This window comes from Ekhidna sp. (assembly GCF_965221965.1).
Classification (GTDB): domain Bacteria; phylum Bacteroidota; class Bacteroidia; order Cytophagales; family Cyclobacteriaceae; genus Ekhidna.
Genome location: NZ_OZ244926.1, coordinates 922,589 through 1,037,931, shown reverse-complemented (window position 1 = coordinate 1,037,931; position 115,343 = coordinate 922,589). Strand labels below are relative to the sequence as shown.

Annotated in this window: 107 protein-coding genes and 2 tRNA genes (2 of these 109 running past the window's edge); 66 read left to right on the top strand and 43 right to left on the bottom strand. The window is 41.7% G+C overall.

The window, feature by feature from the left end:
* Positions 1-973, bottom strand: the 5' portion of a protein-coding gene (locus tag ACOQON_RS05135) for a M28 family metallopeptidase (protein WP_420577854.1). 650 nt of this gene lie to the left of the window's left edge; only the first 973 of its 1,623 coding nucleotides appear in the window; its start codon is at positions 971-973; the stop codon falls past the left edge of the window.
* Between the two features lie 95 nt (positions 974-1,068).
* On the opposite strand from ACOQON_RS05135, the gene ACOQON_RS05130 reads away from it, so the two are divergent.
* The 3 genes from ACOQON_RS05130 (at position 1,069) to ACOQON_RS05120 (ending at position 6,425) form a co-directional block, all read left to right on the top strand.
* Positions 1,069-2,712 carry a dipeptidyl-peptidase 3 family protein gene (locus ACOQON_RS05130; RefSeq protein WP_420577853.1) on the top strand — a complete coding sequence of 548 codons (1,644 nt, stop codon included), beginning with the start codon at positions 1,069-1,071 and terminating at the stop codon, positions 2,710-2,712.
* The gene (locus tag ACOQON_RS05125) at positions 2,712-3,392 is read left to right on the top strand and encodes a nitroreductase family protein (RefSeq protein WP_420577852.1); all 681 of its coding nucleotides are present in this window, start codon (positions 2,712-2,714) and stop codon (positions 3,390-3,392) included. The genes ACOQON_RS05130 and ACOQON_RS05125 overlap by 1 nt, the downstream gene beginning before the upstream one ends.
* 162 nt (positions 3,393-3,554) lie before the next feature.
* Positions 3,555-6,425, top strand: coding sequence for an ATP-binding protein (locus ACOQON_RS05120; protein ID WP_420577851.1), 2,871 nt, complete (start codon positions 3,555-3,557; stop codon positions 6,423-6,425).
* A gap of 4 nt (positions 6,426-6,429) precedes the next feature.
* Here the strand turns inward: ACOQON_RS05120 and ACOQON_RS05115 are convergent, their stop codons facing one another.
* Positions 6,430-6,642: a hypothetical protein gene (locus ACOQON_RS05115; RefSeq protein WP_420577850.1), complete on the bottom strand. Its 213-nt coding sequence runs from the start codon at positions 6,640-6,642 to the stop codon at positions 6,430-6,432.
* 204 nt (positions 6,643-6,846) lie between these two features.
* On the opposite strand from ACOQON_RS05115, the gene ACOQON_RS05110 reads away from it, so the two are divergent.
* The 6 genes from ACOQON_RS05110 (at position 6,847) to ACOQON_RS05085 (ending at position 8,948) form a co-directional block, all read left to right on the top strand.
* The gene (locus ACOQON_RS05110; RefSeq protein ID WP_420577849.1) at positions 6,847-7,044 is read left to right on the top strand and encodes a hypothetical protein; all 198 of its coding nucleotides are present in this window, start codon (positions 6,847-6,849) and stop codon (positions 7,042-7,044) included.
* Between the two features lie 96 nt (positions 7,045-7,140).
* Positions 7,141-7,755 (top strand): hypothetical protein, encoded by a 615-nt coding sequence (locus ACOQON_RS05105; RefSeq protein WP_420577848.1) that lies wholly within the window; start codon positions 7,141-7,143, stop codon positions 7,753-7,755.
* Positions 7,755-8,012 (top strand): DUF4160 domain-containing protein, encoded by a 258-nt coding sequence (locus ACOQON_RS05100; RefSeq protein WP_420577847.1) that lies wholly within the window; start codon positions 7,755-7,757, stop codon positions 8,010-8,012. Before ACOQON_RS05105 ends, ACOQON_RS05100 begins: the two co-directional genes overlap by 1 nt.
* Before the next feature lie 4 nt (positions 8,013-8,016).
* Positions 8,017-8,262: a DUF2442 domain-containing protein gene (locus ACOQON_RS05095; RefSeq protein WP_420577846.1), complete on the top strand. Its 246-nt coding sequence runs from the start codon at positions 8,017-8,019 to the stop codon at positions 8,260-8,262.
* A gap of 3 nt (positions 8,263-8,265) precedes the next feature.
* Positions 8,266-8,640, top strand: a complete 375-nt coding sequence (locus ACOQON_RS05090) for a DUF423 domain-containing protein (RefSeq protein WP_420577845.1) — start codon at positions 8,266-8,268, stop codon at positions 8,638-8,640.
* Positions 8,641-8,789: 149 nt separating this feature from the next.
* Positions 8,790-8,948, top strand: a complete 159-nt coding sequence (locus ACOQON_RS05085) for a zinc ribbon domain-containing protein (RefSeq protein WP_420577844.1) — start codon at positions 8,790-8,792, stop codon at positions 8,946-8,948.
* Between the two features lie 119 nt (positions 8,949-9,067).
* On the opposite strand, the gene pyk is transcribed toward ACOQON_RS05085, so the two are convergent.
* On the bottom strand, positions 9,068-10,498 hold the full coding sequence (gene pyk / locus ACOQON_RS05080) for a pyruvate kinase (RefSeq protein WP_420577843.1): 1,431 nt from the start codon (positions 10,496-10,498) through the stop codon (positions 9,068-9,070).
* Between the two features lie 22 nt (positions 10,499-10,520).
* Positions 10,521-10,949: an IPExxxVDY family protein gene (locus ACOQON_RS05075; RefSeq protein ID WP_420577842.1), complete on the bottom strand. Its 429-nt coding sequence runs from the start codon at positions 10,947-10,949 to the stop codon at positions 10,521-10,523.
* Between the two features lie 113 nt (positions 10,950-11,062).
* On the opposite strand from ACOQON_RS05075, the gene ACOQON_RS05070 reads away from it, so the two are divergent.
* The 14 genes from ACOQON_RS05070 (at position 11,063) to ACOQON_RS05005 (ending at position 24,667) form a co-directional block, all read left to right on the top strand.
* A complete protein-coding gene (locus ACOQON_RS05070; RefSeq protein WP_089358163.1) occupies positions 11,063-11,299 on the top strand; it encodes an acyl carrier protein in 237 nt (78 codons plus the stop codon).
* Positions 11,300-11,323: 24 nt separating this feature from the next.
* Positions 11,324-12,577: a beta-ketoacyl-ACP synthase II gene (gene fabF / locus ACOQON_RS05065; RefSeq protein ID WP_420577841.1), complete on the top strand. Its 1,254-nt coding sequence runs from the start codon at positions 11,324-11,326 to the stop codon at positions 12,575-12,577.
* Between the two features lie 129 nt (positions 12,578-12,706).
* A complete protein-coding gene (rnc, locus tag ACOQON_RS05060) occupies positions 12,707-13,303 on the top strand; it encodes a ribonuclease III (protein WP_420577840.1) in 597 nt (198 codons plus the stop codon).
* Positions 13,300-15,129 (top strand): NAD(+) synthase, encoded by a 1,830-nt coding sequence (gene nadE / locus ACOQON_RS05055; protein WP_420577839.1) that lies wholly within the window; start codon positions 13,300-13,302, stop codon positions 15,127-15,129. Before rnc ends, nadE begins: the two co-directional genes overlap by 4 nt.
* A complete protein-coding gene (locus ACOQON_RS05050; protein ID WP_420577838.1) occupies positions 15,126-16,223 on the top strand; it encodes a hypothetical protein in 1,098 nt (365 codons plus the stop codon). Before nadE ends, ACOQON_RS05050 begins: the two co-directional genes overlap by 4 nt.
* A 341-nt stretch (positions 16,224-16,564) precedes the next feature.
* Positions 16,565-17,161 (top strand): hypothetical protein, encoded by a 597-nt coding sequence (locus tag ACOQON_RS05045; protein WP_420577837.1) that lies wholly within the window; start codon positions 16,565-16,567, stop codon positions 17,159-17,161.
* A gap of 34 nt (positions 17,162-17,195) precedes the next feature.
* On the top strand, positions 17,196-19,220 hold the full coding sequence (locus ACOQON_RS05040) for a prolyl oligopeptidase family serine peptidase (RefSeq protein ID WP_420577836.1): 2,025 nt from the start codon (positions 17,196-17,198) through the stop codon (positions 19,218-19,220).
* A gap of 153 nt (positions 19,221-19,373) precedes the next feature.
* A complete protein-coding gene (locus ACOQON_RS05035) occupies positions 19,374-20,255 on the top strand; it encodes an alpha/beta fold hydrolase (protein WP_420577835.1) in 882 nt (293 codons plus the stop codon).
* Complete coding sequence (locus tag ACOQON_RS05030) at positions 20,252-20,749, top strand: O-acetyl-ADP-ribose deacetylase (RefSeq protein ID WP_420577834.1); 498 nt, start codon at positions 20,252-20,254, stop codon at positions 20,747-20,749. Before ACOQON_RS05035 ends, ACOQON_RS05030 begins: the two co-directional genes overlap by 4 nt.
* A 66-nt stretch (positions 20,750-20,815) precedes the next feature.
* Positions 20,816-21,628, top strand: coding sequence for an ion transporter (locus ACOQON_RS05025; protein WP_420577833.1), 813 nt, complete (start codon positions 20,816-20,818; stop codon positions 21,626-21,628).
* Positions 21,629-21,713: 85 nt separating this feature from the next.
* Positions 21,714-22,424, top strand: coding sequence for an alpha/beta hydrolase (locus ACOQON_RS05020; RefSeq protein ID WP_420577832.1), 711 nt, complete (start codon positions 21,714-21,716; stop codon positions 22,422-22,424).
* A 119-nt stretch (positions 22,425-22,543) separates the two neighbouring features.
* Positions 22,544-23,029, top strand: coding sequence for an RNA polymerase sigma factor (locus ACOQON_RS05015; protein WP_420577831.1), 486 nt, complete (start codon positions 22,544-22,546; stop codon positions 23,027-23,029).
* The gene (locus tag ACOQON_RS05010; RefSeq protein ID WP_420577830.1) at positions 23,022-23,615 is read left to right on the top strand and encodes a hypothetical protein; all 594 of its coding nucleotides are present in this window, start codon (positions 23,022-23,024) and stop codon (positions 23,613-23,615) included. Before ACOQON_RS05015 ends, ACOQON_RS05010 begins: the two co-directional genes overlap by 8 nt.
* A 92-nt stretch (positions 23,616-23,707) precedes the next feature.
* Complete coding sequence (locus ACOQON_RS05005) at positions 23,708-24,667, top strand: c-type cytochrome (RefSeq protein WP_420577829.1); 960 nt, start codon at positions 23,708-23,710, stop codon at positions 24,665-24,667.
* A gap of 51 nt (positions 24,668-24,718) precedes the next feature.
* Here ACOQON_RS05005 and ACOQON_RS05000 read toward each other — a convergent pair whose 3' ends face one another.
* From ACOQON_RS05000 to ACOQON_RS04990, 3 genes are all read right to left on the bottom strand, one after another.
* Entirely contained in the window at positions 24,719-25,369 is a 651-nt protein-coding gene (locus ACOQON_RS05000; protein ID WP_420577828.1) for a hypothetical protein, read from the bottom strand.
* 21 nt (positions 25,370-25,390) lie between these two features.
* Positions 25,391-27,553 (bottom strand): carboxypeptidase-like regulatory domain-containing protein, encoded by a 2,163-nt coding sequence (locus ACOQON_RS04995; protein WP_420577827.1) that lies wholly within the window; start codon positions 27,551-27,553, stop codon positions 25,391-25,393.
* A 76-nt stretch (positions 27,554-27,629) separates the two neighbouring features.
* Positions 27,630-28,460, bottom strand: coding sequence for an alpha/beta fold hydrolase (locus tag ACOQON_RS04990; RefSeq protein WP_420577826.1), 831 nt, complete (start codon positions 28,458-28,460; stop codon positions 27,630-27,632).
* Between the two features lie 68 nt (positions 28,461-28,528).
* Between ACOQON_RS04990 and ACOQON_RS04985 the strand changes: the two genes are divergently transcribed.
* Together ACOQON_RS04985 and ACOQON_RS04980 are read left to right on the top strand one after the other, a co-directional pair.
* Positions 28,529-29,356 (top strand): helix-turn-helix domain-containing protein, encoded by an 828-nt coding sequence (locus ACOQON_RS04985; RefSeq protein WP_420577825.1) that lies wholly within the window; start codon positions 28,529-28,531, stop codon positions 29,354-29,356.
* 1 nt (position 29,357) lies between these two features.
* Entirely contained in the window at positions 29,358-30,647 is a 1,290-nt protein-coding gene (locus tag ACOQON_RS04980; RefSeq protein WP_420577824.1) for an amidohydrolase, read from the top strand.
* A gap of 374 nt (positions 30,648-31,021) precedes the next feature.
* Here the strand turns inward: ACOQON_RS04980 and ACOQON_RS04975 are convergent, their stop codons facing one another.
* Complete coding sequence (locus tag ACOQON_RS04975; protein ID WP_420577823.1) at positions 31,022-31,585, bottom strand: EF-hand domain-containing protein; 564 nt, start codon at positions 31,583-31,585, stop codon at positions 31,022-31,024.
* Between the two features lie 126 nt (positions 31,586-31,711).
* Here ACOQON_RS04975 and ACOQON_RS04970 point away from each other — a divergent pair, with 126 nt between their 5' ends.
* Positions 31,712-32,086: a hypothetical protein gene (locus ACOQON_RS04970; RefSeq protein WP_420577822.1), complete on the top strand. Its 375-nt coding sequence runs from the start codon at positions 31,712-31,714 to the stop codon at positions 32,084-32,086.
* Between the two features lie 124 nt (positions 32,087-32,210).
* Here ACOQON_RS04970 and ACOQON_RS04965 read toward each other — a convergent pair.
* Both ACOQON_RS04965 and ACOQON_RS04960 read right to left on the bottom strand, forming a co-directional pair.
* Positions 32,211-32,287, bottom strand: a tRNA-Arg gene (locus ACOQON_RS04965).
* A 178-nt stretch (positions 32,288-32,465) separates the two neighbouring features.
* Positions 32,466-32,552, bottom strand: a tRNA-Ser gene (locus tag ACOQON_RS04960).
* 166 nt (positions 32,553-32,718) lie between these two features.
* On the opposite strand from ACOQON_RS04960, the gene ACOQON_RS04955 reads away from it, so the two are divergent.
* From ACOQON_RS04955 to ACOQON_RS04930, 6 genes are all read left to right on the top strand, one after another.
* On the top strand, positions 32,719-33,456 hold the full coding sequence (locus ACOQON_RS04955; protein ID WP_420577821.1) for a toxin-antitoxin system YwqK family antitoxin: 738 nt from the start codon (positions 32,719-32,721) through the stop codon (positions 33,454-33,456).
* 86 nt (positions 33,457-33,542) lie between these two features.
* Positions 33,543-34,511, top strand: a complete 969-nt coding sequence (locus ACOQON_RS04950; protein ID WP_420577820.1) for a vWA domain-containing protein — start codon at positions 33,543-33,545, stop codon at positions 34,509-34,511.
* Complete coding sequence (locus ACOQON_RS04945) at positions 34,508-35,323, top strand: hypothetical protein (RefSeq protein ID WP_420577819.1); 816 nt, start codon at positions 34,508-34,510, stop codon at positions 35,321-35,323. Before ACOQON_RS04950 ends, ACOQON_RS04945 begins: the two co-directional genes overlap by 4 nt.
* A gap of 116 nt (positions 35,324-35,439) precedes the next feature.
* Positions 35,440-36,618: an acetyl-CoA C-acyltransferase gene (locus ACOQON_RS04940; RefSeq protein ID WP_420577818.1), complete on the top strand. Its 1,179-nt coding sequence runs from the start codon at positions 35,440-35,442 to the stop codon at positions 36,616-36,618.
* A 61-nt stretch (positions 36,619-36,679) separates the two neighbouring features.
* Positions 36,680-37,981, top strand: a complete 1,302-nt coding sequence (locus ACOQON_RS04935; RefSeq protein WP_420577817.1) for a toxin-antitoxin system YwqK family antitoxin — start codon at positions 36,680-36,682, stop codon at positions 37,979-37,981.
* Between the two features lie 97 nt (positions 37,982-38,078).
* Positions 38,079-38,534, top strand: a complete 456-nt coding sequence (locus ACOQON_RS04930; protein ID WP_420577816.1) for a hypothetical protein — start codon at positions 38,079-38,081, stop codon at positions 38,532-38,534.
* A gap of 142 nt (positions 38,535-38,676) precedes the next feature.
* On the opposite strand, the gene ACOQON_RS04925 is transcribed toward ACOQON_RS04930, so the two are convergent.
* Positions 38,677-39,843: a PQQ-dependent sugar dehydrogenase gene (locus ACOQON_RS04925; protein WP_420577815.1), complete on the bottom strand. Its 1,167-nt coding sequence runs from the start codon at positions 39,841-39,843 to the stop codon at positions 38,677-38,679.
* Positions 39,844-39,925: 82 nt separating this feature from the next.
* Here ACOQON_RS04925 and ACOQON_RS04920 point away from each other — a divergent pair, with 82 nt between their 5' ends.
* Complete coding sequence (locus ACOQON_RS04920) at positions 39,926-41,806, top strand: ABC-F family ATP-binding cassette domain-containing protein (protein WP_420577814.1); 1,881 nt, start codon at positions 39,926-39,928, stop codon at positions 41,804-41,806.
* 37 nt (positions 41,807-41,843) lie between these two features.
* Here ACOQON_RS04920 and ACOQON_RS04915 read toward each other — a convergent pair whose 3' ends face one another.
* The 5 genes from ACOQON_RS04915 to ACOQON_RS04895 all read right to left on the bottom strand — a co-directional run bounded on the left by ACOQON_RS04915 (position 41,844) and on the right by ACOQON_RS04895 (position 47,176).
* On the bottom strand, positions 41,844-42,512 hold the full coding sequence (locus ACOQON_RS04915) for a DUF6090 family protein (RefSeq protein WP_420577813.1): 669 nt from the start codon (positions 42,510-42,512) through the stop codon (positions 41,844-41,846).
* Entirely contained in the window at positions 42,509-43,798 is a 1,290-nt protein-coding gene (locus ACOQON_RS04910) for a glycosyltransferase family 4 protein (protein ID WP_420577812.1), read from the bottom strand. The genes ACOQON_RS04915 and ACOQON_RS04910 overlap by 4 nt, the downstream gene beginning before the upstream one ends.
* A 156-nt stretch (positions 43,799-43,954) precedes the next feature.
* On the bottom strand, positions 43,955-45,145 hold the full coding sequence (locus tag ACOQON_RS04905) for a glycosyltransferase (RefSeq protein WP_420577811.1): 1,191 nt from the start codon (positions 45,143-45,145) through the stop codon (positions 43,955-43,957).
* Positions 45,130-46,173 (bottom strand): GDP-mannose 4,6-dehydratase, encoded by a 1,044-nt coding sequence (locus ACOQON_RS04900; protein WP_420577810.1) that lies wholly within the window; start codon positions 46,171-46,173, stop codon positions 45,130-45,132. Before ACOQON_RS04900 ends, ACOQON_RS04905 begins: the two co-directional genes overlap by 16 nt.
* Before the next feature lie 133 nt (positions 46,174-46,306).
* Complete coding sequence (locus tag ACOQON_RS04895; RefSeq protein WP_420577809.1) at positions 46,307-47,176, bottom strand: hypothetical protein; 870 nt, start codon at positions 47,174-47,176, stop codon at positions 46,307-46,309.
* 139 nt (positions 47,177-47,315) lie between these two features.
* Here ACOQON_RS04895 and ACOQON_RS04890 point away from each other — a divergent pair, with 139 nt between their 5' ends.
* The 5 genes from ACOQON_RS04890 to ACOQON_RS04870 are packed head-to-tail and all read left to right on the top strand — an operon-like array spanning position 47,316 to position 53,158.
* On the top strand, positions 47,316-48,320 hold the full coding sequence (locus tag ACOQON_RS04890) for a glycosyl transferase family 90 (protein ID WP_420577808.1): 1,005 nt from the start codon (positions 47,316-47,318) through the stop codon (positions 48,318-48,320).
* A gap of 2 nt (positions 48,321-48,322) precedes the next feature.
* The gene (locus tag ACOQON_RS04885; protein ID WP_420577807.1) at positions 48,323-49,024 is read left to right on the top strand and encodes a hypothetical protein; all 702 of its coding nucleotides are present in this window, start codon (positions 48,323-48,325) and stop codon (positions 49,022-49,024) included.
* Positions 49,021-50,661: a cyclic peptide export ABC transporter gene (locus ACOQON_RS04880; protein ID WP_420577806.1), complete on the top strand. Its 1,641-nt coding sequence runs from the start codon at positions 49,021-49,023 to the stop codon at positions 50,659-50,661. Before ACOQON_RS04885 ends, ACOQON_RS04880 begins: the two co-directional genes overlap by 4 nt.
* Entirely contained in the window at positions 50,648-51,607 is a 960-nt protein-coding gene (locus tag ACOQON_RS04875; protein ID WP_420577805.1) for a glycosyltransferase family 2 protein, read from the top strand. The genes ACOQON_RS04880 and ACOQON_RS04875 overlap by 14 nt, the downstream gene beginning before the upstream one ends.
* Before the next feature lie 3 nt (positions 51,608-51,610).
* Positions 51,611-53,158 carry a capsule assembly Wzi family protein gene (locus ACOQON_RS04870; RefSeq protein WP_420577804.1) on the top strand — a complete coding sequence of 516 codons (1,548 nt, stop codon included), beginning with the start codon at positions 51,611-51,613 and terminating at the stop codon, positions 53,156-53,158.
* Here the strand turns inward: ACOQON_RS04870 and ACOQON_RS04865 are convergent.
* Positions 53,151-53,915 carry a rhomboid family intramembrane serine protease gene (locus tag ACOQON_RS04865; RefSeq protein ID WP_420577803.1) on the bottom strand — a complete coding sequence of 255 codons (765 nt, stop codon included), beginning with the start codon at positions 53,913-53,915 and terminating at the stop codon, positions 53,151-53,153. The genes ACOQON_RS04870 and ACOQON_RS04865 overlap by 8 nt on opposite strands.
* A 217-nt stretch (positions 53,916-54,132) precedes the next feature.
* Here ACOQON_RS04865 and ACOQON_RS04860 point away from each other — a divergent pair, with 217 nt between their 5' ends.
* Positions 54,133-54,945, top strand: a complete 813-nt coding sequence (locus ACOQON_RS04860) for a M48 family metallopeptidase (RefSeq protein ID WP_420577802.1) — start codon at positions 54,133-54,135, stop codon at positions 54,943-54,945.
* On the top strand, positions 54,945-55,916 hold the full coding sequence (locus ACOQON_RS04855; protein WP_420577801.1) for a YitT family protein: 972 nt from the start codon (positions 54,945-54,947) through the stop codon (positions 55,914-55,916). The genes ACOQON_RS04860 and ACOQON_RS04855 overlap by 1 nt, the downstream gene beginning before the upstream one ends.
* A 205-nt stretch (positions 55,917-56,121) precedes the next feature.
* On the opposite strand, the gene ACOQON_RS04850 is transcribed toward ACOQON_RS04855, so the two are convergent.
* A complete protein-coding gene (locus ACOQON_RS04850; RefSeq protein WP_420577800.1) occupies positions 56,122-57,240 on the bottom strand; it encodes an amidohydrolase family protein in 1,119 nt (372 codons plus the stop codon).
* Positions 57,241-57,346: 106 nt separating this feature from the next.
* On the opposite strand from ACOQON_RS04850, the gene ACOQON_RS04845 reads away from it, so the two are divergent.
* Together ACOQON_RS04845 and ACOQON_RS04840 are read left to right on the top strand one after the other, a co-directional pair.
* Positions 57,347-57,829, top strand: coding sequence for a deoxycytidylate deaminase (locus ACOQON_RS04845; protein WP_420577799.1), 483 nt, complete (start codon positions 57,347-57,349; stop codon positions 57,827-57,829).
* 56 nt (positions 57,830-57,885) lie between these two features.
* A complete protein-coding gene (locus ACOQON_RS04840) occupies positions 57,886-58,908 on the top strand; it encodes an alkaline phosphatase D family protein (protein ID WP_420577798.1) in 1,023 nt (340 codons plus the stop codon).
* Positions 58,909-58,967: 59 nt separating this feature from the next.
* On the opposite strand, the gene ACOQON_RS04835 is transcribed toward ACOQON_RS04840, so the two are convergent.
* From ACOQON_RS04835 to ACOQON_RS04815, 5 genes are all read right to left on the bottom strand, one after another.
* A complete protein-coding gene (locus ACOQON_RS04835) occupies positions 58,968-61,442 on the bottom strand; it encodes a TonB-dependent receptor domain-containing protein (protein ID WP_420577797.1) in 2,475 nt (824 codons plus the stop codon).
* 85 nt (positions 61,443-61,527) lie between these two features.
* A complete protein-coding gene (locus ACOQON_RS04830) occupies positions 61,528-62,778 on the bottom strand; it encodes a sensor histidine kinase (RefSeq protein WP_420577796.1) in 1,251 nt (416 codons plus the stop codon).
* Entirely contained in the window at positions 62,775-63,455 is a 681-nt protein-coding gene (locus ACOQON_RS04825) for a response regulator transcription factor (protein WP_420577795.1), read from the bottom strand. Before ACOQON_RS04825 ends, ACOQON_RS04830 begins: the two co-directional genes overlap by 4 nt.
* 104 nt (positions 63,456-63,559) lie before the next feature.
* A complete protein-coding gene (locus tag ACOQON_RS04820; protein ID WP_420577794.1) occupies positions 63,560-64,975 on the bottom strand; it encodes a M16 family metallopeptidase in 1,416 nt (471 codons plus the stop codon).
* Positions 64,965-66,341 (bottom strand): M16 family metallopeptidase, encoded by a 1,377-nt coding sequence (locus ACOQON_RS04815; RefSeq protein ID WP_420577793.1) that lies wholly within the window; start codon positions 66,339-66,341, stop codon positions 64,965-64,967. Before ACOQON_RS04815 ends, ACOQON_RS04820 begins: the two co-directional genes overlap by 11 nt.
* 135 nt (positions 66,342-66,476) lie before the next feature.
* On the opposite strand from ACOQON_RS04815, the gene ACOQON_RS04810 reads away from it, so the two are divergent.
* The 3 genes from ACOQON_RS04810 (at position 66,477) to ACOQON_RS04800 (ending at position 70,552) form a co-directional block, all read left to right on the top strand.
* Positions 66,477-66,944: a hypothetical protein gene (locus tag ACOQON_RS04810; RefSeq protein WP_420577792.1), complete on the top strand. Its 468-nt coding sequence runs from the start codon at positions 66,477-66,479 to the stop codon at positions 66,942-66,944.
* A gap of 94 nt (positions 66,945-67,038) precedes the next feature.
* Positions 67,039-69,492 carry a S9 family peptidase gene (locus tag ACOQON_RS04805; RefSeq protein ID WP_420577791.1) on the top strand — a complete coding sequence of 818 codons (2,454 nt, stop codon included), beginning with the start codon at positions 67,039-67,041 and terminating at the stop codon, positions 69,490-69,492.
* A gap of 235 nt (positions 69,493-69,727) precedes the next feature.
* Positions 69,728-70,552, top strand: coding sequence for a peptidylprolyl isomerase (locus ACOQON_RS04800; RefSeq protein WP_420577790.1), 825 nt, complete (start codon positions 69,728-69,730; stop codon positions 70,550-70,552).
* Positions 70,553-70,609: 57 nt separating this feature from the next.
* Here ACOQON_RS04800 and yidD read toward each other — a convergent pair whose 3' ends face one another.
* Positions 70,610-70,816: a membrane protein insertion efficiency factor YidD gene (gene yidD, locus ACOQON_RS04795; protein WP_420578678.1), complete on the bottom strand. Its 207-nt coding sequence runs from the start codon at positions 70,814-70,816 to the stop codon at positions 70,610-70,612.
* Positions 70,817-70,929: 113 nt separating this feature from the next.
* On the opposite strand from yidD, the gene ACOQON_RS04790 reads away from it, so the two are divergent.
* Positions 70,930-72,336 carry a BamA/TamA family outer membrane protein gene (locus tag ACOQON_RS04790; protein WP_420577789.1) on the top strand — a complete coding sequence of 469 codons (1,407 nt, stop codon included), beginning with the start codon at positions 70,930-70,932 and terminating at the stop codon, positions 72,334-72,336.
* Here the strand turns inward: ACOQON_RS04790 and ACOQON_RS04785 are convergent.
* Entirely contained in the window at positions 72,333-72,950 is a 618-nt protein-coding gene (locus ACOQON_RS04785; protein WP_420577788.1) for a toxin-antitoxin system YwqK family antitoxin, read from the bottom strand. The genes ACOQON_RS04790 and ACOQON_RS04785 overlap by 4 nt on opposite strands.
* 55 nt (positions 72,951-73,005) lie before the next feature.
* On the opposite strand from ACOQON_RS04785, the gene ACOQON_RS04780 reads away from it, so the two are divergent.
* Genes ACOQON_RS04780 through ACOQON_RS04770 form a run of 3 tightly spaced genes read left to right on the top strand, consistent with a single transcriptional unit; the run spans position 73,006 to position 76,866 of the window.
* On the top strand, positions 73,006-73,812 hold the full coding sequence (locus tag ACOQON_RS04780; protein WP_420577787.1) for a hypothetical protein: 807 nt from the start codon (positions 73,006-73,008) through the stop codon (positions 73,810-73,812).
* Positions 73,809-75,905: a ComEA family DNA-binding protein gene (locus ACOQON_RS04775; protein ID WP_420577786.1), complete on the top strand. Its 2,097-nt coding sequence runs from the start codon at positions 73,809-73,811 to the stop codon at positions 75,903-75,905. Before ACOQON_RS04780 ends, ACOQON_RS04775 begins: the two co-directional genes overlap by 4 nt.
* A gap of 58 nt (positions 75,906-75,963) precedes the next feature.
* Positions 75,964-76,866, top strand: a complete 903-nt coding sequence (locus ACOQON_RS04770) for a mechanosensitive ion channel family protein (RefSeq protein WP_420577785.1) — start codon at positions 75,964-75,966, stop codon at positions 76,864-76,866.
* Here ACOQON_RS04770 and ACOQON_RS04765 read toward each other — a convergent pair.
* The 3 genes from ACOQON_RS04765 to ACOQON_RS04755 all read right to left on the bottom strand — a co-directional run bounded on the left by ACOQON_RS04765 (position 76,847) and on the right by ACOQON_RS04755 (position 80,467).
* Positions 76,847-77,773 (bottom strand): sterol desaturase family protein, encoded by a 927-nt coding sequence (locus tag ACOQON_RS04765; protein ID WP_420577784.1) that lies wholly within the window; start codon positions 77,771-77,773, stop codon positions 76,847-76,849. The two genes, ACOQON_RS04770 and ACOQON_RS04765, sit on opposite strands and share 20 nt — an antisense overlap.
* 85 nt (positions 77,774-77,858) lie before the next feature.
* Positions 77,859-78,776: a DUF3078 domain-containing protein gene (locus ACOQON_RS04760; protein ID WP_420577783.1), complete on the bottom strand. Its 918-nt coding sequence runs from the start codon at positions 78,774-78,776 to the stop codon at positions 77,859-77,861.
* A 2-nt stretch (positions 78,777-78,778) separates the two neighbouring features.
* The gene (locus tag ACOQON_RS04755; RefSeq protein WP_420577782.1) at positions 78,779-80,467 is read right to left on the bottom strand and encodes an AMP-binding protein; all 1,689 of its coding nucleotides are present in this window, start codon (positions 80,465-80,467) and stop codon (positions 78,779-78,781) included.
* Positions 80,468-80,871: 404 nt separating this feature from the next.
* On the opposite strand from ACOQON_RS04755, the gene ACOQON_RS04750 reads away from it, so the two are divergent.
* The 9 genes from ACOQON_RS04750 (at position 80,872) to ACOQON_RS04710 (ending at position 87,844) form a co-directional block, all read left to right on the top strand.
* Positions 80,872-81,351 carry an Lrp/AsnC ligand binding domain-containing protein gene (locus tag ACOQON_RS04750; RefSeq protein WP_420577781.1) on the top strand — a complete coding sequence of 160 codons (480 nt, stop codon included), beginning with the start codon at positions 80,872-80,874 and terminating at the stop codon, positions 81,349-81,351.
* Positions 81,352-81,454: 103 nt separating this feature from the next.
* Complete coding sequence (sufB, locus tag ACOQON_RS04745) at positions 81,455-82,900, top strand: Fe-S cluster assembly protein SufB (RefSeq protein WP_420577780.1); 1,446 nt, start codon at positions 81,455-81,457, stop codon at positions 82,898-82,900.
* A gap of 38 nt (positions 82,901-82,938) precedes the next feature.
* Entirely contained in the window at positions 82,939-83,694 is a 756-nt protein-coding gene (sufC, locus tag ACOQON_RS04740; protein WP_420577779.1) for a Fe-S cluster assembly ATPase SufC, read from the top strand.
* 2 nt (positions 83,695-83,696) lie between these two features.
* Positions 83,697-84,875 carry a Fe-S cluster assembly protein SufD gene (gene sufD / locus ACOQON_RS04735; protein WP_420577778.1) on the top strand — a complete coding sequence of 393 codons (1,179 nt, stop codon included), beginning with the start codon at positions 83,697-83,699 and terminating at the stop codon, positions 84,873-84,875.
* Positions 84,875-86,110 (top strand): aminotransferase class V-fold PLP-dependent enzyme, encoded by a 1,236-nt coding sequence (locus ACOQON_RS04730; RefSeq protein WP_420577777.1) that lies wholly within the window; start codon positions 84,875-84,877, stop codon positions 86,108-86,110. Before sufD ends, ACOQON_RS04730 begins: the two co-directional genes overlap by 1 nt.
* On the top strand, positions 86,110-86,541 hold the full coding sequence (locus tag ACOQON_RS04725; RefSeq protein WP_420577776.1) for a SufE family protein: 432 nt from the start codon (positions 86,110-86,112) through the stop codon (positions 86,539-86,541). The genes ACOQON_RS04730 and ACOQON_RS04725 overlap by 1 nt, the downstream gene beginning before the upstream one ends.
* Entirely contained in the window at positions 86,538-86,870 is a 333-nt protein-coding gene (locus tag ACOQON_RS04720) for a DUF59 domain-containing protein (protein WP_420577775.1), read from the top strand. The genes ACOQON_RS04725 and ACOQON_RS04720 overlap by 4 nt, the downstream gene beginning before the upstream one ends.
* A gap of 29 nt (positions 86,871-86,899) precedes the next feature.
* A complete protein-coding gene (locus ACOQON_RS04715) occupies positions 86,900-87,316 on the top strand; it encodes a BrxA/BrxB family bacilliredoxin (protein ID WP_420577774.1) in 417 nt (138 codons plus the stop codon).
* Between the two features lie 72 nt (positions 87,317-87,388).
* A complete protein-coding gene (locus ACOQON_RS04710; RefSeq protein WP_420577773.1) occupies positions 87,389-87,844 on the top strand; it encodes a pyridoxamine 5'-phosphate oxidase family protein in 456 nt (151 codons plus the stop codon).
* A 9-nt stretch (positions 87,845-87,853) separates the two neighbouring features.
* On the opposite strand, the gene ACOQON_RS04705 is transcribed toward ACOQON_RS04710, so the two are convergent.
* The gene (locus ACOQON_RS04705) at positions 87,854-89,080 is read right to left on the bottom strand and encodes a thrombospondin type 3 repeat-containing protein (protein ID WP_420577772.1); all 1,227 of its coding nucleotides are present in this window, start codon (positions 89,078-89,080) and stop codon (positions 87,854-87,856) included.
* Between the two features lie 190 nt (positions 89,081-89,270).
* Between ACOQON_RS04705 and ACOQON_RS04700 the strand changes: the two genes are divergently transcribed.
* Positions 89,271-89,903 (top strand): hypothetical protein, encoded by a 633-nt coding sequence (locus ACOQON_RS04700; RefSeq protein ID WP_420577771.1) that lies wholly within the window; start codon positions 89,271-89,273, stop codon positions 89,901-89,903.
* Positions 89,904-90,127: 224 nt separating this feature from the next.
* On the opposite strand, the gene ACOQON_RS04695 is transcribed toward ACOQON_RS04700, so the two are convergent.
* The 11 genes from ACOQON_RS04695 to ACOQON_RS04645 all read right to left on the bottom strand — a co-directional run bounded on the left by ACOQON_RS04695 (position 90,128) and on the right by ACOQON_RS04645 (position 101,371).
* A complete protein-coding gene (locus ACOQON_RS04695) occupies positions 90,128-90,670 on the bottom strand; it encodes a porin family protein (protein ID WP_420577770.1) in 543 nt (180 codons plus the stop codon).
* A gap of 102 nt (positions 90,671-90,772) precedes the next feature.
* On the bottom strand, positions 90,773-91,387 hold the full coding sequence (gene nqrE, locus ACOQON_RS04690; protein ID WP_420578677.1) for an NADH:ubiquinone reductase (Na(+)-transporting) subunit E: 615 nt from the start codon (positions 91,385-91,387) through the stop codon (positions 90,773-90,775).
* Positions 91,388-91,409: 22 nt separating this feature from the next.
* Entirely contained in the window at positions 91,410-92,123 is a 714-nt protein-coding gene (locus ACOQON_RS04685) for an NADH:ubiquinone reductase (Na(+)-transporting) subunit D (RefSeq protein WP_420577769.1), read from the bottom strand.
* Positions 92,120-92,869 carry an NADH:ubiquinone reductase (Na(+)-transporting) subunit C gene (nqrC, locus tag ACOQON_RS04680; RefSeq protein ID WP_420577768.1) on the bottom strand — a complete coding sequence of 250 codons (750 nt, stop codon included), beginning with the start codon at positions 92,867-92,869 and terminating at the stop codon, positions 92,120-92,122. Before nqrC ends, ACOQON_RS04685 begins: the two co-directional genes overlap by 4 nt.
* Positions 92,856-94,046 (bottom strand): NADH:ubiquinone reductase (Na(+)-transporting) subunit B, encoded by a 1,191-nt coding sequence (locus ACOQON_RS04675; RefSeq protein ID WP_420577767.1) that lies wholly within the window; start codon positions 94,044-94,046, stop codon positions 92,856-92,858. Before ACOQON_RS04675 ends, nqrC begins: the two co-directional genes overlap by 14 nt.
* 6 nt (positions 94,047-94,052) lie before the next feature.
* Complete coding sequence (locus ACOQON_RS04670; RefSeq protein ID WP_420577766.1) at positions 94,053-95,411, bottom strand: Na(+)-translocating NADH-quinone reductase subunit A; 1,359 nt, start codon at positions 95,409-95,411, stop codon at positions 94,053-94,055.
* 140 nt (positions 95,412-95,551) lie between these two features.
* A complete protein-coding gene (locus ACOQON_RS04665) occupies positions 95,552-96,442 on the bottom strand; it encodes a 4-hydroxy-3-methylbut-2-enyl diphosphate reductase (RefSeq protein ID WP_420577765.1) in 891 nt (296 codons plus the stop codon).
* Positions 96,432-97,097, bottom strand: a complete 666-nt coding sequence (gene cmk / locus ACOQON_RS04660) for a (d)CMP kinase (protein WP_420577764.1) — start codon at positions 97,095-97,097, stop codon at positions 96,432-96,434. Before cmk ends, ACOQON_RS04665 begins: the two co-directional genes overlap by 11 nt.
* A gap of 148 nt (positions 97,098-97,245) precedes the next feature.
* Positions 97,246-98,124, bottom strand: a complete 879-nt coding sequence (fabD, locus tag ACOQON_RS04655; protein ID WP_420577763.1) for an ACP S-malonyltransferase — start codon at positions 98,122-98,124, stop codon at positions 97,246-97,248.
* Positions 98,125-98,162: 38 nt separating this feature from the next.
* Positions 98,163-98,579 (bottom strand): thiol-disulfide oxidoreductase DCC family protein, encoded by a 417-nt coding sequence (locus ACOQON_RS04650; protein WP_420577762.1) that lies wholly within the window; start codon positions 98,577-98,579, stop codon positions 98,163-98,165.
* Entirely contained in the window at positions 98,558-101,371 is a 2,814-nt protein-coding gene (locus tag ACOQON_RS04645; protein WP_420577761.1) for a gliding motility-associated C-terminal domain-containing protein, read from the bottom strand. Before ACOQON_RS04645 ends, ACOQON_RS04650 begins: the two co-directional genes overlap by 22 nt.
* Before the next feature lie 219 nt (positions 101,372-101,590).
* On the opposite strand from ACOQON_RS04645, the gene ACOQON_RS04640 reads away from it, so the two are divergent.
* From ACOQON_RS04640 to ACOQON_RS04625, 4 genes are all read left to right on the top strand, one after another.
* Positions 101,591-102,256, top strand: a complete 666-nt coding sequence (locus ACOQON_RS04640; RefSeq protein ID WP_420577760.1) for a succinate dehydrogenase cytochrome b subunit — start codon at positions 101,591-101,593, stop codon at positions 102,254-102,256.
* Between the two features lie 16 nt (positions 102,257-102,272).
* Positions 102,273-104,282, top strand: a complete 2,010-nt coding sequence (locus tag ACOQON_RS04635; protein WP_420577759.1) for a fumarate reductase/succinate dehydrogenase flavoprotein subunit — start codon at positions 102,273-102,275, stop codon at positions 104,280-104,282.
* A gap of 26 nt (positions 104,283-104,308) precedes the next feature.
* A complete protein-coding gene (locus ACOQON_RS04630) occupies positions 104,309-105,052 on the top strand; it encodes a succinate dehydrogenase/fumarate reductase iron-sulfur subunit (RefSeq protein WP_420578676.1) in 744 nt (247 codons plus the stop codon).
* 156 nt (positions 105,053-105,208) lie between these two features.
* Positions 105,209-107,605 (top strand): ABC transporter permease, encoded by a 2,397-nt coding sequence (locus ACOQON_RS04625; RefSeq protein ID WP_420577758.1) that lies wholly within the window; start codon positions 105,209-105,211, stop codon positions 107,603-107,605.
* A gap of 54 nt (positions 107,606-107,659) precedes the next feature.
* Here the strand turns inward: ACOQON_RS04625 and ACOQON_RS04620 are convergent, their stop codons facing one another.
* Positions 107,660-108,823 carry a thioredoxin family protein gene (locus ACOQON_RS04620; protein ID WP_420577757.1) on the bottom strand — a complete coding sequence of 388 codons (1,164 nt, stop codon included), beginning with the start codon at positions 108,821-108,823 and terminating at the stop codon, positions 107,660-107,662.
* 171 nt (positions 108,824-108,994) lie between these two features.
* Here ACOQON_RS04620 and ACOQON_RS04615 point away from each other — a divergent pair, with 171 nt between their 5' ends.
* The 3 genes from ACOQON_RS04615 to ACOQON_RS04605 all read left to right on the top strand — a co-directional run bounded on the left by ACOQON_RS04615 (position 108,995) and on the right by ACOQON_RS04605 (position 113,448).
* Positions 108,995-111,454 (top strand): ABC transporter permease, encoded by a 2,460-nt coding sequence (locus tag ACOQON_RS04615; RefSeq protein ID WP_420577756.1) that lies wholly within the window; start codon positions 108,995-108,997, stop codon positions 111,452-111,454.
* A gap of 98 nt (positions 111,455-111,552) precedes the next feature.
* A complete protein-coding gene (locus ACOQON_RS04610; protein ID WP_420577755.1) occupies positions 111,553-112,284 on the top strand; it encodes a lysophospholipid acyltransferase family protein in 732 nt (243 codons plus the stop codon).
* A gap of 48 nt (positions 112,285-112,332) precedes the next feature.
* On the top strand, positions 112,333-113,448 hold the full coding sequence (locus ACOQON_RS04605) for a glycosyl hydrolase 53 family protein (protein WP_420577754.1): 1,116 nt from the start codon (positions 112,333-112,335) through the stop codon (positions 113,446-113,448).
* A gap of 151 nt (positions 113,449-113,599) precedes the next feature.
* Here the strand turns inward: ACOQON_RS04605 and ftsZ are convergent, their stop codons facing one another.
* Both ftsZ and ftsA read right to left on the bottom strand, forming a co-directional pair.
* On the bottom strand, positions 113,600-115,156 hold the full coding sequence (ftsZ, locus tag ACOQON_RS04600; RefSeq protein ID WP_420577753.1) for a cell division protein FtsZ: 1,557 nt from the start codon (positions 115,154-115,156) through the stop codon (positions 113,600-113,602).
* A gap of 71 nt (positions 115,157-115,227) precedes the next feature.
* Positions 115,228-115,343 carry the final stretch of a cell division protein FtsA gene (gene ftsA / locus ACOQON_RS04595; RefSeq protein WP_420577752.1) on the bottom strand. 1,177 nt of this gene lie beyond the right edge of the window, so the window shows 116 of its 1,293 coding nt (coding positions 1,178-1,293); its start codon lies off the right edge, out of view; the stop codon is at positions 115,228-115,230.

Genomic DNA, 115,343 nt, shown 5'->3' with positions numbered 1-115,343 from the left:
CAATCTCCTGACCAACCCCCAGATGGTCCCAGTGAGCTGAGTAAATGATGTACTCATCCGGTCGCTCAGATCCAGTGATTTTTGCAATTACATTTTGAGACTGATCTCGCTTGATTTTATTTTTCACAGAAACTGAGGCATTCAATCCCAGACTGAAAGGTTTGAAATCTTCGCTTCTGGACATTTCTGCATAATTAGTCATATCCTGACCGGAAGCTTCAAAGATTTTGATCGCCGCGTCTCTTGTGATCCACCCCAACACATTCGGCTGGTAATTTTCCCCGGATTGATCCAGATACAGGCTCGCCCCCGACCAGGAGTTCCGAACCACCAACCATGGATATCCGGCCGGTACCGTTTCATGGATAATCAGGCATCCGGCAGCTCCCTGTCTGGCGGCTTCTTCATATTTATAGGTCCATCGACCATAGTAGGTCATGGTCTCTCCTTTAAAAAAAGTAGAATCTCCAGACGCAAATCCGGGATCATTTACGAGAACCACGACGGTTTTCCCTTTCACATCTAACCCCTCATAATCATTCCATCCATACTCCGGAGCAACCACTCCATAGCCAGCAAAAACAAGCTCTGAAGCATCCAGTGATGTTTCTTCCACAACACGTTCAGTATAAGCGACAAAATCCTCAAGCACATTAAGCTCAACTGTTTGTCCATTCCCTTCAATGGTCATTGTCTCAGAAGGTATGGCCGTTAATTCCACCAATGGAACTTCCTGCGTAAACGAGTTTCCATTCCCTGGCTCCAATCCATAGGCTTTAAACTGATCAACCAGATAATTGACAGTCTTTATCTCTCCCTCCGTAAAGGGCTTTCTTCCCTGAAAATCGTCAGATGAAAGTACTTGAATGTGTGCCTTTAATGATTCCTCTGAAATTTTCACTTCAGAAGTTTCTGAAGCTGGCTGGCAGGCAAACAACGCAGCAAATAACAGAATTAATAGATTTTTATTCATAGTCAGGTATTTTTCTAGCCTGCCAATTTAAATCAAATTCAAGAACACAAGAATCTTCTTAACTTCGGAGTTACTAACCAGACGCAATTAAAATCATGATGAAAAAAATCTTAAGTATCGGTCTTATTAGTTTAATGATGAGCCAATGCACTACTCCTGAGAAAAAACAGGAAGAAGCTTCCGCCGAGGCTTCTCCTATGAAAGCCAGGGTTGATATTTATAAAAACGTCAAACTCACAACTGATATCAGTCAGCTGAGTGAGAGTGAAAAACAAATGATCCCGCTGATGATTGAGGCATCCAAAATCATGGATGAACTCTTCTGGTATGAAGCTTACGGTAAAAAAGACTCACTTCTGGCCTCATTGACAGATCCCGCCACTAAAAAGTATGTCTACATCAATTACGGCCCGTGGGACCGGTTGGCTAACAATGAGCCATTTATTGAAGGGGTAGGACCTAAACCGGATGGTGCCAATTTTTACCCGACAGATATGACTAAGGAAGAATTTGAAGCTGCTGATCTGGAAGATAAAACCAGCCTTTATACTTTCATTCGAAGGGATAATGATGGCAACCTAAAGGTGGTACCATACAATGAGATGTTTGCTGAGCAAGTACAAAAAGCATCGGGTCTCCTTAAGCAATGTGCTGAATTAGCGGAAGATGAAGGATTAAAAAAGTATTTATCACTCAGAGCAGAGGCGCTTCTAACAGATGAATATCAGCCGAGTGACATGGCCTGGATGGATATGAAAACCAACGGACTGGATTTTGTGGTTGGTCCGATTGAAAACTATGAGGATAAACTTTACAACTACAAAGCTGCTCATGAAGCGTATGTCTTAGTGAAAGACAAAAGCTGGAGTGAACGTTTAGCTAAATATGCAGACTTCCTTCCCGAGCTTCAGGCTGGCCTACCAGTTGCAGCTGAGTACAAAGCTGAAAAGCCCGGTACCGATGCAGACCTCAATGCATATGATGTGGTTTACTATGCTGGAGATTGTAACTCAGGTTCCAAAACGATCGCCATCAACCTGCCCAATGATGAGGAAGTACAGCTGGCAAAGGGCTCACGAAGATTACAACTTAAAAATGCAATGCAAGCCAAGTTTGATCACATTCTGGTTCCTATTGCAGATGTATTGATTCACCCGGATCAGCGCAAGCATATCACCTTTGACGCATTCTTTGGAAACACCATGTTTCATGAAGTCGCTCACGGCCTGGGAATCAAAAACACCATCAATGGAAAAGGGACAGTTCGAAATGCATTGAAAGAGCACTCATCAGCCTTGGAAGAGGGAAAGGCAGATATTCTGGGACTCTACATGATCACCCAGCTTCACGAGAAAGGAGAAATCGAAGGTGACCTAAACGATTATTATGTGACTTTTATGGCAGGCATTTTCCGTTCTGTTCGTTTTGGTGCCGCAAGCTCACACGGAAAAGCCAATATGATTCGATTCAACTTTTTTAATGAGTATGGAGCTTTCGCTAAAGACGAAGAGACAGGCACATACATGGTGGATTTTGATAAGATGAAAGAAGCAATGAATGCCCTTTCTGAGAAGATCCTGACGCTACAAGGAAATGGCGATTATGAAGGAGTTGCTCAATTAGTAGCTGAAAAAGGAACGATCGGGGAGGTATTGCAAGCTGAACTGGACCGTCTGTCTGAGCAAAATATTCCGGTTGATATTGTATTTGAACAAGGCGTGGAAGTATTGGGTTTATAATGAATAAAAAGGACATCAACGGACATCCACATGTGGCTTATGAACGAGATGTTTATGAGCTAAGTGAAGCTGAATCCCGGGCCAGGGAGTATTACGAATGGCTGGATACGAGAAGAACTGTTCGCGATATATCCGATAAGCCTGTCAGCAAGGAACTGATTGAAAGCCTGATCATGGCAGGATCGACAGCACCATCCGGGGCACATAAGCAGCCGTGGACTTTCTGTGCTATTTCAAATCCTGAAATCAAAAAAGCCATCCGGGAAGCGGCAGAAAAGGAGGAGTACGACAGCTATCATGGACGAATGAGTGAGCGCTGGTTGAGAGACCTGGAGCCCATTGGAACGGACTGGAACAAACCTTTTCTGGAAGAGGCTCCCTGGTTAATCGTGATATTCAAACGTGTATTTGAAATGATAGATGGAGAGAAAAACAACAATTACTATGTAAATGAATCAGTAGGAATTGCCTGTGGGATGACCATTTCCGCCATTCATAAAGCAGGGCTAGTCACTTTGACACATACACCCTCACCGATGAATTTCCTTACCAAGATCCTCAACCGACCAGACAATGAACGCCCATACCTTCTCCTCCCCATCGGGTATCCTAAGGATGAAGTATATGTACCAGATCTGGAAAGAAAGCCTTTAGAAGATGTGGCGGTGTTTTATGAATGATTGGCAGGATATTGAAGTAGGTTGGCAGAATTGGTAAAATTCTCCCTCATACCTTCACTATGAAATCCACCTAATCACGCATAGCACCGTGGGTAGAAGTAAGCTCCTTTGATCTATTCAAGGGAGCTTTTTTTATAACTTTAGTTCATAAGCGTTACCACCATGTTAAAAAAACCAATTGTCCTGATCATTGCGCTGATCTCATTCATTTCATCTGATGCTCAGTTGCGTCATTTTCTGGACAGCCTAAAAAACGATTTGGAAACCGTAACCGATGACTCCCTTCGATTTCGCGTACTGGATGAGCTGGCATGGACTTACAAACGAGTGGATGCAGATTCTGCTTTGATGTATGCCAATCTTGAAATAGCGGCAGCCAATAAACTTGACAATGAGCTGTTTCTAGCATTTTGTTACTCAAACATCGGTGTGATTAAGATGGAAAACAACCTGGATGACCAGGGAGTCAAAGATCTAAAAAAAGCATTGAGCATCAATCAAGAGTTAGATGACAAACGTGGAATTGGTTCCAACTGTAATAATCTGGGAAATGCATTTGAAAACCTGGGAATGTATGATTCAGCCATCTACTACTACGGTATATCCATCAATGCCAAAATGGACGCAGGGAATGAAGCCTCAGCTGCCAGCACCATGAGTAACCTGGGGCTGGTTTATATGAGACTAGAAAATGCAGAGAAGGCTATGGAATATTTTCGATCAGCCAGAAAAATTGTCGGGGACGAGAGTAGACGTGTCAATGGCATCTTTAATAATATGGGCATTGCTTTTTCGAAGCTGGGGCAAAGCGATAGTGCCAGGTATTACCTTAAAAAAGCACTTGGAAACTTCCCAATTGAGGGTAATGAACTACAATATGCCAAAACTTACGGCAACATTGCTGAAAGCTTTCAGGATGATAAAATGTACGATTCTGCATTGTACTATGCTAATCGATCCCACGAGCTAAAAAAGGCATTCGGTGAGGGGATCACACTCACCTATTCAGGAATTACGCTTTCTAAAATTTATAAGGAACTGGGTGATTTTATAAAAGCGAAAAAGTATGCATCAGAGGCAGTGACGATTGCCGAGCAGTACAACAACCCAGAACGACTGACAGAAGCAATCTGGACGCTTGCTGAGGCAGAATTGAGCTTGAAAAATTATGAGGTAGCTTCCACATTATATAGAAAATATAATACCATAAGAGAACAAATAACCAGTGAGGCCATTCTTCAAGCTGCAGAAGAAGCAGAGGCCAAATTTCAGAATGAATTAAAAGAAAAAGAAAATCAATTATTGAAAGAGGAAGCGGCTACACAGGCCCAGCAAATTCGTTTTCAGAATACCATCATCATTTCAATTGGAGCCATCATTATTTTGCTGCTGATAATCGCGATCCTGCTAAGAAAACAGCTCACCGAACGTAAAAAGCTACTCAGCAAAATCGAAGCGCAAGCTAACAAGCTAAAAGAGCTGGATGAGGCCAAAACTCGATTTTTTGCCAATGTTTCACACGACCTTCGATCGCCACTGACACTTATTTTGGGTGCCTTAGATAAGATCATCGATCGGGATTATGAAATCATGGACAAGGAGTCGAAAGAACTCCTGGATCTGGGAATGAAAAACGGAAAACGATTGCTTTATCTTGCTGACGAAATAATGGACCTGACACGTCTGGAAGAGGGGAAAGTCAAGCTGGAGCTTCAATACGTAAAGATTGTGCCCTACCTGCGATTGCTCACAAAAATGTTCAGTAGTGCTGCAGATATTAAATCCATTGAACTCCGGTTTTCCAGTCGTGCAGAGGACGAAACCACCTTACAGATTGACCCGCATCAGTTTGAAAAGATCATTTACAACCTGCTTTCTAATGCTATCAAGTTTACCCCGGAAAATGGAAAAGTAGATGTGCAGCTCAGCACCGATAAACATAACCTTGAAATTAGTATTTCCGATTCTGGTCCCGGTATCCCGGAAGAAAACCTTGAATACATTTTTGACAGGTATTACCAATCTTCCGAATCAAAAACCTCTCATGCCGGAGTTGGAATCGGGTTGGCACTGGTGAAGGAGCTTGTAGAACTGCATGGTGGTACCATCCGTGCGGCCAGCGGAAATAATGGATCTGTTTTCACAATCCAGTTTCCTTTCAAGAAAAGTGATTGGGTATCAAAAGCAGTCGTACCTGAACGATCCCTTGATGTCGTGACCAGAAACTCTTTATGGATGGACCTTCAGGATGAAAAAGAACGACTACAGGTTCCCGGGATCAAAACACCGAAAGAGGATGCTAAAGCGGTTCTCATAGTCGAGGATCACCGCGAATTGAGGAGTTATCTTAAAAGCATCCTAAGCCCGGAATTTCGGGTATTCCTGGCTGCAAATGGTACCAGTGCCCTGGACATACTGCAATCAGAGAAAATTGATTTGATTGTTACGGACTTGATGATGCCATATATGGACGGGTTTGAGTTGGTGGATCACCTGAAAAAAGACAAAGGGTTTAAGAAGATTCCTGTGGTGGTGGTCAGTGCCCGAACGGATAAGAAAGAAAAAATTGACCTGATTTCGAAAGGTGCTGAAGACGTGATCAGTAAACCATTTGATAAAGAGGAGCTGATGATTAAAATACAAAACATCGCAGGCCGTGATTGGGACAGCAATCAATCCCTCTCAAAGCTATATGGAGAGACCGCTGAATCTTTCGAAAAGAACATCATGCATCGATTGGAGCAGCTTATCATCAAACGTATTGATGATCCTCACCTCTCTGTGCTGGATCTTGCCGATGAGATGGCTGCCAGCGAACGAAAAGTCTATCGAATGATCAAGAAAATCTCCGGACTGACCCCCTATGAATTAATCAAGGAAGTCAGGTGGCAATACCTGGAAAATTATTTACAAAACAATTCCGTTCGTACAGCCACGGAAGCCGCACAATTAATTGGAATGAGCAATGCCAGCTCGTTTTCCAATCAATTTGAAAAACGATTTGGTCACCCATTCAAGGAAGTAATCAGCTAAATGATCACCAATTGCTGATTAAGTGATGTGTATCCTCCTCGGACAATACATCCCATTTAATCGACTCCTTTTTCTTCTCATACAAACCCCTGAACCTGGAATGATCCATTGGATCCATACCAAGCAAGTGGTCGGTATTGAAATACCTTACAGCTCCATCACGAATCCGGTGATGAAAGCTTCTGGGGTGCACCCGTCTTTTTTCTGCGACATACATGACTTGATCGTTTTAGTGGTATGAAAATCTCCATTTATCATCATAAAAAATATGACGCTCATCAGGCCGATAGCTGATTTTGATTAAAAAAAGTGTGCATAGCCTGATAAAAACAGATTGACAGGATTTGTAACCACATTGGCAGGATTTAGAAATTAAACCTTTTCATCTTCGATGTATCAAAGTCACTTAAACACCACTGCCATGACACAAATACTTTGGTACAACAATTCACTCAGCTCCTATCAGTTTGGTACCTGGATAGATTATAATCAGCAGGTTGCTTTATGCAGAAATCCCAATGAAATCCTTCCGCTTGAAAGATTCAATGACGCATCAGAAAGAACGCTCAGAAAGATCGTGCTGGAACTAAATAAATGCAGACCGAAAATATTAAGGTAATCCCCTGACTAGGGATTTTTGACTATAGCTGGTTGACACCCCTGACACTCTCGTCAGGGGTTTTTTATTTATATCTTTGATGCAAACCCGACTCGCATGAAAATTTCGATATCATTACTTCTTCTGCTGCCCCTTGTGGCCTTCTCACAAGCAAAAACTGCAGAAGAGCTACGCTCAAAAGACTTAAAAAAATATGCAATCAAATCGGCGGATATCACCTATGAAATTTCTGGTGATGCAAAAGGCGAGGAACTGATGGTGTTTACCCATTATGGGTGGACCAGCCTGAAAAGACAAACAATGACGTTTGAGCTTTACGGAATTACCAGCACCCAATCCGTTCATGAGGTAACCGATGGGGATTTTATCTATCGCCTAAACCCTGATGACTCAACTTACAAAGTGCGAAAGGATTTTAAATGGAGCCAGCAGGCTTCTTACAAAACTCCGGATCAGGTATCTGAGGCTATCTTGTTTTCCATTGGGGGAAATCAGCAATCTGATTCTACCCTGATGGATAAAAAATGCCAGGTGTGGACGTTTGAAGGCAAAGCCATCCAGGAGTTATGGGTATGGAATGGTGTGGTTTTAAAATGGAAAGCTAAACTGGGCGATCGTAACATTGTGACGACTGCCACCTCAATCAAATTGGATGTAGAACCTAACCCGATCCTATTTAAAATTCCGGGATATTATAATGAACAGGAATAATGCCTGAAATTTCCAGATTCTTTGGAATAATTATTTACATGTATGGGTATGATCACAACCCACCACATTTCCATTTTACTTATGGTGAATACAAAGGTATTATGTATATAAATGATGGTGTCGTTGAGGGAAAGGTTCCAACTAAAATTGTGAAGAAGGTCGCCACGTGGCTTGAATTACACCGGGCAGAGCTTCTCGCTGATTGGGAACTTTCTCAAAAGGGTGAAGAGTTATTTAAAATAGACCCATTAACTTAGAGATATGCTACAAATAGTTGACGTGGAATATATTGAAGGCCATACACTAGAAATTCATTTTGATAATGGAGATACAGGTATTGTGGATTTTGCAAAGCTATTGAATGGTAAAATATATAAACCGCTAAAAAAGGTTGAGTTATTCAAACAATATGGTCTTAAAAATGGCACATTGGAGTGGGTTAATGGTGCAGATTTTGCACCCGAATATCTGCATAAACATCTTAGAACCAAGCTTGCTAAAGCTTAAGAAATGCAAAAACTCTTTCTTATCATCTCCTCTATCTCCGGCATGTTGGCCGTGGCTTTGGGTGCGTTTGGTGCACATGCATTAAAAAACAAACTACAATCCGAAGGAACACTGGACACCTACCAAACAGCCGTCCAATACCAGTTTTACCATACACTTGCTTTGTTAGCAATTGCTTTTCTGATGACCAAATACCAAAGTCAGTGGCTCAATTATGCCGGTTACAGTATGACGTTTGGTATCCTGATTTTCTCCGGATCATTATACATCCTTTGCTTCACCGGAATGAAATGGCTGGGCGCCATCACCCCAATCGGAGGTTTGCTGTTTATTGCCGGCTGGGTGTGCTTGCTGATGACAGCTTTGAAGTCCTTGTGATGTCATAAAGTTTGATTCCATATTTCTTTATTTCAAGTCATGCAGAATTTATTTCAGCATCCATTTAGAATAGACCCTGAAACAAGTTCAGGGTGACACAAGTATTAATGAACTTTTTCTTAATATCTCTTACGGACTAAATTGAAGAAATGAAAACCAAAGAATGCCCATCATGTGCGATGGAAGTAGAGGCCTCCTCAAACGTCTGCCCGATCTGTCAGTACGAGTTTGCCGAAACTAAAACCAGTTACAAGTGGATCGCTATTTTACTTATAGTGGTGATGCTGCTGTATCTGCTAGTGTTTTAGTAGTGTCGTTTAACACCCAGAGAGCGGTGCAAGCAGCATAAAACCTAAACCGCCTCGGTTCGTATCGTCACAAAACGAAATGCATATTGGTTTGTGGGGACACAAATCATGGACAGGCTCTACTCTACCACATGAATCTTCATCATGTTCGTATGCCCTTGCCAGTGCTGTGGCATAGAAGCCGTGTTAATGAAGATATCACCTTTTTTCAGGTTACCTGTTTCTACCAATCGTCGCTCCATCTGTTCCAGCGTCTTATCAATGTTTTCCTGTGAATCGTAATAAAAGGTTTTCACTCCCCAAACCAGACACATCTGATTGAGCAGTCTTTCATTATTAGTGAATAAGTAGATTTCTGATTTCGATCGATGCATCGCTGTTCGGAAGCCCGTATAGCCCGATTTTGTCATGCAGACCAGTGCTCGCGCATTCGTATTTTCTGCCAAGCGACAAGCTGCACGGATTAACAGGTCGTTCATCCGAGTGCTGGACTCGAATTGCTTGTCATAGTATTTATTATAGATTGAATCTGCCTCCGTTTCCACTGCCTTGATCGTCTCAGCCATTTTTTGTACGGCCTCTACGGGATATTTCCCGGCAGCAGACTCGGCAGAAAGCATCAGGGCATCTGCTCCATCCATCACCGCATTCGCAATGTCATTCGTTTCCGCTCGGGTGGGTCTTGGATTCTCGATCATACTCTCCATCATCTGGGTAGCAATAATCACCGGCTTTGCCGCCTGATTACATTTCTCTACAATCTTCTTTTGCCAGATCGGTACTTCATGCATCGGTATCTCCACGCCCAGATCTCCACGCGCCACCATGATTCCGTCCGCCTCCTCAATGATGGCATCAATATTTCTCAGTGCTTCCGGCTTCTCTATCTTAGCCACCACCTTGGTAGTTTTACCCGCCTCATCAATGATCTTTTTCAGGGCTTTGATATCATCCGGCTTTCGCACAAATGATAAAGCGACCCAATCAATATCCTGAGACAATCCAAAACGCAAATCCACCAGGTCTTTTTCTGTAAGTGAAGGAGCCGATACGATGGTATCCGGCAGGTTAATTCCCTTTCTGGATTTCAGCATCCCTCCGTAAACAACTTCTGTTACCACCTCATGATCTTTCACTTCAATGGTCTTCAGCTCCAGATTTCCATCATCTATAAGGATCGTATCTCCTGCTTTTACATCATTTACGATCTCTTTGTATACCGTACTTACACGATTTGCATCCCCTTCTACTTCTTCGGTGGTGATTATCAGTTTTTTACCCTCTTCTATTTCAACCCCTCCATCCTTCATCATACCAATTCGGATCTTTGGTCCCTGCAAATCCTGGATCATCCCGATACGGTAGTCTTCTTCCTCACAAACCTTCCGGATCATTTGAATCACTTTTTTGTGATCATCATGTGAGCCGTGAGAAAAATTCAGGCGAAACACATTAGCACCTGCTTCAGCTAATTTTGCAATCACTTTTTTATCGTTACTGGCCGGCCCAAGCGTGGCAACAATCTTCGTGCGTTTTGTAAATGAGGTCATTTAATGGGTTTTTCAATGTTGTTTAGTAGAGCAGATTCTCCTTCGATTTCAGGTTATCAAAATTAAGCTTCACAGCGTACTCAATGATAGGAATCTCCTTTATAATTCCGTTAACGTTTTCGGAAGTCCACTCGTCCGTATCATCATTGAATTTTAGCAGGTAGTCAAATTGCTTCAACTCGGGCATCAGCAATTGTTTGGTCAGGCTGCCACTCCCAACAAGCTTGTTCTGTAGAAGCTCAATAATCTGATAGTCTGTCTCATACAGATAATTGGAGATTAAAATAGACGTATTGTCGGCGTATTCAATTTTGATATCGTCCTGCTTCACCAAAGAAATGTCCATCGCCTGATTTAAATACCACGCCAGCTTATATTCCTTTTTGTTGCAAACAAGGCCGATTAATTCAAAATCTATGGAATAGCCTCCATCTAATTTATTTTTCTTCATAGAATGTGCAAGCTAAGCCCTAAATTCGCAAGTGATATGTGTTCAATGACTAATTTGATTTTAGTTTGAGAATATATTTCTTTGCAACTCATTTTTAACCAAACATTACAAAAATGTCTGAAATAGCACAAAAAGTAACGTCAATCATAATTGACAAACTAGGTGTAGAAGAGTCTGAGGTAACTCCAGAGGCAAGCTTCACCAACGATCTAGGAGCTGACTCACTTGACACTGTTGAGTTGATCATGGAGTTCGAAAAAGAATTCAACATCTCTATCCCAGATGACCAGGCTGAAAATATTGCCACTGTAGGTCATGCTATCTCTTACCTTGAAGAAAACGTTAAGTAAACAACCAACTTAGCTTAGATATCTATGGAATTAAAGCGAGTCGTAGTAACCGGAATTGGTGCCCTTACCCCTTTGGGAAACACTAAAGATGAATATTGGGATTCTTTGGCCAAAGGAGTAAGTGGCGCGGCTCCAATCACTCGTTTTGATACCGAAAAATTCCGCACAAAATTCGCTTGTGAAGTTAAAGGCTTTGAAGCCACAGACTTCCTTGACCGAAAAGAAGCTCGTAAAATGGATCCTAACACCCAGTACGGAATGGTGACCGGGGAGCAGGCCATCGTAGATTCAGGAATGGATCTCAATAGTGTAGACAAATCCAAAATCGGGGTAATCTGGGGATCAGGGATTGGCGGATTTAGTACGTTCCAGGATGAGGTAATGAACTTTGCCAAGGGGGATGGTACACCAAGATTCAATCCGTTCTTCGTTCCGAAAATGATTGCGGATATCACGCCGGGCCTATTATCCATCAAGTATGGTTTTATGGGGCCGAATTTCGCTACGGTTTCTGCTTGTGCATCGTCAAACAATGCCATCACAGATGCCTATGCTTACATCCAGCTTGGGAAAGCTAATGCAATCCTAACAGGTGGATCGGAGGCTGGTGTAATCGAATCAGGTATTGGAGGATTCAATGCGATGAAAGCGCTTTCTGAACGAAATGACTCACCTGAAACCGCTTCCCGACCTTACGACAAAGACAGAGATGGATTTGTATTAGGTGAAGGTTCTGGAGCTATTATGCTCGAAGAACTGGAGCATGCAAAAGCACGCGGAGCGAAAATTTATGCAGAGATTTTGGGAAGTGGCATGTCTGCTGATGCCTATCATATCACTCAGCCACATCCGGAAGGTACCGGTATTGAGTTGGTGATGAAGAATGCATTGGAAGATGCAGGTCTAACTCCTGACAAAATCGATTACCTAAACACGCATGGTACTTCCACCCCGCTTGGAGACTCAGGAGAGATCAAAGCAGCACAGCGTGTGTTCGGAGGTAATGCAGAAAAAATGAATATTAGCTCAACTAAATCGATGACCGGACACTTGCTTGGTGCCGCTGGAGCTGTTGAGTTTATTGCCTGCCTGATGGCACTGGAAAAAGGCATTGTCCCTCCAACGATTAATCACTTCACAGATGATCCGGACATTGATCCGAATCTGAATCTAACATTCAATAAGGCCCAGGAGCGTGAAGTGAACATCGCTATGAGCAATACCTTCGGATTTGGAGGACACAACACCTCCATTATTATTGGTAAATACAACGGATAGGTGTCATCGTTTCCGAAAAGAGTATCGGGCCGACTTCTTAATTCTTTCAAATCAGAAAAAACGCTTATACAGTCTTTTCGGCTAATCACCGGGCGTTCTCCAATTAACCTTGCACTTTATAAGCAAGCCATGCGCCACAGTAGCGTTGCTTCTACAAATGATCAGGGAATCAAAAACTCTTACGAGCGATTGGAATACCTTGGAGATGCTATCCTTGGGATGATCATTGCTGAATACCTCTACCGTACCTACCCATTCAAAGAAGAAGGCTTTCTTACTGAGATCAGGGCCAAGATTGTAAACAGGGAATCTCTCAACAGGCTAGGACAAAAAATTGGCTTGAAGGAGTTGGTGCAATATCACCAGGGCTCACGGGCACATCGTTCGGTTTTTGGGGATTGTATGGAAGCACTGATTGGCGCGGTTTACTTAGACCATGGATTTCCTTATTGCAAAAAATTTGTGATCCGAAAATTGATCAAACCGCACTTCGACCTGGAGGAATTAGTCTCACGAACCACCAATTTTAAAAGTCGGTTGCTGGAGTGGTCACAAAAAGAAGGTAAAGAGCTTCGATTTGAAATTATCAATGAGGAAGATCGAAAGTTTACCGCCCAGATCTTTCTGAATGACGCACCAATGGCTCAGGGTTTTGGTTTTAGTAAAAAGAAGGCTGAACAAGATGCGGCACGAAAGACCTACGAGCAACTTAACTTAGAGGAATGAGCCACAAGCTAAAACTGGCCGGTGCATGCCTCAATCAAACACCTATTGATTGGGAAAACAATACTAACAACATCAAAAGTGCCATTGAGGATGCTAAAAATGAAGGAGTGGATATTCTCTGTCTTCCGGAGCTATGCATCACCGGATATGGCTGTGAAGATTTATTCCTGAGCCAGTGGCTTCCCGAAACTGCTCTTGAAAAACTAGTTAAGCTGGTTCCCTTTACCGAGGGTATCGCTGTTTGCATTGGTCTTCCTGTTCGAATTGACGGAAAGAATTACAATACCTCCGCATTCATTGTAAATGGTGAGATCAAAGGCATATATGCTAAGCAGAAACTGGCGAATGATGGAGTACACTACGAGCCCCGCTGGTTTTCTCCATGGCCCTCTCGAGTGATCGATAAGTTTGAAGTGGATGGAAAGAATGTCCCATTTGGGCACATAACAGTTGAGCATAAAGGACTTAAAATCGGTTTTGAGATCTGTGAGGATGCCTGGCAGCCGGACCGACCAATCGAGCATCTGGATCAAAAAGTAGACCTTGTACTAAACCCCAGTGCCTCTCACTTTGCTTTTGGTAAGTCCATTTACAGAGAAGATGTGATCGTTAAAAAAAGCTCGAAGAGGTTTGATTGTGTCTATCTCTACGCTAACCTCCTTGGAAACGAAGCAGGTCGTATGATCTACGACGGAGATGTACTCATTGCGCAAAAAGGAAAACTGATAGGTCGTAATCATCGCCTTTGGTATCATGATTACCGGTTACTAACTGTAGAAGTGGACTTTGAAAACGATACCGCCACCGAAAATATCAAACCACATTACACCGATCGCAAAGAAGAATTCGCACATGCAGCAGGGTTGGCACTGTTCGACTATTGCCGAAAGAGTCGCAGCAACGGATTCGTACTTTCGCTCAGTGGCGGTGCAGATTCAAGCACGATTGCTACTTTAATTGCTTTTGCTGTTCGAACGGCGCTGGAACAGCGTGGCAAAGCCGGATTGGAGGATAAACTCGGCTTTGAGTTGAATGGAGACACGCCAGAAGAAATCACCGGCCAACTTTTAACCACTGCCTACCAGGTAACAAAAAATTCATCAGAAGCAACCTTTAATTCCGCGAAAAACCTGGCTGAAAGCCTGGGAGCAACTTTTTACCATTGGGATATTGATGAGCAAGTCAATAATTACCGCTCCACTATTGAGCAGACAATTGGAAGGAAGTTGAGCTGGGAACAAGACGACATCACCTTGCAAAACATTCAGGCCCGATCCCGTGCACCCATTATATGGATGCTGGCAAACCTGGAAAATAAGCTGCTGATGGCTACCTCCAACCGAAGTGAAGGAGATGTAGGCTATGCCACCATGGATGGCGACACCAGTGGCAGCATCTCACCCATTGCCGGGGTAGATAAGCATTTCATTCTGCAATGGCTGAAATATGCGGAAAATGAGCTGGGTTTTACCGGATTGAAAGATGTGAATGCGCTCACTCCTACTGCCGAACTTCGACCGGAAGATCAATACCAAACGGACGAAGAAGATCTGATGCCGTATGAGGCCCTGATGCAAATTGAGCGGGAAGCTATACTAAACGGAAAATCTCCAAAACAGGTCTATGAGATACTAAAGGATGATTATGACACTGAGAATCTCAAAGACTGGATCAAAAAGTTTTATCGGCTGTGGACCCGAAACCAGTGGAAACGCGAGCGATACGCTCCCAGTTTTCATTTCGATGACTTCAACATTGACCCACGCTCATGGTATAGATTCCCGATTTTGAGTGGTGGGTATCGGGAGGAATTGGAGAAACTTTGAATTCTAACGAATTAAATTCAACAACTAATGAAATTGCATTTAATTATATTGGGATGATCATTTCCCTAAACCTCCTAGGGCAAAGTAAAAAATTTAGTTTCGGGCACATTATTCATAAAAATGGCAGCATAGAACAAGGGTATATTAAGGACCGTGGATTTGATATACAGTATCTTAGTATCACTTTCAAGAAAAAATCGGGAGAAGTTGTAGATCTTGAGCCAAACGATATTTCAGGGTATTCGGTTCGAGGCAAGAAATTCATTAGCGGAAAGCTTCAACATGAAACAGGGTCAGAATTCTTGTATTTCTTTTTTGAACTCCTAACTTCAGGTACTCATCAATTGCTTAAGCTCTATTTAGATGAAAATTCAGCTAATGCATGGCCCACCTATTTGCAATATGAAAGCACTCATTTTTTTCTCAAATCCAACTCAGGTCAAATCCAACTTACAAGAGATAATTTTAGAAATGAAATTGAAGAAAAGACGGAATGTAATAACATGGTACAAGATGGGACTTATGATTACACATCGCAAGGCATTGTAAGCTTCCTTCTTGAAAAAGAAAAAGTTTGTGAAAGCATAGATATTAAACAAGAAATACGTCCAAAGGAGAGAACAGGTATCGAATCTTTTGGCATTGGTGGAGGCGTAACTTGGGCCAAAATTATCCCTGGACACCCGCATTTTGAAAATGTTGAGTTCACCTCTAATACAGGTGTCAGCATGTTCGCTTTCATGCAAATTCCATTCAACAAGAGATTCTCAATTAGAGGGGGATTGTTTTACATGAATAAGAAAACCACAGGTAATGAAACAGTTCTCGTTAACCAATTCTATGAAAATGTAGGAGAATCCCTAAAACTTAAAACTGAAATCAATTTCAAACATATTGGTATTCTTGCCGACCTGAAATACGCAATTAAAACAGAGTTTTTAACTCCATATGTATTTCTTGGAGTCAATTTTGGTGTCTCAAGCAATAATGAAGTACATACAGAACTGCTGGTTTATCTAATGAAAATGGATTATCCTATCAACGAGTTTCAAGCATTCAGTTATTTGATGCCGAACCCCACCATTATGACATAGGTTATCGAGTAGGCACTGGCATTTCATATGCATTTAAGAAATGGAATCTATTCACAGAGCTTGACTTTAGATCAAATAGTTGGTCAGATAATAGTCAGCCAAATGGATTCAGTACAGACACGATTGGAATTATAATAGGAGTCGAAATAAAATAAAAAACACTAGTTAGTGAGTTAATCATTCATCAATATTGATTCAAAATCAAAAAACGAAATGATTCCTGAATCTTTACCTCAATGGGTCTGGCCAATTAAGCACCATTACCTGGAATCATTACGTACTCAAATCAAGGACATAGTGAAGAGCCAAGAAAACTATAACTGAATTGGTCAAACGTAATTATGCGAAAAATTACCCTTAATGAGGCGGAGAAAGTCGTTAGTATACTTACCGATTCCTTCCAAACCAATCCGAGTGCTTTGTGGGTAATCAAGCAGGATGAAAAAGTGCAGGATCGTTTGAGAGCTCTTGTTGAATATGCTGTAAAGACCGGCCTGGAGAATGAAGGAGTGTTTCTTTCGGATGATGAAAGTGCAGCGGCAATCTGTTTCGAAGAACCAGTTAGACCCTCCTTCTCTTCCTATTTTAATCAGCTACAATTGATTCGAAAAGCCATCGGTTTTTCTCGTTTGCCTCATGTCCTAAAACGAGAGGAATACTTGAAAAAGCATCGACCAAAGGAATCATACCTCAACTTTTGGTTTCTTGGTGTAGCTCCAGATTGCAAAGGGGGTAGTGGGGTGCAAGATCTGAAGCATGGTATTTTTCGCCTTTCTGCAGAACTGCAGCTTTTCATCCTCATTGAAACCTCCGTAGAGCGAAATAAAAACGTTTATGACCGCTTCGGTTTTCACGTTTATCACATATGGAAACCATCCACGGAATATACACTTTGGTTCATGAAAAGAGAACCAAAGCTTCCAGAGATAATTATTTAACTTTAATAGGACCTTTAATAAAACCTTAACTGATATGAAGAGAATTATTATTGTTTTACTCACTTTTTCAATTCTTCCCCTCAGCGGTCAAGAAAAAAAGAGACTAACATTAGATCACTATCAGGATTATGAATGGACATCTGATCCATCACTCTCACCTGATGGAAAACAGATCTTATATTCAAGGACCTGGATTAACCTCGTAGATGATAAGCGCGAGACGGATCAATGGATCATGAATAGTGATGGATCTATGAATCGTTTTTTTCTAAATGGATCAAATGGGAAATGGTCGCCTGATGGTAACAAAATAGCTTTTACAAAAAAGGGTGAACCGGATGGAACACAAATATTTGTCAAATATCTTGGCGTAGAGGGAGAACCAACTCAGATTACCAAGTTGGAAAAATCGCCTTCGAGCATGGAGTGGTCACCGGACAGCAAATTCATTGCTTTTATTATGCATGTTGATTCCAAGCCAGCACTCATACCACAAGGGGTTCCTTCACCACCAAAAGGTGCATCATGGACTGAATCTCCTAAAGTTATTGATCAGGTTGATTACACTCAGGATCGAGTAGGTTTTCTTGACCGGGGCTTCAGACAACTATTTATTGTGCCAGCGGAAGGTGGTACTGCCAGACAAATAACTTTCGGAGAGTTGGAAGATATTTCAGGGGGCATAGCGTGGACCAAAGACAGTAAGTCTATTATTTTCAGCAGCTATCAGAAGCCAGATGCAGCTTACGCTAGAGGACAATCAAACCTCTATTCTGTAGATGTAAATAACCTGGAAGTAAAAGAACTCACAAAAAGAGAAGGAACTGAATCATCGCCTAAAGTTTCACCTGATGGATCAAAAATTGCATTCGTAGGATCTACCTGGACGAAAAATTTCTATCAAGAAAGGAAAATGTATGTTATGAATGCTGATGGTTCGAATTTGGAATGTATAAGTAAAAGTTTAGATCAGACTCCCGGGTCAGCTATTTGGGATGCTAATAGTACAGGCGTTTACTTCAATGTGCGTGAATTTGGGCAAAGCAATGTCTATTATGCAGATATAAAAGGAAGGGTTAGAAAGGTCACTTCGGGAAATCACATCCTTTCAATGAATGATATGGCCCAGGGAAAAGCTGTAGCAACCTGGAGCAATCCATCTAACCCAAGTGATATTGTAAGCTTCCCAATAGATAAACCCTCCAACATTCAACAACTTACAGAAGTAAACAGTGACATTTTCTATGATGTAGTTTTCGGAGAGGTTGAAGAGATTAATTATAAATCTGTGGATGGACTTGAAATACAAGGATGGATAGTAAAACCACCTCAGTTTGATCCAAATAAGAAATATCCTCTAGTTCTGCGAATCCACGGGGGACCTCATGGAATGTACAATGTTGGGTTTAACTACAACTTCCAATTACATGCCGCTCAGGACCAAGTGGTGCTTTACACTAACCCGAGAGGATCCACTGGTTATGGTTACACATTTGCCAATGCAATTCAAAATGCTTATCCCGGTAACGACTATGATGATTTAATGGCTGGGGTCGATGAAGTAATCGCTAAAGGTTATATTGATGAAAGTAGGATGTATGTTTATGGTGGAAGTGGTGGAGGAGTCTTAACTAGTTGGATTGTAGGGCAAACTGATAGGTTTGCAGCGGCTTCAGTTAACTATCCGGTTACAAACTGGTTTTCGTTTGTGGGGACTACAGACGGATCTGGCTGGTACTACAATTTTGAGAAGTATCCATGGGAAGATCCTAGTGAGCACATAAAAAGATCACCACTTATGTATGTTGAGAATGTGAAAACACCAACAATGCTAATGTGTGGTGAAGACGACCTAAGAACGCCAATATCTCAAACTGAGGAGTACTATCAGGCCCTAAAAATGAACAAGGTTCCGACGGTCATGATACGTTTTAACGATGAATATCATGGAACATCAAGCAAACCCTCTAATTTTCTTAGAACACATGGATATATAAACGCATGGTTTGATAAACATGCTGTAAAAAAGGGCCTATCAGAGGTGATTGAAAAAAAATAAACAGACCATTTGTAAAAACCGAATCGATGATTCGACTTTTACGTTTATCACACGTGGAAACCATCCACGGATTACTCACTATGGTTCATGAAAAGGGATTCACACTAAACCAGTTGATTGGTTAACTTTTCATTATAATCAATCCCTGACTTAATGCGATACTTATATTTCTTTGGAATAGTTGGAACGATGTTTTGTTCCTGCACCTCCTCTAACAAGTCTGAATCAACGACCGAACCCATTGAAGTACTCAATGGTGATGTTCGAATCGCCTATGAAATCCATGGAAAAGGAGAGCTAACCATTCTATTAGTACATGGATGGTGCATTGATCAAACCTATTGGGATAGCCAGGTGGATGCATTGAAGTCCGGATATCGTGTGATCACGATGGACTTGCCGGGCTTTGGCAAATCCGGAACGAACCGTGAGGAATGGACCATCGAAGCATACGGTGAAGATGTGAATGCGCTCATCAATCAACTTAATCTTTCCAGGGTGGTGCTTGTGGGACACTCCATGGGTGGAAATGTGATCCTGGAAGCAGCCACAAAAAGTGATAAAATCATTGCTTTGATTGGTATTGATAATTTTAAAGATGTGGGCTCAGAACTCACCGATGAGGTGCAGGAGCAAGTGGATGCATTCCTGCAAATGCTGGAAGACAATTTCTCCGAAATAGCACCAGCTTATGCAGAAGGATCACTTTTTCACAACAGCACAGACAGTTTAGTGAAGAAACGGGTAATGGAAGATTTTGCCGCCAACAATCCACAGAGCGCTATCGGAAGTCTAAAAGCCTTGCTGGAATATGGATCGAAAGAACAGGAATTACTTTCACAAATAGACCAGCCACTTTATTTGATAAATAGCAACGCCTCCCCTACCAGCAGTGCAGCGCTAGACTCAACCGGCATATACTATGAGGTACTTGAGATTGACTCTACAGGCCACTACCCAATGATTGAGAAACCGGAAGTGTTCAATAGCTTATTGAAAGAGGCGCTTGACAGAATCAAAGAACGAATACGATGAAAATCAACCTACTTCAGGGTGACATCACTAAGCGCAAGGTGGATGTAATCGTCAATGCAGCCAACAGCAGACTACTTGGAGGCGGAGGTGTTGATGGAGCCATCCATCGGGCAGGTGGTCGAGCGATTTTGGAGGAATGTAAGGTTATCGGAGGATGCGAAACGGGACAGGCTGTGATTACCACAGCAGGTGATTTACAGGCCAAATTTGTCATCCATACCGTAGGCCCTGTTTGGCAAGGTGGAGATGCTCATGAGGAGACACTCCTTCGCTCCTGTTACATAAAGTCGCTCAAACTGGCTGAAGAATACAACCTTAAAACCATCGCCTTTCCCAATATTAGCACCGGAATCTATCGCTTTCCCAAAAAACGAGCAGCAGAAATTGCTGTTGATAGTGTGCGTTCTTTTTCAGCAAGCGTGATTCAGGAGGTGACCTTTGTCTGCTTTGAAGGGGAAAACTACCAGCTATATAAAAACCTGCTCGAATATTGATCCCATGCTGATTATTAGGGAATTCAAGCGTATATTTCCAGTTGGTAATCACCACCACACAATCACATGATCCGCTTTGTAGAGCATATTTTAAAAAACTTCCTGGAATCTCCCAGGTTCCAGAATTTCATCACATTCATCATCATTATTAACTCCATTCTTATTGGACTGGAGACGTATCCGGAGGTCGTTAAGGATTATGATGCCACTATCGACGCTTTTGACATGGTCATTTTGGTGTGCTTTACCATTGAGATCGTTCTTAAAATATTTATCTACCGAAAGAAGTTCTTCACCAATGGATGGGACCTTTTTGACTTCTTCGTGGTAGGTATTTCAATCCTGCCAGCAGCAGGTTCCTTCTCTATTTTTCGGGCACTCAGGATCATCAGAACGCTTCGATTGCTCAAAAGTCTTCCTAAGCTTCGCTTGATCATCGAGTCACTGCTTCACTCCTTACCGAGTATCGGTTGGATTGTGGTGCTTCTGGCAATTGTTTACTATATCTATGCTGTAGTAGGGTACAATCTATTTTCTGCAGGGTATCCGGAGTACTTCGGGACATTGACAGATGCACTGTTCACACTTTTCCAGATCATGACCCTGGAAAGTTGGTCCTCTGCCATTGCACGTCCTGTCATGGATGGGGTACCCTATTCGGCAATATATTTTGTCACCTTCATTTTGATCGCTACCTATACAACATTAAATGTCTTTATTGCAATTGTAGTAAACACAATGAATCAACTGGCCATGGAAGGCATGAAGGAAGAGGAAGAACACATTAAAATGTTTGTAGCTCAACAGAATAAACTTTTGCATAAAAAGCTAGATAAGCTTCAAGATGAAATCTCTTCCCTGAAAAAGGGAAAAAACTGACCATCGTCCTTTCAATTTTTTTATTGAGTGGCTGTAACAATTAAGATTTCTCCGGATCAAAGAAGAAATTTTATACAAACAGACCATGAAAAAAACACTATTAAGCATTACAATTTTATGTACCCAGTTGGCATTCGCGCAGACGCCTATCAAAGTAGAAAAAGAAGGTGAAGGCATTCCAATCCTCTTTTTGCCTGGTTTCACGACACCCGGATCTGTGTGGAATGAAACCATTAAAAATCTGAAGGGTAGTTATGAAACGCACACTGTCTCATACGCTGGCTTCAATGGACTGGAGTCCATTGGTACTCCGTGGTATGCCCCGATTAAAGATCACCTGATCGAGTACATCAATGAAGAGAAACTCACCAACCTGACTGTAGTTGGTCATAGTATGGGTGGAAATCTGGCTACTGATCTGGCGGCTGCACTTGGAGATAAAGTCAGCGGCTTAATACTTGTCGATGCACTTCCCTGCATGCGAGACCTGATGATGCCGGGAGTCTCAGCAAATTCATTGCAGTATGACAGTCCATACAACAACCAAATGCTGGAAATGCCGGATGATGCATTTAAAAATACAGCGCTGATGATGGCCAGGAATATGACCAATAGTGAAGACAAAATAGAGCTCATTGCAAGCTGGTCAATCGAGGCAGATCGTAAAACCTATGTTTATGGATATACAGATCTGTTGAAACTGGACCTAAGACCTTCTTTGCAGGATATTCAGATTGAAACATTGATACTAGGGTGCTACTTTTCCATCAAGAGAAATGGCCCAGCAGACGTTTGAAAAGCAATACGCAAACTTGAAAAACAAAACGATAGCACTGGCAGATAATAGCAAACATTTTATCATGTTTGATCAGCCGGAATGGCTATACTCACAGATCAACAGCTACCTATCACGCAATGCCCAATAATCACCAGTTTTTTGAGTCCCTGCACGCTGATTACTACCCGATGGTCTATCAGATGTGCAAGGGGTTTGTAAAAGGGGATGGAGATCTGGCTTCCGACCTGGCTCAGGAAGCTCTTATCAATACCTGGAGGTCGCTCTCAAAATTTAGAGGAGCCTCCAGTTATAAGACCTGGATCTATCGAATTACGGTAAACACCTGTCTCAAATACTTACGTGACAATAAAGCTAAAAACCAGACCACTATTGATGAGGACATTCCGATTCCTGACACAGAAACATCCAAAGATGAAACACACCAGGAGCTTTACCAGGCCATTGGTAAACTAGGTGAAGTAGATCGGTTGATCATTATGATGGTGCTGGACGAACTGGAATATGAAGAGATAGCAAGTGTCATCGGAATAAGTGAAAGTAACCTGCGAGTAAAGATCCATCGGATCAAAAAGAAACTTAAAACAATATTATCCAATGAGTGACCCAATTGATGACTTAAAAAACAAGTGGAATAAGGCCAAAACAAGCGGACCTGATAGAGCATCCACAACACATATAATTGAGCTATCAAAAAAGAAAATGCGTGGTGCAGTAAAAATGCACATCGGCAACATTGCAGTTCTTACGATCTCTCTAATTGGAATATCAGCGTTCTTCGTATATGTTGCTCCACTTCAAGAGACATTAAGCCATATTGGTATTGCAATGATGCTTGGAGGATTGTTCATTCGGATCATGATCGAGTGCTTCAGTATCTATCGCTCTTCCAAAGTTGATTTTAGCGAAACTGCAATGGAAGCGAGTAATAAAACAATGAGCTTCTATTCGTATCGCAAGCGAATTCATGGACCTGTTACCGTTGGCATTCTAATAGCCTACACGGTCGGTTTTTATATATTGACACCAGAGTTTTCCAACTATTTCACAACCACTCAAGTAGTACTAATGGATGTTAGTTATCTCTTTGCAGCAGCAATTTTTAGCTTTTCCATCCGTAAGGCGATAAAGGATGAAATGAGAATACTGAACGAGCTGAAGGATTTACAAAAAGAAATAGCACAAGATTAGCTATTATTTTGAGATGGAAATGCACTAAATTTCGATGGTCACATCTTACCGCCTAATGTTTGAAACCGGTTGATGTGTTAAGCCTAACATCAATGAAAAGAACGCTAAAAATCCTTGGGTATGGGCTGGGTACGCTCATATCCATTCTCATTATCCTGCTAATAGTTATCAATGCACAAGATCTGCCTTCATATGAAGTAAAAACCGTTGAATTCCAGCGAAGTAATAGCCCAGAAGCGATAGAACGAGGTAGAAAACTCACCGCTATGCTGTGTGCCAATTGCCACATGGATCGCTCAACAGGTAAACTGACAGGTCAAAAAATGAAAGATGCTCCAGCTGAGTTTGGAGAGATTTTTTCTCCCAATATTACACAGGACAAAACCTACGGGATCGGAGACTGGACCGACGGAGAAATCGTGTATCTACTGCGTACTGGGATCAAGAGAGACGGTAAGTATGCACCTCCATATATGGCAAAATTGCCACTAATGGCAGATAAAGATATTGATGCAATCATCTCGTTCCTCCGATCTGATCATCGAATGGTAGCTGCTGAGAGCAAACCTGATATACCGACAAAGCCATCCCTGCTTACAAAGTTGCTTTGCAAGATAGCTTTCAAGCCTTTTCCTATGCCTGAAGAAACTATTCCTATGCCAGACACAACAAATAGTCTTGAATTGGGTAAGTATCTGGCTCACAATTTGGAGTGCTTTTCATGCCACTCTGCGGATTTCAAATCCAATAATTACCTGGATCCTACCCAAAGCGCCGGATATTTTGGTGGTGGCAATGAGCCACTGGATATGAAAGGAAGGGTTAGGCCTACGGCAAACCTGACTCCTGATAACGAAACCGGTATTGGAAACTGGACCAAGGGTCAATTTATTAAAGCGGTAAAATTTGGATTGAAAGAGGACGAACCTGCACTCTCCTATCCAATGCTCCCATATACCCAATTAATAGATTATGAGGTCGGAGCAATATATGATTACCTGATGACTATACCAGCTATTCCAAATGAAGTACAGCGGGCTATTTATGATTAATCGCAGACTAATATTAATGAAACCAAAAGGCCGGTAGCCCGGCCTTTTTAGTTATTCCCCCTTTTCACATAATTCCTTGATGGACTCTTCAGTACCTCTCTTACCCCAAGTTGGCGCAAACGGGTTTTCAGGTTTATCTTCTTTCTCAAACAGCACCATCGCTTTGAATAAGCTACCACAAGCCTCATCGGTTGAACCACCCATGAACTGAGCAGTACCATATTGCATTCGCCCCATCAGGAAATGCGCTCTCGGATTGTCTGGATTAAGCTTAATTGCCTTTTGAAAAGAGGTGAATGCTAGTCCACTATAAGTCATTCCTCTTGTGGCTGGATCAACCGTTAGCTTAATCATAAGGATATAGCCACGCATGGCCTCAAGTTCTGAATCATTGGGTTTTACGGCTTCTCCTTTTTCCACTTCCTTCATGCCAAGATCGAGGTATTTGTCCTTATCTTCAGCCTTTTCATACATCTCGCTCATGCGCAGATAACCGAAAGCTGAGTAATAGTAAGGCTCCCACCGATCCCCCTCAGCCTCTCCTATTCTGCTGAGCTTGTTAATGACAGCTTGTAGTTCTTCTGGATTCTGAGCTGCAAACATTGCAGGGATATTTTCACCCATGGCTTTTTCAAACTGGCCGTTGGCTAGTGTAAGGGTAGCACAAAGCAGACCCAGTAGAAGTATCATATTCTTTTTCATAATTGATAAGAGTTTATTGATTTAAAGATTTGGTAATTGATTAATGCCTTTATTTTTTGAAAGTGTAATAAACACCCCAAGGAAAATGAATCGCCGAGCCGGTGGCGTAATCGCCCTTGAAGCGTACACACCATTCTCATCCGGTGAGCCGGCAAACTCATATCCATAGATATTGTTGATACCTAATACATTATTGACCATCGCATGGACGATCACCTGATTGTTGTATAAGTAGCTGATGTTAAAGCTCAGATCATGATAAGCAGGAGTCCGTCCGGAATTGAAACCGTCCGCATTTAGGTCATTACAGGTCCGGCTGCTAGCGAATGAATACGTCAGTCCTATCTGACTTTTGATATCCTCAATGAATGTCTTCATGACGAAAGAGAAATTGTGAGTAGAAGCAAAAGTCGGTGTGAATGAACCCGGAAAATCCTGATATTCACGCTCTGTATCCAGGTAGGAATAGCTCACCCAATAGTCTGTGTTATCGAAAGTTTTATTGTCTCTCCAGAAAAGGTCAACACCTCGGGCATATCCACTGCCATTTGATGCGTAGGAAGTCGGATCAAAGATCTGATTGTACCGAACCAATTGATCGTACTGCTTTTCATATGCCTCAATTCTAAAGCTTTGCCCATCTCCCAGCCACTGATAGTTTGCAATAAAATGTGAAGCTTTTTCCGGTTGGGTGGTTGGCTGACTTAATATGATTTGTGTTTGAGGTGCCTGATAAAACTGGCCGTATGCTAATGAAACCTGACTCTTCTCCCCTGTCTTATAAGCAGCAGATAGTCTGGGTGCAAAAGTTTCTTTTGAGGTGAGGTTGTTATGCTCAGCACGAAGGCCTGCCTTAAAGCCCAACGAAGAAGATGCAAACCATTCAGTTTCCAGGAAAGCCGCTCCCATTCGTTCATTAAAGTCTTGAGGCAATACACCAGTCTCATCCTCAAGCACTTGATCAACATCCCGCTGAATCACTTCTGTTCCAACTAAAAAACCCAAGCGATCCGAGTGCTGATAGTCAGTGACGATTTTACTATGAAAGCCTATCAACTCCTGATCTCTACTATCACTGCTCAACGAGGCAAAATCATCACTCTTAGTAAAAGAAGTGCCGGCTCTTATTCCCCATTTTTCACCAACCAACTCGCGGTAAGATGCATTGAAATGTGCATAGTCATTTTCCACTTTTACTGGTAAGTCAACCTCGGGATTTGCAATATCAGATTCGTAGAGCTCCATGTCCGATCGGCTGGCATTGGTATAAAGCTTCAGTATGCCGGTCTTGCTTGTCTTTACCCGATAAGCCAGGTTTGCATTGTATTCCTCCGGCGCTTTATCCCATCGCAGATTTTGATCAACCAAAGCAAAGTAAGGTGTTAGGTTGGTGTATTGAACTTTGCCTGCAAACGAACTCCTTTCAAAGGACCGTGTGGTAGAAACATCAGCTCCTACGGTCATCAGGGAAATATCAGTACGGTCATTCGCGGCAATATCCTTGGATTGCAAAATCAAAGCAGAAGACAAAGCCTGACCGTATTCAGCAGAATATCCGCCTGTAGAGAAGCTCATGCCTTTAAACATAAAAGGAGAAAACCGACTTCTGCCTGGTGTATTGGGCGCAGAGGGACTGTACTCATTATGCACCAGCATCCCATCGATAAAGGTTTTCGTCTCTCTGCCATCTCCTCCTCTCACAAACAATCGTCCCGTTTCGCCAACAGCTTGCGTACCCGGAAGGGTATTCAAGGCCCCTGGTACATCCGCCGTGGCTCCTGCTGTGGTTACAATATCCAGGGGCTTCAAAACTTCCCGCTTGCCCTCCTCTGAAGCATGGAAAGCTCCGGCTGTAATTACCACCGCATTTAATTCGCTTATTTTCTCTTTGAGTACAATGGAGTAATTACCAGGCCCTTCGATAGGTATATTGGCCTGGTGAAAACCAATGAAAGATGCAACAAGTATAAGGCTGTCCTTTTTACCTGTACTGAATGAAAAATCTCCATTGAGATCGGTAGTGGCCCCATCATAGGTCCCTTTTATATATACATTTACCCCTAATAGAGGTTCCCCTGTTTTATCAGTAACGTTTCCTGAGAGTGAAGTCTGTGCAGCCAGGTTGAGGGCCAGCATACACAGAACTGAGAAGAACAATCGTTTCGTGTTTTTGACTTTCAGCATAAGCCAAAAGTCTCCTGACAAATAGACCTCTGCTAATTAGACTGACTGAACTGTAGAAATAACAGGATGAACTGTATCATTCATCAGGAAGCATTGATTTAGCCATTTGTTTGGCGATCTCAACAGTGGATGAGGCCTTGAATGGCTGTTTGAATTGATTTATCCAATAGATAAGCTGTTCTGATTTCTCATGCCCCAGGAAGTGTGAGGTGCCGGGAAGTACGCACAAATTAGATTGAGGCAATGCATTGAAAATTTCCATCGTATGTTCCATTTTCACGGCATCACGATCACCTACCATAAGCATCACAGGCACTTCAACCCCGGCGAGACTATCCATTGGTATCGGTTTCTGCGTCACCATCAACTTTAGATGTTTTTTCATTCGTGGATCAGGAATCTGCTCATAGACATTCATCATTTGTACCAGCTCGGGCTTAAGTCCATCAACGTAGGCATTTGCGCCGGACAGCACCATTCGATCTATTCGCTCGGTATATTTATACCCAAGGATTAGCCCCAGAATGCCACCATCACTATGCCCCCAAATCATGTATTTTTCATATCCCAATGCCTCCATTAGCGCATACACATCATCTGCCATTTCGAAATAATCTAGATCGTCTTCAGTGCAATCACTTTTGCCGTGACACCTGCTGTCCATTCCAATCACTGTGAAATTCTTAGCCAGTTCTGGGATCAAATGATGCTTACCTTTAATTGATCCACCATTCCCATGAAGGATTAAGAGTGGGTCTCCCTCTCCATAAACCTCATAATAAACCTTACCCCAATCAGTTTCAAGGTAGTTGCTTTGTCCCTTTATGCCATTTACTTCCACCTCCTGCTGAGCCAGAGAAACGGAAATACTTGTAATAAATACTAGTGTTAGTCCTAATTTTTTCATTGTTTACCTTTTATCTTGAAGCAAACCTAAAAACGGGTTTCTCCTTATAATTGTAAAAATCAGACAAGTTGATCCTGATCGAAGATCATCCAAGTGACCCACTAGTAGCCAAGTATATCGACCGCTACCAGTACTTCTTTATCAAGGAAAAGGGCTTTTTCAAAACAATCCCTAACGGTAAAATCGAACTGTGCATTGTTCATTCAGGCTCGTTTGAAGTGTGGGATGACATCTCAAACATTTTCAAACCAAATAAACCAAGCGGATTCATACCTGCTACTTCCAGTGTCTCCCTGTACAGGGTTCCAAGTCACCTGCTTTGTATCAATATCAAGTTCAACTTACAGGTTCTCGGTCTTCCTTATTTTGAAGGATTCTTAAAAAACTGGTCTAACCGAGCAGTTACAGACTTTATTCCAAAACAGGGAATCGAAGAAATCCGATCTTTGATAAAGCCAGAACTCAATGACATTCCTGTCAAGAAAATGGATCAGATTTTTGCAACTGCTCTAAAAGAAAATGACTTGAACAATGAAATAGTTAAACTGACAGAGTTAATGGTGGTCTATATTCATGAGGACTTTATAGTGAATTCGCTCGCCGAAGAAATGAATATGTCATCAAAAACATTAGAAAGATTAACAAAGAAGCATTTCAATTTAAGTCCGAAGAATCTATGGAAAGTGATAAGGTTTGAGCATACAACTTCACACATCAAAAGAAGCGATACCCAAAAATTAATCGATTCACTTTCGTATGGTTATTATGACCAATCTCACTTTGTAAAAGAGTGTAAGAAAGTCACCGGATACTCACCAAAAGAATTTTTCTCTAAATTAAAGCTATCAACAAACGATATAATTTTTGAAAATGATAACCTTACAGATAAGCAATAACATGAAAAGTGTAGTATTCACATGCCTTCTACTATTTGGGCTAGGCGCTGCATCTGCCCAAAAATTTGATAAGCAAATCGAGAAGCTTGTAGCACAAACAGAGAAGGACGTCATAGAATGGCGACACTGGTTCCACCAGAATGCAGAGCTTAGTAATCGGGAGTTTAAAACGGCAGAACGCATTACTTCTATTTTGAAAGACATTGGCTATGAGCCACAGACAGGCGTTGCAAAAACGGGAGTTGTAGCAATATTGAAAGGCGGGAAGCCCGGGCCGGTTGTAGGTCTCCGAGCAGATATTGATGGGCTTCCTGTAAAAGAACGTGTGGAGCTTCCATGGGCATCCACGCAGATGGGGGAATACAATGGAGAGCAGGTACCGGTCATGCATGCCTGCGGACATGATACACATATCAGTATATTACTAGGTGTGGCTAAAATGCTTTGGGAAATCAAAGATCAGGTACCGGGCACAGTAAAGTTTATATTTCAGCCAGCTGAAGAAGGAGCTCCAAAAGGAGAAGAGGGAGGTGCAAAACTGATGGTAAAAGAAGGTGTGCTTAAAAACCCGGATGTAGATGCTATTTTCGGTTTACACATAAACGCACAAACCCCGGTAGGTAAAATCAATGTAAGGTCGGAAGGGATCATGGCAGCAGTTAATTCCATGCGAATTGATATCAAAGGAAAACAAGCACATGGTTCAGCACCTTGGGATGGCGTAGACCCAGTGGTGACAGCCGCACAGATGATAAATAACTTTCAATCCATCATTAGCAGAAATATGAAGCTCACCGAAGCGCCTGCGGTAATAACCATTGGAGCCATTCATGGAGGTGTCCGATATAATATTATCCCGGAAGATCTATACATGCTTGGAACCATAAGGACACTGGATGCAGACATGCGGACGCAAATCCTCCAAAGAATCAGAGAAGTAGCACAAAAAACAGGCGAATCAAACAATGCGGAAGTAGAGGTATGGATTGACGAAGGGTACCCTGTCACTTACAATGAGCCAACTCTTTACGAGCAAATGCTTCCAAGCTTGAAACGAGCAGCAGGTGAGGAAAATGTCAATATCATCAAGCCCATTACAGGAGCTGAAGACTTTTCATTTTTTCAGGAACAAGTACCCGGCCTATACTTCTTTGTTGGCGGTTGTCCACCAGACAAAGACCCTAAAAAGGTGGCAGGTCACCACACTCCGGACTTCTATGTGGATGATGCCGGCATGAAGCTGGGCATGAAAGCCATGATGGGACTTACTCTGGATTATATGAATAAGTAATGATTGTTTAAATAGTACAATTTATTATTTAAATAGTTAAAATTAATAAGCATAATGCTTATGATTAATTATGGTACAATACCAATATATAATAGTACTTTTCAGGCCCATCTTTGTCTTATAATTAATTAAAAGACATTGAGCTATGGGTTACTTATTTAATCTTTTTGCCAGGAAGGACAGTCTAAGACTATCAAAGGCAGAATCAGGAGAATGGATGGTCAAAAAGAATCTCAAGATCTTATACATCGGATCTAAAGAGAAGTGTCAAACCTATATGAACCGGCTAAATGTAGCTTGAGCAGGCTAGAGTAAGTTTCATTAGGATAAATAAGCGGTGTATGAAGCCCCACTAATAAGTGGGGTTTTTTGTTTCAGTCTTTATCTCCCCAGAAACCAAATAACCAGTTGCCGGGAGACTTTTCATCGCTGGACCTGAAAAACTCATCTACTGCACGCATGAGCTCCTCCTTTGTGATGTAGTCATCACCATCTCTATCCAGTTTTACAAATGCTTTTGCAGAGTGCTTAATTGGTATATGATAGCACATGAACATATCAGAGTATTCGTTGACCGAGATCACCCCGTCCTTATTAAGGTCAAATGAATCGAAAATGGAACTGATCATATACTTGACCCAGCTTTTATAGATATCCTCATTTCCTTTCTTCAACATGCTATCAAAAAACTCAAGGAAATGCTCTTCATTAGCAACTCCACCTTGTCTTTCAAAGTATTTCTGAAACATCTTCCAGCTTCGAATACTCTTTTCAATTACCGCATCATACTTTTCCGTGCCAGGTTTATACATCCATAAAACACACAAGGATTCGCCAATTTCCCTAAAATCATTCTCCTCTAAAACACCATTTCGATCCTGGTCGAGGACAACACGGAAGTAATGAGAGATTTTCTCTTTTTGAAGTTCTGATAGCATATCACTGTTTTGGATTATCAAAAGATAACATAATATTTTTAATACTCCTGAAGACAAAAAGGTGACCTGCATGATTTTCAGGACGAATGACAAAATAGTCCACTTTTTGATATCTTTATTAAGACCATGGAAGCCCTGTACAAAGAAATTCATCAGAAAAAAGAAATTGTCGTCATTGACTATTCCATGGTCTCTCAAGGTCATTTGCTTGACTTAATGAAGCACTCTTTGGAGGTCATATGCAGCTATGAAAAATCTTCAGCATTAGTACTTGAAATCATGACCGGAGTGAGGCTCAGTAAAGAAATACTGGACTACTTCCCTACTTATTACAAAAAGATCAAGAGCCACGTTTGGAGATGGTCATCAGTAGGATTTGGAAATCTAATATTCACAGAAATGGTCCACAGCAAACAGATTGATCCTCATGCGATCAATCGACAGCACATCGAATGGTTTGAGACAAAAGAAGAAGCGATTGAGTTTTTGATAGGAAAATAGATCAAAAAAATGGCTATTTAAGGTTACTTATAATGGAATGATAGCTGTCCAAAAACAGTGGAGCTACACTCGAAATACTCTTGAGCTCTAGAAACAAAAAACCCCGACATCTCTGTCAGGGCTATGGTGATTGCACAGGGACTCGAACCCCGAACCTGCTGCTTAGAAGGCAGCTGCTCTATCCAGTTGAGCTATGCAACCAACTTGACTGCTTGCGCAGCATTTTGATGCGGAGAGAGGGGGATTATTTCATGATCCCTTTTAGGGGGAGATGAAACAAAATGCTGATACTTTGTATCAGACCAACCTCCTCAAATCCTCTTTCAAGTAAGACTTGAATCGGATTTTCTCCGGTTGCTGCTTACGCAGCATTTTGTTGCGGAGAGAGGGGGATTCGAACCCCCGGTACGATTTCTCGCACGCATGTTTAGCAAACATGTGGTTTCAGCCACTCACCCACCTCTCCGTGGCATTTAGCTCAAATAATTTGACTCTGCTTGCGAGTCAAAACCTTCTTAAAAAAACACCCGTTTACCGGGTACGTCCTAAAAAGGAGTGCAAATATAAAAGTTACCGTCAAAAATCCATTTCGTTGACTCAATTCTTTATCCAATTCATTAATAAATTGTGGTATGAACAAAAATCAAATCCTTCTAGCACTAGTAATCCTTAGTTTTTTCGGCATGAGTGCGGTCTATCTCGACCTGACTGAATTGATCTCAAGCCAAACCGAGGTTCTTGAACCTGTTCGAAAAAAGAAACACGGAGAGGTTAGACAATACACCAAAGACAATAAGCTCAAAACCGTGGTAAATTATGAGCATGGAGAAAAGCATGGCACTTCATATTTGTACCATGATGACGGTGAAACCATCCTCCTGGCAATGCCTTACGAATATGGTAAAAGAGAGGGTGTATCAAGAAAATACTACGAGGACGGACAACTATATGCCGCCACATCATATAAAAATGATAGAATCCACGGTCCAAGAAAAATCTACTACTCCACCGGGCAATTAAAAGCAGTGATTAATTACGGGTATGGCCACCCGGGCACCGGAAGCAAAGAATATCTTATTGATGGTGAAGAAAAAGAGCCTTTGCAAATTATTACCCAAAAAGAGGGAAACATCATTTGGGTAGATACGTCAGAACCATGTGATGAGGCAGTCTTCTACATAGGAAAATTAATCGATGACCAGTTTTTCGATCCTGTCTCTTCAGAGGTTAAAGCCTTAATGGATGAAGATAATAGGTACTATGTCAACATTGACGTTTATACACCGAGCTATCTCAAGTATCAGGATATCATTTGCTCATGTCAAAGCACACAAGGTAATCCAATGGTCTTAAAAACCAGGTTGTACTAACCTTGCCTTTACCGTTCACATTAAAAAATGTTAATCCGCTATAATCCTGTTTAACTCATTCGCTTGATCTGTTAGATTTGCCAACCATGAAGTGGGTAAACTCAGTAGGTACTTTTGAACTAGTTCTTGCGACTACATTTTTAGTCCTGTACCTGGTCTTTATTTGGCGAGTGATCACCACCACCAAAAGACTGGGGTTGCCTGCCACGCGAGTAGCGATTAAAACCATCCTTCGAACAATTTATTTCACCCTTATCATCACTGCATTGCTCGGTCCCAGCTTCGGAGATACCTCAAGGGAAGTGAAAACAGTAGGAAAAGATATTTTCATCTGCATCGATTTGAGCCAATCAATGAATGCCACTGATGTACAGCCATCCAGGTTGGAAAAAGTAAAATTCGAATTAAAAAATATTGTAGAGGCATTTAACTCCGACCGTATCGGGCTCATTATGTTCAGCAGTGAAGCATACATGCAATGCCCGCTCACCTATGATAACAATGCCCTTAACCTTTTCATCCAGACACTGAACACAGAGATGGTTCCAAACTTTGGAACAGACTTTGGACCTCCTCTCGAAATGGCGACTGAAAAGTTAATCGCTGATGATACAGTGATTACCCGATCAAAATCCAAAATCACCATTCTTATTAGTGATGGTGAAGACTTTGGAGATAATACGGATGAGATCGCCGAAGAATTGGAGTCGGAAGGAATAACGCTATTCACTTTAGGGGTGGGAACTAAACAGGGCAGTAAGATCCCAACACGAAATGGATTTAAAACAGATCAGAGTGGAAATGAAGTGGTATCTCAGCTAAACTCTTCTTCTTTGGAAAACCTTGCTGAAAATACCGGAGGAGAATATTTTGAAATAAATGAATCAAGAAACGATGTTGCACGTTTGATTAATGCAATCAATAGTGTAGAAGGAGAAATGAGGGACGCTAAACAAGTAGATGCTACACAGAATCGTTATTTCTATTTTCTCGGCTTTGCATTATTGCTGATGGTTTTGGATGTAGTGTTTAGTGTGAAATTGATCAAATTATGAAAACTTTTTTTGTAATCATATTGGCTTTAGTGATCACGGATCCAAAAGAGATCACAAAAGTGAATGCGCTAAAAAAGGAAGCAGAGGCCGCTTACCTGGCAAAAGATTATGAATTAGCTCTGGCCAAATACACCATGCTACGGGACTCACTAGGAGTGGATGATCCTGCGGTAAAATTAAACCTTGCACACTCTCACTATCACCTGAATGATACTGCAGGAGCTAAAAGGAACTACAATCAATTAGCAACCTCACTTGACAATAAACTGAAGTCCATTGCGCTGCAACAATTAGGGGTAATGAGCAAAGATGCCGGAAAGCTGGAAGAGGCATTACAACAACTCAAATCTGCAATAAAAGCAGACCCGAGAAACCAGGAAGCGAGATATAACTATGAGGTAGTGAAGAAGCTGCTGGAAGAGCAAAAACAACAGCAAGAACAGAATAAGAATCAGGAAAACCAAGATCAGGAAAACAAGGACGGGGAAAACGAAGACGAGCAACAAAAACAGGATCAGCAAAAAGAGGGCGAACAGGAAAATAAAGAAAACCAGCAGGGAGAAAATCAGGAAAAGTCTGAAGAAGAAAAGAAAGAACAGGAGCAACAAAATCAGGAACAAAAGGAAGGTGAAGAGCAAGAGCAGGAGAAGTCCCAGGAGCAAATGACCAAGGAGAAGCTAGAAGAGATGGGCATCAGCGAGGAAAAAGCACGGCAGCTTTTGGAGGCGATGCGACAAAGTGAAATCAAATACTTACAGCATCAGAAAAGAAAAGCAACCAAGCGTCCGCCAAGCGGAAAGCCTGACTGGTAAATGCATCTTACCAGCAGATTACTTTTTACCATCAACTTTTGCGATCTTTGCGGTCCCGATCTGAACCATCGGGACTTTTTATTGATTTTATCATAACAACATAAACCAAGTACTCGATGAAAGAAGTTTACATAGCCTCGGCAGTTCGCACCCCCATTGGAAGTTTCGGGGGAAAACTCTCCGGTTTTTCAGCCACTCAATTAGGCACCTTTGCCATCAAAGGAGCCCTGGATAAATCAGGTGTAGCTGCAGACCAGGTCAATGAAGTATTTATGGGGAATGTCCTTTCAGCAAACCTTGGACAGGCGCCTGCAAGACAGGCTGCAATTGGGGCTGGAATCGGCCATAATGTTCCTTGTACCACTGTAAATAAAGTATGTTCATCAGGAATGAAGTCAGTGATGCTAGGCGCACAGTCTATCATGCTAGGCATCAACGACGTGGTAGTAGCAGGAGGAATGGAGAGCATGTCCAATGTTCCTTACTATGTACCTAAAGCACGATTCGGTTACAAGTATGGTCACGGTCAGATGGTAGATGGATTGATGCATGATGGACTATGGGAAGTTTACAATGGCTTCCCAATGGGGAATTGTGCAGACAATACAGCAAAAGAAATGAATATCTCACGCGAGGCTCAGGATGAATACGCCATCAACTCGTATAAGCGAGTAGCCTCAGCTACAGAGGCTGGTGAGTTTAAAGATGAGATAGTTCCTGTTGAAATTCCTCAGCGAAAAGGAGATCCGGTAGTGATGGATGAGGATGAGGAATTCAGAAATGTAAACTTCGATAAGATTCCGTCTCTTCGTCCGGTTTTTGGAAAAGAAGGAACCGTAACTGCAGCAAATGCATCTACAATCAATGACGGTGCATCTGCTCTTGTTTTGGTGAGCAAAGAAAAAGCCGAGGAACTTGGCCTTACACTGATCGCCAAGATCAAAGGGTTTGGTGATGCTGCCCAGGAGCCAATCTGGTTTACCACCGCTCCTGCCCTGGCCATCCCTAAAGCACTTGCTCACGCAGGAATAGAACAAAGCGATGTGGATTTCTGGGAAATAAATGAGGCATTTTCGGCAGTAGCTATTGCCAATCAGCAAAAATTAGGACTAGATGCTGAGAAACTAAACGTATTTGGAGGTGCGGTAGCTATTGGTCACCCGCTAGGAACCTCTGGTGCACGAATCATCACTACCCTTGTTAATGTCCTTAACAAGAAGGGTGGTAAGATCGGCTGTGCAGGTATTTGCAACGGAGGTGGAGGCGCTTCTGCTATCGTAGTGGAGAAGGTTTAATCTAAATTCAACAATTTATAAATTAGCCCTGCGTTTACCCGTTGGGCTTTTTTTATTCGTTATGATCAAATCACCATTATTCATTCTAACACTCGTTTTTTGCTTTTCTGCTTTCTCACAAACCAAGGTCAAAACCTACTATGAAAGTGGACAACTCAAAGAGGAATATCATATCCTAAACGGAGACAGTTCTCAGGTAGATGGTGGATATAAAATGTATGACCTTAAGGGTAATGTCATTGTCTCCGGAAACTTTGATCAGGGCAATAAAGAAGGAGTCTTCTACAATTACTACCCTGATGGAAGTATTCAGCGAGAGACCATTTATCGACAAAATCTTAGAGAGGGGTTAACCCAAGTCTTTACTCCCTCCGGTCAGCTGATCCAGGAGGCGACTTTCAGCAACGACACTCTGGTTGGTAAGATCAAGCTCTATGATGAGAAAGGAAAACTAAAAGGCACCACCTCCTTTGAAGGAGGTAAACCCGATGGACCCGTCTATTCCTATTACGCGAATGGAAATATTAAAGAAGAAACCCATTACGAAAATGGCAGACCAAATGGCACTACGATAAAATATTACGAGAACGGCAACATTCAACTAATCGCCAACTATCAAAATGGTCTTCTGGATGGCGATTACAAGACCTTCTATCCTTCAGGTAAATTAGAAATGGAAGTCGTGAATAAGCGTGGGGATAAAAGTGGCTCGGTAAAAATGTATCATGAAAACGGCCAGCTCAAGGCGATAGGAAATTATTCAGAGAGCGCTTTACAAGGTGACTACCTGGTTTATTTTGAAAATGGAGAAACCAAGAGTGAATACAAATACAAGGATGGATACAGAGTGGGTAAAAGCCTGGACTATCATGAAAACGGAGAAGTAAGGTTGGAATCCAGTTTTTCAAATAATGGCAAGAATGCGTCAATCAAAGAATACACAGAAAAAGGTCAGCTTGTTGCGCAAAAGGAATTGGAAAATGAGCTACCACACGGCACCTGGAAATCCTGGGATGATAAGGGGAAATTGCTTTCTATAGAAAGATATGAAAAAGGCAAACCTCATGGCCTGCAGGAAGTCTTTGATGATGGGGAAAAAATATCCGAAACCACCTACCGGTTTGGAAACAAATATGGGGCACATAAAGAGTTTCATTCCAATGGTAAACTAAAGGTTGAGGCAACTTATGAGCTCAATAAGTTGCAAGGAGAGTACACTTCCTATTACAAAAACGGTCAGGTCGAATACACTGGAAAATACGTAAGAAATAGAAGACATGGTGAGTGGAAATACTTTGACAAAAAAGGAAATCTGGAGGAGGTGATTACTTACAAACACGGTGAGCAAATAAAGGAAAAATAAGATGTATTTAACATCCTCAGAGGTATCCGCCTAACTCATCACAACAGACTCATAAAAAAGGTTATTAAAGGATTAAGATGAAAAATGAGTAAATTCAATGGGTAAAACAATAAAGTCCATGATCATGAAAAACAAACTCTATTTTTTGCTCCTACTCACCGCCCCACTTTTCCTGATAAACTGTGGGGATGACGATGATGACAATGGCTATCTGTCGGCGTTAGTTGGCACCTGGGAATCAACTTCTATCACTGTCAGCAATTGTCCATCTGCTGATGATAATGGGACGATAACGTGTGACCCATTTTGCATTAATATAGAAATTAATGCAGATGGAACTTACACTTTACAACAAGCAAACCCTGAGACACAGCAAATTGAAACTGAAAACGGAACATTAACTGTTACAGTATCCACCATTCATTTATGTGAAGATGGGGATTCCTGTGACGATAACGATCCGGCAAATTATGTAAAAAACAGTGATACTCAACTCACAGTCACATTTTTCAGTGATGAGTGTCAAAATACGGCGGTTTTTACTAAGCAGTAAAGAATGAAAGTATTGCCGTAAGGTTAACAGACTTAGGAAAGAGGGTATCTCAATGTATGTGGTCTTTACTAAGGAAGTAAAGTCACCTCGTTAAAAGTACCGTAAATGGTAAAACGAGATTGATGCTTCTGAGAACCCCTCTTTACTTTGTATAGCTTATCCTAAATACTGTTCCTGCAAGGTCATCCGATACCAACAATGAGCCATCCGAAGCGAATACCAAATCGACCGGTCGCGCCCAGCCGGTATTTGTTTCTTTATCCAAAAAACCGGAAACAAAATCTTCATAAGATCCCCCTTCTCCATTTTCCTCTGTTACCATGGTAATCTTATAACCTGTATGACCGACATCTGCATCCCTATTCCAGGATCCATGCTCAGCTATGAATATCATGTTCTGATACGATTCCGGGAATGAATCACTTGTGCAAAACTTCATCCCAAGTGGGGCAACATGTGGCCCAAGATTTTGCGCAGGTTTTACAAAATCACCACATGGATATTTGTGACCAAATTCAGGATCTTTGATATATCCCCCGTGGCAATATGGATAGCCAAAATGCTGGCCAGCCCCTGTCACCCGGTTAAGTTCACACGGAGGTATATCATTACCCATCCAGTCTCTCCCATTATCGGTAAACCACATATTCCCTGTTTCCGGATGCCAATCAAATCCTACGGTATTTCTAACACCATGAACGTAGACTTCCCGACCAGATCCATCCGGATTCATACGAGTAATGCTAGCATACATTTCATTCTTACTCTCGCATATGTTGCACGGAGCTCCTACCGGCACATAAAGTTTTCCATCTGGCCCAAAAGCAATGTATTTCCATCCATGGTGTCCATCTGTGGGGTAATCATCATAAATCAAAACTGGTTCAGGTGGATTGTCCAGATTTTCCTCGATGTTGTCATAGCGCCAGAGTCTGGAAATCTCAGCTACATAGAGTGAGCCATCTTTAAAAGCAACGCCATTGGGCGAGCGAAGGTCTTTGGCAATCACGTATTTTTCATCGGCTTTCCAATCACCATCTGTATCACGAATGGCATATACAGAACCACCTCCCCGATTTCCAATAAAGAGCGTTCCATTTTCTGTAAGTGCCAATGATCGCGCATTATTTACCCTCGCAAACACTTCAATTTTAAAGCCATCAGGAAGTTCGACTTCATCCAGTCGCAACCCTTCAGTTGAGGTTAATTCCCCGCAATCAATCGGATCACTTGATGGGGGATCCGCTTGCTGCTTAGAAGAGCAAGCCATTAGAATAAATGAGAATAAAATGGTGAGGATACTGTTCATGACATCAGAATTTTTCGACTATTCAATTTACATATTATCAAAACAAACTCATTTACTCCATCTAAGTTTTACTTTTGCGGCCATGATCGATATTACGAATCTTTCTTACTACCTGGGAGACCGTGCGCTATACGATGAAGCCTCCCTTTTCATTGGTCCAAAAGATAAAATTGGACTGATTGGACTTAATGGCACAGGTAAATCCACATTACTAAAAATGATGGTGGGTGATGTGCAGCCATCCGGTGGTAAAATATCGATGAGTAAGGATACAACCATTGGATTTCTTAATCAGGACCTCCTCTCCTTTCAAACACAGGATTCCATTTTATCTGTGGCCATGACAGCTTTTGCTGAATCGATGAAGATTCAGAAAGAGATAGATAAAGTCATCAAGGAGATGGAGGAAAATTACCGGGATGAGCTGGTAGATAAACTCACCAAACTGCAGGAGCGATTCGAGGCGAATGAGGGCTATTCATTGCAGTCAAAAGCTGAGGAAATCCTCGAAGGAATCGGATTTAAAACCGCAGACCTTTCACGACCCTTGAGTGAATTTTCGGGAGGCTGGAGAATGCGGGTAATGCTAGCGAAGCTTCTATTAGAAAAGCCAAGTCTACTCATGCTGGATGAGCCGACTAACCACCTGGATTTACCCTCCATTCAGTGGATTGAAAACTACCTTCAATCGTATGAAGGTGCATATATCATTGTCTCTCACGATAGGGAATTTTTGAATCGCACGGTAAACAAGATAGTGGAAGTCTCACAGGCTGATTTGAATGTTTATTCGGGAAACTACGATTTCTATGAAGAAGAGAAAGCCCTCAGAAATGAACTTCAGCAGAACGCATATGAAAATCAGCAAAAGAAGATAAAAGAAGCTGAACGGTTCATTGAGCGTTTCAAAGCAAAGGCGACTAAAGCCAGCCAGGCCCAATCCAAGATGAAGATGCTGGAGAAGATGGATCGTGTTGAAGAAGTGGTAGATGAAAACATGAAGGTCAACTTCCGCTTCAACTTCAAAACCAAATCCGGCAGGCACGTTAAACGCTTGGAGAACATCTCTAAATCATATGGTGACTTACAGATACTGGATGATACTACGATTGGCATTGAACGAGGGGATAAAATCGCACTAATTGGAGCCAATGGTAAAGGTAAATCCACGCTTCTAAGAATAGTTGCAGGAACCGAGTCGCACGAAGGGAAAGTACAAACCGGTCATAATGTGATCAACTCCTTTTATGCACAGCACCAGCTGGAAGACCTGAACATTCAAAATGACCTGCTGGAAGAACTAAAGCAGGCCGGCACAGGAAAAACAGAGCAAGAATTAAGGAGTGTTTTGGGGTGCTTCCTATTTTCGGACGATGAGGTTTTCAAGAAAATCAAAGTCTTGTCGGGAGGAGAAAAATCCAGGGTAGCACTGGCTAAGACGCTAATTTCAGAAGCAAACTTTTTGCTACTGGATGAGCCAACCAACCACCTGGATATGATGAGCGTGAGTATTTTGGTGCAGGCCTTGCAACAATACGAGGGCACTCTCCTACTAGTCTCTCACGACAGACATTTCATCACGCAAGTAGCTAACAAAATCTGGTGGATAGAAGATAAGGAGATAAAAGAGTACCCAGGCACATACAAAGAGTTTGAGTGGTGGTGGAATAAAAACAGGAAAGATCAACCGAAAGAAGTCAGCCAAAAAGAACAGGCAGCTCCAAAAAAGAAGTCAAACACCAAACAACGTAACAATACCGAGGAGCAACAGGCTGCCAAAGAGTTAAAAAGTGTAGAAAAGGAGATAGAATCGCTGGAGAGCAACATCAAGCTGCTAGAAACCCAGATGGCTGATCCTCAGATCTATGAAAACCCACAGGAATATGAGAAAGTAAACATCGACTACAACCAGAAGAAAGAACAACTGGAGAAGCTGATGGAGAAGTGGGAGGAATTGGCCTAAGGTGCCTTAGAGATAAAATCACAACATTAGATTGGTGCTAATTAAGCGCTTCGAGTCTGGCTTGCAGTTTTTCTTGAACGAGAGAAATACGTTGACTCACCTGACTATAAAATTCATTTTTAGAAACAAAAATAGACCTATATGAAAAAATCATGTTTCGGAATGCATCTTCCGAGAGAAATGAAGGGTCGAGCTTCCCAGGACCAGTAAAACGCACATGATGTATATAAAAAGGTTTGACAAAATCACGCACATGCTCATTGATTGCATTATCCCAATCAGCTACACCTCGATAATACTGCTCATATAATTCTACAACTTTATTCCTAAGCTCGAATTCTCCGATTAAATCCATCTTTCCCGATGCTTTCAATGATTCATAGGTGGTTTTCTGTGGAGAAAAAGGTGGGTTATACTGAATTCGGAATGTGCTATTTACCAAAACCGAGTCCCCGCCATACGGCTGACCCACACTAGCCCTTGAGAGTGTAGCCAGCGATTGCAACATTGCCTCGTTGATCACCTGCAATGTATCCAGAGCTTTAATATCCGCATTCATATCCGAAATCAGGCTCTCCAGGTATTTTACTTCCTGCTTCAGATTGTTCGATTCTTCTTTATAACTCTCCAGGTAGAACGCAATGCTGATACCTAAAATCACCACCAGAAGGTTGGCAAAATGATCCAGCCAATTAATCTTCTTCATGCAATAAAAATAGTGAGATCAAGGGATTTTGATCTAGCGGCCAGAAAAGAAAGGCACAACCACCTAAATACTTTGCCTGAATGGCACTCCTGACACAACAGAATGACGTGAAGTATCACTGGAGCAGTATGGTAGTCGTAAATGGTTTTATCATAAATACTCCAGAGTTTTTCATGGAGGCTCTCGATTGATCGTTCCTCGATAGAGCTTCTAGCTGCTTGGCTCATTTCCGCATAGAGTTTTTCATCGGTTAAAAGCTGGACAATTCTTTTTACGTACTCTTTTGGCTTTCCTTTTACAAGGAATCCATTTTTCCTGTCTTTAATTAGCTCGGATGGCCCCCCAGCATCAGCTGAAACGACAGGCAGCCCCGATGCTAAGGCTTCAATGACCACATTTCCGAAAGTCTCTGAGGACGAAGGAAATAAAAAAACATCACTAGAGGCATATATCCTAGCCAGATCCTCCCCTGTCTTCTTTCCGGTAAAAATGGCTTTCCTCATACGTTCCTCCAACCACTCGCGTTTTGGTCCGTCTCCGGTAACAATTACTGTAATCGTTTTATCGGTTTTCCTTAACTTTTTGTAAATTTTCACCATCAAAGGCATGTCCTTTTCTTTGATCAAACGACTTACAAATAATACTTTCTTATTCTCTTGGGGAACGACTAAATCAAATAACGTTTTGTTACGAAAGTCCGGGTGAAAACTACCTGTTTCTATTGCTCGTCCCCACACCTTCATCTTCTTCTTTGGAACACCCAGCTTTTTCAGATCCTTTTTAATTGGTTTTGTAGGCACGAGTGTGAGGTCTGCATTACGATAATACCACATCACCGAACGTTTGATCATTCTGCCAAAAAGGAAATCACCAAACTTCCCAATATAGTACTTCAAGTAAGCAGGAAAATGTGTATGATAAATGTTAATGACAGGAATATTATGTTTACGTGCATACTTTATTGCAAATCGACCCAGCAGTGAAGGTGATGTAAAATGAATAAGGTCAGGATTAAAATCATCCAGTTTTTGTTTGACTTCCTTTCCGGGTATCCCAAGCCTATATCCTGATTGACCTTTTTGAAAGGGTAGATCTAAAAATTTACAGGTATGGATTTCAAAGGGAATTTTTTCTGGAAACAGCGGAGGGTGCGGAGTTATTATCAGAAACTCAAATCGGTCTTTTGGCGCATTTTTGAGAATCTTATGCAATGTGACGCTTACCCCATCAAAATTTTCCTCAAGGACATCAGCAAACAGGGCAATCTTTCTCTTTGGCACGCTCATAATCGGAAGTAAAGATCATGCAGATTTTAGCGCAGCGAAAGCAAATCCCATTATGAAATAGTGAGACTTTTTTTACCCCACATTCATGCTAATATTATGATCAACCTTTCTTCATCAATCTATTTTAACATTGAAATCAGGAGATATAATATTGCCTTAATGAACCATGCGTTTACTCACCTCAACTGCCCTTTGATAAATATCTAATTGACGGTCAAAACAGCTTTCCCACGATAATTGAGCGGCATACTTCCTGGCGTTTTCTGACAGCTTGCGTCGGTCAATTCTACTGAATCTCACTATTGCATCAGCAAGTTGATCCGGGGTTACTTCATCCAGAATTAATCCAGCTTTAGATTTTTCAATATGATCTCGGGCCGCTCCATCGCCAGCCGCAATAAGTGGTAGTCCAGAACTAAGTGCTTCAACCAATGACAACCCAAAAGTTTCCCAGTTACTCAATGCAAAACCTAAATCGGAACTGGCGTAGTACTCTGCCATTTCCTGTTTGCTTTCAATGAACCCTTTAAAATGTACATGCTCATATTTGGCTGCTGCTTCTCTTACTGAGCTTTCAAATGGCCCTGTTCCTGCTAATACTAAAGCCGGAGGTACCTCCAGCATTTCCAGTATCATCTCATAAGCCCTTAACAAAACGTGTAGCCCTTTCTCTTTTGAAAATCGATGAGGAAAAAAGAGTATCAACCGATCCAGGTTACCAGCTTTTAAATCATTGATAAGCCCGGTGTTTCTCTGACCAGGGTGGAACAACACATTGTTGACCCCAAGAGGAGTGAAATGAAGTTTTTCTATTTCATTTTCCTCCATCCTGTTTTTAACGGTTTTACTGGCTACTAACACTCCATCCATTCTGTTGTAATGCTTTCGTGCATATCTCCAGGCTAGTTGCTCTCCTTTATTTGCTAAACCCAAAGGAGTATTCTCCAGAAAACGGCGAACATAAGTGACCGGAAAATCCGCGTGCCAAAATCCAAAAACCATTGATCGGAGTTTATTTCTTTTCACAATTGAGTGAACGATTCGAGGCATAAAATAGGGAGACCCTACTTCAATGATATCCGGCCGATGCTTTAGAATCACTCGCTCGATGGGCCCTTTTCGAATCACATAGCGATACTCCCAGTTGCCCCAGACCTTTGGAACTTCGATATGCTCTATAAAAGCATTTTCCCCAATCTGCTCTGTATACGTTTTATCGTCATGCATTACAAAAACATAATGCACATCCGATCTGGATTTGAAGTAGTCCATCTTCTCCAGATGATACCTTCGAACACCTCCACCCGATGGACTCCAGAAATTATTACAATCTAATAGCTTGAGCATGCCTCCAGTTGATAAAAGCTTTTGTACCACTGCACAAACTCCTTCACTCCTTCTTTAACAGACACCTTAGGTTGATAACCAATCTCTTCCTTCAGTTCAGATATGTCAGCATAGGTGCTAACCACATCTCCCTCCTGCAATGGCAGAAACTGTTTTTTCACTTCCATTCCAAGCTCTTCTCCCAGGATATTGATAAAGTCCATAAGCTGGACAGGATGGCTATTGCCTATATTATAGATCCGATATCTCACCCCTTTCTCATTAGGCTTAGGGGTGGTTTCGAGCACCTGCTTCACCCCTCCTACAATATCATCAACATAGGTAAAATCTCGCTCCATCTCCCCATTATTGAATACTTTGATAGCGTCTCCATTGGAAATGGCTTTAGCAAAAAGCATAGGCGCCATATCTGGCCTTCCCCAAGGACCATAAACTGTGAAGAAACGTAACCCCGTAGTAGGAATTTTAAATAGATGACTGTAGGTATGTGCCATCAGCTCATTACTTTTTTTAGTACTCGCATATAAGCTTACTGGCTCGTCCGTTTTGTGCTCCACGGAAAAAGGCTGGTCAATGTTCAGTCCATATACACTGGAGCTGCTCGCATAAACCAGATGCTTCACCGGAAAGTACCTGCATGCCTCCAGAATATTGTTAAACCCTACTACATTCGACTGAATATAAGCATTTGGATTATCGATACTGTATCTCACTCCGGCCTGGGCTGCTAGATGAACCACATACTCAAATCGGTATTGAGCAAATAATGTAGTTATGGATTTCTCATCTGTAATGTCAATGCGAACAAACTGAAAGTTGTCAAATTCGTCACTTTCAGTTTCACGATTGTAACGAATGAAGTCAGGATGGATTCCAAGCTCTTTCAGACGCTCAAACTTGAGTGTCATCGGGTAGTAGTCGTTAATATTATCAATACCAATCACATGGTATCCCTGATTTACTAACAACTTAACCGTGTGGAAACCTATGAATCCAGCACATCCGGTCACCAATACCTTAGTCTTCATCCAGTTTATAAAAAATTAGATCAATTTGTACCGGCAATTCAAACCATTTCAGAGTCAATTCCAAACTGGGCAAGGCATGATAACAGAATCGTAAAAATGAGGAAATAACTCGTTGGTGTTCATTAAGAGAAGATCAAGGATTCATTGACCACCATTGATTAACAAAATATTTGTAAAGAGCATTATTGTTTGTATTGTCTGCGTTCACACTGTTTGAAAGACCAAACTGTGAGGACTGCCTAATGGAAACAAATCGGCCAAAACGAAAGGGTGCCGGAATAACGTAAACTGGCGTTTTAATTTTGGCTAAATTTCCACTTACCCAGATATCATCCACAAAAAAGGCTTCTTTCGGTGCATTATCAAAATCAAATATGGTACGATCGAAGAATTTTGGCTTCACGGCAAAACTGGCTGCTCCTTGCAGACAATCAACACGAACGGGTTCTTCTACTGAGTTGTCTCTTCGGTAAAATCTCACTATTCCACCATATCGTTGCTCTTTATATGCATGATCCAAAGTCTCGGGCACAGTCCATCCGGAAAGCGTCATCGCGGCATCCGGTAGTTGTTTTTCATGCTTCACATAGTTCTCTACCATCTGGTGGGAATAGATCTGATCATCATCTACCACAATGATTAATCGATCGGGGTTATGCTCATAGAAATCAATAGTAGGCAACAGTTTGGTCGCCGGTCCTAAATCATTTTCAATCCAATTGATTTCAATCAAAGGATGTTCGATGATATAGTTTGGAATTTCATATTCGGTTTTATCCCTCTTAAAAAACCGGGGAAGATTGATCATGATCTTTTCCGGAAGTACCGACTGATCAGTGAGTGAATTAATGGTAGGTAGCAATCCCTTGAAGCGAGATGGCAACACTGACATAGACACCACGGCGGTTGATTGATCCTTCCCCTCCATTTGCCGGATCCACTTTTCAGGTTTTGAATGTCGAATTTGAAACAGTCTGGAAATCTCCTTCAAATATCTGCTCATCTTCTTAACTAGATCTATTTGCTTCAAAAGCCAAAACTATACGCTGACCAAGAAGAAAATCTCCGCATTTCCATAATTAAACAAACTCATAACACCCTCTTAATCTTCTCAGAATACTGTCAGCATAGTTTTGCTAGCTATGAGAAGGGACAGTCATAGCGACATAGAGTTTTGGATTTCGCCAAAAGAACGGGTGGACTTTTACCTGAATAGTCAAGCTTCATTTGATATCAACCTGAAGCGATATGAAGAAGTAAAGAACAGTACCAGTTGGAATCAGAAGGAAATGAAACTGGTGTCTTATGATGATTTTCAAAGGACCTTAACTCACTGGTACTGCAAGCACATTGTTCATCTCCCGAGGATAAGAAACATCCGGGTTTTACCATTTTACAAGTCGTACAAAGACCTGCACTCATTGATGAATTTCTTTCTGCCATTCGATCGAATCGGGAAAGAACACGCTTCAGTGAAATACCCACTTTTTTATGGAGAGGCAGGTGATACTCATGAAATTCCCTGTATCAGAAAATCAAGGAGAGCGGACGATCCTACCAGTGTGATTTTCAATTTTAGATCCCTTCGATTGACATCACCATGTGAGGTTGCAGCCCATCATGACCTCCCGTGGGAGCAAAAGACAAACAATGTTATCTGGCGAGGAGCTACTACCGGTCAAATGCAGCGTGTCCACTTGGTAGAAAAGTATTTCGACACCTATGATATCGCTTTCGCTACCATCAAGCAGAAACCTCATCTTAAGCATCTACAGAAGGATAAGGTCTCAATCAAAAAGCAACTTGAATACAAATTCATTATCAGTTTGGAGGGAAATGATGTGGCAAGCAACCTACGTTGGGTGCTTGCTTCCAACTCTATCCCAATCATGACTAAGCCATATTGGCAGTCGTGGATCATGGAAGACCGGTTGGAGCCAAATGTCCACTACTTGGAGCTAAACAAAGATTTATCCAACCTGAATGAGTTGTTGCACTGGGCAAGAAATAATGATGAGGCCTGCAAAAAGATCGCGCTTAATGGGAAAAAATACATGTCCCAATTCCTTGATCTGGATAATGATCTACCTGTACAAAAAATGGTATTGGATGAATACGCGAAACGACTAACCTACAATAATAATTAGCCATGATAGATATTTTAATGCTTTCTACCGAGCACATTGAAGAGTACACAAAATACTCGATCCCTATCTGGAAAAAATACTGCGATATACATGGCTATCGGTTTTGTCACTATGGCGAAAAATTGATTCCTGATATGGCATTTACCTGGAGCCGAATCAAGATGATTCAAGACCATTTCAAAGAAACGGATGCCGAATATGTGATGATGGTGGACGCGGATACTCTTCTTTATAAAGACCAGTTGAGCCTAAAACTGGAAACGTTGATCGACGAATACATGACAGGAGCCAAACGAATCCTATTTCAAAAGGACGGGTCAGAACGCATGGGTCTTTACTTCTCGCACAATTTCAAATTAAGCATGGAACTGAAACGCTGGACACTTCCGAATGCAGGATTCAACATCATGAAAAACTGTGAAGAAGTACACCTGTTCATTGATTCATGGCTGGAGCTGGGACAAGGAAAACTAAGGCACCTCGCCGAAGTACATCCTCGAACGCAAAATGTTCTTTTAAGGGGACTGATGACAGATCCCAAAATGGATCAATTGATTGGGTACCTCCCTTCCAAAGTGGTAAGCAAACGCAACACAGAATTCTGTAAGCACCTGTCCGCAATGACCAAAACACAAATAGCTTCGGAAATCAAGAAAGAATACAACAAGATTTTTCAGGATGAAGGTGAACTCATAAATCAATGAAAAAGCTATATCCACTTATTAAGAATCGGCTGGGACTATTTACAGTTGGGGCTATTACGGGGATACTGTCAGGTATCTGTACTTCCCAGGTGATCTCCATGATCAAAAGTGGATTGGATTCAGTAGATAACATCAATGGAACCTTCATTTTTCAAATTATTGGATTTAGTCTGCTTGCCACAGCGCTTGGTATTGCATCCGGTTATTTCATTGCTCGAATCACAGCCATTGTAATTAGAAACCTGACTCAGAGTCTGTCCGAAAAAGTATTGAAAGCAAACTACGAATATGTGGAATCAAACTCTGAGCGAATCGTTCCAGTATTGACTCGTGACATCACTATGCTATCCGAGTTCATTAATCGCTTTCCGCAATTCCTGGTATCTACGACTACAGTAGCAGTCACACTATTCCTCTTGTTCAAAACAGACTGGCAGCTTACTTCCTTCTTTATGGTCGCTTTTCTGCTTCAGATTATTATGGTTGCTTCCACCCTCCCCTTGGTAAGAAAACTGACGCGACGATCCACCAAATTCAACAATTTCCTCTTCAGAGATTTGGCAAGCTTAGTTTCCGGTTTAAAAGAACTTTCGCTCAATCAACGAAGACGCAATGAATACATATCCGGAGTAATTACAGATAACCTGCACAATTGGAATCATTCGGAGGTGAAACGCAAAGTGCTTCTCGAATCTACAGATCGTTTATCAGATTTATTGGTTTTTATCTTTTCCGGACTACTCATGTTTATGGGTGTCACCATCCTCCCCATTGATTTCAATCAGTTCAAAGTAATTCTTCCAACCATTCTTTTTCTGATTCCTTTCACTGTGAAGATTGCCAGTTTCTTTAGGCTAAGAAGTAGCGCAATGGTTTCCCTGGAACAAATCCATCAGCTGGGAATTGACGTGGATAAACAGAAAATAGAATCTTCTAAAGAGCTAAGTCTTGAAAGCGAACAAAACGAACCATATCTTTTCTTTGAGGACATTGAGTTCCAATACCAAACCTCACAGCACGAAAAACCGATCTCCTTTGGTCCATTAAAAATCTCTTTTGAAAAGAATAAAATCACATTCATTGTTGGTGGGAATGGTAGCGGTAAAACCACCTTCTCAAAGATTCTGACCGGGCTTTATCAACCCAAACATGGGTCCATTTATTACCAGGGTCAGCAAGTGGATCAAACCAACTTACTTAGTTATAGAGACTTGTTCTCTGCCTATTATGCCGACTCTCATGTCTTCGAACACCTTTCTCATATAGATGCCGACTTTCTCGAGGATCATGCTGAGAACTATATCAACATGTTGGAGATGAAAAGCAAAGTGGAAGTAGAAGATCACAAGTTTAGCTCTACCAAACTTTCTTATGGTCAGCGTTCCAGACTTGCTCTGATAGCCAATATGTTGGACAACAAAGAAATCTATGTTTTTGACGAGTGGGCGGCCAATCAAGACCCGTATTTCAAAGGCATATTTTACCACGAAATATTACCATTCCTGAAAGAAAAAGGGAAAACAGTCATTGTCATCTCTCATGATGAAAAATACTTCAGCGTAGCAGATGAGATCATTGAGTTAGAAGAGGGCATGACAGTCTCCGAAACTAAAATCGTTCAACATGAGCTCGCCTAAGTTATCAATCGTCGTACCGGTTTACAATGTATCCGAATACCTCCCAAAATGCATTAACACCCTTACCAATCAATCGCTTGAAGACATTGAGATCATTCTCGTCAATGATGCCTCTCCAGACCCGGAAGATGATACCATTTGTACTTTTTTCTCTAAGAAAGATGATCGCGTTAAATACATTACACATCAGGAAAATCGTGGACTTGGAGGAGCTAGAAACACGGGAATCAAAGCAGCTACATCAAACTATGTTGGATTTGTGGATAGCGATGATTGGGTGGAACTCGACATGTTTGAAAAGCTCTTTCAGGCTATCCAATTGAAGGATGCCGATGTTAGTCAATGTTATTTTATTGAGCACAAAGGTGCGATTAGCAATGTAAGGAAATTGAAAAGGTTTAGAAAGAGAAGAGACATCCTCAACGCCACCAACGTACTATTTTGGAATAAGCTCTTTCGTAAAGACCTTTTTACCAAAAATGACATCTACTTCCCAGAGAAACACACACTAGAAGATCTCGCCACTATGCCACGACTTCTTTATCACGTAGATTCTATGGCACAAGTGAAAGAGCCCCTCTACCATTACATTGTAACACGTCCAGGAGCTTTGACGGCCAACTATGATCGTATTTTTTCAGACCACTCTGTTGTTTTTAATATCATCAAAGAGTTTATGGAGGATCAGCAAGTATGGGAGCGAGACCAAATATTTTTTGAAAAAAGGGTTCTCAAAAGCTTGATCCATGATGTGAGCAGATTTGCCCAGGATGATCTATTCACAGAACGGGAAAAAATGGAAGTGCTTTCCAGTCATTTACACAAAACCCTCAATTTTTTAGAGAACCCTGAAAAAATAAGAACCGAATCAATTGAAGAGGCTGAACAAACACTCAAAAATTACAAATGGAGATTAGAGGCTAAGACTCTCCTTAAAGTGGTCTAACGCATGAAGGTATTCACTTCTATCATCATGTTTGCCACATCACTTTCACTTTCAAGCCAGGTACTATATCCGGAGAGTGCCCTTCTGGATTATTATCGTTTACTGGAAATAAAAAATCAACCCCTTGAAAATCGCCTTAACCTTTTCCCATCAATTATCTCACCGTACAAAACGGACTCCCTAATTTGGAATCCTTGGGGTTTAAATAAACCCGATAACAAAAAGAAAATAGACCTACTCCCTCTTCAGTGGGTCAATCATTACAACAGCAAGTATGCCAGGGGATATAATGATGGAGCTGTATGGAAAGGCAAAGGGCTAACCTCTTCCCTTCAGGGAGGAGTTCAAGGAAAGCTTGGAATGCTAGCGTATACCTTAGCTCCTATTATTTACTATTCTCAGAATGCCAATTTTAAATTAGCCGAACAGCAAGGAAACAATAACCCTTACAACTATCAGTTTAGGAATAGAAGAATTGATCATGTTCAGCGATATGGAGTCGATCCTTTCATGAAGTTTGATCCTGGTCAATCAGAAGTACGAATAGTCTACCGCACTTTTACACTGGGGGCCTCCACACAAAACATAACCTTCGGTCCCGCACAATACAATCCGATTATCTTGAGCAATAACGCAGCTGGGATTCCACATATCGATATTGGAACGTATAAACCAATTGAAACCAAAATTGGACGGATCGAGGGGAAAGTCTATTACGGCATTCTTACCAAATCAGATTATTTCAGCGAGAGTGATAAGTGGAATTATCGATTTTGGTCCGGCTTCTCAATTGGCTACAATCCTCGTTTCCTACCAGAGCTTACGCTTGGCTTCAATAGAGCGTTCTATGAGAAATCCAGTGATTTCTCACCAATTGACCTTCTCGTCTTCATTAATAAATTTGATGATACGGATGGAAACCCATCTGTTAATGATGAATTTGATCAACTAGGGTCCGTCACTATGCGGTGGCTATTTGAGGAAGTAGGGTTTGAGGCATATGCAGAATATGCCAAAAATGATTTTGGCGGCAAGCTGTGGGGAACAGCCCCGGAACATGGACGAGCATATGTGGTTGGATTTAATAAATATGTAGATGTTAAGGAAAATAACGTACTCAAATTAACCTTCGAGCATACCTCACTTGATCAGCCAAAAAATGCCATCTATCGTCCATACAACTCCTGGTATTCTCATGGAATTGTGAATCAGGGTTATACGCTGGATGGACAACTTCTTGGAGGCGGTATTGGTTCAGGATCAGTTACTGATGTGATAGAGGTGCAATACTTATTTACCAAGGGAAGACTAATGCTGAGAGCTCAGCGTATTAGATTTGATGATGATTATTTCTTCGATAATGTTCGGGATGAATTTAATCATGATCATGAATGGACACTTGGGTCCAAATATTCAAAGTTCGTAGGTGCTTATCTGTTTGGGTTTGATTTTGCGACAAGCTTTAGACAAAATCAATACTTTGTTAAAGAGAATGACAAGACAAATATCTATTTAGGTTTTAGCATAACTAAGTTCTTCAGTGCTAACTAGCACTTCTTAGTGAACCCCTATCTCCAAAAACCCATCTGGAGCCTCTGAGTTTTTCACGAGCAAAACATATTATCCATCCGAAAGACGTAGATGTGATATGAATAAAAGAGATGTAAATATTATTCCCAAGGATGAAATAATTGAACAGCTCGAATACAAAAACCAGGCTATAGATGAACCACTTTTTACAGCTATAAAAGGATAGTCCTCCCATTAATGCAAAAATGCCAACCGATCCTCCCATCCAGGCTCTGCTAAAAGCATGTGAAAAAAGCGTCTCCTCCGGCCAGTATTCAATGAGTGTATTGAATAACGCACCATTAAAAATGGCTATTAAGATGTAAGAAAAGAAGTAAATAAAAACGGTGAGCCTGGTTCCATGCTGCGCTTCAAAAGACTGCACAGGAAATATAAAACCGAAAATCGTAACAAAAAGGATGTGCACAAAGTCATTATGCAACCACGGTGTTGTAAAGCTAGTAGCCATGAAGTGCCAAAAGTTTGTTTTATACTCTGCCATCCACATCGACCAATTGCACTGAAGCACCATTTGCCATGGGCCCGTGTCACAATCTCTTCGCTCCGCAAATCCCAGCAACGCCAATACCAGCCATATTGTGACAAGGTAAAAAATGCTGAATTTTCTGGAATTGATCCAGCTCCAAAAAGTATATCTATCATTCAGTGGATGCGCCCAGGGCCACATGTACGGCACCCATTTCTTTAGGTATTTATTTTCTCCTCTCGGAAGATTCATTTAACTAATCGCTTTATCGCAAAACTATCCGCTTAAGAGAATACAAAAACATATTTACGCATACTTCATTGTTGAATTAATGAGAATATAATGTGTGGTTTATCGTGGGATAATGTAATTCAATGGTAAATGAAATCTACTCTTAGTTGTTAGTATTTTTGGCATAGGATTCGTTGTTTAGCTTCTAGCAATTAACTTCATCTTGAAATTTCTAATTATGAAAAAAATAGCATCACTTTCCATCACATTTCTCGCTTTATTCCTGGTTCAATGCTCCAGTGTCCCAATGAGTGATAGGTCTCAATTATCACTCATAAGCAACGACAAGATTTTCCCCATGAGCTATGATCAATATGAGCAGGTCAAAAAGGAAAGTAAGATCATTACCGGAACTGAGGATGCAAGAACCGTAAAGCGTGTCGGGACTCGAATACAACGAGCAGTTGAACAGTACTTCGCTGATCAGGGTCAAGCCAATTATTTGGAAGATTACAGATGGGAATTCAACCTCATTGATAATGACAGTACAGTAAACGCCTGGTGTATGCCGGGGGGAAAAGTGGCTTTTTACACGGGAATCATGCCGATATGTAAAGATGAGTTGGGTGTAGCAGTCGTAATGGGTCACGAAATAGCTCATGCGATAGCCAATCATGGTCGCGAACGAATCAGTCAGCAGTACGCTGCGCAGTTTGGATTGTCTGCGGTTAGTATTTTACTGACAGGCGGAAGCGGACCAACTGTTCCCACCGAAATCATTATGCAGGGGGCCGGTGCTGCTACCTCATTAGGAATTCTGGCCTTCTCAAGAAAACATGAATCTGAAGCTGATAAACTTGGTCTCTACTTCATGGCGATGGCCGGATACAACCCACAGGAAGCACCTAAATTTTGGGAACGAATGGCGGAAAACAGTGGCGGAGAAGCCCCACCTGAGTTTGTCTCAACTCACCCCTCACACGATACTCGTATTGCAGACTTAAAGGCCAATATGCCAAAAGCAATGGAATATTACCGCAAATCTCAATAGTGAAGTCGACAGGAATTTATCGTTTCTTTAAATCTCTTCAATCCCTGATTGGCGGAAGAGCTAAACGAATCAGCGACTATACGATCGCCAGATATTCAATAGCTGTCAAGGATAACGTAAGCAGATGGTTTAAGGAGTTGATATTTCTCTCCCTTGGTATTCTATCGGCCGGATTCGGTTTGCACGGGTTTCTACTGCCGAATGACTTCATTGATGGAGGTGTGACCGGCATTTCGTTGCTAACAAGGGTGTTGACAGATTACCCACTACCGATACTCATTGTCATAATCAATATCCCGTTTATTGTGCTTGGGTATTTTCAGATCGGTCGTTCGTTCGTTATTAAAAGTATCATTGCGATCATTGGACTGGCTCTGGCGCTAAACTTCATTCATTACCCCATCATTACAACAGATAAACTGCTTGTTTCGGTTTTTGGTGGTTTCTTTCTTGGAGCTGGGATCGGTTTATCAGTCAGAGGTGGTGGTGTATTAGATGGCACGGAAGTTTTGGCTATTTATTTGGGTCGTAAAACTGGCCTGACCATTGGAGACTTAATTCTTGTCTTCAACATTATCATCTTCTCCACGGCAGCCTATCTCCTATCGATCGAGATTGCGCTATACTCGATTCTCACCTACCTCTCAGCTTCTAAAACGGTTGATTTTGTGATAGAGGGCGTGGAAGAATACATTGGCGTTATTATTATTTCTAAACGGAGTGAAGCACTTCGTCTCATGATCACAGAGAAAATGGGGCGCGGTGTTACCATCTATCAGGGTAAAAGTGGTTTTGGAAAGCGGGAAGACCTTTCGGAAACAGAAATCCTGTATTCCGTCATCACCCGATTAGAAATAGGTCGTATGCAGAATGAAGTAAAATCAATAGATCCCCAGGCGTTCATTGTGATGAATAGCGTGAAAGACCTGAAAGGCGGAATGATCAAAAAGCGTCAGTTTAAAGAGCATTAGATTTTAAACCACAGAGGAAGCAAAGTTCACACGCAGAGTCCCAAAGAACTGTCTCCGTTTCCATGAATGGTTCTCAAGCTTCTCTGGTTAGAAGTATCTCTATTAAATCAAAATAGAGTATGTGCAATGATGGCCGAACCTTTGTGTTCTTTGTGATTAAACTCAGTGTTCTCTGTGGTTAAACTCAGTGTTCTCTGTGGTTAATCTATTCAAACTGACTCTCCTCCAATCCCGGAATAATCTTGCAAGCGTTCTTGTAGTACACCTTCTTCAAAACTTCGTCGGATAAACCCAAACCATACATCCGCCAGAAGGCATGATATTTTTTGTAATATGGAAAGTACTCATCCTCAGTTTCCAGTACCCTGAAATAGGTGTAGAATTCTTCTTTATTGTAGGCATCCTTTCCAAATAGGATTCGATCCTGGTATTTCTCAAAGAATTGATTTGCCCTTCGTGGCTGACGACCAAATTCAGCGATAACTGCCCCAATACCAAAGTAAACATTTGGATAGGTATCCAGATGCTCCCCTGCTTTATCCAGGTCATTCGCCATCCATCCCATATGCGCATTCACAAAAGTGGTATTCGGGTGCTTCTTAAAGACATTATGTTGCTCTGCAATAATCTGCTCAAATGGTGCAGGATCATCATCTCCCCTTTTTCTACCCGGGCGTAATTTCAATTCGAGCCATCGTTCATTATCCGAGTCCATCGGATCCCAGAATGGGGCCGGATCAGCTGCATGAATCAATACAGGGATTCCCAGTTCACCGCATTTGGCCCAGACAGGATCGATCCTTGGATCGTCTATTGCAATGCGATTTCCTTCACTATCCTGATATCTCAATCCCAGACTCTTGTAAATTTTCAAGCCTCTGGCACCTGCTTTTACATCTTCCTCCAGCTCTTTTACCGCATTCTCTGTCCACCCCTCCTCGTCAATATCGTTGAATGACACATTGGTAAAAACAATGATTCGGTTGGGTGCCTCTCCCTCTACTCTACGTACCATTCCGGCCAGATATTCGGGTGAGCCGATATCACCAGCTTCCCTGTCAAATCCTCGTCCACTCAAGTTGACCATCGCTCCCATATTCAACTCATCCATCTCATCCACAAGCGATGCTATCTGCTCCTTGGTAAGATTCCACTGATGACTATGAATATCCACAAAAGAAAACTTAGCTCGCTTCACCGGATTTTCAGGCACTACCAGCGTAGAGGTAGGGTTGTACTCTTCAAAACTCATGGTTGGCTGCTCTTCCTGAGCAAAAAGAAAGAGTATTGATACAAAAAAAGAAGTAAAAAGGGTTTGACGCATACTTTACGGTTTTAATGGGAGACAATAATACAAATGATCATCTGCTTCGAACGAGTGAATTATTTATTTGGTTCTATTTCCATCTTAGCTGGTTAATTTTACCGCTATGGAGCGACCGGAGTTTGACGATATTTTTATGGAGCTGGCAGTAAACCTGGCCAAGCGATCCCATTGCATCAAGAGACATGTTGGAGCAGTGCTCACCAAAGACACGCGAATTATTTCCATTGGGTATAATGGACCGCCCTCAGGCACACATAACTGTGATGAAGAGTGGCCGGAAAAAGGGTGTGACAGGGACTCGAAAGGTGGGTGCTCACTTGCCATCCATGCAGAGCAAAATGCCCTGCTGTATGCCGTTAAAAACAAAACAGAAGTAAAAGGAGCAACCCTTTATGTAACACTCTCTCCCTGCCTTGCCTGCGCTCGCATCATTTTTACCATGGGGGTAGAAAAAGTGGTTTATTTAAAATCGTATGCTGAACATAAAGGCATTCCAAACGATGAAGGTGTCGACTTTCTGAGAAAATTTGGCGTGGAAGTAGAAAAGTACGAAGGTCACCTCGATAATGTAACTGAACTGGTTTAACCTAAGCTTCATTCTTACTTAATGAATTGTAGATATCTCTTGCCTAGCTTTCCACAATGAAATTATCTATTCTTCTTGCATTCCTCTCCGCAACCTTATGTGCCCAACAGGCAGATGTGACCATCAAAAAGAATATTACTCAGATTGCCTTTGGCTCATGTAGTGAACAAGAGTTGACGAATAGGCAACTGTGGGATGAAGTCAATTTTATGGAACCTGACCTATGGATCTGGCTAGGCGACAACATCTACGGTGATACTGAAGACATGCAGGTGATGCGCCAAAAATACGACCTGCAAAAAAGGCACCCGGGATACCAAAAGCTCATAGCAAATACGGAAATCATCGGCACATGGGATGATCATGACTATGGAGTAAACGACGGGGGAAAGGAATACCCTAAGAAAAAAGAAAGCAAAGAAGAATTATTACGGTTTCTGGAAACAGATGAAGATCACCCGGTACGCAAAAGATCCGGGGTATATCAATCTTATTCCTATCAAAGTAACAGTGGAACGGTTAAAGTCATACTATTGGATACACGTACGTTTCGCGATTCATTGATCTGGAAACGACCGACACCCGGTAATAAGGAAGCACAAATCAATGCAACAGGTGATATACTTGGTGAAAGTCAATGGAAATGGCTTAAGGATCAATTGACAGAGGATGTTGACCTGGTTATTCTTGCATCCAGCATTCAGGTAATACCAACTGAACATGTGTTTGAAAAGTGGAGCAATTTTCCTGTCGCCAGAAAGCGTCTTCTGGACTTGGTGAGCACCACACAGAAGCCAATCCTTATCCTATCGGGTGACCGTCACTTATCTGAGGTCTCCCGATTGGAAGTAGCATCCAGTCCCTATCCCATCTACGAATTTACTTCCAGCAGCCTCAGCAGCCCCTCTGCTAGTTTTGATTTTGAACCCAATCAATTCCGGGAGAAGAACATTGTCTTCCCTGCTAATTTTGCACATCTGGATATCGTTTGGAAAGAAAATTATATTTCTTGTGAGGTGAACTATTTTGGTGAGGACAACAAGGTGCTTCAAACACACATGATTTCATACAAGAGATAAAAAAAACCCTCCCGCTTTACAGCTAAGGAGGGCTATCACCAACTTACTCAAAGTAATCCTTAAAACTCACCGCCTCCGTCTCCATAGTCTTCACCACTACGACCACCCTGGCCGTCGCGTTGTTTTTTCTGGTTCAGGCGATAGGTAAATGATAATGTAGCCGTTCTGGATCGCCACTGAAACTCACTGTATTGAAATGAATTTTCATTGAAGGTTTCGCTCCTCCACTTTCTGGTATTGAAAAGATCACGTACGTTAAATGCTAATGTTCCATTCCCTTTGAGAATATCTCTTGAAAGCCCGACATCTACCGACGTAATTGACAAGCTCTTCCCCTGAACCGTATTACGTGGAGCCCGGTAATTCACGTTAACCTGTGCATCAAACAGTTTCTCAAATTTGAAATTATTGCTCACTCTGGTAGAAAGTGATACAGCTTCTGCCTCGTTGTAGCTGAGGATCTCATCTCCAAATGAAACGGATCCTGCCGGTACATAAGATCTGAAAAAGTTTACATTTCCACTCACTCTGTACCAATCAGTAAAGTCCTGAGAAATATTGAATTCTGCTCCAAAAGAACGCTCAATCGATACATTGTAAGGACGAGTGAAAGTAATACCGTCTTCGCTGGTAGTGCTGAGTCTTTGTTCTACACCTTCTGTGTATCTATAGTATACTCCCCCGTAGAAAGAAGATTTCTCAAGGTTTAACAAGTACCCCAGCTCATATGAATCTGTAAACTCAGGTTGAAGATTTGGATTTCCCACATAGTAGTTTCTATTATCAGAAATCGAGCTGAAAGGATTCAGTCTTCTACCTCTGGGACGGCTGATTCTTCTACTGTAACTAGCCTGGATGGCCTGGATCTGTGTTATTTGATAGGTTAAAAAGGCACTTGGAAAGAAATTCCCGTAGTTCTGCTCATTTCTCAGATCATTGGTTTTTTGGTTAGTAATCAGCTTTGTAAGCTCATATCTTACGCCTAGCTGCCATGACAGTTTGCTGATTTTATTACTTAGGATACCATATACAGCCAAAACATCTTCCTCATATTCAAATTCATTAGAAAAAGCTGAATCCACTTCATAGATTCCGCTTTCGTTTCGTTCGGTCACGATGTAATCATTTCCTACCAGGCGATCGGTATACCGTGTACCTAACTCGAGTTGCCCATCTTTTGCAAACGGATGAATATAATCTGCCTGAAGCATATATCGCTCCTCTATTTCATCATTTAATGCCCGCTGATACAGGAATGGGGACTGATTGTTGAATGTCGTTCCTTCGCTTTGAACAAGGTCACTACTTTCCTGTTCATTGTTGTTTTGATATTGAAAATCCGCTGTAAACTTCTGACCTTCCCGCTTAAAATTTTTTGTGTAATTCAGCGAGTACTCTAAGTTTTCATCACCCTCTCCTTCATTGTCCTTTCTCACAGTAAGTGAGTCCACATTGGATGACTCAAAAAAGTCATTATATATCAATTGCGTTTTATTGTCTTCATCCGAGTAGCGATACAGAAATGCAAGAGTTAGGGTGTTACGATCATTCAGGTAAATATCTGATCCAAACCGAGCTGAATAGCTCAGTCCGCCACGATCATGAGAACGATCTCGTTCTGTAAATGATGGAGACGTAGGTCCGGCATTGAAGAATTCCTGTTCTGAATATCCACTGCCATTATATCTTCTGTAGTTCGCTCCTACATTTGTGAAAAAGTTGATCCAGTCTTTTCGAAAATTTAGGTTTACTGAACCACCATGATTGTCTGGCACTCCGGTATTTGCCTGGAAGCTTCCATTCAATCCAACTTTTTTATCCTTCTTGAGAACAATATTTATGATTCCGGCAAGTCCCTCCGCATCATATCTTGCAGATGGATTGGTGATCACCTCCACACTTTCTACCAGGTTTCCATTTAGCTGACGCAGGGCATCATTACTACTCAAACCAACCAATCCGGAAGGTTTTCCATCAATCAGAATCCGAACGTTTTCACTACCCCGAAGGCTAACATTTCCTTCGACATCCACCTGAACCGATGGAAGATTATCAAGTATGTCGGTGGCGCTTCCTCCAAGGTTGCTAAGATCCTTTCCAATATTAAACACCTTCTTATCCAACGTCATTTCCATCTGTGTACGCTCACCCTGTACCACTACTTCGTCAAGCAGTGTTTCATTTTCACTTATTCGAACATTTCCGACATTATAAACAGGGCTTTCACGAGATACTTCCACATTGGATATCCTCACTTCCTCGAATCCCATAAACTGAAATCTGATGTAGTACTCTCCGGGCTTTACCGGCACATTGAAAACCCCCGAAACATCTGTGAGTCCGCCGGTAACCAGAGATGAGTCAGACTCATTAAAAATACTAACCGTGGCAAATTCTACCGGCTCACTGGTACTGGCATTGACAAGCTTACCCTTAATCGCATAATCCGGCGCAGCTGCTTCCTTGGGAGCCTGACCAAAAGCCACCAAAAGCAAGCTGATAAAAACAATAAACAGTAGTCCTTTTCTTTTCATAATGCAAAAGAAACACGTCTCTCTGAGGGATGTTTGAGGGAAATTTGAAGCAATTCTGAAGTTTTAAAATTCTTTGTATCTGCGGTCAAAACCGGATGTGAATGGTATGCAAGTCGCCATCAAATTCATAGCTGATCACGTACTCATAGAAATCACAGATTTTTTTAACAATCGCCAGCCCCAGCCCCATTGATTTCGAACTCTGATTAGACTTTTTAAAGCGCTCAAAAAGCTGATCCCCTGGAATATCAATTTTCTGGCCTGTATTGGAAATTCTCAATTCATTACTGGTCAATGAAACAACCATTTTTCCTCCTTCCCAATTATGCCTGATGGCATTATTAATCAGATTTGTTAACAGGAGTTCAATCAAAACACGGTCGGCCTGCATGGTCACCCCATCTTCTATATCCACCTTACGGTCAATAGACTTAAGCTCTATCAATTCCCGAAATTCCTCCAGCATCCGATTCAATGTTTCTGACAGGTTTATATCGGAAACATTGGCAAATTCCCTGTTTTCTATTTTAGTAAGTAATGCCAGCGAATTGCTCAGGTTGCTTAGCCGTTTGACCGTACTCTGGGCAAAGCTGATTTGCTCGATTTGTTCTTCAGTTAAATTCTCAGCATCCAGTAGTACTTCCAATTTACTTTGAATAATGGCAATAGGCGTCTGAAACTCATGCGAAGCATTTTCAGAAAATTCCTTAAGTGATTGGTAATCTGATCTCACTTTTTTCGTCATCTCCGTCAGGAAGCGGTTGAGGCGCTTAAACTCGCTGACATTAGATTTTGGAAACGCTAACGAGTTAGGGCTCGTCAATGAAAAGTTTTTTATTACATCCAAAGTGAGATTAAAGGGGCGAAGAATGAAATAAGAAGCCAGGAAACCAATGATCAACACCGCACCCAATAAAATGAGATACATGGTCACCAGTGACTCTACCAGCCCGTCACGTATATCATCTGCTTCAATGACGATATCATACAGACTTATTTGATAGCTAGCCCCATTAATATTTCGGAGTGCATCCAGCCTGAGATGAGGCTCCATTCGTTCCAGCTGGCTGTGCATCACCAAAGTATCTGAAAACTTCGTGGATTCTACTACTTCCCTTTTCAACCTGACCACTGTCAACTTGGTCCAACGAAGCGTGTCTTCTACCGGTCTCCTTTCCAATCGATCCTCCATCCTGTCCAGTCGTTCGGTCAAAAACCTGCGCTGCTCAAAATTCACTTCACGCATCATCACATTGAAGCTGATCACTCCTCCTACGAGGAATACGATGAGGGAAACAAACACAAACAATATGGTGATTCTTACGATCAGGTTCATTCCTCGTCTTTCATTTTATAGCCTGCTCCATATACGGTTTTGAGGTAATCCTTTCCACCGGCACTCATGATCTTCTTTCTCAGGTTTTTGATGTGCTGATAGACAAAATCAAAGGAATCCATCGTGTCCATGTAATCGCCCCAGAGGTGCTCTGCGATGGCCTGCTTGGTGAGAAGCCTGTTCTGATTCACAACGAAGTAGTGCAGAAGTTCATATTCCTTACGGGTCAGTTCTAAGGTTTTTCCATTTACCATCACCTCATGGTTCTCCAGGTTCAATTCAATTTCATTGAAGGTGAGGGTACGTTTTCCCTCCTGTTTTCTTCTTCTGAATATTGCATTGGCCCGGGCATTCAACTCAGCCAGGTGAAAAGGTTTGGGTAAATAGTCATCGGCACCCAGCTCCAAACCATGCAATTTGTCATTAAGTGCATTTTTAGCAGAAATAATCAAAACTCCCATATCCGGCCAGTTTTCCTTCACCACTTTCAAAAGGGACAGCCCGTCTCCATCAGGTAGCATCAGGTCCAGCAGCAGCACATCATAAGAAAAAGCGTAAAGCTTTTCTGTCGCCTTAGACACAGTAGTAGCCACCTCGCACACCTCACCTTCTTTGGCAAAGTAGTTACGAACGCCGGAGGCTAGTTCTTCCTGATCTTCTACAAGCAACAGTTTCATAAAGCAAACATAAAATGGCTTTTTGAAGCAATTTTGAAATTATTTCACAAATAAAAAGCCGCCCCATACACTGAGACGGCTTTCTTAATCCCTATGTAAAAGGATTACTGCTTGTCCTTCATTTCATCCTCGTATTCTTTGATCTGCTGTTCGATCTTCTTTTTGTCGCCCACTATGACCATGGTCATATCTTCCGGACGGATGTACTTCTTCGTCATCTCGCTCACCTGCTCAGGTGTCACCGCATAGATGTTTTTCACACGCTCGGTAAGAAACTCTTCCGGTAGATCATAAGTATCCAGATAGGAAAGCTGACCTATAATGCCTCCACTTGTGGAGTTTTGCAATACATAAATTCCCGCCTGGTAGTTTTTGATCCCATCAAGTTCCTCTTTGGTAGGAACCTCGTCCTGAAGACGGTAAATCTCTTTTGTAATCTCCCGAAGTGCCGGGCCAGTCACATCAGTTGTTACATCCGCTAACTCAAACCAGATAGAGGATCGGTATCGATCGCTAACTGTACTGAATGGAGAATAGGTGTATCCTTTATCCTCACGAATGTTACTGGTGATTCTGGATCCAAAAGACCCACCCAGTAAGGCATTGGTCACACTCATAGGAATGTAATCAGCATCAGAAGGATCAGGAACCGGCAAACCTACAATCAACGTAGACTGGGGTGCGTCAGGACGATCGATCATCTGAATCTCTGCAGCTGTCATTGGCTCTGCAAGAGGATAGTTGGCAGGAGCACCTGCTCTCCAGGATTCAAATGAGCTGGTAATAGCTTCTTTCGTTTTGGATGCAGCAAACTTACCTGCTACATAGATGGTAGTACGTTTAGCTCCAAAGTTTTCCTGATAAAACGACTTGATCTTATCGACTGTGTAGCTATCCAGCATTTCTTCTGTAGGAAAATATCTACCATACGGATGATCCGGGTAGATGGCTCCATAAAACTGCTCATAAGCCTGCGGCTGAGGCTGAGTCTTTTGAATGCTCAGCTGTCTTTTGCGGTCTGCAATCAATCGATCCAATTCCTCCTCAGGAAAAGCCGGATTCATCAATACATCTGCCATTACTTCTATCGCCTGCGGAACATACTCATAAAGTACAGACACATTAATGGTCGTGGTATGCTGACCTACGCCTATGAATAGGTTTCCTCCCATCCCGGCTAGTTCATCGGCTATCTGATTACCATTCCTGTTGATGCTTCCTTCCTCCATTAAATCAGCCACCAGATCGGCCAACCATACTTCGTCAGCGTTCTCATTGATATTTCCTGTCTTCACCGTGATTTGGATGGTTGCTTTTGGGATCGATCCCCATGGCACCATCACTGCTGACATGCCATTTTCTAATGAAAAAGTCTCCTTTTCCGGAAGGGTAAACCCTTTAGGTTCACCACCTGGAGGTGGCGTTTCTTTTTCCTGTTCTTGTGCTATCCCGCAAATTGGAAGCAAGGACAGCATTAAAATATTTCTTATGGTGCGTATCATAATATTCTTAGTTTTCATTTGCCAGTGGTTTTAATGTCAGAATGGTCCGGTTGCGTTTCACCAGATACTCATCAATCGTTTGATTCACATCCTCTACGGTCACCTCTTTAAATCGAGGTTCTATCTCATTGATTCGGGAAGGATCATCATCGAACAGCGCGAAACTGGCCAATAGATCTGCCCTTCCGAAACCGAAGAAACCACCCAGATTATCATATAAACTTGAGCGCATTTTTACAATCGCATTGTCTAGCATTTCCTGTGTTACGCCATTTTCCTGTAGATCCATCATTACCTCATCAACTGACTGGATGATTGAGTCTGCCGCTACATCATTATCATAGGTCAGATTAAACATCCACTGCATCGGGCCTTTGTAGTTAAACATATTGCCGAGGTAATTGATGCCACCGCCTACACCAGCTGCATAGCCTTCTTCTTTTACCAGCTTTTTGTATAACAAGCTGTTGTCACCTTGTACCAGGATCTGATCCAACAGACCCATCGCGTAGTACGACGTACTATTTCGCTCAGGCATATGATAAGCAATAGCGATAGCAGGCTTATTGGCCAGCTTATCTTCTTTTTCAAATCGCTTTTCCGCTGTTTGTGGTTTTTCGGAGATATCCGGAAGTGCCGGCAATTCTGCTGCAGGGATTTCGGCAAAATACTGCTCGATCCATTGCTTTGCTTCTTCCGTTTCAAAATCTCCTACTACAGCAAGTGCTGCATTATTTGGAGAGTAGTAGGTATCGAAGAAGCTCTGAACGTCTTTCAGGTTGGCGGCATCCAAATCTTCCAGATCGCCATAGAAGTTGTGTGCATTGTACCAGTTTTCATTCGCGTACTGTGGCATATCTAACCATGGAAAACCTCCGTATGGCTGGTTGAGCACGTTCACTTTTACTTCGTTTTTCACGACCCCTTGTTGATTGGTCAGGTTTTCCTGAGTAATGTCCAATCCTTTCATCCGGTCAGCTTCAGCCCAAAGCATAGTTTCCAGTTTATTGGATGGCACAATCTCGAAGTAGTTGGTAAAATCAAAACGTGTAGATCCATTGAGTACACCCCCATTTTGCTGCACGAGTTTGATGAATTCCATTTTACCAAGATTTTGAGATCCCTGGAACATCATATGTTCAAACAAGTGTGCAAATCCTGTGCGATCACGCGGCTCGATTCGAAAGCCGATGTTGTAATACACGGCCACCACGACTGTCGGTGCTGTTTTGTCCTGGGACAGGATCACCTTCAATCCGTTATCCAATTTGTAATAATCCACCGGAACCTCAAACGAAGATTCCGCTTCTGCTTCTTCCGTTTTCTGAGGCGTACAGCCTATCAGAAGGATCAGCAAGAGTGTTGGTGATAATAATTTTTTCATACTAGCATAAGTTGTGTTTGTTTGATCCTGAAGATACTGAAAAAAGCAGCGATTTAAAGCAGATTTCCACTATTGGTGAATGGTTTGGGTTGATGGTAAAAATTTAACTCTAGAATAAAGTAAATTCGGGCTGTTATGATTAATGAAATTGAATTTGGAAATTCAAAGAATGTCAGAAAAACATTGCTCATTACATGCTTTGTGGGCTATTCATTTGAATCTTTGGTCTCCTTTTCAACGGGTAATATTGAGTTTCTAGGATTTAAAATTCCAGTTGAAAATGCTCAAGTTATCCCTAACCTAATAAGCTACCTCATTATTTATCTCACTATTGTCTTGATTATTAGGTATTTACACGAAGATTTAGCCAAAAAAATAGACGCGCTTGATAAGTATCAAGAAAAAGCAAAACAAGGAGCCCATGAGATTAAGTTGGACACTCCCATAGAACGATATATAGCTAGAGAGTTTGATAAAATCCAAAGTAAGAAAATTAAGTTTAATAGAAGAGCAGGCTTAATTTATTACTTCATAATCTTCATTGATTTAGTATTCCCAATCATTCTTTCAATTTATGTTCTAAGTAAAATTTTCTTCGACTAGTTACAGTTGACAAGTTCTTTACATGAGCGGTCGCAACGCTCCCACTGACTTTTTCTAACTTAAAGGTCTAAATCAAACTTTAACAGCCAGGACTATGAAGAAAATCATGAACTACCTGCTCCTATCTTGTTTGTCTTTCGGGCTTATGGCTCAGGGCGGACTGGAATACCAGGAGCCACCACAGGAAATCAAGGAATTAGTAGATGCACCATTAGCTCCAACTGTAAGGATCGATAATGACGGAGAAAATGTTGTCTTACTCTATCGCGATGCATACAAGTCCATCGCGGAGCTTTCGGAGGAAGAGCTAAGGCTTGGGGGATTGCGGATCAACCCGGTGACCAATATCGGAAGCCGAACCACTTTCTACAACAATGTGAAAGTGAAAAAGGCGTTTGATGCAGAGGTCAAACAGGTTACCGGTCTACCTGAAAACCCCAGGTTGGCCTATTTCAGCTGGTCTCCGGATGAAAGCATGATGGCTTTTACTCACACAACCTTGACTGGGGTAGAGATCTGGGTATTGGATGCCGAGAACGGATCGGCCAAAAAACTGACCAATGCCGGAGCAAATGCTAACCTGGGCTGGCCGATGGTATGGAGTACTGATAGTAAGTCCCTTTTAGTAAAAATGTTACCCGAAGATCGTGAGCCATTGATCAACACGGATACGGCTGTCCCTACGGGTCCTACCGTGAGTACAAGCACCGGAGAGAAAGCGCAAAATCGCACCTACCAGGATTTGCTTAAAAACCCGGCTGACGAGAAAAACTTTAAACAACTGGCCATATCTGAGATTTACAAGGTCACCCTTGACGGCAATGCTTCTAAATGGATGGATGTAGGCATGTATCAGGGGATGGACTTTTCTCCTGATGGTAACTATGTGCTTATCACTAAAGTGAAAAGACCATTTTCATACCTGGTGCCTTATTACCGGTTTGCTTCAGAGACAGCCATTTTTGATAAAAATGGAAAGCAGGTGAAGATGCTATTGGATATGCCTGTGGACGAGGTGAGACCAAAAGGGTTTATGTCAACAACAGACAAGCCAAGGGGTTTTAACTGGCGTGCAGATAAACCAGCCACGGTTTACTGGGCACTGGCCCTGGACGAGGGCGACCCGGCCAAAGAAATGGAATACCGGGATGAGGTCTTTGTCTTGTCGGCACCTTTCACAGGAAAAGAACAATCGCTAGTGAAGACGAAAAACCGCTTCTCCGGAATCACGTGGGGAACGGATGATACCGCAATTGCTTATGACTATTGGTTCGATAATCGAAATACAAAAACCTATGTTTTCAATCCTTCCAATAATAAGCAAGCACCAAAAGTATTATTTGACCGCAACTACCAGGACGCCTACAGTGATCCCGGGAATTTTGTAACAAGCAAAAACAACTTCAACCAATACGTGCTATCCATGGATAATGGCAATGCCTACTTGATGGGAGATGGATTCACTGATGAAGGACAGTTCCCATTTGTGGATCAGATGAACCTGGAAAGCGGTAAAACTACTCGACTGTATCAGTCAGCATACACCGACAAGGTAGAAGACCTGGTGGACGTCATTGATATGAGTAAAGGAGAAATCCTGGTACGGATTGAGTCTCCAACGGAGTATCCAAACTATTATCTGCGTAATATCAAGAAGAAGGTAGCGCTGAAGCCGATCACGCAATTTGAAAACCCATTCAAGGCTATGATGGAAGTGGAAAAAGAAGTGATCACCTATGAGCGTGAGGATGGTGTAGAGCTAACCGGCACCCTTTACCTTCCGGTAGGCTATGATAAAGAGAAAAAGGAAAAAATGCCGATGATCATGTGGGCGTATCCGGTGGAGTATAAAGACAAAGCCAGTGCCGGACAGAACACCACCAACCCGAATGAATTCATTTATCCGTGGTATGGTTCGCCTGTGTTTTGGGTAACCAGAGGGTATGTGGTGCTGGATGATGCTGCCTTCCCTATCATAGGTGAAGGAGACGAGCAACCAAACGATTCATTTAGGAAACAACTCGTAGCTAATGCCAAAGCAGGCATTGATGCCGTGGATGAAATGGGGTACATCGACCGAAACCGCGTGGCAGTAGGTGGTCACTCCTACGGTGCATTCATGGTGGCTAACCTTCTAAGCCACTCTGATCTGTTTGCAGCGGGTATTGCACGAAGTGGCGCCTATAACCGCACGCTTACACCTTTTGGATTCCAGCGCGAAGAGCGCTCCTACTGGGAAGCACCGGAGGTATATAATACCATGTCGCCATTCATGCATGCGGATAAGATGAAGACTCCCCTTCTTCTGATCCATGGCGAAGCTGACAACAATTCCGGTACCTACCCTATGCAGAGCGAGCGCTACTTCAACGCGCTGAAAGGACTGGGCGGCCCGGCGAGACTAGTCATGCTACCAAAGGAAAGCCATGGCTACCGGGCAAAAGAAAGCATCATGCATGTGCTGTGGGAACAAGACTCATGGCTGGAGGAGCATGTAAAGAACAAAGATCCGATGGAGACGACCGTAGAGATGGAGGTAGATAAATAAGTCATTTCATTTAATGACCATCCGGAAAGCCGGGCCGTAAGGTTCGGCTTTTTTTATCTCCCTTATTACAGACCTTGTTAAACAATCAGACCTATCAGGACGACCCGCTCTCCTTCCCTTCTTCCTGCCGGTAGGTCTGTCGTTGTGGGTATGGTTCAGCACCATAAGACTTGTCGGGGAGAGTTGGTGAAATTGTAAATACAAGTTTATATCTTCAAACTCCAATTCACACAATATGAAATACCTAACCTATCTCACAATCACGCTTTTTGTTGTCGCTTGCTCACCTAATAAAAAGCAAGAGGAATCTAAGAGCGAATCACTTGCACAAGTCAAACTAATCACCACCAAGGGAGACATTCTATTAAAACTTTATGACGAAACACCGCAGCATCGAGACAACTTCATCAAGATTGTAACTGATGGTGTATTGGATAGTGTACTTTTCCATCGAGTGATTGAAAACTTCATGATTCAGGGTGGGGACATTGATAGTAAAACCGCTCAACAAGGAGATACACTTGGTAATGGTGATCTTCCTTACACAATATCTGCAGAAATCACCCCAACTCTTTTTCATAAAAAAGGTGTGCTGGCAGCAGCACGTGGTGGACATCCTGATAGGGTATCCAGTAGTACACAATTCTATATCGTACAGGGTAAGGTGTTTACCGACAGTCTTCTGAATAAGGCTGAGACACGGATCAATGGCTGGTTAGCTGAATATTACATTAAACACGATTCTGCTTATGCGGAACAATTGGATTCCTTAATTGTGGCGATTGAAGCAGAAGACTGGGACACATTCGGTCGAATCAATCAGCGAATGAATGAACTGGCTAAGGATTATAGATTCGAACCTTACAGCATTCCCGATTCACATCGGGAGGTCTACAAAACAATAGGTGGCACACCTCATCTGGATCAGAACTATACCGTATTTGGAGAAGTGGTTTCAGGATTAGCCGTGGTGGATTCAATAGCAGCGGTAGAAACCAATCAGCTCGACCGGCCGGTTAATGATGTGAGAATCCTTAAAGCTGAGATTGTGAAGGAGTAAAATCTCTTCTTCAATTAGATAAGAGAACAGGTTCGCGTTATACAGATGTTACCACTCTCACTCCACTGGATCATAACCGCTTCCACCCCAGGGGTGACACCTGCTGATTCTTTTCATTCCCATCCAGACCCCTCTTAATCCGTACTTTTGAATAGCTTCCTTCGTGTATTGTGAGCAGGTAGGTGTGTATCTACAACTATTGGGAAACAATGGTGAGATGGAATATTGATACACCAAAACGGGAAAAATGAGAATTTTCTTCAGGATGCGATTCACCTGACAAAAGTACCAACGAAAATTTGGACACTCACCAAAAATTCATTCTGTTTGTGCGTTACCCATCAAACTAGCAAAGAGGTAATAGATCATTTACGTGAGTGAAAAAAATCCAGCTCCTTTTTTTTCTTTTCGGTTTTGCCTTGCTGGCTAGTGCCCAGGCTGATTCCACTCAGCTACTCACGATCGATCGTATTTTCATCGAAGGAAATTATAAAACCAAGCCGCACATCATCACAAGGGAGCTCAGTTTTTCAGTGGACAGCACCTACATGCGATATCAGCTGGACAGCATGTTCATCTGGGACCGAAACCGCATTTACAATACCAACCTTTTCAACTCAGTCTTCTTGAAGGTGGTAAATGAGGATAATAACCACGCCGAAGTAAAGATCACGGTGGATGAGCGCTGGTACATTTATCCCTTTCCTATTTTCCGACTGATCGACAGGAACTTTAATGACTGGTGGGTAAATCGGGATCGCGACCTCAGTCGGGTCAATTACGGTCTGAAGGTCACTCAATTTAACTTTCGGGGGAGAAGTGAAATTTTGCGTCTTTGGTTACAGACCGGTTTTGAAACCGTCCTCAACTTGTACTATCAGGTTCCATACATTGATAAAAAACAGAATAACGGGCTATTGATTAGCTCCAGCTATTTTGAAGCGAAGAATGTGCCGGTTGTCACCCGGGAGAACATCCGAAGATTTGCATCCTCACAGGAAGAAGTACTGAGAAGGGCCTATACTAATTCCATTACGCACTCTTATCGGAGCTCATTCTACTCTTACCACAATACAAGTATCGGTCATCTTAGGGTAGATGTGGCCGACACTGTTGCAGCACTCAATGAAAATTATCTGGGAGACAGCCGAACGCAGCAGCAGTACCTGACTCTGGGTTACACGTATGTCTGGGACAAACGAAACAATGTAAACTACCCCACAAAAGGCTCATATCACCAGGCAGGGCTTACAAAAGTTGGTCTTGGGCTTTATGATGATGGAGTGGATTACTGGCGTGCACGCGTTAGACTTACCAAGTACACAGGCTTCAAAGACAATTTCTTCCTGGTAAATAACCTTTCCGTTTTGAGCACATTTCCCGCCACAAACCGGGCCTATTTCAATTATGGCTCCATCGGTTTTTTTAAGGAGGTGATCAGAGGTTATGACCTCCGGATCATTGAAGCAAGCTCATATGTCTTGCAACGCAACGAGTTCAAGCATCAACTTTTTGGACGAAAATATGACATCAGTAAAGTGATGCCACTGAGACAGTTCCAAACATTCCCTATCACGATTTATGGTAAAATATTCTTTGATCAGGGATATGCGGTAGGCTTCCCCAATTATGATGGAAGTAAGCTTTTGACGGATAAGTACCTCTACAGTATTGGTACAGGAATTGACCTGGTGCTGGTCAATGATGTCACTTTCCGACTTGAGTTTTCAAGAAACGGTGAAAACGAAACGAACTTTTTCATCAACATTCTTTCGCTCTTCTAATCGAAGTTTTTCCACTTTTTGCGCTTACCTTTTTTGAAGTAATACCACTGACCGATTTTCTCTCCCTCTTTCCAGTTTCCTTCATAAAGTTTATTGCCCTCCTCATCAAAATAGATCCAAAAGCCATCTTCCAGTCCATTTTTCAAGACTCCTTTCTGATTGAGGCTTCCATTTTCATAATAAAACTCCCAAGGACCTACCGGTGTACCTTCCACATAATATCCCACTCTTTTCAAGTTACCATTCTCGAAGAAGAAATTCCATTTTCCCTCATACAATCCATTTTCATATCTCCCCTCCTTTTCCAGCTGGCCTGCTGGATAGAAGTATGCTGCAGAATCTTCTATTAAACCATCTTCCCAAAACTCACGTGCGATTAGTTTCCCATCAAATGAATAGTACCTCTGCAGACCATTCAGCAAACTATTTTCATAGGTAAGCAATGCATTCAACTCACCTTCAGGATAATAGTACTTCCATACTCCCTGCTTTCCTTCTTCTGATGTTTCACCAATTGCTTTTAATGCACCATCGGTATAACACACTGTGTCGGGAAGCTGCCCTTTTACTTGGGTGACAATCAAAACTGAAAGAACAATCGCGAAGAATTTCATCACTACTTAATTTACGATTATTGACTTAAAGCTAGCAAATGCATACTTTGCGTTAATGAAGTTTCTCACCTGCCTAATCACACTTCTAGTCGGCACGCTTGCGTTTGGACAAATGGGGTCATTCAACCTAGGTGGCCGCAGTGCCGGAATGGCTGGGGCCTCTTTGACCTTTGGTGATGAGTATAGTTTGTTCAACAACATTGGCGGACTAGGTAGAATGGAAAATCATGCCGCATTTGCGGCCTATCAAAACCGATACGGAGTTTCCGAGTTTCAAGTGGTGGGAGCCGGAGCGATCTACACAGCCGGAATAGGTAATGCAGGAGTTGGTTTCTATAAGTTTGGCGATGACATCTACAGTGAGCAACGCATCCATTTAGCTTTCGGTAATAAAATTCAGATGGTTAGTCTCGGGGTTGGACTGGATCTGCTGCAATACAATGTATCCACGGTAGGAACCAGCCGTGCATTGGCTATTCAATTTGGAGGTATCGCAGAAATCACACCTCAACTCCGATTTGGTGCACATATTTTTAACTTAAATCAGGCAGCAATTAATTCAGAAACAGGGGAAAAAGCACCAACTGTCATGAAGGCCGGTATTTCATTTCTACCGTCTGAAGAATTGATCCTGAATGCAGAAATTGAAAAGGATCTCGATTTTGATGAAGTATTCAAAGCCGGCATAGAATATCAGATCATTGAAAATGTATACGTACGAACAGGTATCAGTACCGAATCTTTTCTGGGTGCATTTGGTGTAGGGTTTCATCCTAAAAATCTCAAGTTTGATTATGCATTTTCAAATGACTCCAGGCTTGGAAGCATTCATGAAATCTCGGTCGCCTATTCTTTTCAATGAAAAAGTGGCTCACCATAATATTCTTTATAGGGGCTTATTTTTCATTCGCTCAAAACGAAGAGATCGATCTTGAGGTATTCGCAGAGAGGCTGTTTCAGGTTCAGGATGAAGATGTAGCCTATGAGGATATCTACGAGTCACTCCTACTCTATTACAGTAATAAACTAAACCTGAACAAAGTGGAGCCGGAAGAACTTGCCTCACTTTATATCCTCAGCCCCGCTCAGCTTTCCAACTACTTCACCTATCGAGACCAGTTTGGTGACCTGTTAGCGGTTAATGAATTGCAGGCTATTCCAGAAATGGATATTGAGACGATCAGACTGCTCCGTCCATTTGTTACTGTTGAGGAATCTGTAACAGATAATCGTCCATTTCTTCAACGCATAATACAAGAAGAAAACAACTACTTCCTTCTCAGATACTCGAGACGCCTGGAAGAGCAGGAAGGCTACACACCGGCTTTACCTCTGGACACCACATTTGTAAGAGATGAAAATGACAACATTACTGACACCCTAACTTCCGGACCGACGCGTTATGCAGGCTCACCGGATAAAATTTACGGTCGGTTCAGAACCAGTCGAAGAGATGATTTCAGCCTGGGTTTCACCTTTGAAAAAGACAATGGAGAAGCATTCACATTCAATGATGACCAAAAAGGATTTGACTTCTATTCTTATCATTTCATGCTCGAAAATAAATGGGGATTTGATAAGATCATGCTGGGTGATTATCAACTCCAAATTGGACAAGGAATCGTTTTTGGAGCCGGATTCAATGCAGGCAAAGGTGCTGAGACAGTAAATACTACCAAAAGAAACAGTCTGGGTATCCGTCCATATACCTCTGTTTTAGAGTCAGGATTTTTTAGAGGTGTTGGTGTCAGTAAATCATTTTCTGATTTCGAATTAACATTGTTTTATTCGAAAGTTCAACAGGATGGTAATGTACAATCTGACACGACCTTTTCAGAGTTTGAGGAATTTGTGAATTCCATACAGATTACCGGCTTTCACCGCACTCCAACAGAGTTGGCATCCAGGGATCAGATAGAAGAGGAATCGATGGGGGCCGTAATCGAATATAGCCCGCATCGTAGGTTTGCTATTGGTTTTTCAGGCCTGAATAGTCAATATAGCAGACCGCTGCAGCGGAGACCTAACAACTACAATCAGTTTGAATTCAAGGGGAATCACAACTATATCACCTCGGCTTACACGCATTATACCTGGCAGAATTTTACCTTTTTTGGAGAGGCAGCAAGATCCAAAAGTGGAGGAATTGGAGCAGTGGGTGGGTTGGTGGCTAGCTTATCTCGTGTTGTGGATATGGCAATGGTGTTTCGAAATTACGATCGGGATTTTCATTCTTTTTACGGAAATGCTTTTTCGGAAAATTCCAGGAATATCAACGAGAGAGGGACATATTGGGGGCTTTCTATTAAACCAAATCGGAGACATAAGCTAAATGTCTATTACGATCGATTTAAGTTTCCATGGCTGAAATATCAGACAGAAGCCCCTTCTGTTGGCAATGAGTGGCTGGCACGATATACCCATTTTCCATCCAGGCAAATCACCATGTACGCACAGGTACGACAGCAGACAAGGCAGGTTACCGTCCCTAATGAAAACCTGAATCAACTCGTAGATCAGGTGAAAAGAAACTACATTTTCAATGTAGACTATGAATTACAACCATGGCTGAAACTGAAAACCAAGGTACAAAGCAGCACGCAGGATGAAGGCGGTGAATTCACCAAAGGGTTTGCCATTATCCAGGATGTCAATTTTGAGTGGTGGAGATTGAAGTTTAATACCCGCATGGCTCTTTTTGAAACAGATAATTTTGACAATGCACAGTACGTCTATGAAAGTGATGTGCTGTATGCGTTTTCTATCCCTGCCTACAATGGTACGGGAGTCAGGACCTACGCCATGGTACGATATGACCCTGTCAGAAACATCTCCCTTTGGCTAAGATATGCACGCTTTACATTTAGGGATCGCGAGACAGTGGGTTCCGGTCTCAATGAATCCGAAGGGAACACTTCATCCGAAGTGAAAGCCATGCTTCGAATTAAATTCTAGGAAACATTCAATCAATTTCTTACTTTCAGAGTTAGTTTTAAGGACTAACCTTAATTGAATGGATTCTTTAAAAGACGTTTGGAATGCAGCTATCGACTTCCTTAATGAGGTAGGAAAGCTATTCACCACAAAGCTTTTCGAGCTGGGCGAAAGTAACATTACCCTTGGTACGATCCTGTACTTCATCATCAGTTTCATCATTCTAACACTGGTAGCTAAGCATTTTAGAAACCTACTTGTGAATAAAATATTGGTGAAAGCCAATATGGAAAAGGGTGCCAGGAACTCCATCGGATTGATCACCCGTGTGATGATCATGTTTATTGGAGCGATCTTCATCATTCAGAGTGCCGGAATCGATATGAGTTCATTGAGTCTTTTGGCCGGTGCGCTGGGTGTCGGTATTGGGTTTGGCTTGCAGAATATCACGGATAATTTCATCTCCGGTATTATCATCCTGTTTGAAAAGCCGATCAAAGTAGGTGATCGAATTGTAGTGGGTGATACGGAAGGTGATGTCATCAATATTTCTGTTCGTGCCACCACTATTCTCACCAATGAGAATGTATCAATCATTGTCCCAAACTCTGAATTTATCTCTTCACGTGTGATCAATTGGAGTCACAATGACCGAAACATTCGATTCGATATCCCTGTAGGTGTAAGCTATGCGGAAGATCCGGTTGAGGTAAAAGACGTTCTCATGAAAGTCGCTGATGAAAACGAGCATGTTCTTAAACATCCCGCACCCCATGTTTTCTTTGATGAGTTTGGGGACAGCTCACTGAATTTTACCCTGGCTATCTGGACATCCACACATACTGATAAGCCGCGAAGGTTAAAAACCGAATTGTACTTCGAGATTTTTGAGAGGTTCAAAGAAAAGGGAATAGAAATTCCATTCCCTCAACGTGATGTGTATATCAAATCAAACGTAGAACCTACGCCGCAGCAGAAGTAGCAGACTCTCCTTTTGGAGTTTCTCCGGCTTGTATTTGTTTCACGGTCAATGTACTTCGATCCGGACTCCAGCCCGGAGGACCAAAGATGTACATCAATGCTTCTTTAAAACTTCTAGCCTTTTTCACGTCCTTGAAAATCGCCTCAAACTCATGCGTATTAAGTTTAATCGGATTATAGGTTCCAGGATCTTTTAATATTCCGTACTTAGGCTCAACCCCAGGAATGATGTTTTGCCAGGTTCCGAATACGTGATCCCAGAAAAGGAAAATGCCGCCGTGATTCTTGTCCAGATATTCCACATTGCTTGAATGATGTGCTGCATGAACATAAGGGTTGTTGAAAATCTTTCCAATGAATCCCAGTGATCCTAACAGCTTGGTATGTAGGAAATATTGGTACGTAGCGTTAATAATTAATGCCGTTCCGATCATTACTGGTTCGAAACCGATACAGGCCATCCACAACCAAAAAATCGGTTTGTATAATGTGATAAACCATCCATTTCTAATGCTGACTGCAAAATTGAAATTCTTGGAAGAGTGATGAGGAACGTGTGCCGCCCAAAGCAATCTCACTGTATGACTCAAGCGATGATGCCAATAAAAGTTAAAATCATCAGCTAGTATGGCTAATACCCATGCCCACCAGGCAAAACCTATTGAAGTATATCCAAGGTACTGCTCTCTCAATGGAGCTAGCACATCAAAAAACCATTGGAAAATTACCACCACGGTGAATACTTTGGTGAATGACGCTACTATAGATGCTCCAAGAGCGATTCCAAATCCGGCTAACGAATCTTTTAACTCATAATTTTCTCTTGCTACAAGGTACTCGACTACCATGAATCCGATCAAAATCGGATAAATGTATTTCATACCTTCTACTGCACTAAACTCTGGCATATTTCTCGGTTTTGTTTTTCTAGAATTACTTGAACTGACAAGGTTACATCAAATTTATAGGGAATTGGACCTATCCATATTAAGATTATTCAGGTTTTTGCTTTCCGAACTTATAAGTTAGGCCAACACCAATTACGCTTTTGAATTGCACACGGTCTTTTACTACCCCCTCATCATCAGCAATTTCAATATCCTTGTCGTAGATGAGTTGGGTAAAGGCATTCATAGATAAGACTTTTGTCAATTGCATCACTAAGGCATTTTGCCAATTGACATCTATAGTACCAAAATTTTCAACGTAATTAGTGAATAATTCAAGCCTACTCTCGAAGATGTCGTTTTTGTATTTGGCTCTGAAGAATGAACCAATCTCTGCCCGTGACTTCTTGCCGGGAGTAATTATGGTAACTCCATCTCCTGCTAAAACTGCCGGGTCTACTCCATAAGCTCCCTGGTTAGCAAGCTCTTGATTTCGTACAAATGTAAACTTCCCCGTCACCGGTTGATACGTAAAGCTCAACTTCTCACTGGGATCATATGAAACTCCTAGACCGACTGTCAAATATCCTGGAGCCAGGAAATCAGAAATAAATACTCCTTCCTCATTCACCCCTTCATAAAACTGGGTTCTAAAATCCATCAATGCACTAAAAAACCACTTACCACTTTCTTTGGTCATACTGTAGCTGTATTTGGTTACCAGGTTTATGAGGTCATCGGATTTTGTGAAACTAGCATCACCTTGTCGGATCAAACCGTAAGCAAGATCCAGAGAGTTTTCCCATTTCCCTCTCCCTTTCACTCTATTGGCAAATACACCCAGATTCGAATTAATGGCAACAGAGTTTTGTCCACCAGCTGCCCAGTTTGTGAGGGATACTTGTGAGAAAGTCAATGAGCTGACTCCCCCGTTCCTCCAGTAGGAAGTATCAGATGGGTTGGGGCTTTGGGCTATGAGGCAAGTTGAGAGTGAAAGTAAAAAAGCGGTAAAAGTTAATCTCATTGTTAATCGTAAGAATTGGTTTTTAAATCGTTTTCCTTAAGTATTCTTCTTAAAATTTTTCCAACATTTGATTTCGGCAACTCATCTGTAAAAGCGATATATTTTGGTCGTTTATAACCAGTGAGATTCTCTTCACAATGTTCTCTAATCTCATTTTCTGTAAGGCTATCATCTGCTTTCACAATGTATACTTTTACCGCCTCGGTTGATTTTTTGTCCGGAACACCAATCGCACCTACCTCCAGCACTTTATCATGCAGCGCAATGCAATCCTCAATTTCATTTGGATAAACATTGAAGCCTGAGACCAAAATCATTTCTTTCTTCCTATCAACTATTTTGAAGAAACCTTGTTCATTCATCACAGCAATATCTCCGGTTTTGAACCAATCATTATGGAAACAATTCTTGGTCTCTTCCGGCCGGTTCCAATATCCCTGGAACACCTGAGGCCCACGTGCACATAACTCTCCGCGCTCACCTGTTTTCACTTCGTTACCATCATCATCTAAAATCACAACCTCCGTGCTCGGAATTGGCATTCCAATAAATCCGGTTTCCGCATCTCTTCGCAGTGGGTTAGCAGTAAGTACCGGGGAAGTTTCTGTCAGTCCATATCCTTCAGAAACTGGGGTACCCGTAACTTCTAACCATTTATCAGCAACATACTTCTGAAGTGCCATCCCTCCGGCAAAGGAGAACTTCACTTTTGAGAAATCTAACTCCTTAAACTTCGGTTGATTTAGCAAGCCATTGAATAGCGTGTTTACTCCGGTTAGAATGGTCCATTGATGACGACCCAAATCCTTTAAAAACGCCTTCATATCTCTTGGATTGGTTACCAGAACATTTCTAGCTCCTATTCTCACAGTCATCAAGGCATTACACGTTAAAGCAAAAATGTGATACATCGGAAGTGCAGTGATAAATATCTCCTTTCGTTCTTCCAACCCACCATGTAGCATCCATTCGCATACCTGCTCAATATTAGCGATCACATTTCTGTGTGTAAGCATTGCCCCTTTCGATACGCCAGTGGTTCCACCCGTATACTGCAGAAATGCCAGTTCAGAACTTTCCATAGCGACTTTGGTCACTGGCTTTTCTTCTCCAAGCTTTAATGCATCCTTAAACTTGATCGCCTCAGGAAGATTGTAGGAAGGCACCATCTTCTTGATATTCTTCACAACAAAGTTGACTATGCTTCCTTTCAACCCTCCGATCAGGTCACCAATCTTGGTGACTATGACCGTCTCAATTTGAGTCTCTTTTAAAATCTCTTCCAGATTGCAGGCAAAATTTTCCACAATCACTATGGCCTTTGCACCTGAATCGTTGAATTGGTGTAACATCTCACTAGGCGTATAAAGCGGATTGGTATTCACAACCACCATACCTGCTTTCAAAACACCATAGAGTGCCACCGGATACTGAAGCAGGTTTGGCATTTGGATGGCTACCCGATCGCCTTGCTTAAGGTTTGTGTGATTCTGAAGGTAAGAAGCAAATTGATCTACAGCCTGACCCAACTCAGAAAAGGTCATTTCCTTACCCATATTTTCAAAAGCAACAAGATCTTTATATTGATCAATTTTCTCATCTACCATTTCAGAAAGGGAGGCGTAAGTATCAGGGTTTATTTCTTTACGAACTCCTTCGGGGTAGCTTACATGCCAGGCTTGGTTTTTCATATTTGGGCTGTTGGTTTATAAAGCTGATAAAGATAAGGCATGCGCTCTACTGAAAAAGTATAGACCAAAAAAAAAGGTCCTGGCACCCCTACCAAGACCTTAAAATAAACAACATTAACCCAAAGCTGTAGAGGGAGGATTCGAACCTCCACGGAGCAGTTAGTCCCGAGCGTTCTCTCCCGATTCAAAGACCGAGAGAGAACTTACCGGGATTTATCCCTTATCTCCACCCCCGAGAGAGGAGGGCATGTCTGCCAGTTTCACCACTCTACAGTGTGTTTAATGATTCAAATTTAATAAAATGATGTTTTTATTAAAATAAATTAAATAATTTAGGTAAATATTTACATTCCATCTAATAAAATTGCCTTCAGATAAAAAAATTATAAAATAATCTGTTCGATATGAGTAAAAATTATGAGATTGACAATGTAGACCTCAAGATTCTGAATATTTTATCAGAAGATGCGAAGATGCCTTACACGGAAGTAGCTAAAAAAGTATTTGTTTCAGGAGGTACGGTTCATGTACGTATGAAGAAACTGGAAGAAATGGGAATCGTAAGAGGTACTACCTTGAAAATAGACTACAGCAAGTTGGGTTATGACATCACTTGCTTTCTGGGTATCTACCTTGAGAAAAGTTCGCTTTATGATCGGGTAGTAAGTGAGTTAAAGGAAATTCCAGAAATAGTCACCATTCGATACACTACAGGTAACTATAATATCTTTTGTAAAATCTACTGTCGCGACACCCACCATCTTCGGATTGTTCTTCACGACAAAATCCAACGAATCGATGGCATTGAAAGCACCGAAACTTTTATTTCACTGGAAGAAAGTGTGAATAAGCACCTCGTATTTGAAAATCTTATGGAAGAATAAGAGAAACTTATACTTCTGCCGAACCATCCGACATCTTCCTTGTTCTTATTTAGAATTGCTATAAATAAGGTGTAACTTTGCACATTGAAATGAAGGCAACTAAATGAGTACTGACGAACAAATATTAGAAGAATTCACCTCCAAAGAATATGAGCACGGTTGGTCTGTCGATTTCGAGGCTGACGAGGCTCCTCTTGGGATAAACGAAGATATCATTCGTTTCATTTCAGCCAAAAAAGAGGAACCCGAATGGTTGCTTGAATGGAGGCTTAAAGCTTTTCGCCAATGGCTAAAGATGACAGAGCCTAACTGGGCAAATGTCAGGTACCCTAAAGTTGATTATCAAAGCATAAGGTATTATTCTGCACCCAAGCAGGAGAAGAAGCCTAAAAGCCTTGATGAAGTAGATCCTGAGTTACTCAAAACTTTCGAAAGATTAGGTATTTCCCTTCAAGAGCAAAAGAGACTTACAGGGGTAGCGGTTGATGCCGTGATAGATTCCGTATCTGTTGCTACTACCTTCAAAGAAAAGCTTTCCGAATTAGGTATCATTTTCTGCTCATTTAGCGAGGCAGTTCAAGAACACCCTGATTTAGTCAAAAAATATCTAGGATCCGTAGTGCCTGCGAATGATAACTATTTTGCAGCGCTTAACTCTGCGGTATTTTCCGACGGATCATTTTGCTACATTCCAAAGGGAGTAAGATGCCCGATGGAGCTATCCACTTATTTCCGTATCAATGCCGCAAATACGGGTCAGTTTGAAAGGACATTAATTGTGGCAGAGGATGATAGCTATGTTAGCTACCTTGAAGGGTGTACTGCACCTCAGCGAGATGAAAACCAACTTCACGCGGCTGTAGTAGAAATCTACGCTTCAAAAAATGCAGAAGTAAAATATTCAACTGTTCAAAACTGGTACCCTGGAAATAAAGAAGGAAAAGGTGGTATTTACAACTTTGTAACAAAACGGGGAATTTGCGCCGGAGATCATGCGAAAATTTCATGGACTCAGGTAGAGACAGGTTCGGCAGTGACATGGAAGTATCCTTCCTGTATCCTGAAGGGAGATAACTCTGTAGGTGAGTTTTATTCTGTGGCTGTGACCAACAACTTTCAGCAAGCCGATACCGGAACGAAAATGATACACATCGGAAAAAATACCCGATCGCGAATTGTATCAAAAGGTATTTCCGGAGGAAAATCGCAAAACAGCTATCGGGGACAGGTAGAAATAATGAAGCGAGCTGAAAACGCACGTAATTTTTCTCAGTGTGACTCATTGCTCATGGGAGACAAGTGTGGTGCTCATACCTTCCCATACATTGACATTAAAAACAAATCTGCACAAGTAGAACATGAGGCTACCACCTCCAAGATTGGAGAAGACCAGATATTTTACTGTCAGCAGCGTGGTATTGATGAAGAAACTGCTGTAGCATTGATCGTCAATGGATTCGCAAAAGAGGTAATGAACAAACTTCCAATGGAGTTTGCTGTAGAGGCTCAAAAACTACTAGCGCTGACGCTTGAAGGAAGCGTGGGTTAAGGATTAAAATATTTAGAAACTTAGACTGGACTTAAATAATGATTTCGATTAAGAATCTGCATGCCTCTATCGAGGATAAAGAGATATTAAAAGGCATAAATCTGGAGGTAAATGCCGGAGAAGTACATGCCATCATGGGACCAAATGGATCAGGAAAGAGTACACTTGCCTCCGTTTTAGCCGGGCGAGAAGACTATGAAGTTACGGAAGGATCTATCACTTTCGAGAACGAGAATCTGATGGAGCTTGGACCGGAGGAACGTGCTCAAAAAGGAATCTTTTTAGCATTTCAGTATCCGGTTGAAATTCCCGGAGTATCAACGACCAATTTCCTGAAAACAGCCATTAATCAAGTAAGAGAATCAAGAGGTGAAAAGGCACTGGATGCAGTTCACTTCTTAAAGCTCATGAAAGAAAAAATGAAGCTGGTTGATATGGATCAGGCCCTGCTGAGCAGATCTTTGAATGAAGGTTTCTCCGGAGGGGAAAAGAAACGAAACGAAATTTTCCAAATGGCTATGCTTGAGCCCAAGCTTTCCATTCTGGATGAAACCGATTCCGGTCTGGATATAGACGCATTAAAAATTGTAGCTGATGGGGTAAACACGCTCAAAAGTGATAAAACTGCGACTATTGTTGTGACTCACTATCAGCGATTGCTGGATTATATCGTTCCTGATTATGTCCACGTCCTTTATAATGGACGAATTGTAAAGTCAGGAGATAAAAACCTGGCACTTGAGCTGGAAGAAAAGGGATACGATTGGATCAAAGAAGAAGTAGCTGCAGTATGATCATGAGTGCACCCGCGATATTAGAAAACCTTGAAAATACTTTTAAAGGCAATGAAGTGCAGAAAAAAGCACTTGATATGTTGAATGAAGTCGGTCTTCCTCACAGGAAGTCAGAAGCGTACAAATTCACACCTATCACCTCTACACTAGAGAAGAATATCGATTTTTCCGCGCAGGGCAAAAACATTTTCAACTCCTCGTTCCTTTATGAGGAGGAAGGTAGTCATCTGGTATTCATTAATGGTGAGCTTTCGATGGAGCATTCAAATGTTTCCGATCAACTAGAACTGGAAGTAGCTGAGGTTTCTGAAGGAAAACATGACCCATTCAGTTTGCTCAATGCCACATACGCGAAAGAAGAGATAAGAATTAATTCCGGATATGAGAGCCCTGTTTTTATCTATCATTTCAATTCTAATGGCTTTTCTAATCCGAGAATAAAAGTGTATGTGAAGGATGGTCACACTTTCAGGATTATAGAAAAGCTGATCACTCCGAATGACTGCAAAACATTCACGAATTCATACATTGAATTTACTGTAGGTGAGAACGCATTTGGATATCATACCAAGGTCCAGAACTATAACGATCATACATTCAGCCACGAGACAGTCTTTGCTCACGTAGCAAGAAATGGACAGTTTTTCAATAACACATTCTCTTTCGATGGCGCGATGGTAAGAAACAATCTGACCATTAATCTGGAGGATGAGAATTGCGAAGGACACATGTATGGACTTTTTCTATTGGATAAAAAATCACATGTAGATAATAATACTTCTGTTGATCACCTGAAACCAAACTCATTTAGCAATGAACTATACAAAGGCATTCTGGATGAGAAATCAACAGGTGTATTTAACGGTAAAATCTACGTGAGACAGGATGCTCAGAAAACGAATGCGTTTCAGTCAAACAATAATATTCTGCTATCAGAAGATGCAACACTTCACACAAAGCCTCAGCTGGAAATTTGGGCTGATGATGTGAAATGTTCTCACGGGTGCACCTCAGGTCAGTTAGATGAAGATGCTATCTTTTATCTAAGAGCAAGAGGTATAAATGAGAAGAATGCAAAAGCCATGTTGCTCAATGCGTTTGCAGCTGAAACCATGCGTCAGGTAAAAGTGGTTTCTGTAAAAGATGAAATCCAGGAATTGATTGATAAAAAATTAGCGTAATGCCCACGGTCACTTCCACGCTCGACATTCAAAAAATCAGGAGCCAGTTTCCGGTACTTGATCAGGAAGTGAATGGAAAGCCGTTGATCTATTTTGACAATGCGGCCACATCTCAAACCGCAAATCAGGTCGTCCAATCGTTGATCCAATTCTATCAAAAAGATCACGCAAACATCCATCGTGGTATTCATACGCTGGCTGAGCGCTCCACAAAAGCTTTCGAAGAAACCCGAGAGCGAGTACATGAATTTATCAACTCAGGAGAAGCTGATGAGATCATATTTACCAAGGGTACCACAGAGAGTATTAATCTGGTAGCCCAGTCATGGGGAACAAAATTTTTAAAGGAGGGAGATGAAATCCTTATTTCACAGCTTGAACATCACTCCAATATCGTACCATGGCAATTGGCTGCCGAGCGATCCGGTGCTGTTATTAAGGTCATCCCAATCAATGAAAAAGGAGAAATTCGTATGGATGAATACAGAAATCTCCTTAGTGACCGAACAAGATTGGTGGCCGTCAACTATGTTTCTAACTCACTTGGGACAATAAATCCCGTAAAAGAAATCATTGAGGCCGCCCAGGAAGTAAAAGCTATCACGCTGATTGATGCTGCTCAAGCAGCTCCACATATTAAAATTGATGTTCAGGAACTGAATTGTGACTTCCTTGCACTATCCAGTCACAAGATGTATGGACCAACGGGAGTTGGTGTCTTATATGGTCGCAGGGACCTGTTGGAAGCCATGCCACCGTATCAAGGCGGAGGTGAGATGATTAAAGATGTTTCATTCAGCGGCACCACATACAATGATATCCCGTACAAATTTGAAGCCGGCACTCCAAATATTGGAGAGGTAATCGCTTTCAAATATGCGATGGACTTCATAGATGAGTTAGGGCATGAACATATTCAGACATACGAGCATGAGTTGCTGGAGTATGCAAACAACAAACTAAGAAGTATCCCAGGCTTTCGTCCGATAGGCACAGCTGATGAGAAGGCCAGTGTAATCTCCTTTCTAATCGACAATGTTCATCAGTACGACCTGGGACAACTATTAGACGCAAGAGGGATTGCTGTGCGTACCGGGCACCACTGTACTCAGCCTCTAATGGATCACCTTGGTATTGACGGAACTGTACGTGCCTCTTTTGCAGTTTACAACACGAAAGAAGAAATTGATGTGTTTTATGACGCATTAGTCAGTATTATAAAGAAATTTGGTTGATGGATCTTATCAAGCAACGTCAGGAGGAGATCATAGAAGAGTTTTCCATGTTAGCGGATAATATGGAAATGACGCTGGATTATATCATGGAGCTGGGAGGTGAATTGAGTCCTCTTGCTGAAGAAGATCGCATCGAAGATAACATTGTAAAAGGCTGTCAATCAAAAGTTTGGATGACTGCTGCCCTGGAGAATGATCGCATCCAATTTAAAGCCGATTCCAACACAGCTATCACAAAGGGCTTGGTTAGTTTATTGGTTCGGGTTTTGAATCAATCTTCTCCACAAGATGTTATGAACGCAGAAATCTACTTCCCAAAACAAATAGGGATGGATAGGTTTATCGGAACACAAAGATCCAATGGATTTGCAGCGATGATCAAGCAAATGAAGATGTATGCGCTGGCACTAACAGCAAAACAAGAATCATGAGCGAAACAAAAACAAACAACGACACTCTGGCACTGAAAGAAGATATCATTCGGGCGATTAAAAATGTGTATGATCCGGAAATTCCGGTAGATGTATACGAGCTTGGATTGATTTATGAAATCAATATTCTTCCGGTTAATAACGTGGAGATTATTATGACATTAACGTCTCCCTCCTGCCCTGCAGCTGAAAGTTTGCCGGGAGAAGTAGAAGCCAATGTGAAAGCCGTACCAGGTGTCAATGACGTGAATCTAGAATTGACCTTTGATCCGCCTTATGCCACAGACATGATGTCTGAAGAGGCTAAGTTGGAACTGGGTTTTATGTAAAATTTCAAATCAACAAAACAATAACGAATATGTATCCACCGGAATTAGTAGCTCCGATGAAAGCACAGCTTACTGAAAATGGATTCCAAGAATTCACATCAGCAACCGAAGTAGAAGACCATTTAAAAGACCACAAAGGAACTTCTTTAATGGTGATCAACTCTGTATGTGGCTGTGCAGCCGGCACTTGCCGTCCTGGTGTTTTGCTCTCACTTGAAAAGTCGAGTAAAAAACCGGATAACCTTACAACAGTATTTGCGGGTTTCGACACAGAGGCAACTCAAAAAGCTCGAGAGTTTACCCTTCCATTCCCCCCATCTTCACCTTCTATCGCATTATTCAAAGATGGTGAGTTGGTTCATATGGTAGAGAGACACCACATAGAAGGACGGTCAGCTGAAATGATCGCTGATCACCTGGAGCAGGTATACGAAGAATTCTGCTAAACAAAAGCATTAAAAAATATAAAAGCCTCATTCAGAAGTTGAATGAGGCTTTTTTTATAAATTCATGAAATCGTGAATAAAGAAATCAGAGACTATATCGATAAAAGTGTCTTGTGCTGGCTCGCCACTGCCACACCTTCCGGAGAACCCAACGTTTCCCCGAAAGAAGTATTTGCTGCTTATGGTGATGAAATCATAGTAGCTAATATCGCATCCCCTCAAACGGTAAAAAACATCAAACAAAACTCACAGGTGTGTATTAGTTTCATTGATGTCTTTGTACAAAAAGGCTATCAGATCAAAGGTGAAGCTGAGATTGTTACACCTGATTCGGAGGGATATACTGAGATGGAAGCTGAATTATTGAAGCTTACAAATGGTGAATTTCCTTTTGTTTCTATAACCAGGATCAGTATTAAGCAATCAAAAGCTATAATTGCTCCCAGATACATACTTTACCCAGACACCACAGAGCAGCAGCAAGTGGAAAATGCTCTGAAAACCTATCACGTACAATCAGTTAAGTAAACCCCTCAATCAATTATCTGAACCAAAATAAGAGGTAAATAAGGTTTCCAACTCATTAATGAAGTCCTTATAGTAAGTCGCGGCATCCTTCGTAGATCCATTCTTAAATTCAAGTAAAACAATTACTTCCTCATCAGAGCCTTCCTCGAGCACCACATCAGCTATCTTGATATCATTGTATAGAATTTGAAGATCCAAAAACGAATTAATTTGCGCAATCGTAGGATCCGTAATATTCAAGATCGCAGGTATTCCCCCGGCTGATTGAATGGAAAGATCATTGGTATAAAATGCAAAAGATGCTTCAAGTAAATCTTGCTCTGTTAAGTTCTGATAATCAGTACTTGCCAGCTCAGCTTCAGCATGTATGCCAGTGGCACATACATCAGTATCATCTGAAAAATCTAAATCCACTGTAAACTCAGTCCCTGAATTATTTTCAACCACTAATGATAGTGTATATGGATTGACATACAATCCTAAATCAATTGCAACTGGTATTTGAAAGTCAGCATTATTGGCATACTCAACACTATTCAAATCAACAACTACAAGATCCTCTCCATCTACGGTAAGTGATACATCGACCGATGTAGGCAAGTAAATTGGTTCTTCGCCAATGGTCACTTCAGTATCTGAATAGTTTTCAATGATCAATTGTCCATTATTTGATGCCTCCGAAGGACTTGTTGGGAACCTAAGAACAATTCTGCTATTCTGATCTTCTGTCCTTGTCCAAGTTCCATTTGAATGCTTGTACTTATATGTTCCCTCAAACAGATCAATATCAAACCGACTTTCATCGGTTTGAGGTACAACTTCTGATAATCCATCAATTAGGCCTTCTACCCATTCCAGATTGAGCGTATCACCATCAGAGATACCCATGAAATCCGTCAGCACGGTCTCTATAGCCAGACCATTTTCAAAAGTCTTAATACATTCTAAAGTTGCATCCAGGGCAACTTGAATATTTTCCTTATCTTGAGCTACTGTGGTGGGTACATCATCGCAAACATCCCCAATTCCGTCTTCATCTGAATCCTCTTGATCCGGATTTGCTGTTTCAGGACAATTATCATTCTCATCGACTATTCCATCTTCATCAGAATCCGGAAGTGGTGGGTCCTCACTATCTTTCGAGCAAGAGATAAATATGATAAGCGTCAAAAAAGTGGCAATAAGAAATGTAAACTTCAATACTTGTTGAGCGGATTGGGTGATTCGTTCTTTCATGATTATGACTAATTAGCGGGTAGTAGCTTGATATTGAGCTATTTAACTGATAAAGTTCGTGAAAAAAAATTAAAAATTGTATTCACATAAGATTTTTTTGTGTTTACCGTCGTTGGCCTTAATACTTACAAGTCGGGAATGAATATCTTCATGTTCTCTTAAATAAGAAGAGATCTTCAGAAATTATTAAATGATGAACCACCGATTATTCGAAATTATATCAGTTTTCATTACTGCTCTCGGAAAGTTTATTTTCTACGATATTCTAAACCAACGATTGATTTTCATCTTATTAATGTTCGCTTTTTGGAGTAGCTATATCTTTTATCGGGTGCGTCACTCCCCTGATATTTTAAAGATTTGGGGGTTTAGGGTGGATAATTTTTTAAATGTCCTGAAGCGAATCCTTCCATTTGGACTTCTATCTATATTAGCTTGCATATCCATTGGATCTTTGCAGAATACCATAAACTTACATTGGCACATTATCCCCATCCTTATTCTCTATCCTATTTTTGGAACACTACAGCAATTTCTATTAATGGCTCTAGTTGCTGGCAATCTGCAGGACTTGAATAGGTTCCGATTTCATTCCATCATAGTTACTACATCAATCCTATTTGGCTTTCTTCATTACCCGTATTGGTGGTTGGTCTTTGGGACATTTTTGTTAGCACTATTCTATTCTTATATCTATCTGAAAGTACGAAATCTTTACGTACTTGGTATTTTTCATGGATGGCTCGGTGCAATTTTCTACTACACTGTGGTAGATAAGGATCCGTTTATCGAAGTTTTCGGACCAATATTAACTACCATTTAATCTTTTGGCTTAATAAGGGTGAGGGCATGTTAGGTTTTTATAATGGAAACCTAACTGTGAATAGAAAGCGTCAAATAGTGATTATTTTAGGCGGGATAGTTTTGGCCATCTTGTTGATACTTTCAACCATTCGGACCGAAAGCTGGCAATCTGACATTAGTCCTGCGTCACAAAAAAAGCCGAAGCAAAACACCCCGGCTCTTTTTGATAGTCTATTATAATTTTTACTTTCCTAGCTTGAAAAGAGTATACCCTACAGATAGTTGAAACATACGGTTTTTCACATCTGTGCCTCCAGATTCATCATTGATATCAGATAACCCCAGCACATATCTTGCTGTAAAGTTTAAGCCAAATGGCGCATCCCAACCTGCACCGATTGCTGCTGAAAGATCTGATCCTTTCAATGTATCTTTTAAATCATTTCCCGCATCATCTTCAGCGTTTAGTAGAATTCCAAATTGAGGTCCTGCCTGAAGGTTTAGACCAGCTGCCAAATAAAACTTTAACATCACTGGTACATTCACGTAGTTTAAATCCACTCCATCAGAGCCTTGTTTTGAGAAAAGTATTTCCGGCTGAATCCCAATCTTAGTAAACTTAAACATTCCATAAGCACCACCATGATACGAAGTGATGGACTCAGCTCCATCAATATTCGTATTTGCAAAGTTTGCTCCTGCTTTTAACCCTAAGCTCACTGATGCCTGGCTAAACGCAATTGCTGAAATAAGTACGAGAGATAAAGTAAGTAAAGTCTTTTTCATAATGTGTTTGTTTTGTTGTTAGTAAAGAATACTGTGAGATACACCCAAAATATGGGCACAAAAAAAGGGTGTTAGACACCCTTTTTTAAGATACTTTCTGTCTCATAGGGCTACCCCAATGAATGATTTAAAGGCAAGTCCCATTAGTCCGGTTATAAGCATGGTTATTCCTAATCCTTTCAATCCATCCGGCACATGAGAATACTTCAATCGTTCTCTGATAGCTGCGAGCGCAATGATTGCCAGGAAGAATCCCGTTCCGGAACCAAACCCGAAAGCAGTAGCCTCTACAATGGTATAATCTCTTTGAACCATAAATAGTGAAGATCCAAGGATTGAACAATTCACGGCGATCAACGGAAGGAAGATTCCCAGTGAACCGTAAAGGGAAGGTGAAAACTTTTCAATGACCATCTCAACCAATTGCACCATAGCTGCGATAACCGCAATAAAGATGATGAATTGAAGGAAGGTTAAGTCAATACTTGCAAAATCAGCTCCTAACCAGCTTAATGCACCTTCTTTCAATACATTTTCCTGAATCAACCAGTTGATTGGCACAGTAATGGTCAATACGAAGATTACTGCCATTCCCAACCCAAAAGCCGTTTTCACTTTTTTCGACACAGCCAAGAATGAACACATACCTAAAAAGTATGCAAAGATCATGTTGTCAATGAAAATGGCCTTTATTGCTATGTTTATTGCTTCCATAATTATTTTCTTTCTAGCACTAAAATCAGTGCTCTACGTAACCGTTTTTCGTTCTTTGCACCCAAATTATCACACCTAGAATGATGAATGCCCCTATGGAGTCAACCATCAATCCATTTGTCTGAAGTGAGGTTCCAAATAATCCACCCAATGAACCATATACATCAAATTCCAGCGGTGTACCTACGAATACCGTTCCACCACCTAGAAGCTCTCTAAAAAAGGCTACTACCAAAATAATCCACGCATATCCAAATCCACTTCCAAATCCATCCAGAATGGAATCATATGGTTTGTTGGCCATCGCAAAGGCCTCAAGACGTCCCATTACAATACAGTTAGTAATAATCAAACCCACATATGCTCCGAGTACTTTATACATATCGTAACTATATGCTTTCAATACTTCACTAACAAGTGTCACCAGTGTGGCAATAATTGCTAGCTGAACAATGATCCTGATTCTATTCGGAATCATTTTTCGCATCACTGAGGTGATCAAATTCGAAAACACAATCACGAATATCACCGCGATCGACATGATCATAGTCGGCTTGAATTGTACGGTTACCGCCAGAGCGGAGCAGATACCTAATACCTGAACAGTGATGGGGTTATCTTCATTCAACGGATCCGATACAATTCTCCTTCTCCGTTTTGAGAATAATGGTTCTGCAGGCTCATTTGATTTGAGCTCTACAGCTGATTCTTCTGATACTTCTGCAATATCGGTACTCATAGACTAGCCGTTTTTTGAGATTTCGTTTTTTCAATGAATGCAGAATAGCATTCTAAATATTTTTCAAGCATGGCATTTACACCTTTAGCTGTCATAGTAGCTCCGGAGAGCCCATCTACTTCATGTTCACCAAGACCTGTATTTCCTTCTCCTTTTACCATAGTAATACTTACAAGCTCACCTTTATCGTTGTAGATCTCTTTGCCTACAAATCGATTTTGAACGGTTGCTTCTGTGATTCTGGCACCAAGACCGGGAGTTTCACTTTTATGATCAAAAGCAATTCCTTTCACCGTATTCAAATCCGGACCGAAGGCCACATAACTCGAGATCCAATCCCATAGACCAGCACCAAAAGTTGGGAAAATGTATGCGTCAACAGATTCTCCGCTTTCGCTAAACATAAACACAGGATAAAGCCGATCCTGTGGATCCAGCTTATAGTTCTTTTGAATATTTACTTTTTCGGCAACTACCGGATTGCCTTTAGCATCCTTTGTCACTTCATTTCCATTGATATCCACAACTACTGATCGTACCTTCTGGTTGTAGGTGTTTAGAATTTCATTAGGATCTTTAATGCTGGAGATGTCCATCACAGCTCCCAATATCTTCTTCTTGGTATCCAGTTCTACCTGCTTGTCCTGCAATGGCTTCAGCCCTACTGAGGTAAGGGATAACGCACCTCCAAATACCACCGTGAGTCCGATGGCAAATAGAATCACATATAAATTAGACTGTCGCACGTTTTAATCTTCGTTTTTTGTTTGCTTCTACTACGTAAAAATCAATTAGCGGAGCGAATACGTTCATAAACAGAATCGCCAACATGATACCTTCAGGATATGCAGGATTTATTACTCGAATCAGCACAGTGATTACACCAATTAAAAATCCATATATCCATTTTCCTACTTCTGTATGTGAGGCACTTACAGGATCAGTCGCCATGAAAACAGCACCGAAAGCCAATCCACCAATTACCAAGTGATAATAAGCTGGCATCTCCATAAAACTGTTACCTCCTGTCAGGTTGAACAAACCTCCCATGGCCAATGTTCCAAGTACCACACTCAACATTATTTTCCAACTTCCTACTCCTGTGAAAATAAGAATTAGAGCTCCGATTAAACACATAAGTGCAGAAGTCTCTCCAATACTTCCAGGAATAACTCCTATAAACATGTTCCAGAAATCAAACATGCCAGCATACCAGTGATTTCCGGCAAGCTCCAACATATTCGTTCCATTGGCTGCTGCTTCAGCTCCATATGCTAATATTGTTGCACCAGAAAATCCGTCTACCGGGGTTTTATCACCAAAATACGTCCACACGTCACCGGAAATGTCAGTAGGATAAGCAAAATACAGGAACACCCTGGCTGTCAATGCGACATTCAGGATATTCATTCCGGTTCCTCCAAAAACTTCTTTTCCAATAACCACTGCAAATACTGTTGCTAGTGCTACCTGCCAAAGCGGAATTGTTGCTGGCATAATCAACGGTATTAGCATTCCTGTCACGAGGAAGCCTTCTTCCACTGGGCGCTGATAAATAACGCAAAAAGTAAACTCTGTGAACAAACCTACACCGTAGGAAACAACGATAATCGGCACCACTTTAAGAATACCGATCCAGAATTTATCAAGAATGCCAGCTTCCACTCCAGTCGCGATAAAATGCTGATGTCCAACGTTCCACATCCCGAAGATGAGACATGGCAGCATCGCTATTATCACCGTCATCATTACACGCTTTAAATCAGTAGCATCCTTAATCTGGGTGCCCTTTTTGCCTGTAATGATATCCGGAGCAAAAAAGATAGTTCTGTGACCCTCATAGATAGGATAGAACTTTTCGAACTTCCCACCTTTTTCAAAAAGGGGCTTTAAATCATCAAATTTTTTCTGCAAAAACTTCATTCCTGCTTATCCTTCTTTAATTAAATCAATTCCTTCTCTTAGAATCTCCTGAAGCGGATTCTTAGACACGTCTACAAACTCACACAAAGCCACATCCTCCTCAACTACTTCATAAATACCAAGGGCCTCCATATCATCATAATCCTCAGCCATGATCGCTTTGAACAGATAAGTTGGAAGTATATCCATCGGCATTACATCCTCAAATGTGCCCGTCACTACAAAATTTCTTTCTTCGCCGTGAGTGTTTGTGTCTACTTTAAACTCCTTACTCTTTCCATTGAGGAATGTCAACATTCCAAAGGCTTTATGGAAGCTTAGTTTTTTTGTGGATGGCATAATCCATCCAAGAAATTCTTCCTGATTTCCTTCCGGAATTACTGTGATCTGGTTGTGATAATATCCCAGAAAACCTCCCTGTCCAACACCTTCTCCGGTAAGTACATTGCCTGAAATAAATCTATTTTCAGAACCTTCAACTGCCAGCTTATTAAGGCAAGCTCCAGCATACATTTTTGCATAGCCTCGTTCCTTCATTTGGGAACCAGTCAAAGCCACTAATCTTGACGTGTCGTAGACACCCTCCAAAAAGAGTTTACCAATGAGAGCAACTCCAACCGGATTTACCGTCCATACAACATCTCCCTTCGCAATTGGGTCTATGTGGTGAATTTGAACTCCAACATTACCTGCTGGGTGCGGACCGGTAATTTTGTTCAACTGAACATTTTTTACTTGAGAGAACAACTGTGAAACTTCAGCTTTCCCGTCTACATTCAGATGCACTGTTCCGGCAGTGAATTTTTTCAAAATATCAATTCCAGCCTGGAAGTATTGCTCTTGCCCATTTAACACATAGGCATAATCCGGAGCTAGCGGACTGGAATCAAAGGTGGAGATAAAAATTGCTTTCGGGGCATCATTTGGATCTGCAATTATTCCATAAGGTCTCTGAATAATGTTGGTCCAACCACCTGATTTTTTTAGTTGCTCGAGCACATCTTCTTTGGAGACACCACTAATCTCAGAAGCAGAATAGGTTTTGAATTTTTCAAACTCTATTTCTTTGTCGGCAAGTATTTTAACTTCAAGCACCTTTCTTTTGGCTCCACGCTTGATTTCTACAACCTCCCCGCTAACAGGTGAAGTGTATAGAACATCCTCAACATTTCTTTCGAAAAAGAGTGGTGAACCGGCTTTCACATTATCTCCTTCTTTGACCGTCACTTTTGGACGATTCAAACCACTAAAATCAGTCGGTTTTAGAGCGTAGATATCCGGCTGAGGTACATCTATAGTTTTATTTTCGGCCTTTCCGGCCAGGTTTAAGTCAAAACCTTTCTTCAGCTTAATTGTCTGAGACATATTTCTTACTTGAGAGAACGTCTTAAAAAACGAGGCAAACTTAATCAATATCGGATTTAACCCCCGTCAAAATTCCAATAAAAAAAGGGTTTATTCACCTTTGAAGAAGAAACTGATTTTTATTCGTTTGGTTTGAATTATTAAGCAGTTACAGGCTCATTTTTCCTGAGGTAGTCTGCCACCTGCTCCATTAACCATGTAGGGGTGGATGTTGCACCGCAAATTCCCACTGAATCTCCTGATTCAATCCAGCTTAGGTCAATCTCTTTTTCATTTTCCACAAAATAGCTTCGTGAGTTGTTGGACAGACAAACATTATAAAGAGCTTTACCATTGGAGCTCTTCCTACCTGCCACAAAAATGATCACATCATGTTTCTGAGAGAATTTAACCATGTGTGGTTCCCTGTTGGATACTTGCCTACAAATACTATCATTGGCGTTAAAGTCCTCCTCGACAGATAGGAGTCCCTCCCTTTGTATCCGCTTTTCAATCTCTTCTTTGATGGAATAAAATCCTTTTGTGCTTTTTGTTGTCTGAGAATAGAGTGTTATAGGTCTGGAAAAATCAATCTTATCCAAATCATCCGGACCAGTGATAATAATGGCTTCATTGGACGTTTGGCCAGTCAGACCGATTACTTCTGCATGGCCGGGCTTACCGTAAATAACCAACTGTCCGTCTTTGTGCTTGGTCAGATCGTAAGCATTTTTCACTCGATTTTGAAGCTTCAGTACTACCGGACATGATGCATCCACCAACTCAATATTGTTCTCGATAGCTATCTGATAAGTTTCAGGTGGCTCACCATGGGCACGGATCAACACTTTACAATTATTCAAATTCTTCAATTCTTCTCTGGTAATTGTCCTTAGACCTTTATTGTAAAGTCTTTCTACTTCCATGGAATTATGAACAATATCACCCAGGCAATAGAGCTCTTGCCCTTCTGCCATCTCATCTTCGGCCATTTGGATGGCGAACTCCACCCCAAAACAATATCCCGAATTTTCGTCTATCTCAACCTTCATAAATTATCGATTCTGCCATTTCAACAATCTTATCGATCTGTTGATTCAAAGTTAAATGAGAAGTATCAATCTCTTTAGCATCATCAGCTTTCCTTAATGGACTATCCGCTCGAGTACTGTCGATCCTATCCCTTTCCTTCAAATTAGCTTTAATAACTTCCAGATCTTCATTCATCCCTTTTTTCACCAATTCCTTTCTTCTTCTCTCCGCCCTGACCTCCATATCTGCAGTCATAAAAACTTTCAATTCAGCTTTTGGGAAAACTACAGTACCAATATCACGTCCATCCATGACAACACCTTTTTTTTCGCCCATTTTTCTCTGCTGCTCTACCAATTTGTGCCTGACCTCAGATATCGCGCTAACTTTACTCACGTACTGGTTTACCTCCATTGTACGAATCTGGTGATCTACGTTTTCACCATTCAATAAAATGGACGAACCATCAAAAGTGATGGAACATTGATCAAGATTAGCATTGACTTGATTCACATCTGAAAAGTCAATCCCATTTTGCAGGAAAAAATATGTTACTGCACGATACATTGCTCCACTATCAATATAGGTATAACCCAAGCGAGTAGCGACTTGTTTAGCTGTAGAGCTTTTCCCTGTTCCGGAGTAGCCATCAATGGCTATAACGATCTTTTGCATCAACAATCTTTAATAGGGCAAGGTATTGGCTTGCCCTTTTTTATTTTCTTGTTGTTTTTTTTATGAGATGAGGATGGGCCCTTTTTGCAACCATCTACTCCGATGAGAATTACTCCCAGAAATAGAATTAATATGGCTTTGTTAAACCTCATGAAATCCCTGAAACTTCCATTTCTCTATCCACTTTTTTCACCAATCCCTGCAACACCTTGCCTGGCCCACACTCAGTAAAGCTAGTGGCACCATCAGCAATCATATTCTGCACAGACTGTGTCCATCTTACTGGAGATGTCAACTGCAAAACGAGATTCTTCTTAATATCGTTTACATCCGAATATCCTTTTGCGTCTACATTTTGATAAACAGGACATTTAGGGTCATGGAAGTTAGTGTTTTGAATAGCATCTGCCAATTCTTCGCGCGCCGGCTCCATCAATGGTGAATGAAAAGCTCCACCTACTGGTAACACCAGTGCTCTTTTTGCCCCTGCCTCTTTTAGTTTTTCGCATGCTGCATTAACAGCTTCCACTTCCCCGCTGATCACCAATTGACCCGGACAATTGTAATTTGCTGCAACGACGATTCCGGCAGTTTCCTCACAAACTTTCTCAACGACATTATCTTCCAGTCCTAAAACTGCGGCCATGGTAGATTCCTGCATTTCGCAAGCTTTTTGCATGGCCATCGCACGCTTGGAAACCAATGAAAGGCCATCTTCAAAGCTTAACACACCGTTCGCAACTAAAGCTGAAAACTCACCCAAAGAGTGACCCGCCACCATATCAGGATTGAAATCATCAGATGTTAATGCAGCTACGACACTGTGAATGAAAATCGCAGGCTGTGTTACTTTGGTTTGTTTTAGCTGCTCATCTGTTCCGGAAAACATGATGCTCTTGATGTCAAATCCAAGTATGTCATTGGATCGATCGATCAACTCTTTAGCAGATGAGTGATTATCGTAAAGTTCTTTGCCCATGCCTGAAAACTGGGCTCCCTGTCCGGGAAAAACGTATGCTTTGCTCATAGGTAAATGTTTGTTCGCTGCAAAAGTAGCCAATCAATTTAATCGATGAACCGACTTTTCAATTCCGGAGAAGGTATCATACACTGATCCTTCTTTCCAAACCACTTGTACCTGTTTTTAGCGATAAGATCATACACCCAATCCCGAAGAAATTTCGGTATGATGATAAATACATATAGAATGGGCCACAATCCTGAAAGATGTCTTGCTATGTTGAGAGCGGCTGTGCTTTTGGTCTTAATTGTATCCTTTTCCTTCAATACGATACTTTGAAGTGCTTTACTGTCAGAAAGCTCATCTGGTAATTGCTCCTTCGCATAGTCAGACTGCAGGGAAGCAAAAAGAAACTGCTCTTTTTTATCTCTTTTAATGATAAATTGAACGGATGAGTTGCAGAGATTACAAACTCCGTCAAAAAGAATGATCGGCTTTTCTATCGAATGATCTGTACCCACCCGTTAATAACTTCAGAGGCTTCCTCCGGGTTCAGTATATTATACCTTACTTTCGCAGAATAGTAATAAACGCCAGATGGCAGCTCTCTACCTGCTTTAGTCTTTCCATCCCAATCAATAAAAATGGTTTTTTCAGGTTCCGTTGAATCATAACTGAATACTTCTGCCCCTGCACGGTTAAAGACTTTAAAAAGCACACTACGAACAAATCTGGGACACTGACCATCTCGTTCAATCGGTCGGAATGTTTCGTTCTTAGTATCGCCATTTGGAGTGAATACGTTTGGAAGTATATACTGAGGACAATTGTCATTACACACGATTTCTGAAATCGCACTCTCATTACCCGATCGATCCACGGCTGTCACATAATAGCAAAATGCCAAGGAGGTTAGGTCATTATCAAAAAACTCTGTACCTGTTGTTTCTGAAACTAATGTAAACTCCCCCTCTTCACCAGTGGCTGACTTATAAACTCTAAAGAAAACTATATCATCATCACAGGATACATCATTATCAAACTGCCAGGAAAAACCGTTCACGAGGTTTACTCCTGAGTTTCCTGTTCTGGTTTGACATGATGCTTGTGTTTCACAATCCAAACTGGAATTGAAGGTGACTGAAATAGGTGCACATGGTGGGATCGTATCATTTGGTTGTGCACAGATAATTTGCGAGTTATTTACCAAAGGCTCTATCAATAAATCATTGCCATATGAACCATTAGTTGTCACATAGTAGCAATATTCAACTTCCTCGTCCAGGTCTACACCATTAAAACTTCCATCATCAAGGTAGGTAGGGCCACTCATGGTCACATCAACCGAATCTATCAATTCGATTGCTGACAAGTCGCCACTATTTACATTATCTCTATAAATGTAGTGATATGGAAAGTCTTGAACATTGTTTGACCATGGTACATTGGCGTCCCAGTTCAATCGAATTCCACCTACTAAAGGTGCTGGTTGCAACCAGACTGATGATGCCTGCTGAGAGGTATCCACTGGTTGATCCGTGTTGTCGTATAGGACAATTTTATAGGAATAGGAAAGATCTTCAGTATTCAAACCAGAATCCACAAAAGTGGTGTCCGGAGAAGCAGCCCTTATGGATGTAAAGCTAGCTCCAAAACCCTGACCTTGTTTTCTTAGCACTTCATATTCATATGGTGCTGAAACCGGATCACGCTGTAAGGGACCAGTCCAACTTACACGCATTTCACCATTCGTTTCACTGGTTTCCAGCACATCAACATGTGTAATTATGGGAACATCTATAAGTAAGCTATCACACGCCTCCTCCGAAGCAATACTCAATCCTCCTGCCGGCAATGGGAAGGTGGCTACCAAACGATAACAATATTTGGATCCGGGGGAAAGTCCAATTCCGCCATTATTATCCAGATAATCTGTCTCTGAAATCCCAAGAGTTTCGATCAATTCGTAACCAGAGTTTTCAGGAATTCCCGGGTTACAAGTTGGATCAATATCAAACTCACCTACACGTCTCCATACTTGCATTGAATCTGCATTGGTACATGAGTAGGAATCCCAATTCAACTGTATCCTTCGGCCTGTTTGCGTGTCAGCGGTCAACCCTGTTGGAGGCGGTCCAACCACAGTGATTCGCCATGTCTCAAAATTTACCTGTCCGGGTGGGTTGGTAATATTTGGAATAGTCGGGTTGTCCTCCGCTTTGAATTGAACTTCATATGGAGCTGTCCGCACTTGACCACATGCGGTTTCCCATTCAAAATTTAGTATTGATGGAGGTCCCTGAAATTCTGCCGGATCCGGATCTACGGTTGCCGATGGGTTGACTTCAAACGGCCCCCCAAATGCTTCAATCTTTACCGGGTCTCCATCCGGGTCTGTTCCAGTTATGATTCCGGTTATTGTCTCTCCTGCCACTACACACGTATCCTCCGGAATTTCCAGCTCTGGTGGATCGTTTTCATAATCCCAAATGATAATCTGCATATCACGTGTAACGAAACCAAGACGGATCAACTGTCCATTAATCCTGCGCCATTCCTCCACAACAAAAGCAACATTAAACTCCCTGCTTTCCTGATCGGGGATAGTTGCTCCCCCAGGTGCATCCCATGTGAGTGTTCCAGTGACTGGGTCTATTTCAAGTGTAGGTGGGCCGTCCTTTGCCTGATTCCCTTCATTAAAGTTATCGTAAAAAGAAGGATCTATTAGTGATTGATAGCCATTTACCTGAAGTCCTTCAGCCTGCTTTGGGGTGGTGAAATAATACGAAAGACTGTCACCATCAGGATCGAACGCTCCCGGGTTATGTTCGAAAATTCCCCCAACAACACCCTGATCGATCGGAGGAACAGTGAAAAAAGGTGTGCTATTAACAATGAGTGGATCAATAATAACCAAAGTCTCAACATAAAAAGTTGTACTTACAGATCCTGAAATATTCTGAATATTGGCATTTCTAAAATCTTCTTGATAGCTAACGAGGTAGTTCGACCCGCCAGCATATGTATGTGTGAGTGTGAATTCCCACTTCTCTACACCATTTCCAAGATCCTCAATATTCCCCCAGGGTATGTCCTCTCCCGGATCATCCCCATAAAAATTCCCATCTCCAAAATCAAAAATTCCCTGTCCAAACGGAACACCCTCTATATCTCTGTACCCAATGAAAGTAAACTGATAGGTAAGACCTGATACACGTTTAGCGATCACTTCTCCAGCTCGGATATGTGTGCCTTTAGATATAAAGGCGAATAATGTGAAAAAAGAAACCAGAAAATACTTCAGATATCTCATAAAGCCAGTTAAATCTATTGTAAAACTAAACGCTTTTGGAACACAAGAATGTATAACGAACAAGAATTGTGCTTCAATAGTTATGGAAAGAAACAATGTAAAAAGAATTAATACTTATTACATTGAAACATTATTTAGAACGAGTCAAAAAAGAAATTTTAGATTGTCTAGCAAGCATTCTGAAATTACCTTTGGCACAAATCCAATAACCCTACATAAATGAGCAAGCAACTTTTTTCAGGTAGCATTGGCAGAAAATTCGCCATGGCGCTCTCTGCGCTCTTCCTGATCATATTTTTATTGCAGCATTTCACAATCAATTTCACCTCTGTAATTAGTGAAGAGTCCTTTAATGAACTGTCGCATTTTATGGGAACTAACCCGCTAGTTCAGTTCGTTTTGCAGCCAATCTTAATGTTTGGCGTAGCGTTTCACTTCATTATGGGTTTTGTTCTTGAAATTAAGAATAGAAATTCCCGTGAGGTGAAATATGCTAAAAACAATGGTGCTGCAAATTCATCATGGATGTCCAGAAATATGATCTGGAGCGGTCTTTTTATCCTCTTCTTCTTAGGTTTTCATTTCTACGATTTCTGGATCCCTGAAATGAATTACAAATACATTGAGATGAAACCCGAAGACCCAAACCGATATTATGATGAGGTCGTACACATGTTTGCAAATCCTGCACGAGTTATTATTTACACGCTTTCATTTGTATTTCTTTCCCTGCATTTGATGCATGGGTTTCAGTCTGCTTTTCAGTCTATGGGTGCCAGACATCCTAAGTATACCCCAGCCATTCAGAAGTTGGGAAAAGCATATGCTATCTTGATTCCTGCAGGATTCATCTTTATCGCCGTTTTTCATTATGTCAATTCCTAATAAGAAATAAATAGGTATGTCAACATTAGATTCCAAAATACCTGAAGGTCCAATAGCCGAAAAATGGACCAATCACAAAAACAATATTAAGCTGGTAAACCCGGCCAATAAACGTCTGATCGACGTTATCGTGGTTGGAACTGGTCTGGCGGGAGGTTCAGCAGCAGCAACCCTGGCCGAGCTGGGCTATAACGTTAAAGCCTTTTGCTATCAGGATTCTCCGCGTAGGGCTCACTCTATTGCAGCCCAGGGAGGTATAAATGCAGCAAAAAACTATCAGGGTGATGGTGACTCCACCTACAGACTGTTTTATGATACAGTAAAAGGTGGAGATTATCGTTCAAGGGAAGCTAACGTATATCGATTGGCGGAAGTATCTACCAATATTATCGATCAGTGTGTAGCGCAAGGTGTACCATTCGCAAGAGATTATGGCGGATTACTTGACAACCGATCTTTTGGCGGTGTACAGGTTTCCAGAACTTTCTATGCCAAAGGACAAACAGGACAGCAGCTATTGTTGGGTGCCTACTCTGCTATGTCCAGACAAATTGGTAAAGGGAAAATCAAAATGTACAATCGCCATGAAATGATGGAATTGGTGATTGTAGATGGAAAAGCCCGTGGAATTATTGCCAGAAATCTTGTAACTGGCGAAATTGAAAGGCATTCAGCTCATGCTGTCGTAGTGGCATCAGGGGGATACGGAAATATTTTCTTCCTTTCCACCAACGCAATGGGATCGAACGTTTCAGCTGCATGGAAGATCCATAAAAAAGGAGCCTATTTTGCAAACCCATGCTTCACTCAAATTCACCCAACATGTATTCCTCAGCACGGTGAGCAGCAATCCAAGCTTACTCTCATGTCTGAGTCATTAAGAAATGACGGGAGAATATGGGTACCGGCCAAAAAAGAAGATGCGGAAGCCATTAGAGCCGGGAAGCTAAAGCCAACAGACCTGAAAGAAGAAGACCGGGATTACTACCTGGAAAGAAGATATCCTTCTTTTGGCAACCTTGTACCACGAGATGTAGCTTCAAGAGCAGCCAAAGAACGATGTGATGCAGGTTTTGGGGTTGGAACAAATGAAACAGGAGAAGCTGTTTATCTGGATTTTGATGCAGCCATCATGCGATATGGTCGTGAGGAAGTCAATGTTAAAGGCATCCATGATGCGGATGATAAGAAGGTAAGAGAGCTTGGTGAAAAAATCGTTGAGGCAAAGTATGGTAACCTGTTTGAGATGTATCAAAACATCACCGGAGATAATCCATACAAAACACCGATGAAAATTTACCCAGCTGTGCATTATACAATGGGTGGTGTCTGGGTGGATTACAACCTGATGACAACTATACCGGGATGTTATGCCCTTGGAGAGGCGAACTTCTCCGATCACGGAGCAAACAGACTCGGTGCTTCTGCATTGATGCAAGGTTTAGCAGATGGGTACTTCGTAATTCCTTATACCATTGGTGATTATCTCGCAGATGATATCCGTACCGGGGCTATCCCAACAGACTCTAAAGAGTTTGAAGAAGCTGAGAAGTCAGTAAGAGAGAGAATTGATTTTTTCACCAAAAATGATGGCAAACACTCGGTTGACTATTTCCACAAACGTTTGGGAAAAATCATGTGGAATAAGGTGGGAATGGCCCGAAATGAGAAAGGTCTGAAGGAAGCGATAAAGGAAATTCAGGAGTTGCAGGAGCAATTCTGGAAAGAAGTGAAAGTGCCAGGATCAGCAGACGGTATCAATCAGGAACTGGAAAAGGCCGGGAGAGTTGCAGATTTCCTTGAGTTAGGTGAGCTCTTTGCAAGAGATGCGCTGGAACGAAACGAATCTTGTGGTGGACACTTCCGTGAGGAGTATCAAACAGATGAAGGCGAGGCGGTACGTGATGATAAAAAATTCACCTATGTAGCCGCCTGGGAATACACAGGAGAGCCATCGAAAGCCAAATTGCATAAAGAAGATTTGAAATACGAGAACATTGAGTTAAAGACTCGTTCTTACAAATAATATTAGATATGTCAGCAGCAAAAGAATTGAATCTTACACTGAAAGTCTGGAGACAGAAAAGCGATAAAGACAAGGGAAAAATGGAGACCTATCAAGTTTCTAATATCTCAACAGATAGCTCCTTCCTTGAAATGTTAGATATCCTCAATGAACAATTGATTGAGCAAGGTGATGAGCCCATAGCTTTTGATCACGATTGTCGAGAAGGAATCTGTGGAAGTTGCTCTATGTATATCAATGGAGAAGCGCACGGACCGAAAAGAAGGACAACTACTTGTCAGCTTCACATGCGGGAATTTAAAGATGGAGACACCATTTACGTGGAGCCATGGAGAGCAAAAGCATTTCCAGTCATTAAAGATCTGGTGGTTGACAGAAGCGCATTCGATCGTGTGATGAATGCAGGTGGTTTTATCAGTGTAAACACTTCAGGAAATACGCAGGATGCCAATGCGATTCCGATTAATAAGCATGACGCAGATAAAGCATTCGATGCAGCAACATGTATTGGCTGTGGAGCATGTGTAGCCTCTTGTAAGAATGCTTCAGCCATGTTGTTCGTTTCAGCCAAGGTATCTCAATTGGCTCTGCTCCCTCAAGGTAAAGTAGAGGCAAAAGAGCGTGTACAGAATATGGTGAAGCAAATGGATGAGGAAGGGTTTGGAAACTGTACCAATACCGGGGCTTGTGAGGTGGAATGCCCAAAAGGCATTTCATTGGAGAACATTGCCAGAATGAACAGAGAGTATATTAAAAGCTCCATTAGCTAGATAAAAACAAAAGTTCTTATTAAGAGCCCACACCATGTGGGCTTTTTTTGTATAGAAGAAAAAACACCCCTCATCTCCATTCATTTCCATTGGTGTAACCCTTATTGACTTCATTGAGTAATGTCCTTAGCTTCATCTAACTCAAACTCAAAAACTATGATAAGGACTTTTTTACTCGTAGCTCTCAGGAGCTTTAAGAAAAACAAACTATCAACCTCTATCAATGCCATTGGGTTGATACTGGGCTTTTCCACTTTTGTAGTGCTTGCATCATTCGTTTACAATGAAATATCGTACGATCGGTGGCATGAAAAGTCAAATCGAATCTATCGTTTCACTACCATTGATGAAGCTCTGGGTGTAACCAGCAATGAGGTTGCCATTTCCAACCCGCGAATGCCTCAGGCTGCCGAAGAAGAAATCCCGGAAATAGAGATTGCATCACGAATGATGTTCGCCGGAGAGCAGCGTATGGAAAAGGGAGATGTAGGTTATTATTCCGAATATGCGCTCTATGTTGAAAATGACTTCTTCGAAATTTTTGATCTGCCGGTTCGCAACAGGGAGGAAACATTGGAAAAATTCAATCAACCACATAAGCTGATCCTCACTGATGCCTATGCTGAAAAAGTCTTTGGTAACGAAGAATCCCTCGGTCAGATTTTAACGATCAATGAGCAATCGTGGGAAGTGGTGGGCTTAATGGATAACATCACCCAAAATTCTCACCTGGGATTTGATGCCCTGATGTCCCTCTACCCTGCTCAATCTGATTCATCTTTCGCCCAGTACATCAATTCCTGGGGTGGTCTGGGGATGCTAGGATATGCGGTACTTTCTGAAGGGGCTGATGAAGTAGAGGTAGAGAAGAAAATGGCAGAGATTGCACTTGCTAATGATGTCAACGACTTCTGGATTCCGCAGCTTCAACCCCTTGAAGAGATCCATCTAGGTTCGTCCGGACTACTTTTTGATTACTATCATCAAAATAAAGGTGATCAGGTATATGTATATGCCCTATCAGGAGTAGCCATATTTATTCTACTTATTGCGGCGTTCAACTTTGTGAATCTCACTACTGCTCAGTCGACCACACGTGCCAAAGAAGTAGGAATAAGGAAGGTGGTTGGAAGTTCAAAAGCCTTGCTTATCGGTCAGCATATGATTGAATCAATTTTGATGGCGACCATGGCTATGATTATTTCATTATTTCTAGTTTCGATGCTGACTAGTAGCGATTCCCTTGGACTCAGTTTTGACCTGATGACCCTAATGAGCGATTCACCTATTCTTTTAGTGGGTTTTTTACTTCTCGGGGTTGCGATTGGGACACTAGCTGGCATTTATCCTTCATTTATTCTGTCCAGCATCAAATCGGTAAATATCCTTAGAGGAAAGTTTCAAACCAGCTCAAAAGGTATCTGGCTTAGAAAAACATTGGTTGTTCTTCAGTTTGTGGCAGCTGTTGGTATGATCTGTACTACATTGATTGTATCAAAGCAAATTGACTACATCAAGAACAAACACCTGGGATTTGATAAAGATCAAGTGATCAATATTAATGTTGGCAGTCCCGGACTGGCCAATGGAATGGAGAATTTTAAGGAGAGCTTGGATAACTATTCTGATATCATTGGTACTGGATACTCAAATAACATGCCGGGCAGCACTTTTGGAAGGTCCGGCGTAAATGTGGAAGGTGGCAATGAGGATGAACCCTGGATTGTGAGCGTGATGTCCATGGACGAAAATTATCTGGACGTAATGGGTATGGAGCTGGCAGCCGGCAGAAACTATGATCCTAGCTTTGGTTCAGACCAGCAGGAGTCGATTATCATCAATGAGTCTATGATGGAATCACTTGGGTGGGATGACGTGGTAGGTAAAAATCTGGTATTTGGAAACAACACCACACGAAAGGTGGTGGGTGTGATCAAGGACTTTCATTTTTCCAGTATGCGACATAAAATTGAACCATTGATGATCTTTTATAACCCCGGACCTAATAGTAATCTGGTATTAAAAGTGAGCCCGACCAACATGCGTGAGACGCTGGACTTTCTGGAATCCGAATGGAATGCCACGTTCCCTAATTACCCATTTGATTATCAATTCTTTGATCAGGAGTTTAATCAGATCTTTGCTTCTGATGAACTGTTTGCACGGCTGGTGAATGCGTTTACTTTGCTTTCTATTGTCCTGTCTGCACTTGGACTATTTGGGCTCTCCTTCTTTATGGTGGAGCAACGAAAAAAAGAAATTGGAGTGAGGAAAGTATTGGGATCTACCGTGAGACAAATTGTTCAGCTTTTAATGAAAGAGTTTGTGATTTTGATCATTATCGCCAACCTTATTGCCTGGCCTATTGCATTCTACTTTCTTAAGGGCTGGATCAGTGATTTTCAATACCGCATCGACCTTTGGGGTATAGATAACCTGGCGATCTATCTATTTGCAGGAATAGGAGCATTACTTGTGGCGATGGTAGCTGTCAGCTACAAATCTATTCGTGCAGCACTTTCCAATCCAGTGAATTCATTGAGGGATGAGTAGAAGTAAAGTGAGGTAGATATATGGAAGCCCACATTGATGTGGGCTTTTTTTATCTCACTTACCCTCAAATTTCTTCAACTGATGTTCGTAATGAGTTGTATCCTCATAAAGCTCCTGAGCCAATTCCAACGCTCTTTTTTCCAGTTCAACGGCCTTTTTCGTATTCCCAAGCTTAAATTGAAGAGAGGCATAAGTATCGATCATGGATGGTTCCGGCTGTTGATCCACGGCTTGCTGGGCCCATGTAGAGGCGATTTCCAACTGGTTCTTATTGTTCACAAAAAGGTAAAATTTCCAGGCTAGTTCATTGAGTTCCTCCGGATCTTGAAGCTCAGTCATACCAACCAGCTCAACCGCGTAATCTGCATAATCGGACCAGTTCTCCTTAAACTCTGCGTAGTGCAAATTCATCATCAAACGTAGCGTATCTGATCCCGTGAATGTCACATCTTTAAATGAATGCAGCAAAGCTCGCATCCCAAAATCATGTAATTCTTCTGCTTCAAAGATTTCCTGGTATTGAGATAGGTAAGTATCATACAGTTTAGCATTAACCACTCTCTGCCCCAGGCTATCTTCAAATCGTTTTCTGTTTTTCAACAAATATTGAAATTCCCTGCTATAAATATCCCACTGGTATGCAGCAAGTACTTCCCACGGAGTATCCAATGTCATATCTTTCAATTCTACGGTTTTTAGATAACCAGCAGCAAATCGCTCGGCATCCAGACATGCGTCCTCCAAAAGCTCCAGATAATCCAGCATAAAGTCAGTAGAGCGATCGCCATCATCATATCGTTTTTCCATCGACATGAGGGTCAGACTATCCGTCAATGCCTCCTCAGCCAAAGCAAGAAACTGGTTCGCATCCATCCCTCCGCATCCCCGATGCACTACTTCGCTATTCCCGTTGATAAATAAAAAAGATGGAAAAACACCTACAGTGTAATCCTCAGCCAACTCCACACCCGGATAGTCTTCCATATCGAGCTGAACATTAATAAAGTTCTTATTAAAGAAATTAGCTACCTCAAGGTCCGTGAACGTATATTCTTCCATCTCCTTACATGGCTCACACCACTCTGCATAGCCATTAAGAAAGATCAGTTTACCTGTCATTCTTGATTGATCAATTGCATCATTCCATGATTTTATAAACTTGATTTGAGCACTCAGGCCGAAGGGAATAAGGAGAAAAATAACGATCAGTTTCTTCATAGTGGAAATTTCATCAAAAAACGTCAAAATCTAATGATAGTGTACGATCTATTGTGCGAATCCGCACAGAACTCAACGCTTGAAATATTCATAAGTAATTGATTTACATAAATTTACAATTCGTGGCATAGCGATTGATTTTCAGAAAACAACCAAAACCAAAATCGACTCATGCTAAAGAACTATCTGATTACGATCTTTCGACAGATCCAGAAGCATAAGGTCTTTTCCTTTATCAATATCCTGGGTCTTGCATTGGGGATGGCTGCCTGTTTGGTCATCACACAATACGTAAACTTTCATACCTCTTTTGATACATTTCACCCAAAAGCAGATTGCATCTACAGGCTGGAGTCAGACGCTTATAAAAATAACTCGTATTTGGGTCAGTCCAATACTGCTCCCTCCATGTTGGGAGAAACTGTCAGGACTCAGTCTCCAAGCGTTCTAAACGTAGCACGATTTTACGATTACAATTACGCTAATAACTCTATCATCTATACAAATGAAGATACAAAAGTCACCTTTGAACAGCCGGGTGTTTATGTTGCTGATCAAGGTGTTTTTGAACTATTCGATTTCTCTTTTGAGGCTGGAAATGCCAGCAGATTTGATGAGCCACAAACAGCCATCCTCACTCATGAGGCGTCAAAGAAATATTTTGATGATCCTGCAAAGGCAATTGGTAAAACGTTTACCCTAAGCGGTAACAATGGTGCTCATGAATATGAGCTGGTGGGCGTACTTAAAGACATCCCGAAAAACTCTCACATCCAGTTTGAGTTGCTTCTTTCTTATCCTTCTATGGATAATTACACAGAAAATCGAACAAGCTGGAGATCCAGCAGCCTAATCACCTACCTTCTACTGGATGCCCCATCTCAGCAAGCAAGCGTGCTGGAAGAGATAACCAGATTGCACGAAGAAAACTCAAAGGAATCGTATGCGGCTAATGGTTACCGGGTGGATTACTTTTTGAGACCACTCACAGACATTCATCTCAATGCAGAAACTTCATGGTCGTTCAGCAACAGGGTGGACAGTAAAACGATTCTAATTTTGAGCTTTATCGCAATCATTATCCTGGTAATTGCGTGGATCAATTACATGAACCTATCACTGGTGCGAACAATGGAGCGACTCAAAGAAATGGGCGTTCGAAAATGCATGGGCTCCTCCACCAGACAGATCACACAGTTATTCATCCTGGAAGCATTCGTAATGAATGTATTGGCATTTGCCTTAGCGATTCTACTTACACAAGTAGGTGAAAAATACTTGATTGAGGTGACAGGACTGCCTGTTTCTGCTTTAATGGACCTGAAGGTATTGACTCTATTATTAGGACTAATCGGAGTTGGCACACTACTCATTGGATTCTACCCCTACATCCTTTTGAAAACCATGGATATGGTCAATATCCTGATTGGCAACAAAGGAAAAGTGGGTGGAACTAAAATGCGGAAAAGTATGGTGTTCGTTCAGTTTATGATCACTTTTATTCTTATTGCAGGGACAGTGACAGTCTACCACCAAATCAATTACATGCGCGAAGCAGATCTGGGTATTGACATTGAAAACATATTGGTAATAAAATCTCCGCCGGGAGCGGTTCATGAAGATGAACGACAAGATGTTAAAAGATTTAATACTTTAAAAACTGAGTTACTTAAGTATGCAGGGGTCAAAGAAATTACCAATGCGGGAGAAATTCCGGGTGAACCGGTTGGATGGCGTGTTGGTCTCCATTTAAAAAATGAGTCTCGTGAAACATCTGTAAATACCGGGCTAATCTCCATGGACCTGGACTTCCCGGAATTCTTTGATATTGAAGTGATTGCTGGCAGGGGATTGAGAAAAGGTGATAGTCCATGGAGCAAAGGCGATGTGGTGATAAACGAAAAACTGGCAGAGATGCTTGGCTTTTCAAATCCAGAAAATGCAATTGGAGCCGAAATTGATGGTTTCTACGGTCCTACTCTACACGTGAGAGGTGTCCTTGAAAATCATCATCACACTTCTTTGCACAATGATTACATGCCGATGGCATACATCCTTAGCTCCTGGACAGAGTTTTATTTTGTCAAATTACGATTGGATGAAAACAGCTCGGAAGCCAAAGGCCAACAGTTGGAGGATTTAGTAGCCACAGTAAATGCAGAATGGAATAATGTATTCACAGATTATCAAATGGACTATTTCTTCCTTGACCGGGCTTTTGATGAGCAATACAAAGAAGATATTCGGTTTGGTAAGATCTTCACAGGATTTTCAGTCTTGGCTATTTTGATTGCCTGCCTCGGACTGTTTGGATTGACATCCTTCACAGTTCAGCAACGCACTAAAGAAATTGGCATTAGAAAAGTGCTGGGCGCAAGCGTAAAAAACCTGATGGTTCTTCTTTCTAAGGAATATATGATCCTTGTTGGAATTGCCTGCATTGTAAGCCTACCACTGGCGTGGTGGATGATGGCCGAATGGCTGAAAGATTATACGTTTCGAATTGAACTCGGCTGGTGGTTTGTGCTTATACCGATCGCCTTTGTTATTGGATTGGCATTGATCAGTATTTCATCCAAAGTATTGAGTACCGTAAAAGCAAACCCGGTGGAGTCATTACGTGCAGAATAAAGAAACGCCCAATCACCAACTTACTCTACTAGGGCTAACCTCGCTTCGGCGGGGTTTTTCTTTTTATACGCTGTAATTTCGCAGAAAAAGGAAGCTGTATGGCAAAAAATATATTCGGTCAATCCATCTGGTTTAAAAAGAAAATCTTCCAGACAGTGGGGAGGTTTGTACTTTGGTATCTCCTCAAACCAAACAAAGTGGTGGTTTCCGGCAGTAAAATTCTCACTGAGATTCCTGGACAAAACGTCCTTTTTATTTCCAACCATCAGACGATTTTCACGGATGTTATTGCGATGTTTCATGCCATGTTCGCCGCACTCAACGGACAAATTGATTCAATCGATGACTGGAGTTTTCTTAAAAACCCGAAAGTAAACGTTTATTACGTCGCAGCACGTGAAACAATGAAGAAAGGGCTTATGGCTAAGATTCTTGCATTAGCGGGAGCTGTGACCGTGGACCGTACCTGGCGAAAAGGAGACGAAATGATTAAGCGAGAAGTCAATCCTAACGATACTAAATCCATTGGCATGGCCATCAAAGATGGTTGGGTTGTCACTTTTCCTCAAGGTACCACCCGTGCGGGAGCGCCTGTAAGAAAAGGGACCGCTCACATTATCAAGCAACACAAGCCAGTTGTCATTCCCGTTCGTGTAGACGGTTTTCGCGAGGCATTTGATAAGACTGGATTGAAAAAATTGAAAAAAGGTACAGAGCTAAGCCTGAAATTTGGAGAGCCACTCAAGATCGATTATGTAAATGATACAGTAGAAGAACTCATAAAAAAAATGGGTGTGGCGATTGGAGAGGATCATCAGCCTACTCAATAAATCGGCACCATCATTGCATAAATGAACCAAATCAAAATTCTGACAGATATGAAAAAGACATTTGTTCTGGCACTATTAGTCATTATGATCGGCTTGCTTCTTAGCTGCAGCAATGATGAAGGACCCACTACAGGTGATGAGGGCTTTTTCAGTGAATACTCAAGCCGAAACTTTGAAATGGGATTTAGCACTTGGGCCTATGCACCTACTGTGGCTTCCGTTGACAACACCTACGACTTCATCAGTAGCAACGCAGATGTTTATTCTGAACATTTGGATCTAAGTGTTCCCTGGGATGCCTGGATGAACGATAAATCACTTCCTGCTGAGTTTACTAACGAAATCACCTCACGGAAAAACCGAAAACTACCGAATGCAAAGTTGGCTCTTTCTGTGAGTCTTCTGAACAACTCAAGAAATGAACTGGCTACTGATTATGATGGCTCTACTCCAACGTACACAGCGTTAAATGATCAAGCCATTGAAGATGCATACTTTAAGCATCTAGTACACATCAGCAATGAGTTGAATCCTGACTATCTCATTGTAGCTATCGAAGGCAATGAGCTTCTGATACATGATCCGAATAAATGGGAACAATACAAATTGCTCATGACAAATGTACGCTCTCGGATCAAAGCAGAGTTCCCCAACTTACCTATTTCAGAGTCCATTACGTTGCATAATTTGTATAACCCTACAGTGGACAACCCTGATGACTATATTGAAGAAGTTGTAACTTATGCCAACTCCCTCGATTTTGCAGCGATCAGTTTCTATCCATTTTTTAAAGGATTAAATGATAAAGAAGGATTTCAGGATGCATTTGATTTTCTTCATGAAAAGATTACCAAGCCCATTGCATTTGCAGAGACGAGCCATCTGTCAGAAGACCTGACTGTAGAATCATTTGACCTATTCATTCCCGGTAATGAAACCGAGCAACAAGACTACCTGGAAACCCTCCTAACAAATGCTCAAGAAGAAAATTACATGTACGTCATCTGGTGGGCTCACCGTGACTATGATGAGCTTTGGGAGACCTTTCCTGAAGAAGTAAAAGATTTAGGTAAGCTGTGGATTAGTACTGGAATCGTGAACGAGGATGGAAAGGAGAAGGAAGCGTTGGATTCGTGGGAAACAGCTTTTTATGTAAACAATTAAGCCCCGACCATAGCCGGGGCTCATTCTTGGCAGAATACCGGATCCAGTCCGGCATGTATGACTAACACCTACTGTTAACCATTTTCTTATCTCATTAGTAAGGCAATGAGATCCCGTCTCTCCGGACGGGATGGACTAAAGTCTGCGACTTTTAGTCCACATTATCGTGTAAAAACTTATTGTTACCTAAAATCTGATTTTCCTCATTCAGATTGTACTTTGAAATATTTCGTTCCGAAGAATGAGGGGTATTCTGAAGCTGAATCTTCTTCCGTTCATACGCAGGCACATCCAGTCGTTCTTTGAATTCCTCTGTTGGCATTTCACACTTCTTATTGTTGAACATCGCCTCTCGTTCCGCTCGTTCCTGCGCAAGCTTCACCTGCTTGGAGCTTGGAGTTGCATGGAACGCATCGGAGATGTTCACATCGTCCTCATGTACTTCTTCCTCTTCCTCATGATCAAATCCATCAGTGAAATCAAACTCAAAAGAGCGTTGCTCTGGCTTCTTTCGTCGCTGCTCCTCTTCTTCCACTTCACGCTTGATCTCATCTTTCAACGAGCTGAACTCATAGTCCCAGTCTTCTACACCATCCTTATCACTCTCTTCTTCAATTTCAAACATGAAGTCAGAAGTGTTACCACGCTTCTTTGTCTCATCTATTTCTCTTTGTGAATCAAGATCAAATCGTCTGGCTTCTTCCTCTTTGGATATGTACTCTCCATTGTCATCAATTTTACCGAATCCAGTCGCAATTACTGTCACACGGATGTTTTCTCCTAGTGAGCTATCAACACCGTGACCGAAGATCACTTCGGCGTTATCACCCGCATATTCCTGGATGTAATCGGTAATGTCTGTCAGCTCATCCATCTGCAGCTCTGCTTCCTCACCAGAGATGATGGAAAGCAAAATTTTCTCTGCGCCGTAGATGTCTTGCTGGTTCAATAGTGGCGAGTTCAGTGCCTCTTCTGCTGCTCTTCTCGCTCGATTATCACCGATCGTTTTGGCCGATCCCATCACTGCAGGTCCGGCTCCTTTCATCACGGTCTTAACATCTTCGAAATCGACGTTCACATAACCCGGAACCGTAATGATCTCTGCAATACCTTTCGCAGCAGTGGTCAATACATTATCTGCTTGCGCAAAAGCATCGCTGATGGAGAGGTTTCCATAAATCTCTCGCAGCTTATCATTCATGATCACAAGGACGGTATCACAGTACTTTTTCAGTTCCTTGATTCCTTCCTCAGCTGCAGCCATCTTTTTCTTTCCTTCAAAAGCAAATGGAGCGGTGACGATACCCACGGTAAGGATATCTAACTCACTGGCTACCTGAGCGATCACCGGCGCAGCGCCAGTACCGGTACCACCGCCCATTCCTGCGGTAATAAAGACCATCTTCGTGTCTTGCGAGAGTAGGTCACGAATCTCTTCTTTGCTTTCGATAGCGGCATTTTTGCCACGTTCAGGGTTTGCCCCTGCTCCCAACCCACTGGTCAGGTTTGTTCCTATCTGTAGTTTGCTTGGAACCGCACTGCTTTCCAGCGCCTGATGGTCCGTATTGCAAACCACAAACTCTACATCCCGGATTCCCAGGCTGTACATGTGATTAACAGCGTTGCTGCCGCCACCACCTACACCCACCACCTTAATGATGGATTTATGATGTGACGGTAAGTCGAATTGATACATATTTTCTGCCATAATTGTAAAAGTTTTGAGTTCAGAGTTTCGAGTTTAGAGCCGTCTCGCAGCTCGTAACTGGTGACTCGCAACTAGTTTATTTTATCATCAAAATCATCGATTAATAACCCTTTGGTCTTCTCCAGAATATTGGAAAAAAACTTGTTCCCGGGCTTCATTTTCTTTTTATCTCCTTTGTAAGAAGGTA

Bases quoted from the DNA above. Each gene is read 5' to 3' on its own strand.
- ACOQON_RS05130 (WP_420577853.1), top strand. From the start codon at position 1,069: ATGATGAAAAAAATCTTAAGTATCGGTCTTATTAGTTTAATGATGAGC.
- ACOQON_RS05125 (WP_420577852.1), top strand. From the start codon at position 2,712: ATGAATAAAAAGGACATCAACGGACATCCACATGTGGCTTATGAACGA.
- ACOQON_RS05120 (WP_420577851.1), top strand. From the start codon at position 3,555: ATGTTAAAAAAACCAATTGTCCTGATCATTGCGCTGATCTCATTCATT.
- ACOQON_RS05115 (WP_420577850.1), bottom strand. From the start codon at position 6,642: ATGTATGTCGCAGAAAAAAGACGGGTGCACCCCAGAAGCTTTCATCAC.
- ACOQON_RS05110 (WP_420577849.1), top strand. From the start codon at position 6,847: ATGACACAAATACTTTGGTACAACAATTCACTCAGCTCCTATCAGTTT.
- ACOQON_RS05105 (WP_420577848.1), top strand. From the start codon at position 7,141: ATGAAAATTTCGATATCATTACTTCTTCTGCTGCCCCTTGTGGCCTTC.
- ACOQON_RS05100 (WP_420577847.1), top strand. From the start codon at position 7,755: ATGCCTGAAATTTCCAGATTCTTTGGAATAATTATTTACATGTATGGG.
- ACOQON_RS05095 (WP_420577846.1), top strand. From the start codon at position 8,017: ATGCTACAAATAGTTGACGTGGAATATATTGAAGGCCATACACTAGAA.
- ACOQON_RS05090 (WP_420577845.1), top strand. From the start codon at position 8,266: ATGCAAAAACTCTTTCTTATCATCTCCTCTATCTCCGGCATGTTGGCC.
- ACOQON_RS05085 (WP_420577844.1), top strand. From the start codon at position 8,790: ATGAAAACCAAAGAATGCCCATCATGTGCGATGGAAGTAGAGGCCTCC.
- pyk (WP_420577843.1), bottom strand. From the start codon at position 10,498: ATGACCTCATTTACAAAACGCACGAAGATTGTTGCCACGCTTGGGCCG.
- ACOQON_RS05075 (WP_420577842.1), bottom strand. From the start codon at position 10,949: ATGAAGAAAAATAAATTAGATGGAGGCTATTCCATAGATTTTGAATTA.
- ACOQON_RS05070 (WP_089358163.1), top strand. From the start codon at position 11,063: ATGTCTGAAATAGCACAAAAAGTAACGTCAATCATAATTGACAAACTA.
- fabF (WP_420577841.1), top strand. From the start codon at position 11,324: ATGGAATTAAAGCGAGTCGTAGTAACCGGAATTGGTGCCCTTACCCCT.
- rnc (WP_420577840.1), top strand. From the start codon at position 12,707: ATGCGCCACAGTAGCGTTGCTTCTACAAATGATCAGGGAATCAAAAAC.
- nadE (WP_420577839.1), top strand. From the start codon at position 13,300: ATGAGCCACAAGCTAAAACTGGCCGGTGCATGCCTCAATCAAACACCT.
- ACOQON_RS05045 (WP_420577837.1), top strand. From the start codon at position 16,565: ATGCGAAAAATTACCCTTAATGAGGCGGAGAAAGTCGTTAGTATACTT.
- ACOQON_RS05040 (WP_420577836.1), top strand. From the start codon at position 17,196: ATGAAGAGAATTATTATTGTTTTACTCACTTTTTCAATTCTTCCCCTC.
- ACOQON_RS05035 (WP_420577835.1), top strand. From the start codon at position 19,374: ATGCGATACTTATATTTCTTTGGAATAGTTGGAACGATGTTTTGTTCC.
- ACOQON_RS05030 (WP_420577834.1), top strand. From the start codon at position 20,252: ATGAAAATCAACCTACTTCAGGGTGACATCACTAAGCGCAAGGTGGAT.
- ACOQON_RS05025 (WP_420577833.1), top strand. From the start codon at position 20,816: ATGATCCGCTTTGTAGAGCATATTTTAAAAAACTTCCTGGAATCTCCC.
- ACOQON_RS05020 (WP_420577832.1), top strand. From the start codon at position 21,714: ATGAAAAAAACACTATTAAGCATTACAATTTTATGTACCCAGTTGGCA.
- ACOQON_RS05015 (WP_420577831.1), top strand. From the start codon at position 22,544: ATGCCCAATAATCACCAGTTTTTTGAGTCCCTGCACGCTGATTACTAC.
- ACOQON_RS05010 (WP_420577830.1), top strand. From the start codon at position 23,022: ATGAGTGACCCAATTGATGACTTAAAAAACAAGTGGAATAAGGCCAAA.
- ACOQON_RS05005 (WP_420577829.1), top strand. From the start codon at position 23,708: ATGAAAAGAACGCTAAAAATCCTTGGGTATGGGCTGGGTACGCTCATA.
- ACOQON_RS05000 (WP_420577828.1), bottom strand. From the start codon at position 25,369: ATGAAAAAGAATATGATACTTCTACTGGGTCTGCTTTGTGCTACCCTT.
- ACOQON_RS04995 (WP_420577827.1), bottom strand. From the start codon at position 27,553: ATGCTGAAAGTCAAAAACACGAAACGATTGTTCTTCTCAGTTCTGTGT.
- ACOQON_RS04990 (WP_420577826.1), bottom strand. From the start codon at position 28,460: ATGAAAAAATTAGGACTAACACTAGTATTTATTACAAGTATTTCCGTT.
- ACOQON_RS04980 (WP_420577824.1), top strand. From the start codon at position 29,358: ATGAAAAGTGTAGTATTCACATGCCTTCTACTATTTGGGCTAGGCGCT.
- ACOQON_RS04975 (WP_420577823.1), bottom strand. From the start codon at position 31,585: ATGCTATCAGAACTTCAAAAAGAGAAAATCTCTCATTACTTCCGTGTT.
- ACOQON_RS04970 (WP_420577822.1), top strand. From the start codon at position 31,712: ATGGAAGCCCTGTACAAAGAAATTCATCAGAAAAAAGAAATTGTCGTC.
- ACOQON_RS04955 (WP_420577821.1), top strand. From the start codon at position 32,719: ATGAACAAAAATCAAATCCTTCTAGCACTAGTAATCCTTAGTTTTTTC.
- ACOQON_RS04950 (WP_420577820.1), top strand. From the start codon at position 33,543: ATGAAGTGGGTAAACTCAGTAGGTACTTTTGAACTAGTTCTTGCGACT.
- ACOQON_RS04945 (WP_420577819.1), top strand. From the start codon at position 34,508: ATGAAAACTTTTTTTGTAATCATATTGGCTTTAGTGATCACGGATCCA.
- ACOQON_RS04940 (WP_420577818.1), top strand. From the start codon at position 35,440: ATGAAAGAAGTTTACATAGCCTCGGCAGTTCGCACCCCCATTGGAAGT.
- ACOQON_RS04935 (WP_420577817.1), top strand. From the start codon at position 36,680: ATGATCAAATCACCATTATTCATTCTAACACTCGTTTTTTGCTTTTCT.
- ACOQON_RS04930 (WP_420577816.1), top strand. From the start codon at position 38,079: ATGGGTAAAACAATAAAGTCCATGATCATGAAAAACAAACTCTATTTT.
- ACOQON_RS04925 (WP_420577815.1), bottom strand. From the start codon at position 39,843: ATGAACAGTATCCTCACCATTTTATTCTCATTTATTCTAATGGCTTGC.
- ACOQON_RS04920 (WP_420577814.1), top strand. From the start codon at position 39,926: ATGATCGATATTACGAATCTTTCTTACTACCTGGGAGACCGTGCGCTA.
- ACOQON_RS04915 (WP_420577813.1), bottom strand. From the start codon at position 42,512: ATGAAGAAGATTAATTGGCTGGATCATTTTGCCAACCTTCTGGTGGTG.
- ACOQON_RS04910 (WP_420577812.1), bottom strand. From the start codon at position 43,798: ATGAGCGTGCCAAAGAGAAAGATTGCCCTGTTTGCTGATGTCCTTGAG.
- ACOQON_RS04905 (WP_420577811.1), bottom strand. From the start codon at position 45,145: ATGCTCAAGCTATTAGATTGTAATAATTTCTGGAGTCCATCGGGTGGA.
- ACOQON_RS04900 (WP_420577810.1), bottom strand. From the start codon at position 46,173: ATGAAGACTAAGGTATTGGTGACCGGATGTGCTGGATTCATAGGTTTC.
- ACOQON_RS04895 (WP_420577809.1), bottom strand. From the start codon at position 47,176: ATGAGCAGATATTTGAAGGAGATTTCCAGACTGTTTCAAATTCGACAT.
- ACOQON_RS04890 (WP_420577808.1), top strand. From the start codon at position 47,316: ATGAGAAGGGACAGTCATAGCGACATAGAGTTTTGGATTTCGCCAAAA.
- ACOQON_RS04885 (WP_420577807.1), top strand. From the start codon at position 48,323: ATGATAGATATTTTAATGCTTTCTACCGAGCACATTGAAGAGTACACA.
- ACOQON_RS04880 (WP_420577806.1), top strand. From the start codon at position 49,021: ATGAAAAAGCTATATCCACTTATTAAGAATCGGCTGGGACTATTTACA.
- ACOQON_RS04875 (WP_420577805.1), top strand. From the start codon at position 50,648: ATGAGCTCGCCTAAGTTATCAATCGTCGTACCGGTTTACAATGTATCC.
- ACOQON_RS04870 (WP_420577804.1), top strand. From the start codon at position 51,611: ATGAAGGTATTCACTTCTATCATCATGTTTGCCACATCACTTTCACTT.
- ACOQON_RS04865 (WP_420577803.1), bottom strand. From the start codon at position 53,915: ATGAATCTTCCGAGAGGAGAAAATAAATACCTAAAGAAATGGGTGCCG.
- ACOQON_RS04860 (WP_420577802.1), top strand. From the start codon at position 54,133: ATGAAAAAAATAGCATCACTTTCCATCACATTTCTCGCTTTATTCCTG.
- ACOQON_RS04850 (WP_420577800.1), bottom strand. From the start codon at position 57,240: ATGCGTCAAACCCTTTTTACTTCTTTTTTTGTATCAATACTCTTTCTT.
- ACOQON_RS04845 (WP_420577799.1), top strand. From the start codon at position 57,347: ATGGAGCGACCGGAGTTTGACGATATTTTTATGGAGCTGGCAGTAAAC.
- ACOQON_RS04840 (WP_420577798.1), top strand. From the start codon at position 57,886: ATGAAATTATCTATTCTTCTTGCATTCCTCTCCGCAACCTTATGTGCC.
- ACOQON_RS04835 (WP_420577797.1), bottom strand. From the start codon at position 61,442: ATGAAAAGAAAAGGACTACTGTTTATTGTTTTTATCAGCTTGCTTTTG.
- ACOQON_RS04830 (WP_420577796.1), bottom strand. From the start codon at position 62,778: ATGAACCTGATCGTAAGAATCACCATATTGTTTGTGTTTGTTTCCCTC.
- ACOQON_RS04825 (WP_420577795.1), bottom strand. From the start codon at position 63,455: ATGAAACTGTTGCTTGTAGAAGATCAGGAAGAACTAGCCTCCGGCGTT.
- ACOQON_RS04820 (WP_420577794.1), bottom strand. From the start codon at position 64,975: ATGAAAACTAAGAATATTATGATACGCACCATAAGAAATATTTTAATG.
- ACOQON_RS04815 (WP_420577793.1), bottom strand. From the start codon at position 66,341: ATGAAAAAATTATTATCACCAACACTCTTGCTGATCCTTCTGATAGGC.
- ACOQON_RS04810 (WP_420577792.1), top strand. From the start codon at position 66,477: ATGATTAATGAAATTGAATTTGGAAATTCAAAGAATGTCAGAAAAACA.
- ACOQON_RS04805 (WP_420577791.1), top strand. From the start codon at position 67,039: ATGAAGAAAATCATGAACTACCTGCTCCTATCTTGTTTGTCTTTCGGG.
- ACOQON_RS04800 (WP_420577790.1), top strand. From the start codon at position 69,728: ATGAAATACCTAACCTATCTCACAATCACGCTTTTTGTTGTCGCTTGC.
- ACOQON_RS04785 (WP_420577788.1), bottom strand. From the start codon at position 72,950: ATGAAATTCTTCGCGATTGTTCTTTCAGTTTTGATTGTCACCCAAGTA.
- ACOQON_RS04780 (WP_420577787.1), top strand. From the start codon at position 73,006: ATGAAGTTTCTCACCTGCCTAATCACACTTCTAGTCGGCACGCTTGCG.
- ACOQON_RS04775 (WP_420577786.1), top strand. From the start codon at position 73,809: ATGAAAAAGTGGCTCACCATAATATTCTTTATAGGGGCTTATTTTTCA.
- ACOQON_RS04770 (WP_420577785.1), top strand. From the start codon at position 75,964: ATGGATTCTTTAAAAGACGTTTGGAATGCAGCTATCGACTTCCTTAAT.
- ACOQON_RS04765 (WP_420577784.1), bottom strand. From the start codon at position 77,773: ATGCCAGAGTTTAGTGCAGTAGAAGGTATGAAATACATTTATCCGATT.
- ACOQON_RS04760 (WP_420577783.1), bottom strand. From the start codon at position 78,776: ATGAGATTAACTTTTACCGCTTTTTTACTTTCACTCTCAACTTGCCTC.
- ACOQON_RS04755 (WP_420577782.1), bottom strand. From the start codon at position 80,467: ATGAAAAACCAAGCCTGGCATGTAAGCTACCCCGAAGGAGTTCGTAAA.
- ACOQON_RS04750 (WP_420577781.1), top strand. From the start codon at position 80,872: ATGAGTAAAAATTATGAGATTGACAATGTAGACCTCAAGATTCTGAAT.
- sufB (WP_420577780.1), top strand. From the start codon at position 81,455: ATGAGTACTGACGAACAAATATTAGAAGAATTCACCTCCAAAGAATAT.
- sufC (WP_420577779.1), top strand. From the start codon at position 82,939: ATGATTTCGATTAAGAATCTGCATGCCTCTATCGAGGATAAAGAGATA.
- sufD (WP_420577778.1), top strand. From the start codon at position 83,697: ATGAGTGCACCCGCGATATTAGAAAACCTTGAAAATACTTTTAAAGGC.
- ACOQON_RS04730 (WP_420577777.1), top strand. From the start codon at position 84,875: ATGCCCACGGTCACTTCCACGCTCGACATTCAAAAAATCAGGAGCCAG.
- ACOQON_RS04725 (WP_420577776.1), top strand. From the start codon at position 86,110: ATGGATCTTATCAAGCAACGTCAGGAGGAGATCATAGAAGAGTTTTCC.
- ACOQON_RS04720 (WP_420577775.1), top strand. From the start codon at position 86,538: ATGAGCGAAACAAAAACAAACAACGACACTCTGGCACTGAAAGAAGAT.
- ACOQON_RS04715 (WP_420577774.1), top strand. From the start codon at position 86,900: ATGTATCCACCGGAATTAGTAGCTCCGATGAAAGCACAGCTTACTGAA.
- ACOQON_RS04705 (WP_420577772.1), bottom strand. From the start codon at position 89,080: ATGAAAGAACGAATCACCCAATCCGCTCAACAAGTATTGAAGTTTACA.
- ACOQON_RS04700 (WP_420577771.1), top strand. From the start codon at position 89,271: ATGATGAACCACCGATTATTCGAAATTATATCAGTTTTCATTACTGCT.
- ACOQON_RS04695 (WP_420577770.1), bottom strand. From the start codon at position 90,670: ATGAAAAAGACTTTACTTACTTTATCTCTCGTACTTATTTCAGCAATT.
- ACOQON_RS04685 (WP_420577769.1), bottom strand. From the start codon at position 92,123: ATGAGTACCGATATTGCAGAAGTATCAGAAGAATCAGCTGTAGAGCTC.
- ACOQON_RS04675 (WP_420577767.1), bottom strand. From the start codon at position 94,046: ATGAAGTTTTTGCAGAAAAAATTTGATGATTTAAAGCCCCTTTTTGAA.
- ACOQON_RS04670 (WP_420577766.1), bottom strand. From the start codon at position 95,411: ATGTCTCAGACAATTAAGCTGAAGAAAGGTTTTGACTTAAACCTGGCC.
- ACOQON_RS04665 (WP_420577765.1), bottom strand. From the start codon at position 96,442: ATGAAGGTTGAGATAGACGAAAATTCGGGATATTGTTTTGGGGTGGAG.
- cmk (WP_420577764.1), bottom strand. From the start codon at position 97,097: ATGCAAAAGATCGTTATAGCCATTGATGGCTACTCCGGAACAGGGAAA.
- fabD (WP_420577763.1), bottom strand. From the start codon at position 98,124: ATGAGCAAAGCATACGTTTTTCCCGGACAGGGAGCCCAGTTTTCAGGC.
- ACOQON_RS04645 (WP_420577761.1), bottom strand. From the start codon at position 101,371: ATGAGATATCTGAAGTATTTTCTGGTTTCTTTTTTCACATTATTCGCC.
- ACOQON_RS04640 (WP_420577760.1), top strand. From the start codon at position 101,591: ATGAGCAAGCAACTTTTTTCAGGTAGCATTGGCAGAAAATTCGCCATG.
- ACOQON_RS04635 (WP_420577759.1), top strand. From the start codon at position 102,273: ATGTCAACATTAGATTCCAAAATACCTGAAGGTCCAATAGCCGAAAAA.
- ACOQON_RS04625 (WP_420577758.1), top strand. From the start codon at position 105,209: ATGATAAGGACTTTTTTACTCGTAGCTCTCAGGAGCTTTAAGAAAAAC.
- ACOQON_RS04620 (WP_420577757.1), bottom strand. From the start codon at position 108,823: ATGAAGAAACTGATCGTTATTTTTCTCCTTATTCCCTTCGGCCTGAGT.
- ACOQON_RS04615 (WP_420577756.1), top strand. From the start codon at position 108,995: ATGCTAAAGAACTATCTGATTACGATCTTTCGACAGATCCAGAAGCAT.
- ACOQON_RS04610 (WP_420577755.1), top strand. From the start codon at position 111,553: ATGGCAAAAAATATATTCGGTCAATCCATCTGGTTTAAAAAGAAAATC.
- ACOQON_RS04605 (WP_420577754.1), top strand. From the start codon at position 112,333: ATGAAAAAGACATTTGTTCTGGCACTATTAGTCATTATGATCGGCTTG.
- ftsZ (WP_420577753.1), bottom strand. From the start codon at position 115,156: ATGGCAGAAAATATGTATCAATTCGACTTACCGTCACATCATAAATCC.